Raw genomic sequence first — 115,343 nt, 5'->3', positions numbered from 1 at the left:
ACATGGGACTTTGCGGTATGTATTACGCGAAAAAATTAAACATTCCTCTTGTCGGTTCCTATCACACTGACTTTGACGCCTACTTGCACTATTATAAAATCGAATTTTTCTCCAATATGTTATGGAATTATTTAAAGTGGTTCCATAGCCATATGCAAAAAAACTTTGTCCCTTCTCTTGAAACATTGCAGCAGTTAACAAAAAAAGGATTTCAAAATTTATATATTTGGGGAAGAGGAGTAGATTGTTCACTCTTCCATCCTGCTTACAATAAAGACCTATTCCGAAAAAAATATAATATTACTGCTCCATTCATTCTTTCCTACGTCGGACGCCTTGCTCCTGAAAAAGATATGGAAACACTCCGTACACTGATTCAAACAACACTGAAAGAACGAACAAATGATATTCATTGGCTTATTGCTGGAGACGGTCCTCTTGCTAAGGAATTACGTGAAACCGTACCAGAAAATGTTACGTTTACAGGATATTTACAAGACGAAAACTTAGCGGAAGCTTATGCCTGCTCCGATCTGATGGTCTTTCCATCAGCCACCGAAACATTTGGCAATGTCGTCCTTGAATCGCTTGCATGCGGTACACCCGTAATTGGCGCAAATGCTGGTGGTGTAAAAAACATTATTTCAGATAAAAAAACAGGATTTCTTTGTGAACCGAAAAACACGGACTCATTTTTGTCATCTATTTATGAATTATTAAATAATGAAGAAATGCGAAAACAAATGAGCATAGCTACTAGAACCTATGCTACTACACAAAGCTGGGATGAAATTTTCAGTGATTTACTCATGCATTATGATGATGTGATTCAAAGTCGAAAAGCAGAAATGCTAGCTTAAACTCAGCTTATGTATCATCAATTTACAAGTGAAACTTCTATATATTATACAAAATATAGGAAAAGAGGTCATACGTCGTAGTATGACCTCTCTTTATCTTGCGCTTTTATTTAGTGTTTAAGTTGTTATATAGATAAATTATCTTTCTTTCCCTTTTGTCTGAGCTGCATCAAACGTCCAATTCAATTTCAATGTATCTCCTTGGAATACATTTTGATCTTCTCCATTATCTTCAAATATGAATTTCACATAGAAAGTGTCATCCTTGCCTGGAGCAAGTCCGTTTCCTTCCCAGTTTACGATACCTTTTTGTACAAGATCAGGAAAGCTCCCATCAACAGTCGCTTGTTTCAATTCAGACAAAGTAGTTTCCCATACAGGAACTGTGTTTTTGTCTATGTTCCATAAAAACTCCACTTTAACATGATCACCGAAATCAGCATTTCCATTATCACCTTTTGCATCTGTTACAGTGTAATCTGTAAGAAGATGGACGTCCTTAATTTTTAAAGTACCGTTGTTGATCAAATGGAATTCGCGTTCTATTTGATCGCCTGGTTTGATTTTGTCAACATCGATGATAACTTGTGGATCCATGCTCAAATCTAACGTGCCAGCTGCAAACGTATTTTCTGATACTTCTTTATCACTGAAGTACGCAAACGTTCCGCCTCCAATTAAAGATAAACCAAGAACTGCAGATGCAACACCCATACCAAGTTTTTTCTTAAGACTCATTTTAATAATCCCCCTATTTTTATAATATTTAAAAGCTAATAAGTTTATATGAGATAAAACCAAATCAAATATTGAGATCTGTTAGATTTACCTCTAAGATAGAGTTCTTAATAAAGAACTTTTCGTTTTATTCAAGAGCGACTATCAATATTTGCAGAAGATGAAATTTTCCCCTCTTTTATCAACAGCCACTCCTAGATCACCCTATTTTTATTTCTTCGGTTCTAGACCGATCTGACGTAAGAAATCTGCCAAGCCTTTTTTACCGATTTTTTCCTTCGGCTTAACCGCCTCTGGAACACCAACTTCTTTTTGTAAGAAGTTTTTCTCAACGAACCGGACATCTGTCTCGTCTACGACACCATCTTGATTGATGTCTTGCGGCAAGATAGATGCATCTTTCTTACCGTATACATCGACTACGCTTTGCATATCGCGAATATCAATCAATCTATCACCATTCACGTCCCCTGCAAGACCTTTCAAGGAGGCAAATCTAAAATTTTGTCCACGCTGTTCACCATTCACAGAATATCCAGGAATAAACTTCTTCATTGCTTTTAGATGCCCTGGAACCTCGGCAACAACTGTGAATACTTCATCAGAAACCGGGATACCGTCGATACGGTACTCTCCTCTTTCATTCATGGTTCCCTTATATTTTTTACCGCTTGGAGACAGCGCATATACTTTTGCACCGATTTTTGTATAATCTCCTGGTTTCAAATAACCACCTTCTGTCAAAAAGGCTTCCGGTCCAATATAGCCTGTCACACTCGAATGCTTCGTAATAATGTTTAAATTTTCCGTGTTGTAAAAAGGAATGGCAGTAGCTGCTGTTTGTCCGGCTTTCATATAAGATGCCTTCTTTACATCCATAAAGATATCGCCAAAATACCATTCATCATGTACTGCTTTGAACGTGACATCAAGGAAAGGCAGATCCCCGTCCATACCGCTGAATGCATTCCCTGTCATAGATGCACCAACTTTCACCGTACTAAAGTAATCTCCTTCCGTAACCACAGGCTCTTGCAGCGATATCTCCAAGCCATTTTCCTTCGCGTACTCGTTTGCCGCATTGTTCAGTTTTACATTCTCAAACTTGAACAGCTCTTTCATGAACTCGACCTGGAATTCTCCAGATACAAGCTGCTTTACATTATTCAGGCTTAGTGTCATTGTTACAGTATCACCGACTTTTACGTCTTCCTTATCGTAACTAGAAGTCGTATACTCTGTACCTTCTTTCATGAAGATATAGTTTTGTCTACCAACTGCTGTTGCCATATCAAACGTAGCCAACTTCAAATTTAAAGGTTTTGTTGCAATATCGCTTTCCTCAATACCGAATTTCACATCTCCGTTTGCTTGTATCGGGAAGAATCCAGTTATGAATCCAGAGTTTGCATAGTAAGCCATTTTGTTGGATGATTGATCATAGTTTAAGCCTTTTGATTGCAATACATCTACTGTGGAATCTTTCGCTGTTCCATGCAGCCATACCGCTTTTTGTCCATCCTCTACTGTAAACATGGAGTCATTGACCTCGATTACACCCGGTTTTTTATCGATGCTCACTTCAGGTGCTGTATTATCTACGATCATCGGGTTGCCTACCACATATGATTTTCCTTCCTTATCATGCCCGATCATTTCAATTGTATAGTCTCCTTCTGGAAGTTTCACAGGGACGTCTCCGATTGGCTTGGCAGGATTATTTGTAAATGGATAGACATAGCTATTGAACATTGTGCCAAGATACTCTCTATCTGTTATCAGATTGCTGCCATCTATCGTTCCTGTCAATCCTACGGCTTTCCCCGATTTGCTATCCTTAACAACTATATCGATTGTTTTCATTGGACTGTTCAACTTCAAGAATCCCCAGATGAATGGATCCAAGTACTGCCAGAAAGGTGTATTATTTGTCACTGATGGTCGATGCGTTTTCACATAGGCAAATCCCTTTTCCGTCACCATGACAGCGAACGGAATTTGATACGTTTCGGCCGGATTGTTCGCATTCGTTACATGAATATATCCTTCATATCTGCCTGCCGCTGCGCTAGCAGGAATCGTAATTTTCGGCTGCATCTCCTGTGATTGTCCGCTTGCTACTGTAAGAGATGCAGGTACCTCAACTTGTACACCATTCTTCACTGCATCTTGAATACCTGTACGTTCGCCGTGATACTCTACTTCCACTTTAAAGGATTTTTCTTCCTTACTATGGTTTTGAACACCCACTTTTTTGCTCACTTCAATTGGTTTATCACCTTGCTTATAATGTCTGCCAAATACGATAGAGCCCGTTTGTTCATCAATTTCGACAACATTTCCGTTCTCTACATTTTCTGTTTTGTCTAATACTTTAATAGATGTGTCTGTGTGAACAGCTTGATACGCATCGATGCGCCCTGCACCCGCTTCGTATACGGAATAGTCCCCGTTCAAATCATCCGATGTATTCATAAGAGCTGCTTTTACATCGAAAGGAGTGTATTCTGGATGCTCCTGCAAAATCAATGCTGCTGCTCCTGCCACGTGAGGACTCGCCATCGACGTACCAGACAAACGTACGTAGGCATTGCTGTAATTTACGCCATCCTGCGGATCATTGATGTATTCCGGTGCAGTAGAGAAAACTGACACACCAGGAGCAACTACATCCGGCTTAATATCATAATTTCCGTTTACCGGTCCACGTGAGCTGAAATCAGCTAAGTGATCGCCTTCCGTTTTTGTATTGCTCAGCGTTTCAAATTGGAAAGATGCTTCGCCTAGCGCCTTTAATCGTTCACCATCTGCTTTTGACAGGCGGAAGGATGGAATATATCCCACACCCTCACCTAAGTAGGCAGGTATTTGTCCGTCGACATTGTTATACACGATAACAGCTTTCGCTCCGGCTTTTTTTGCATTTTTGATTTTTTCATCAAACGTAAGTTCCCCGCGCTGAATTAATGCAATTTTTCCGCCCAAATCTTTCCCCGCAAAATCAGCTTCTTTCCCAAGTCCCGCAAATACAATTGGGAAGGATTGTCCTTGTAAACCTTCTAACTTATCAGGAAAATCTTTGCCTAATAGCTGCATATTTTCAAATTTTTCATTGGATGCACTCCCGCTGAATGTAGGGATAGACATGGAAGCATCACTTGCCCCTACTGAAATACCAAGAGCTGCCGTTCCTGGGGAACCGAGAGTTTTTTCGTTTGGTCCAGCGTTACCCGCGGCAACAACTGTCACCACCCCTGAAAGCATAGCGTTATTTGTTGCGACAGAAGTAGCATATAACGGATCATTAGTCTGCGCACCTAGCGACATATTGATGACGTCCATACCATCTTCAATCGCTTTATCGATTCCAGCAAGGATTCCTTCTGTATATCCTCCGCCCCAAGGTCCCAACACTCTGTAAGCATATAAATCTACTTCAGGTGCCACACCTTTCACAGCATAATCCGCATTGTTTTTCTTTTGAGCTGCAATCGTTCCTGCCACATGTGTACCATGATTTGTGTAATACACATAGCCGGGCTCTTCTGGCTTACCAGCTTTTATCCAATCTTCGTACGTTGTTTCCATCGGATCTGCATCGTTATCTACAAAATCATATCCACCTTTATAAGCATCTTTTAAGTCAGGATGGTTATAGTCAACACCTGTATCAAGAACGCCGACTTTAATTCCTTTACCCATAATGTTTTCTGCATGAAGCTTGTCCACACCAATTTGCGGGATGCTGTCCGCCATTTTTGGCTGGATTTCTTTTTGTTTTTCTACCGGAGGTTCCACTTTTACCTCATAATCTTTATAGACACGTTTTACGACTCCAGATTGTAGTAAATCTTGCACTGCCACACCAGGTAAAGTCATGGCTACGCCGTTGATCGCATTTTTATATTCGTGCGTGATTTTTACTTTTTGCGTATCGTACGTGCCGGCATCTTTTTTCGATTTCAAAGATTCGACGTGTTGTTTGAACACTTTATGTTCCTCATCCACTTTTGCGCTGGCAGCAGAAGAAGATATTTTCTTTCCTTTCGCCGCTTGTTTCATCACTTCAATTTTCGCTGGTGCCTGATTGAATTCCACGATAACTTTGACTAATTCAGGACTATTAGAATCAATATCAGGAGAAATTGTAAAGTTAGGATTTATATCTAATTGCTCTAAAGCCTTTCTTTGATCTGCCGACAGGTTCGTCAAGACTTTCTCTACATTATCAACTGGATTCAATTTAACCGGACTTTCTGCCAATACGTTATACGGAATACCCTGTGACAATAGCATGCCTACAGCTAACGTTCCTATAAGAAGCTTCCCTTTTTTTCTTCTCTTCATAGCGCATCCTCTTTTCTTCATATAATTGTTTTACAAACAATCCGTGAAACTAGTAAACTAAGATGCCATTCTGAAAATCAAACAAAAGAAGTAATCTTTAAAGCTATTGATCTTACTTTTTGTAAAAATATAGTAGATAAAATCTATCATTAGATTAAGTGAGCAATCACTAGTGGGGGATGAAGAAAATCCCCCACTAATAGAAGTTTCACTGTATTACTTTGATTTCGGCTCTAAACCGATCTGACGCAGGAAGTCTGCTAATCCTTTTTTACCGATTTTTCCCTTCGGCTTAACCGCTTCTGGGACACCGACTTCTTTTTGCAAGAAGTTTTTCTCAATGAAGCGGACATCTGTCTCGTCCACGACACCGTCTTGATTGATGTCTTGCGGCACAATAGATGCATCCTTCTTACCGTATACATCGACTACACTTTGCATATCGCGAATATCAATTAATCTATCACCATTCACGTCTCCTGCAAGATTTTTAACACCTAATCGAACATATTGCCCGCGCATCTCGCCGTTTACAGAATAACCAGGAATGAATTTCTTCATCGCTTTGAGATGTCCCGGAACCTCAATAACAACTGTGTGTGCTTCAGTAGAAGCTGGGATACCATTAATTTTATAGTAACCTTTACTATCAATTGTTCCCTTATATTTTTTACCTTTTGGGGACATCACATATACTTGGGCACCGATTTTTGAATAATCTACTCCCTTTTTCAAATACTGAGAGTTCTCAGGCCCAGTCAAAAATGCTTGCGGCCCGATAGAACCTTGTACACTCGAATTCGTTAGAATAAGGTTAAAATTTTGCGTGTTGTAAAAGGGAATTGCAGTGGCTGCTGTTTGCCCCGCTTTCATATAAGACCCCTGCTTGACATCAAATCTGATAACATTATCGAAATATGCATCACTTACTACTTTGAATGTGACATCAAGGAAAGGCATATCTCCGTCCAGACCGTTGAATGCATTCCCTTTCATAGATGCACCGACTTTCACTGTATTAGTGTGAGTTCCTTCTATCACGACAGATTCTTCCAGCGATACCTCCAAGCCCTTTTCCTTCGCATACTGATTTACCGCATTGTTCAGTTTCACGTTCTCAAACTTGAACAGATCATTCATAAATTCGACTTGGAATTCTCCGGATACAAGCTGCTTTACATTATTGAGGCTGAGTGTCATCGTAACTGTATCGTTAATTTTCACATCTTTCTTATCGTAACTAGAAGTCGTATATTCCGTACCTTCTTTTACAAAGAAATAGTTTTGTTTTTCCATTGCCGTTGCCTTATCAAACGTAGTCAAAACCAAATTTAAAGGTCCTTTTGCAATATCACTTGCCTCAATTCCGAATTTTACATCTCCATTCGCTTGGATTGGGAAGTATCCATCTATGAATCCAGAGTTTGCAGAGTAACCCATTGTGTTGGAAGATTGATCAATATTCAATCCTTTGGATTTTAATAGATCCACTGTTGCATCCTTAGCTGTTCCATGCAGCCATACTGCTTTTTGTCCATCCTCTTCCGTAAACATGGAGTCATTAATCTCAATCACACCTGGTTTCTTGTCCATGTTCACTTCTGGTGCTGTATTGTCCACAATAAGCGGATTGTCTACAACATATGATCCCCCTTCCTCATCGTGTGCAATCAGTTCCAGTATATAATCGCCTGCCGGAAGCTTTATAGGAAGATCACCAATCGGCTTGGAAGAATCATTTGTAAATGGATAGACAGTACCGCTAAATGCATTCATAAGAAAAGTTTCTCTGTCTATCATTAATCTGCTAGCGTCCGCTGTTCCTACAAAACCTACAGCTTTTCCTGTTTTACTATCCTTAACAACTACATCAATTGTTTTCATCGGGCTATTCAACTTCATGTTGACATGAACAAACGGGTACATATATTGCCAGAAAGGCGTCGTATTCGTCACGGATGGACTGCTCGTTTTCGCATATTCAAATCCTTTTTCCGTCACCATGACAGCGAATGGGATTTGATATGTTTCAGCCGGATTGTTCGCATTCGTTACATGAATATATCCTTCGTATCTGCCTTTCGCTGCGCTAGCAGGAATCGTAATTTTCGGCTGCAGCTCCTGTGATTTTCCGCTGGCTACTGTAAGAGATGCAGGCACCTCAACTTGTATACCGTTCTTTACTGCATCTTGAATGCCTGTACGCTCACCATGATACTCCACTTCTACTTTAAATAATTTTTCTTCCTTGCCGTTGTTTTGGACATTTACTTTTTTGCTTGCTTCAATTGGCTTATCACCTTGTTTAACATGTCTGCCGAACACGATGGAGCCTGTTTGTTCGTCAATTTCGACAACTTTTCCGTTCTCGACATTTTGTGTTTTATCTAATACTTTGATAGATGTATCCGTATGAACAGCTTGATACGCATCGATACGACCTGCGCCCACTTCGTATACAGAATTCTGGCCATTCAAATCATCGGATGTATTCATAAGAGCCGCTTTTACATCGAAAGGAGTATAATTTGGATGCTGTTGCAACATCAATGCCGCTGTACCCGCTACGTGAGGGCTCGCCATAGAAGTACCAGACAAGCGTACATATGCATTGCCGTAATTCGTACCTTCCTGCGGATCGTTAATATATTCCGGTGCAGTAGAGAAAATAGACACACCCGGAGCGACTACATCTGGCTTAATATCATAATTTCCGTTTACCGGCCCACGGGAGCTGAAATCAGCTAAGTGGTCACCTTCCGTTTTTGTATTGCTCAGCGTTTCGAATTTGAAAGATACTTCACCTAGCGCCTTTAACCGTTCGCCATCTGCTTTTGACAGACGGAAAGATGGAATAAGACCTACACCCTCGCCTAAGTAAGCAGATATTTGCCCGTCAGTATTGTTATACACGATAACCGCTTTCGCCCCGGCTTTTTTAGCATTTTTAATTTTTTCATCAAACGTAATTTCCCCGCGCTGAATCAGCGCAATTTTCCCGTTCAAATCTTTTCCTGTAAAATCAGCTTGCTTACCAAGTCCCGCAAATACAATCGGTAACGATTGTCCTTGCAATTCTTCTAACTTATCAGGAAAATCTTTACCTAATAACTGCATATTTTCAAACTTTTCATTCGCTACACTTGCAGTGAATGTAGGAATGGACATAGAAACATCACTCGCCCCAACCGAAATACCTAGAGCTGCCGTTCCCGGGGAACCGAGCGTTTTTTCGTTTGGTCCAGCGTTACCTGCGGCAACAACTGTCACCACCCCTGAAAGCATGGCGTTATTTGTCGCGACAGAAGTAGCATATAACGGATCATTCGTTTGCGCACCAAGCGACATGTTGATGACATCCATACCATCTGCAATCGCTTTATCTATTCCCGCAAGGATTCCCGCTGTATTTCCTCCGCCCCAGGGACCTAATACTCTATAAGAATATAAATCTACTTCAGGTGCTACACCTTTCACCGCATAATCCGCATTGTTTTTCTTTTGGGCTGCAATCGTTCCTGCTACATGTGTACCATGGTTTGTATAGTACACTAAGCCTGGATATTCCGGCTTACCAGCTTTTATCCAATCCTCGTACGTTGTTTCCATCGGATCTGCATCGTTATCTACAAAATCATATCCGCCTTTATAAGCATCTTTTAAATCTGGATGATTATAGTCCACACCTGTATCAAGAACGCCGACTTTAATCCCTTTACCCATAATGTTTTCTGCGTGAAGCTTGTCCACACCAATTTGCGGAATACTGTCCGCCATTTTTGGCTGGATCTCTTTTTGTGTTTCTTTTTGTTTTTCTACTGGAGGTTCCACTTTTACCTCGTAATCTTTAAAGACACGGTTTACTACTCCAGATTGGATCAACTCCTGCACAGCCACACCAGGTAAAGTCATCGCTACACCGTTGATTGCATTCTTATATTCGCGTGTGATTTCCACTTTTTTCGTATCGTAAGTGCCGGCATCTTTCTTCGATTTTAAAGATTCGACATGTTGCTTAAACACTTTATGTTCTTCATCTACTTTTGCTTGCGCAGTAGTAGCAGCTATTTTCTTCCCTTTCGCCGCTTGTTTCATCACTTCAATTTTTGCTGGAGCTTGATTGAATTCCACGATAACGTTAACTAATTTAGGACTATTTGTATCAATATCAGGTGAAATCGTAAAATTAGGACTTACATCTAACTGTTCCAACGCTTTTCTTTGTTCTGCAGACAGATTCGTCAACACCTGTTCCGCATTATCAACTGGCTTCAGTTCAGCCGGACTTTCTGCCAATACGTTATACGGAACACCCTGTGACAATAGCATACCAGCCACTAACGTTCCTGTAAGAACCCTCCCAAATTTCCCTCGCTTCATACAAGTTCCCCCATCTAAATTTATTTGTATCTGTAGCCATTGCATAACATACATTTACGAAACTATTAGACTACGATTCTACTTCCTTATCTTAATAAATTTTTACTTTTCCGAAAATTATCAAAAAGGAATATTTTTTATCGTTATTAGTTCTATACCGTATAGTACAAAAGAACTACCCCGTGCCTTATTATTTTGAGTAAAATAATAAAACATAGAGTAGTTCTTTTAAATCATTTTATTTAAGAAAATGGAACAAGCTGATTTCGAACGGCATATATGACTGCTTGTGAACGGCTTTTCACATTTAGTTTTCTGAAAATCTTATTAATGTGGATTTTAACTGTCTTGTCACTAATATATAGAGCTTCAGCAATTTCCTTATTGCTAAGACCTTTGACCAATTCAAATAGTATTTCTTTTTCACGCTCTGTTAATTCATTTTCATTTGATTCTGATTTCGTTTGCTGATGATATGTAATCAACTTTTTAGTCATACGCGGATGAATCACAGAATCTCCTTGTAATACCATTCTGATTGCCGCCACTACCTGCTCGGATGATGAATCCTTCAGTAAATAACCGTCTGCACCTGCCCGAAGAGCAGCCATCAAGTATTCATCATGTTCATACATAGTTAATACGAGAACACGGCAGTTCGGATACTGACCTTTCACGAGTGATGTAGCCTCAATACCGTTTTTTCCTGGTAAATTAATATCCATTAAGATACAATCAGGCCTACACTCTTCCACTTTCTTTACTACCTCATCCCCGGAAACAGCTTCTCCAACTACTCGCATATCAGATTCGAGTTCCAATATACTTCGAATTCCATCACGCAAAACAGTATGATCATCCACTACTAATATTCGAATCATGATACCCCTCCCCCATCTCTGAATCTGGAATTAACAATGTGATTTCTGTACCTTTTCCCGCTGAACTATCAATCTGAAGGACAGCCCCTAGCTGCTCAGCTTGTTCATTCATATGTAATATACCATAATGCGGCTCATGCTTTGCTTTAATCATAGATTCAAAAAGAGAAAAACCAATTCCATTATCCTTTACCTTCAAAAGTACATGTTCCCGTTGATAGCTTAGTAAGATGTCAACTTCATCTGCCTTTGCATGCTTTATAATGTTCTGCAAGCTCTCCTGCAAAGTATCGAATATCACTCGTTCTTTCGTAAAACTAAGTTTTCGAGAACGACCTCTTTCATGATATGTAATGGCTAGGCCATATTCTTGTTTTAAGGATTTAACTTTATTTGTAATTGCTTGTTTTAGTCCTAATCTTTGTGTTGGATATGGCTTTAAAGCATAAATAGAATAACGAACTTCACTTAAACTCTTCCGTAATTTTTTTATGCTTGTATCTACCACTTGCTGCATGTCCTTTGGTCGATCTGCATACTTTTTCTGAGCTGACTCCATCTGAAATATCACTCCGGCCAATGCTTGTGCGATTCCATCGTGGATTTCACGAGCAATTCGATTTCTTTCTTCTAAAATCGTTCTTTTTTCCTGTTCAGAGACGAGTGTCCGCGTTTTAAGCAAGCTGCCTAATTGATTGGCAAACGTAGCTAAAGTCTGTACATCTTCAGTAATAAAACTCGCACTTCTGCTTTTCCCTGCCACAAACATTCCAACTAATTCATGATTTACCTTAAGAGGTAAATATACGAGAGAGCGCATCGTATTTTCAAACACTTCATCTCCCGGAGCCATACCTGTTTTCCAATCAGTAACAACAACAGTTTCGGATATCGCTTCAAACTCCTTATACAGATCAGAATAATCAGAAACATTATGACGCACTTTTCCATCCTTTAATAGAAGTGTCCAGCTCTCTTCATCTTTTGCCCATAAAACATATGCCTGTATTCCTAAGAATCCTTTCAATGATTGTTTCATCTGCTGTAAGTTTCCGGCAGATAATCCATGACTTAATTCCGTCGTAATGGAAAAAAGCTTATATAGTCGTTCTTTTTCCACACGTATTTGTCTAACGAAAGAGCTAATGATACAGATTGCCACAAGCGGGAAAAAGAAGAACAGAACCATAATTTCATCCATCACTCCGCGATATCGGTAATCTAAAATATGTATAAGTGAAGAATAAAATAAACAAAAACTCAAACTCAAGAGTACTAATATATTCTTTTTGCGCCATTCTTCTAGCGGATATGGCTGAGGAAGAAGTATGATTAAAAGATCGTAAAACAAACTGTTAAAAAGGCAAAGAAACGTGCTGAATAAAAACAAGCTTATGAATTTTTCATATAAAACTGAGAGGTTCATCCCAGAAATAAAAAGGGAGAAACATTCACTGGAAAGCCATTCTGCTAATACGATACTAAGAGCAAGTTGCGCACAATTAAATACTGTCCTTTGCATAGGTAAGCGGCGGAGCAAATGGATACATAACATCGCAAACATACAAGAAACAACAGTTATATGTATTCCAAACTGCCAATTCATTGTATAAATAAGCGTAAGACTGAGTGTGATTCCCCCTCTCCAAATACGGATAGGAAAATACTCAGTAATTCCCATAAACATAATTAACAACAAAAGCAGTATAAGATGAGAAGGCATTTCACTTAAAAATAAGGAAATGATAACAGTAATTAAACCGAGAAAAGAAATAGAATAAATATAAAAACTAGCTACTTGTTCTCTCATAGAAGTAAAATCTATCTTTTTCAAAACGATCCCTCCCTCAAAACATCTATTTTCATCATTATCTAATAAAAAACCGGCACTGGCAAAATGAGAAGGTCCCCATTAGCCAATCACCGGCTGGCGCTGTCCCTTAGAGGGGGTGGCACACTATTAGTATAAAGCAGGTCTCTCTATTCTACCATCCATCAAATGTTATAATTGTAAATATATTCTAACCTAATCATATAGAACTAAAGATGTATATGATTCGATTTCATCATTGTTTTTTTTCCAGTAGAAGATCATACTTTGAATCCAATTTCTTCATATATTTTCAGTCATTCACTTTTTATTCTGTAATTGGCTATATTCTTCTTTTGTATTCACATTAAGAAATAACCCCTTCGGCAGCTCTAATTCTTCTGCCGTCACATACTGAGTATTACACTGAGATAATAGCCCCTGCATACTTCTTTTACCTTCTTTTAATAACTGCTCTATCTTTTCTTTTGCTCGGTAGTGATACAATGCTAAAAGTGGCTGTTTCCGCCCTTCCACCAATGGAACAATCGCTTCATACGCTTCATACGCTTCATCTACTCGTTCGATACATGTCATCGCCCACTCTTTCGAAACATTTGGTGTGTCGCACGGTGCAACGATATACCAATCTGCATCTACAAATTCCATGCCTGTTAACAAACCAGCAAGTGGACCGTTTCCTTTATATAGCGCAATATCTTCTACAACTGGTACATGCAATATATGCGAGAGATCATTCGTAATCGCTGGATGACTGATTACAACAATGTCTGTTACAACTTCTTTCAATGCCTCTATACTATGCTCAATAAATGTTTTCCCGCGCCAAGTTGCCAATGCTTTTGGCTCTCCAAAACGGCTAGACTGTCCGCCGGCTAATACAATTCCTGCAATTTTCATTGGCGGTGCAGCTCAAATGTAATGTGCCCAAGCTCAGGTAAAATCAATTTATTCATCGCAAGGCGAACCGCTCCGCTAGAACCTGGCATTGAAAAGACAACCTTCCTTCCAATAGTACCGCCAATTGCTCGGCTTAACATCGCAGCGCTTCCGATATCCTCTAAATAACTAATCATGCGAAACAGTTCACCAAATCCAATGATTTCCTTATCTAACAATGCCGAAACTGCTTCAATCGTCACATCACGCTTCGTAATACCTGTTCCACCATTTGTTAAGATAACGTCAACATCTTCTTGATGATATCCACTTAATACAGCCTGTCTAATCTCTTCTTTATCATCTTTTATAATTTCATAAGCCGTTACTGTATGTCCTGCTTCTACTAATAATTCTTTTAATAACTTCCCGCTCTTATCTGTCTCTTCTGTACGTGTATCAGAGACCGTAATAATTTTACAGCGCACTTCTTTCGGCGCTTGTTTTTTATGTTCTGTTACGCTCATTTTTATTCTCCCCCTTTTTATAACTACTCATTATTTTATCATATCGGATAGAAGCTCTATCAAATATGAAGTACATCACATTTACGTAATATATGTAGTGAATGACTAAAACATCGTGATACAATATAAGTATATATAACCATAAAAAGGAAGGTGTATTCATGGAACATTATCAAAAACTCACAACTGTATTTATCCTTCTATTCGCCGCTTCTATTAGCGCTGGTATGGCTTTAAAAGATGTTGTCCCATACTCAGCAATCGGTGGTTGGGGATTTGGGACACTCTTCTTACTTTGCAGTGCATTTTATGCTGGAAAAGCGCGTCAGAAGAAAGGAGAATGACGATTGTTCCGTAAAAAACCTACACTTTGTAAGTCATGCGGTAACGAAATAAAAACATATGAAAAAGCATGGGTTCATATGCCGTTCCCTCCAAGCGGGATGACAAATATGAAAAAATATATTGAACTTGAAGCTGAAGTGTATTGTAGTTCCTGTGCTGGAGTGTGTGAGAAACAACATAACGAGGTGAAATAAGGGGGTATACCAAATTGTTCGAATCTAGTCGAGTTCGGTTACGAAAGTTTTCAGAAGACGATATTCCAACTTATTATCACTGGCGTAATGACATGGACGTTATGAATACTACAAGTCTTAACCTTGATACATATTCATTTCAGGAAACTGAACAATTTTGTAGACAAATTATTCACTCTTCAAATTCTAAAAGCTACATCATCGAACAAAAGAATAGCAGTCTCCCTATTGGCCTCACTTCTTTAATTAACATCGATCCACCTAATCGAAACGCAGAATGTATTATTGATATCGGACGGAAAGAGTATTGGGGACAAGGCTATGGAAAAGAGGCACTAACTGTATTGTTAGACTATGCATTTTTAGAATTAAACTTACATCGTGTATCCTTACGTGTATTTTCATTTCATGATAAGGCGATACACCTTTATAAAAAACTTGGATTCCAACACGAAGGTACATGTAAAGAAGCTGTATTTCGAAATGGGAAATGGCATGATATTGAGCTTTTCGCCTTACTACAGCCAAATTACAAATAAAAAAGCTTTGCGCCTTCGCGCAAAGCTTTTTCTTCTTATATTATAGACCAGCTTGCTCTTTTAAAGCTGCTGCTTTGTCTGTACGTTCCCATGTAAGGTCTACATCAGTACGTCCGAAGTGTCCGTAAGCTGCTGTTTGTTTGTAAATTGGGCGACGTAAGTCTAACATTTTGATAATGCCAGCTGGGCGAAGATCGAAGTTGCTACGAACTAGTTCTACTAGTACTTCTTCAGATACTTTACCAGTGCCGAATGTATCAACTGAAATTGATACTGGTTGTGCTACACCGATTGCGTATGCAAGTTGTACTTCTGCTTTGTCAGCAAGGCCAGCTGCTACGATGTTTTTCGCAACATAACGAGCTGCATATGCTGCAGAACGGTCAACTTTTGTTGCATCTTTACCAGAGAATGCACCGCCGCCGTGACGAGCGTATCCGCCGTAAGTATCAACGATGATCTTACGTCCTGTTAAACCAGCATCCCCTTGTGGTCCACCGATTACGAAGCGGCCAGTTGGGTTAATGAAGAATTTTGTTTCCTCGTCCATTAATTCTGCTGGAACTACAGCTTTAATTACATGCTCTTTTAAGTCACGATCGATTTGTTCCCACGTAGCTTCTGGATGATGCTGCGTTGAAATTACAATTGTATCGATGCGTACTGGTTTACCATTTTCATCATACTCAACTGTAACTTGCGTTTTACCGTCTGGACGTAAATATTCTAATGTTTCATCTTTACGAACTTCCGTTAAACGGCGAGCTAATTTGTGAGCAAGTGAGATTGGAAGTGGCATTAATTCTTTTGTTTCATTACATGCAAAACCAAACATTAAACCTTGGTCTCCTGCACCAATTGCCTCAATCTCAGCGTCAGTCATTTGACCTTCACGCGCTTCTAACGCTTGGTCAACACCCATAGCGATGTCAGCAGATTGCTCATCGATAGATGTTAAAACTGCACAAGTTTCTGCATCGAATCCGTATTTTGCACGAGTGTAACCAATGCCTTGGATTGTTTCACGAACGATTTTTGGAATATCTACATAAGTAGAAGTCGTAATTTCCCCCGCTACCAATACTAAACCAGTTGTTACTGTTGTTTCACAAGCTACACGTGCGTTTGCGTCTTTTGCTAAGATCGCATCTAAAATTGAATCAGAAATTTGGTCACAAATTTTATCTGGATGTCCTTCAGTTACAGACTCAGATGTGAACAGATGACGTTGTTTTGTCATGTGGTAAACCTCCCTACAGTAATTGTATATATTGTACGGAACTCATCCTTAATTTGCCACAAACTGCGACATTCATTTATTCTCCCACACAAGCATAAAGAAAAACCTTTCCTATTTATAGAGAAAAGGTTTAATTTGCTACTTGCATACTGCTTTTTGCCCTTCGCTCTTATCGTTCGAGACCTTTCGCCTCGCACAGGTTTTAGCACCTATTCACTTGTTTTTACCAGTACAAGTGAGGTTGCCGGGCTTCATCGGGCCTGTCCCTCCGCCAGCTCGGGATAAGAGAGTATCCGTCCCAACCTATACTAAAGAAATGATATTCATTTGTCAATTAATATTCACATATTCCTACAAGTTTTTCGTATTATTTGTCGAACGAAATATTAATAGGAAAATAATACATTCACACAAACAAAAATAAATAAATAGTATACATTATTTATATGATTGTGTTATACTCTTGATGGGGATTACGAGAAACATTTCATTAAAATGAAAAGGATGGTATATAAATATGAGTACTGTGAATGTCCAAATTGGATTACACGAATTACTGAACGGAAGCAATGCACAGGTTCAACTAAGTGTTCCACAACTAGTGGAAAAAGTACTAATGAGAAATGAAGGGAAATTAACTTCTACTGGTGCCGTCTCTGCTTCTACAGGAAAGTATACAGGACGTTCTCCTAAAGATAAATTCATTGTGAAAGAAGCATCGGTTGCTGATAAGATCGCTTGGGGATCTGTAAACCAACCGATTTCTGAAGAACATTTTAATAAATTATATACAAAAGTATTAGAATACTTAAAGGAAAAAGAAGAATTATTCGTATTTAAAGGATTCGCTGGTGCTGATCACAACTATCGTCTCCCATTACAAGTTATTAACGAATATGCATGGCACAATTTATTTGTACATCAATTATTTATTCGTCCAACTGAAGAAGAATTAGTAAATCATGAATCTGAATTCACAATTGTTTCTGCACCAAGCTTTAAAGCAGATCCAGAGATTGACGGCACAAACTCTGAAGCATTTATCATGGTTTCATTTGAAAAACGCATCGTATTAATCGGTGGTACGGAATACGCTGGAGAAATGAAAAAATCAATCTTCTCTATCATGAACTTCTTACTTCCAGAACAAGATATTTTATCTATGCACTGCTCGGCAAACGTAGGTGAAGAAGGCGATGTTGCTTTATTCTTCGGTTTATCTGGAACAGGTAAAACAACACTATCCGCTGATCCACACCGCAAATTAATCGGTGATGATGAGCATGGCTGGTCTGATAATGGCGTATTCAATATTGAAGGCGGTTGCTATGCAAAATGTATTAACTTGTCTCGTGAAAAAGAACCACAAATCTTTGATGCAATTACATTTGGATCAGTGCTTGAGAACGTTGTAATTGATAATCAAACACGTATTGCAGATTATAATGATACTACATTAACAGAAAATACACGTGCTGCATACCCAATGCATGCAATTGATAATATTGTAGTGCCAAGTGTTGCAGGACATCCAAATACAATTATTTTCTTAACTGCTGATGCATCTGGAGTATTACCTCCAATCAGTAAATTAAATAAAGAGCAAGCTATGTACCATTTCTTAAGCGGTTACACTAGTAAATTAGCTGGAACTGAGCGCGGCGTAACATCTCCGCAAGCAACATTCTCAACTTGCTTCGGTTCTCCATTCTTACCACTTGATGCATCTCGCTATGCTGAAATGCTTGGTGAAAAGATTGAGAAACATGATGCGAAAGTATTCTTAGTAAACACTGGCTGGACTGGCGGCGAATACGGCGTTGGAAAACGTATGAACTTAGGTTACACGCGTGCAATGGTACAATCAGCATTAAATGGCGAGCTTGATAACGCTGAAACAGCGAAACATGACATCTTCGGTCTTGAAGTACCACTTCATGTACCAGGTGTACCTGACGAAGTATTAATGCCTGAACAAACATGGGCTGACAAAGCAGCTTACAAAGCAAAAGCAATCGAACTTGCAAATGAATTCAAAGAAAACTTCAAAAAGTTCGAGAACGTTTCTGAAAGCATTATCAAATTAGGCGGTCCAATCGCTTAATTGAACCTTACTGTTTGAATACCCTTTACTCATATGAATAAGTATGATGTAACCGATAAAAGTCGCGTACTCACCGACAAAACCCATGCGGCTTTATAGGTTACACATACTTACAATAAAAAAGAAGCTTACGTTGATAACGTAAGCTTCTTTCTTTTATTTTTGGGCTACTTCTAATGTGAATTTCACACAACACGAGTTGAACTACAAACCGCCGGGCGCTCTCTTCCACACTAAAAGAAAAAGTTTTATACCAGGAGAATTTTATATATCCACCTTGATTTTCTAACATACAAATTACGGCTTCGAAAATAAAAGTGGATTTCCCTCTCACTTGCTCCTTTTGTTTTCAAACACGGCATGGGGCGAAATAGGGACCTGACCGCGTCTACCCATGGCCAGACGCTCTCTTCCACCCAAAAAGAAAAGGGTTTTCAGCGTTTTCCGTATCTATTTCCTCGCGTCTTTCATGCTATAGTATCCTAAATTAATCACGATCAAGAAATAACCGCCCATAATTCCAACTGCAAACGCCCACATCACCATATGGTGTTCAATTTCATACATAATAATTGCACCTAGTATTGCTGCTGCAAAACGATTAAACATACCAAGTGTTGGTGCTTTACTCTTTTTTACAATACTATCTCCAAGCTTTTCAATACGTCTACCTAAAATCCAAACGCAATACATACTAACAAGTAAACCAATCCCAACACCTAAAAAGTGCGCAGAAAAAGGTGTCATCGCCCACCCTAATAGCATCGCACCTAGCAAATAATACATTTGGATTTTAAATGACCTTAATGACATACTAATCATGCAATTCTCCTTTATCATCTTATTTACATATCATCAGACTTCACCCCGCTATTTGCGGGCAGTAAGTCTCCCACCTCAAAATTCAGCAAAAACAAAGAAGCTAGATAGGGAATCAACTGCCCGTAAAAGCNNCCGATTGGTTCAACTAATAATCAGTGGGGATCAATCCTCCCCACTGATTAAAGTTTCACTTTATCTGTTACATTCAAAAATAAACACTATGCTTATGTTGTTAAAATATTTTTCGGAAATAATATTATACAAGATTTCTAATATGAGAACGGGCGCAATTTATGACTTTTTTTCAAACATTTCTCATAGATTTACAAAAAAGTGATATCAATCTATAAAAATATGGATATGATGTATATATGCTCGCTTTCATTTTTCAACATATAAACCACGGGCTTGGAGACAAAAAGAAACCTCCACTCGTTTTCTCCTTTTGCTTTTTTACTTGGCATGAGGCGAAAAAGAATCTGACCCTCCTATGCATGAGCGGATCCTCTCTTCCACACGAAAAGAAAAAGATTTATACCAAGAGGAAATTTATATATCCACTTTGTTTTTTCAACATACAAATTACGGCTTCGGAAATAAAAGCGGATTCCTCTCTCACTTGCTCCTTTTGTTTTCATATGGCATGAGGCGAAATAGGGACCTGACCGCTTCTATCCATGAGCGGATCCTCTCTTCCACTTAAAAAGAAAGGTTTTCATCAGTTTTTCAATTCACACGCATGTAGTCAGTACACAAGTAAAGGGGGCTTCTAATGATTTATTTTTTACTGGCTCTCATCCACCTCATTATCCCTGCACTTATAGGACTTTCATTATATTGGTATACAACAAAACATAGTATCTTTTATGCTGTCCTTGGTGTCCTTCTCCCTGGCGTTATTCTCATTGCACTGTTTCGCATACCAGTTCTCAATTTAATCCCACTTATTACCGCCATTTTATTCCTAATGTTTCTACCCAAAATAAAAAAATAGGAAAGCAGATCAGCTATGATCTGCTTTCCTATTTTGATATATGTTCTGATGCGATATGATGTGCATCAAGTTTTTCAGACTTTACAAACCATAAACCGAGAAAGATAATACAACCGCCAATCATTTGTTGCAGCGAAATATATTCTTTCGCCCATATCGCGGCAAATACAACCGCAACAAGTGGTGTAATGTACATATATACCATCGTATGTGAAGCACCAATTTTTTGCACTCCAATATACCACATAACTAAACCAAATACCGTTACAAAGAAAATAGAATACAATAACGCAAACCACGTCATTCCTTGTTCAATTGTAAATGGTAACGAAAAAATATGCCAACCACTCAGTATAACAAGTGGAATCGCCCCAACAACTGCCGACCATGCCGTCACACGAAGTGCTGAATACTTCTTAATAAGCGGTCCTGCTAATACAGGATATAGCCCCCAGCATATCGATGTAATAAGTCCAATCCCATTTCCATAAAAAGAACCAGCAAGTGAATGCCCTGCTAATAAAACAAGAGCAGCACCGGTGCAAGCTACGATAGAACCGACTAGCTTTCGCTGAGAAAACCTCTCTTGTTTCAAAAAAACAGCAAACATCGTTGTAAAAATAGGTGAAATAGAAATAAGCAAGGAAGCGTTCGTAGCAGATGTATATTTGATGGTTTCCATAAATAATGTTTGATATAACACGATTCCCACAACACTAACTGCAATGAGCCTCGGTATATCTCTTAATTCCATATGCAATGACTTTTCAATATAAAATGTAAGTAATAATAATAGCGGTGCTGCTGTAATCATACGGAGTGCAGTAAACTCGATTGCTGTAAACTCCTCAAGTCCATATTTTCCAATTGTATAATTAACACCCCAAATTATAACTACACTTAAAAGTAATAATTCAATCCCCCATCTTCTCATATGTATCCCCTCCGCATAACAGATTATACAGAAAATTCAATCATATGTACATTTCATTACATGAAAAATTACATAAGAAAAAGGAGCATCCAATTTGCTCCTTCTTCATAAGTTATACTCGAATATGAAGTTTCATATTTGGGTTATAAAATTGACTTGGACTTTTCAATTGAAAATGTCCTCCTGCTTCATGTAAATCAACTGTCAATTTATCATCCATAAAAACAAGCTTTGTGCGATCCGCAATATACTTCAATCGATTAGATTCAATGTCTACATCACGTTCATCTTTCTCTGATACAGCTACTAAATCAATAATTCCGCTCATCACACAGCCGCATCCTTCATTATCATAAAATAACTTTATAAACTTCGCTTCATTTGGAATCGTATCCATAATCTTTTTATATGCTGCATCTGTTACAGTCACATACATTCAACAGTCCTCCTACCTCTATATAATTCTTATATTGTACCATTCTTTTTATAAATCCCATCCATTTATTGTATACAGAAAATTAAGACTACTATACAATGTATGTGACAAAGTGAAACTTCAATGTGGATATTGTTTTACTTCCGCAGAAGAAATGGTGGTGTTAAATGAGAGGTCGCATACTTTCTTTCATGTTCCTCGTTCTTGTCTGTTTTCTATTAAGCTCATGTAAAAGTACCCCTGAAGATGAATTAAGAAAAACCGTATGGGATCAATTATCTGAACATACGAAAGAAGAACTAAGTGATGGCTGGAAGAATGCTACAATTACAACCGAAACATTGAAAGCTGGAATATCTTCCGTTAAAGATTCCTCTTATATTGGAAAAGAAGTCTATCGTGTTTCATTTCCATCTGATCGTTCTTACGTACTTGGAAATGTAACTGCTTTTGTTGATATGGATACAAAGAAAGTGATTGGATTTGATCTGCGGGATTAATTAAAAAAGAGAGGGCTTCCTTCCCTCTCTTTCCATTCATCAGCGAATCGGCAACATAATTTCGACCGTAGTCCCTACACCAACTTCACTCTCAAATTGTATTTCCCCTTGATGGTCTTCAATAATCTTATATGTAACCATTAGCCCTAAACCAGTTCCATCATCTTTCGTTGTATAAAAAGCCTCGCTCAATTTAGGAATTTTATCTTTCGGTATGCCACATCCCTCATCCTTGATTCGAACTCTCATTGCATCTTTTGATATAACCTCAATCATAACGATTCCACCATCTTGCATAGATTCAATCGCATTTTTTATTACATTTAAAAACACTTGTTTTAAACGTTTTTCATCACAGACTATACTTGGTAGCTCACCTTTATAAACGGTATGTATTTTAATGCCTCGTTCCGAAGCGGGCTGCCCCATAATTCTTACCACGTATGAAAGAATATCTTTTATATTATGACTCCCGCATTCCATTGGTTTAGAATTTCCAAGCTCCACAAGTTCGGTGGAAATGGTGTCAATTCTTTCGATTTCTTGCTCCATAATATCGCAATATATTTTATCCTCGGGATACTTTTTTTGTTGTTCGCTAACAAAACTTTTCAAGAGCGTTAATGGGTTGCGCATTTTAAAGCCAATAACTGTTGCCATCCTTCCAATTACAGCCATCTTCTCTGACTTTTGAAATTCTTTATGCGTCATTTCAATTGTGCGTATATAAGATTGGAATCTCAATAAAACAATCCACATTATAATAGAAAATAAGCTGCACATAACGATTGGAATGAGGACAATAAAAGAATTCGCAACCACTCCCATTAAAGCATACTTTACGATTGTGCCTCCCGTTACTAACCAAAAATAGCGTTTATTCACAAAAAATGGTGCAAAAAGAAAGAAGAATCCCTCTACTATGTTTCCTCCATCAAACTCTAAATCCGTTCCATAATAAATGATAAAATTATGAATGAAATCTAGTATACAGTATCCGATGAAAATAATATATTTCACAGCATACGGATTATGCCTTTTCGCCACATAGATTCCCACAAGGACTAATACAATCATGAGAATATACAACCATATCCCTAAACCTTTTTCTACAATTGAATCCCCATCCAATCCCCCTTGTAGCATAGGTCTAATATAATGAAACGCAATCTCATAAATAAAAAAAGTTGCAAAAAATAAACTTAAAAACAGCTTTAATGTTCGAATCTCTTCCCTAGTTAATCTATACACACCGTTCATTGCATAACTCCTCTATTCACAACAGGCATACTTCACCCGTCTTGCCTTCTATATCAATTCATTTTAATTTTCCGGCATATACCTATGAAAACAAAAGGAAATACCCACTCATTTTCCCCCTTTGTTTTCACTTAGCATGAGGCTGACCGTTTCTATGTATGGTCGGATTCTCTCCCACCTAAAAAAAGGGCTTATGTCGTTTTTTGTTCTTATACAGGTAAAATAATATCTACTTTCGTTCCTATGTTTCTTTTACTTGTAATATGTATTTCCCCATTATGTTCTTCAATAATTTTACAAGCAATAGTAAGACCCAAACCTATACCATTTTTCTTTGTCGTATAAAAAGCCTCTGTTATACGCTTTAAATTCTCTTCCTGTACACCGCATCCATCATCTATAATCCTTATGATTACACCATCTTCGTTTCTTTTCTCTATATGTATCTGAAGTGTTCCGCCATACTCCATCGCTTCAATTGCGTTCTTTATTATGTATAGAAATACTCCTTTTAATTTACGATGATCACAATCTATTTTTATTTGATCAGGTGCAACATCATAAGTGAGATACAGCTGTTTCTTGTTGATTTCTGTACTCATTTCTTTCAGCGCCTTTGATACAATTTCTTCTATTAAATAACTATTATAAGTAGAAGACTTACAAGTTGCGATTACCATCAATTCACTTATCATATTGTTTATATGTTCAATTTCCTCAATCATCTGTTCATACACTTTATCATCTGCATATTTCTCTTTCTGCAATTGTGTAAACCCTTTTAATGATGAAAGTGGATTTTTAATTTCATGTCCAACAGATGCTGCCACTTTCCCAATAACTGCAAGCTTGTCAGACTCTCGCTTTTCTATCATTATCTTGTTTATAGTAGAAAGGTACTGTAAAAATCGATTCAGCAACAGGTAGGTTATAAATAATAACAGACTATACATAACCAACGGCATAAATGCTCCTCTTTCTCCTAAAAGTAAAAATACACTATATTTCCCCATAATAATGAAAAATAAAGATAGTAAATATTGTTTACTCATAAAAATAGGCGCAAATAAAATAAAAACAAATTCAAGTGTATTTCCATCATCAAATGCTACTTGATTATGAATCGCATACCAGTACAAATTAAAACATTCCGCGCACATATAAGCTAGCAAATATACATACTTAATAAGATATAACCGTTCCTTTTTTATCAAATATATACTGCATGCGATTAAACAAACTGCATACAAAAATTTTAGAATTTGAGCATCTAATCTTATTAATGACATAGAATTTCCAAGCATAATAGAATGTACCATTTCATATATAATCCATACAATATTCAATGCCCATAAAAAGAGTACTGCACTTTTCTTTTCTTCTTGAAATGAAATAAAATTCCTATCCACTTTAACACTTCCCCAAAAAACATATACTTTCTCATGCTAATTCCCACCTCTTATTATAATAAATAACAAGAGTGTTCGAACAAAATAATATCGAATTATGTTGAAAAATTTCACAGTTTAACAATTCACATAATTTTCAATAATTCATCATTTAAAGCGCTTTTATGTGTTATATACTTAGCTTGTCAGGTTAAAGTAGAACTCCCCGGTTCTTTATGTTTGAGCTGTTTTGTCTAGTTATACCCCCGTTATTAAATATAAGTAAAAAAGAACTTGTAGTGTATCTACAAGTTCTTTTTTTGTTACAGTTCTGCTACTATCCCAACATGAATGAGAAGTAAGACCTACATCTCTAGATTCCGAAAAAAATGAGAAAGATGGGAGGACTAACTGCCTGCCCCCCTCACTGATTAAAGTTTCACCTTATACTATGAAACAGACCAAATTATTGATTCACGGCCTTTTCTACAAGCGCAGCATATGCTTCAGCACCTGCTTTTGTTAAATGTACGCCATCTGGTTCAAAATATGCTTTATTTCCAGCACTTGCTGAATACCAATCTACTAATGTCACATTTTCGTAAGCATCTGCTACTTCTTTTAATTTCTCATTCACTACTGATTCCCAAGGACGTGGCACCCTCGTATTGACTAATATGATTTTCCGGTCATTTCCAATCAATTGTACTAATGATACTAATTGATCCTTTGTAAATGCTCCATTTGTCCCTAATCCAATAATGACATGGTTTCCTAACTCTCCCTGATTCTTTAACTGTTCCACTGCAGGAATTGCCTTGGACAATTGTCGACCAATCTTTGCATCAATCTTAATATTAGGAAATGCATTTTTTAAATATGGGGTGATATCAATCATAATAGAATCACCTACAGCTGTAACTGTTTGCTCGTTATTCTTATGTACAGCAGCCTCTTGTTCTTTATTTTGAGGTAGTTCCTCAGCAGTTTTTTCCCTAATTGCCACTGGATGTTTCGGCTCTTCTTTCTGTTCCTTTTGCAGAACCTCACCCTTATCTGTTTGTGGATTATCCTTTGCTTGGCTAGCTGTTGTTAACCCAAAAACAGCTATCGTAGAAATGAATAATGCACCTATTATAGCTACCTTGCCACCTAATGCTAAGTTTCTCATTCGCCAGTTCTTCGAGCCAATATTTTTCAATGCTCCTCGCCTAATTGGATCCTCGATAAACTTCCACGAAATTTGTGCAGCAAGTATAATAAGCAGAAATTGACAAAGTGCTCGTATAAGTGAAAACTCTCCAGCATTTATTTTCGGTGTCGTTAATGTAATAATCGGATAATGCCAAAGATAAAGCCCATACGATCGTACCCCCATCCAGCGTAATGGTCTAAATCGTAAAAATTGAGCAATTCGACTAGCTGGATGAGCAAGATTGGCTACTAACAAGGCAGTAGCAATTGATAACAGAACCATTCCCCCTTGATATAAAAATGGTTCATATTGATTCGTCTTCCAAAACATAACGAGAATGATGATAAGAGCAATTCCCCCGACTATGTCAAGAACGAGACGTGCCTTTGGAATAATTTTATTCGCAAGCCTACTACTCGGCCAAATTAAGGCAAGTGCCGCTCCAATTAATAAAGAAAAAGCTCGCGTATCAGTTCCATAATAAATTCTACTTGGATCAGCTCCCGGCTCATACAAGATTGCCATCGCTAATGCAGACATTATTGCTCCTAAAAGGATGAATAAAATAATATGTGATTTCTTTTTTATGAAATAAAATGCGAGACCAATGATAAATGGCCACACTACATAGAACTGTTCTTCCACAGCTAACGACCAAAAATGGGTTAACGGAGAAATTTGATTAAAACTCTCAAAGTATGATAATTTGTGATAAATATACCACCAGTTACTGAAATAGAATAACGCTGCTAATGAATCACCTCGCATCTTTCCTAGCAAAGAACTGTGGAAAATAGTGACCCACGCTATTACAATTACAAGCATAACAAGCATTCCAGGAAGTAATCTCCTTGCCCTACGGATCCAGAAATTCCTCAAGTCAATTCTCTTATTTCTCTTCCATTCTATCGCCAGAATATCCGTGATTAAATAACCTGAAAGCACAAAAAATACAGTAACACCTAGAAATCCTCCAGGCATCCAATTAAAATTGATATGATATAAAATTACACCTAGTATAGCTAGTCCCCTTAGACTGTCCAATCCAACCATATAGCGACCATTTTTCTGTAATGGTTTGGGCATCTAGCAGTCACCCCCATGTTTTTCATCTAACAATTCTGTTAATATTCACAATATACAACTCTATTCATTGTATAGCCCCAAAATATGAGTCCGATCAAAATATTACAAAACCTTTTCGTAAATTCTCTCTTTTTTGATGATTACATACACAATAACTAAGATTTTATCACGTTATCTAATGACATAAAATAGTTTGATGAATAAACTTTCATGTAAAAAAAGAGGTTATCCCAAAAACTACTTTTAGGATAACCTCTTTTTTTATTAACCAACACTCTGAACTCTACCAATTTGTCCATCTTGTAATCTGACCTTAATTCCATATGGATGTGTTTCTGTATTAGTCAAAATATCTTTTACAACACCGCTAACACGCTTATTACGATCCTTATCTAAGACGATCTCTACATGAGAACCAACTGAAATTTGTGATCTTGTTGGTTTGCCACCACTGGTTTGTGCTTGTCTCGATGCCCCTTCTTGTTGCACTGGCTTTTGAGTTTGCTGCCCTGCTTGTTTTTGTTTTTCTTCTTCTGCTCGTTGCTGTTCTTCTTGCTTACGTTTTTCTTCTTCGATTCGTTGCTGTTCTTCTTGCTTACGTTTTTCTTCTTCGATCCGCTGCTGTTCTTCTTGCTTACGTTTTTCTTCTTCGATCCGTTGCTGTTCTTCTTGCTTACGTTTTTCTTCTTCTGCTCGTTGCTGTTCTTCTTGCTTACGTTTTTCTTCCTCGATCCGCTGCTGTTCTTCTTGCTTACGTTTTTCTTCCTCTATTCGTTGTTGCTTTTCCGCCTGTTTATCTTCTTCCATTTTCTTTTCATCTGTTTGTTTTTTCTCTTCTTTTTGTTCTTTCTTTTCTTCCTGTTTTGCTTCATCACTTGCACCTGTGCATGCTGTTAAGGCAATTGCACACAAACTGCTAAGCAAAATTAAAAATAACTTTTTTGACATGTAAAAATCCTCCTATGTATCTGGTAAAAATAACGAACTTATTTAAGATAGCAGATATAAGGAGGAACACTTGTCATAATTTGTCGTATTTGTACTAAAATTTCATCTCTATTTTTTATAGCTTCGTAAATAGTAAACATACTATCTTTCCCCGTGGCTGCTCGTTCTCTTTAACGAAAAAACAGAAAGTTCCGGCTTACTTAAAAAACGTACTGGCATTCTAGTAGTACCAATACCACGATTCACATATAACTGTAATGGTTTACTCTTTCCCTCTAATGAATAAAGCCCTTCTACATATTTATTTGCTAGTGAAGTAGTAATAATAGGACCTATAAATGGAAGCTGTACTTGTCCACCATGACTATGACCAGATATTTGAAGGTCTACTGGATATTCAAGTATTTGATCGACAGCATCAGGTTCATGCACTAATAGCAAGTTAAAATCCTCTACTCTAAGATTCTGCAAGGTTGGCTGAATTTTGGGTTTTCCAAGTAAGAAATCATCAAGACCAGAAATAGTAATATACTCCCCATTCATAGCTTTAATCTTTTTCGTTTCATTATTTAAAACCGTAAAGCCAGCATTCTCCATATACTCTTTATATAAGTAACCACCACCTCCTCCTCGATCATGATTGCCAAACACAGCATATTTTCCAAGAGGAGCATGAATTTGTGCCAAAATAGTTTGTGAGTATTTTCTTTCTGCAGTATATTCTCCAAATTTATCAATCAAATCCCCTGTAAAAACCACAATATCAGGATTTAATTGATTGATTTTATTCACTAATAGTTGTTGCTGTTTGTGAGGAAAATTTGGTCCGAAATGTGTGTCTGAAAACTGTACGATCTTCACACCATGAAAACTTTCTGGAATATTTGGATTTTCAATGTCATTCCATGTAACTGACAATGCTTTTGTTTCAAAATGAAAAGCATATACATAAATTGTTATCGGAAGAACGAATAGTATGAGGGCAATCATACATATTCGTCTCAAGTACAATAAGGAAGTGCCTTCTGTCGCTTTTTCTAAAGAAGGCACTTCCTTGTTCGAATTCATTCTATTTGTTTTGGCCTGTTCTAAGTTCGCTTTCATGTGTTCACCTCTAAATTCATCTTCGTAAAAAGATACGATTTAACTAATGTTGTAGCACTTCCATGTTACAAACGTATGTCTTTTAGAAAATTGAGGTGAACATAAGCGAGCTAATCACATCAAGATTAAGTTTTCATGCATCATATAGCTCTTCTATTAAGGGGGTAAATGATGGGATATTTACTACGATGATTTTATAGGTTTTACTTTAGGAGAGGCAGAAACCAAATTTTCCATATGATGCATACAATCAATATAAATGTATAATCACTACCATCTAATTTCGGTCCTTTTTGTACGTGCATATCCAACCACATATGCATAAGTTTCGTTTCCTTGTACTTATGAAGGTTCCTTTTGGCGAAGCGATAAGACAGCGACTGTAATATCATACATCCTGCTACAAATATAAATAACAAAACGAGAAAATCAATCATCCTATTTCTGCACTGTTTTTTCTAATATCCGATGCTCTAGCAGCCATTCTTCAAATTTAGCGCTCCCAAACTCCCAGCTCAAATCATTGGCATGTACGGAAAAAACGTAATATCCTGACTGTTCATCCATATATGCGTCTTCGCTTACCCCAACTTTCTCAATCCCATAAAAAGAAAAGTTGAAAAAGACATCCCATACATCTTCATGTTTTCTCTTATAAGCAATCGATTCCACATCATATTCTTCTCCAAAATAATCAAGATGCAAATGCATACTATCATCATATTCATACTTCATTTTATCACCCCTTATATTTGTACTTCTTTATCATCCAAAAAATTCCTTCTATGTCCACTCACATCTAGGCACTTACCTACATATTATGGCAGTAGATTCATTTCTAGGAGGTGTCATATTTTGAAAAAATTGATAGCCGTTTTTTGTATACTGATACTTACCGTTTTTACGTTTGTCGCGTGCAATAAAAAAGACGATACGAAGCAACAAGCGCAAAAGATTCACATTGGTGAAGTAACCCATTCCCTCTTCTATGCCCCGCTCTATGTTGGCATTCAAAAAGGTTTCTTTAAGGATGAAGGATTAGATATTGACCTGCAAACGACAGCTGGCGGCGATAAAACGATGACTGCATTGTTATCTGGTGGCATTGACATTGCACTTGTCGGTTCTGAAACATCCATTTATGTTCACCAGCAAGGGGCAAAAGATCCCATTATTAACTTTGCCCAACTTACGCAAACGGATGGTACATTTTTAGTTTCACGTAAAAAGTTAACTTCTTTTAATTGGAACGACGTGAAGGGCACCACTTTCCTTGGTCAACGTAAAGGCGGTATGCCACAAATGGTTGGAGAATATGTTTTAAAGAAAAATGGTATTGATCCACATAAAGATACAAATTTAATTCAAAATGTGGAGTTTGCGAATATCGCTAATGCATTCGCGTCTGGTACAGGTGACTTTGTCCAATTGTTTGAACCAACAGCGAGTATTTTTGAGAAAGAAGGAAAAGGCTATATTGTTGCATCCTTTGGTACTGAATCTGGAACTGTTCCGTACACAACATTTATGGCAAAAGAAAGCTTTTTAAAGAAAGACAAAGTAGCAGCTGAAAAATTCACACGTGCCTTATATAAAGCACAACAATGGGTAGATACACATAGTCCTGAAGAAATTGCCGAAGTTGTTACACCACTCTTTAAAGATACTTCAAAAGATATTATGGTCAAAGTAATTGAGCGGTATAAAAAGCAACATTCGTATGCGACGAACCCATTATTAGATGAAGAGGAATGGAAACAAGTACAGAAGATTATGAAAGAAGCTGGTGAACTACAAAAAGAGGTTCCACACGAAACGCTCGTCAATACAAAAATTGCCGAAAGCGTTATTAAGAAATAGAGGCGAATACAATGAGTTTCTTACAAATATCTCATGTTTCCCAATGTTTTTTTTCAAAGGAAAGCGCTCGGCTCATCCTTGAAGATATTAGCTTACACGTAGAAGAAGGAGAATTTATATCTTTTCTCGGCCCAAGTGGTTGCGGAAAAACAACACTTCTTTCTATTATTGCAGGACTACTGCAACCCATTGAGGGGATCGTTTTTTTAGATGATAAACCAATAATAAAATCAACAGATTCAATGGGATATATGCTGCAGCAAGATTATTTGTTCCCATGGAAGACGATTGAAGAAAATATTATGCTTGGCTTGCATATTACAAAAACATATGGGCAGGAAACGAAAGCACATACATTACAACTTTTAAAGCAAGTTGGCCTACAAGGAGTAGAAAAACAATACCCACCAGAATTATCTGGTGGTATGCGCCAACGGGCAGCGCTCGTTCGTACACTTGCAACCAATCCAAAAATCCTTTTGCTTGATGAACCATTTTCAGCCCTCGATTATCAAACGAAATTAAAATTAGAAGATCTCGTATTTTCTTTATTGCACAAGTATAAAAAAACCTCTCTTCTCGTCACACATGATATCGAAGAGGCTATCGCAATGAGTGATCGTATTTACTTACTTCGATCAAATCCTGGAAAAATCGCTAAAATATTCAATGTGCCAGAAAGCATCCGCTCTCTACCACCATTAGAAGCAAGACAACACGGTGAGTTTCCAGCTCTTTTTCAAGCCATATGGAAGGAGCTGGAGAGCCTTGGATAATATAAAACAACTACACGCACAGTTTCGAAAAAAAGAACGTAAGCGTACTTGGACGGCTGTTGCTTTACAATTATTACTCCTCATTCTTTTCTTTGCCTTATGGGAAATTTCTAGTAAACAAGAGTGGATTGATCCGTTACTCTTCAGCTCTCCTTCAAGCATTTGGGAACTATTTTTAAGTAAATGGGGAGATGGATCACTTTGGATTCACATATGGACGACACTATTAGAAACAAGTATTGGATTTATTCTCGGGACAGTGCTCGGAACAATTATCGCAACCATTCTTTGGTGGGTCCCTCTTATCGCCCGCGTATTAGATCCATACCTTGTTGTATTAAATGCGATGCCAAAAGTAGCACTTGGCCCCATTATTATCGTTATTTTCGGTCCGAACATTTCCTCTTCCATCGCAATGGGAGTCATTATTTCCATCATCATCACCATTCTTGTTATTTACAGTGCATTTCAAGAAGTTGATTCGAATTATATAAAAGTAATGGATACGTTTGGTGCAAATAAATGGCAAACCTATCAACAAGTTATTTTACCGTCTTCCTTTCCAGCCATCATTTCAACTTTAAAAGTAAATGTTGGGTTATCATGGGTTGGTGTTATTTTCGGAGAACTTCTCGTTTCCAAACAAGGGCTCGGTTATTTAATTAGCTACGGATTCCAAGTGTTTAACTTTACACTTGTTCTGCTTAGTGTCTTACTGACATGTATCCTCGCTACCCTTATGTATGTGTTTGTGGAAGGATTAGAGAAAGTAATGATTGGGAAAAGAAAAAGAAGCTGACTCCAAACAATCATGCTGGAGTCAGCTCTTTTTTCTTTTAAATTAAATTGATTATCGCTCACATACTTTTCTATCATTCATTACAGTACTATTTTGAATGGTGACCGTATGAAAACAATCTTTCACACGCACTGTTACAACATTATCTTTTCGATCTATAACACGGTAATCACTAAATTTTTTATCTAATGCTGTACGAATCTGTTCTCCTTCGAAAATCGGAACCCCATGCGACATTACCCAAATAAGACCAGCAATAGCAAGAATGGTTTTCATACGATCTACCCCCTTGAGAATGAATTCATTACATCTCTACTATGTATACTCTAATTGTGGCAATTTTGTGACAATTTTCCTTTTATACTCTATTCTATTTGAAAATGCTAGTTCCTGCTTCTACAAAAAAAGCAACCTAATTATATTTTGGTCGCTTTTACTCATTTTATTCTTTTACTTTTTGTGAAATTTCATATAATCCAACCAACACTTCAGCTCTCATTTTGACAAGCTCCGGATATTGATAGAAGAATGCTATCTTTTTATACTTCAGTTCTTGCCCTTCTTTTACTTTCTTTGAATCTTGTAAAATGAATGCTGTAAATGTATCTGCAATATCTTCCGCTACATTCGTTGTCCCATACTCAGAAACGAATTGATCGTGCTTCTCTTCGAAAAATTGTATTTGTGCTTCCTCACTTGTTTCAACTTGTTTTTCTTTCCACTCCTGTTCAATTGGTTTCCAAAAAGAAAGGTAAAATTGATTCAGGTAGGAATCTGTTTTCGTACACCCTTCTTGCAAAAAAAGATTTTCACACTTATTTTGATAAGAAGAGACATCTTTTTCCGCTTCAAATGCTTTTATATACTTTTCATCTACTGGAATTTGTTTATCACTCAGTGTTAATACATGAGCTGTCTCGTGTATTAGCGTCTTCATTACTTCATCAATATACACACCGGAATCAAGCGTATCTAAACTTAGTACCCAATCTTTCGGATTCTCCATACTAGGAGTCACATGAGCAACAATTCCATCGTATCCATCTGTCACAATATCAAACTCTTTTATGTTCTCTCTATATTTAGATGGAATTAACGTACGATAAATTCCCCATAACGTCTCATGATAATCCTGATCTTTATGCTGCTGTATGATTTCTTCCTTCGCTTCTTGATCATCCTTAAATACTTTATTTAAACGTTTCTTATCTAGCTTTTCAAAATAAGGATCGATAATACCTTCCTCATCAATATAATAAGATGCTAAAAAGAAATAGTTTTCATCATCATCTTCCTTTTTCTCAGCTTCTTTTCTGTTATCATTCTTTCCAGTATCAGTACCCTCGTCTGTACTTTCTTCGACTCCCTCTAGTTCAGACAGGCTCTTCATTTCTTTATATACTTTTTGAACCATATCATCTCCAAGTTTCGTACATTCATCTTCTGTTTTACATATCTCTTTCTTCTCTGAAACTTTTACCTCTTTACTACACCCTGTTATAACAGCAATTGTTAAGGTAAAACATAGTAGTTTCCCATAAATTGTTCTCATATAACCCTCCCATTATTCCATTCTACAAAGATATGATACAGTGAAACTTTACTCAGTGGGGGAATTTTTTCATCCCCACTGAGTATTAGCTCTCACCAGTCAAGATTTTATGAATAATCATTTTCTTACAAATATGCGATAATTATTTTTAGGGAGTTTTTTATTTTTAAAGGGGATGATGTATGATGATACGCGCTGTATTATTTGATTTAGATGGAACATTATTAGATCGACGACTATCTCTAGAGAGTTTTATTCACAATCAATATGATCGTTACGCAGAGCATTTTACTGGGATAGGAAAGAACGAATATTGTACTCGCTTCATTCACCTAGACAATAACGGCTATACTTGGAAAGATAAAGTGTATACTACCTTACTTACCGAATATAACATTACAACTCTAACAACCAATCAGCTCCTGCACGACTACGTAACAGAATTCACAAACCACTGCATTCCTTTTCCAAATATGCATGAATTGCTACAACAATTACAAAATCAAAATATCGCAATTGGAATTATCACAAATGGATTCACCGAATTCCAAATGAACAATCTTCGTGCTTTGCAGCTTCATACGTATACAAATACAATTCTTATTTCGGAAGCAGAAGGAATTAAAAAGCCACATCCAGTTATTTTCGAACGTGCTCTCCGTCAATTAAATGTGAAACCAGAAGAATGTATTTATGTAGGAGATCATCCAGAAAATGATGTAATTGGAGCTGAAAACGCTGGTATAGCTGCTGTTTGGAAGAAAGATTCATTTTGGGAGGGATTTGAACATTCTCGTGTGGCTCACGATTTACTTGAAGTACTTTCATTCATAAAGATTTGCTAAAATTATAATAAAAACGCCATCCTTCCCTAGACCTAGAGAAAAAAATGGCGTTTTTTCATTTTATTTTTCCTAACTTACTAGCGATGCTAGACTATTTCTAATTAGAAAAATATTGCAGCGTTCCTTCAAACACAGATTGTGCTAATACATTTTGATATTTATCAGCAGTCAGTTTTACTCTTTCATTTGAATTTGTTAAAAATCCTGTTTCTACTAATATAGATGGCGCGATATTATCTGCTTTTAACACACGAAGATCTGGTCGATCTTTTACACGTCTATCTTTAGCACCTGTATTTTTAATTAAAGCATTTTGCACAGCAGTTGCTAAATTCAATACTTCTTTACTTTTTGGATGTTGCGAGTTATATAATGTCTCAATTCCTTCTGCTGTAGTCGCATCAGCTGAATTTACATGCACACTAACAAAAATATCTGCTTTGTTTTCATTTGAAATACGAACACGATCTCCTAATGGAATGAAGATATCCGTTGCTCGTGTCATCACAACATTTGCACCACTCTGAGCGTATAGACTCTTTAATTTCAAACCTACTTGCAGAGCAATTGTTTTTTCATATATATTTTCATATAATGTCCCCGAATCATATCCACCATGACCTGGATCAACGATAATTGTTTTACCAAATATAACTGGATTTTCTATCCAAGTACCATTTGTATCAAAATAATATACTTTACCATTCTCTTCTAACCAGCCCGTTTTCATTGCTCCATTACCTTGGAAGTAATACCACGTTGTCCCTACTTGTAACCAGCCTGTTTTCATCTCTCCATTACCTTGGAAGTAGTACCAAGCCGTTCCAACCTGTAGCCAACCTGTTTTCATTGCTCCATTACTTTCCAAGTAATACTTTTTATCTCCAAGCTGCAACCAACCTGTTTTCATTACTCCGTTACTGTCTAAATAGTACCAAGTTGCTCCTTCTTGTAACCAACCCGTTTTCATCTCACCTGTACTTTGGAAGTAATACCACGTTGCTCCTACTTGTAGCCAGCCTACTTTCGCTGCTCCATCACTTTCTAAATAATACTTTTTATCCCCAAGCTGTAACCAACCTGTTTTCATTACTCCATTACTATCGAAGTAATATTTTTTACCTCCAAGCTGCAACCAGCCTGTTTTCATTGCTCCATTACTATCGAAGTAATATTTCTTATCCCCAAGCTGCAGCCAGCCGATTTTTGCTGCTCCGTTACTTTCTAAATAATATTTTTTATCTCCAAGTTGTAACCAGCCTGTTTTCATTGCTCCATTACTATCGAAGTAATATTTCTTATCCCCAAGCTGTAGCCAACCTGTTTTCATTGCTCCATTACTTTCAAGGTAATACTTTTTATCTCCAAGCTGCAGCCAACCTACTTTTGCTGCTCCATTACTTTCTAAGTAATACCAAGTGCTTCCTTCTTGTAACCAGCCCGTTTTCATTGCTCCGCTACTCTCGAAGTAGTATTTTTTACCTTCAAGCTGCAGCCAGCCTGTTTTCATTGCTCCATTACTTTCAAGGTAATACTTTTTATCTCCAAGCTGCAACCAACCTACTTTTGCTGCTCCGTTACTTTCTAAATAATACCAAGTGCTTCCTTCTTGTAACCAGCCCGTTTTCATTGCTCCGCTACTCTCGAAGTAATATTTTTTACCTCCAAGTTGTAGCCAGCCTGTTTTCATCGCTCCATTACTTTCAAGGTAATATTTTTTATCTCCAAGCTGCAACCAGCCTGTTTTCATTGCTCCGCTGCCTTGCAGGTAATACCAAGTTGTTCCTTCTTGTAGCCAACCTGTTTTCATTGCTCCGTTACTTTGCATATAATACCAAGTTGTTCCTTCTTGCAACCAACCTGTTTTCATCGCTCCGTTACTTTGCATATAATACCAAGTTGTTCCTTCTTGCAGCCAACCTGTTTTCATTGCTCCGTTACTTTCTAAATAATACCAAGTTCCATTCTCTTGAAGCCATCCTGTTTTCATCGCTCCATCTTTTTGTAAATAGTACCAAGTTGTTCCTTCTTGCAACCAACCCGTTTTCCGTGTACCATCTGGCTGAATATAATACCACTTATTATCTTTATTCACCCAACCTCCCTGTACTTTCGGCGCTGTTTGTACTGTTGTAACATTAGTTTGATATGTTTTTATTTCACTAGTACCTAGTCGTTCCTCAATTTTCACATCTGTTGTGCCTTCAGGCTGACTTGTTACATCTTTCTGTATTTCCTTTGGATCTTGCTGTTTAGAGCTTTCTTGTTGCCCAGTGCCACTTTCTTGTTCTTTCTTTTCTTGCTCAGGTAGTAACTGATTGCCCTGTTTAGAGCTTTCTTGTTGCTCAGTGCTAGTTTTTTGTTCCAAAGGTAGCTGTTCATTCTCTGTTTCAGCCAAAGCTTGCATTGGGCTAAGCACATAGCCTAACGCTAAAACAGCTACTACAGTTTTCTTCAACATGTGCCGTTCACCTTTCCTTATTTGTTTGATTTAAAAATTCAAAAAAATCCAATTCTAGCAAAATAATGAAAGACTCAACATTTGATTTCTATAAAAATATTAATCAAAAAAAGCAGCCTCCAAACAAAAAGGTCCTATGTAGTGCGATATGACTACATAAGGCCTTTTTGTTTGAAGATTGCCATAAGTCAAGTTCTCAAAATCTACTATAATTAGGTGTTACTATACAACTAATTTCCGTAATTTAATTATAATGTTATAATATCAACTTTCTAAATGCAATTAAAAAGCTAAATTTCGCTTTTAAGTTTTTGGTTACCTAAATAATATTAAGAAAATATATTATTCAGGTAATCCAGTGAATTTTTGATTGCATGTAATAGTCTTAGTTATAACTCTTTGTATTTTTATTGCATATATGTAAGGCATATACTTATACGCACAAACCTTCTTTTTATGTTAAGGTCCCTTAAATCATTTATCTACTATAGAATACGAACGAGTACGCAATTTTAAGGGGGTCCAGGAAAAAAAATAATTTATTTTTGTCTTCATTTTATATAAAGTCACTTTCTGATAAAGTGAAACTTTAATCAGTGGGGATATTACTGCCCGTTAATGCGGGATAAATATCATGAATTTTTTCTATCTTTCTTAACACTCCATATCACTGCTTTCCTTTATTATAATAGGAAACAAGTCTTTCCATGAAAATATATTGGTAGCACAACATTACCATCAAGCTAACAAATAATATAAAAAACAGACTACCTATAAGGCATGTAGTAAACGACGCGGTGCAATTCATTTCTACATTACGAATACTCCGCCGTAATATATACCGAGGGAACAAGTATAATTTTAATAACAAAAAAGAACTCGGCTCCTTTACTTCGTAAAACAGCCGAGTTCTTCTATATGTTTCATTGTACGCGCTAATACATCATCGCGCATAATAAAGCTAAATTTCCTATCAGTTTTAATGTTATGAGGGATTTCTTTTAATAAAACAGACCCTCTTGTTTCTTCAGGGTGCGTATGCTCTTCTACCGCACTAATTGTTGCGAAATAAATGTTTTTAATGATTATTTTGTCTTTTCCAGATACTTTATATTGTCCTAAGTAAGTTAAATCAGAAACAATCCCGCCGGTTTCTTCATGAACTTCTCGAACTGCCGCTTCTTCCGGTGTTTCCCCAATTTCTACTTTACCACCTGGAAATTCAAGACCGCGGCGCAAATGATGCGTTAATAACCATTGATCCCCGTACCGGCATACAACCCAAACATGCTTTGGCTCAGGAGAAAATGGATAACGTTCAAACGATAATTGTACAGTGTTGTGGTAATAATCTTTAAATTTGTACATGCCATTACTCCCCTATAGATGGTTACAAGTTTTTCCTACCACAAATTGTAGCACAATTCCCATTCATATGCATAATGTTATCCAACTATAATCCATTGATTATTCCCATTTGCGCGACTAATTCCTTCGTTTCATGATTTCCTAAATCATAAATCATCTTATACGCTTTCTGTAGCTCAATATCATACCGGTCATTATTCGAATCATGATGATACTCAACATACGGAACGTGCGAACGTACAAACGAGCCAAGATCTTCACGATACGCTTGATCGAAGTATTCCCGAAGCTGGGTAATTTCCTCATCATTCGCCTGGATTTCAAAGCTATATGTATCTGCCGTTTTCACCTGCGAAATCTGACCATTCCCTACTGATATATAGTAAGTTTTCTTATTATCCATATAACGCCCTTCTTTCACCTTTTAATTTCTATTGTTTTCAACAATTACAAAATTATGTAAAACAGAAATTCGTTTAATGATAAAATGGAGAAAAGGAGGGTTCTACTTGATTAAAATATTAATTATTGGGGTCATTATTGTCATTCTCGTATTGGTACTCTCTGTGTTAACGATTAATAAGGGCTATTCATATAAACATTCGGTTGATAAACCAGAGGACAATCCTTATCTGACAAATAAAAAGGAGGGCCGATAAGATGCTTCGTATACTCCGCCTTCTCACTGCTTTCCTTGTTGTTATCGTATCCGTATATAGTCTATTTACACAGAATGATTCACTTCTTACACTCTCACAATTTTTCGTAGGAGCCTTAATGTTCATCATTGCGATTGAACAAATACAAAAGAAAGATCAAAGCACCGGTTTAACCTGTATGGTGGCTGGCATTTTCGTGTGGGCTGTTCTTGCAGTAAAGTATGTGATGTAATGACTATTTTCTTACGGAGGGGTTAATATGTTAAAGTTTGTTCGGATTACCTTTGCACTCATTGCATTAGCTTTATCTATCTATGGTTTTATTACAGATAACAGAGGCATTTTGCTTTATATGTTTATCGTTTTAGGGCTTATGTCTTTCACTATGAGCATTGAGGAACTACGTGAACAAAAGAAAGTAAGTGGAACGCTCTGTTTTCTAGTTGGAGCTGCCGTTTTATTCATCGCCATATCGGAATTTCTCCGCTAATATAAGCTTTTAAAGGAGGGATTACATGCTAACGGGATTACGTATTTTTTTCGGACTGCTTACCCTCGTTCTTTGTATATATTCTCTTTCTACCGATACATTTACACTCCTCCCTTACATGCAGCTTTCACTCGCATGTATGTTCATTATTATGGGTATCTCTGAAATGAAAGCAAATAGAAGAACAATGGGAATCGCTTCCTTTTTCACTTCTGGTTTTATCTTCATTATTGTAATTTCTATACTTTTACGATAAAAGAGATAAAAGCTAGCCTTCCCACTTAATATAGAAAGGATAGCTTTTTTCGTTACCTTTTTGCTTTATTTGATCAAAATAGTCCTATCCCATTTATTGAACAAACTGTTTTGGATATTCTTTTATATGCTTATCATCGTCACGCCAATCATAGGTTTCTTTCTTTGAAATATTTAACGTTTGATCTCCGATTCTAACTTTATCTTTACCTACCCATTCAATGTATGGATCTGTATCTGGATAGTTCCAATATATATTCTTGGTGGAACCGGAACTAAGATTAACCAGTTCTCCTCTAACAGCATCTGCACTTAATGAACCGGCATTATGAAAATAAGTTTTTATAACATGTTTTCCATCTGAGGATTTCACAGTTCGAATCAATTCTCCTTTCGGAACGCCTTGTAAACTAAAAAATTTCCAATATCCGAAGCCAATGATTATTACTAGTGCAGCAAATAATACCAATGCTACTTTTCTCTTTGACTTTTTAATTTGAACTTTTGTATCGCCCACTCAAACACCACCTATAATATTGAATATAATCCTTTTAATCCCATATTACACCACACACTAACCCATTAATATACCCCCATAAAAAGAAACTCCTACTTCAATAAGCAGGAGTTTCTTTTTTCATCTTTTCATTTACTAAAAACTACTTTTCCTAATATTTAATTTCGTTGACAAAATTACCTTTTTCGCTAAATACCGTCCTGAAAATCTCTCCATTAGTAAATCCACTGCTGTTTCTCCCATAAGCCCCGTATATACTTTCACTGTACTGAGCGCAGGAGAAAGATACTGAGAAATACTAATATCATTTACACCGATTATATTTACTCTTTCTGGAACAGCAATTCCATGCTCATTTAGTGCCCTGAGACATCCGATTGCCATCGTATCATTTCCAACAAAAAAAGCTGTTGGTAACTGATCTTGCTGCTCTTCTATTGCCTGTTTCATTAATGAATAGCCATCGTTTACTGAAAATTGACCTATGTATATATTTTTTTCATACAATAACTCTTGTTTCTTCATATATTTTATAAAGGCACGTTCCCTTGGATCTTCAATTTCAGAAGTTTGATCTTTAAACGTTTCCCTTCCGCCTATATATCCAATCTTTTGATGTTCTTTTTCTATTAAATAATCAATTACCTTCCTTGTTACCTTCTCAAAATCTACCACAACCGAATCGAACGTCTCTTCCTTTGGAGAGGAATCTACAAATACAATGTTTTTTGTTATCGCTTCAAATAAACCTATTTCTCGTTCACTAAACTTCCCTATTGCAATCATGCCTTGAATGTTTTCCTTCATCAACTCTTCCATTTGGCTATGAAAAAGTTTTACAATTTTCAAGCCTTGCTGTTCACATCTCTTCTCTATTCCTAAACGAATGGACATATAATATAAATCGTTTAGCTCTTCTTCCTCTGTATACCAATGAACCAAAGCGATTCTCGGTAATTCTTTTTTGCGACTTGTACGCTTCTTATAGGAAAGCTCCTCTGCTGCTTCAAATATCTTTCTCTTCGTTTCATCACCGACAGAAAGCGATGTATCATTATTTAACACCCGCGAAACCGTAGCGATGGATACGCCTGCCTTCTCTGCTATATCTTTAATTGTTGCCATATATGATTCACCTGCTCTTCTCCATTATTCAACTTGAAACGTATATTTCGTTGAGGAGGAGAATAATTGATTTTTATTTAAAATGTAAGAAGGGAAGTTAGGATGATGAATGGCATCAGGCAAGCCTTGCGTTTCTAGACAAAGGCCTACATACTTTCTAGATTGTACGCCACTTATTTTAAAATCATCTGATAACTGGTTACCTGTATACAAAACTACCCCAACTTCATCTGTTTCCACGACTAATTTACGACCACTCTCTTCGTCCCATAGTATAATTTCCTGATCGTAGTTGCTATTCAAAAGAAAAGGATGATCGTATCCTTTTCCTACTAATTCATTTTGATAATAATGAGAATATACACCATCCTTTATTTGCCTTCCTGTTCGAAAATCAAAAGGCGTACCTGTGACATCCAATATTTCACCCGTTGGTAATAATTGCTCGTTTAATTCTAGAAATTGATCACTATTCATTTTCAAAGTGTGTTGTAAGACGTCCCGTTTTACATTGCCACTTAAGTTAAAATACGTATGATTCGTTACGTTTAATATAGTCGTTTTATCTGACTGCGCTTCGTAGCGAATCAAAAATTCATTCTCATTATTTAATGTATACATCACTTTTACATGTACAGTTCCTGGATAGCCTTCTTCTCCGGTCGGGCTAATATACGTAAATTCAATTCCCGTTTCCTTCTCACTTTCTATTATTTTCGCATCCCAAACGATAGAACTAAATCCTCTTAAACCACCATGGAGATGATTATCCTGATCATTTCTTACTAGCGTATATGTGTTGCCATCCAACTCAAATTGAGCACCTTTAATTCTACCAGCCACTCTTCCTACAATCGCTCCAAAGTATGGAGAATGGCTCTCATAGTTTTCAAATTCTTCAAAACCTAAAACGATATTTTCATAATTCCCTTTCCTATCAGGAGCCATGATTTTTGTAATTACACAACCGTAATTTAAACACGTAACTTCTGTGCCCGTGTTATTTTTTAATGTATAAGCGTACACATCTTCTCCATTTACTTTACCGAATACATTTTGAAAGACTTTCATATCCCTATCTTCCGCTCCTCTAAACTTTGTATAAAACGTTTAAATGCAGCTATTCCTTCATCGTCTCGTTTGAAAACCCCAGCATCTTCGAGTGCCCTTAAAAATTTAGCGGCTAACTCTTTTTGAACAATGTCGTGAACATTCCCTTCATTCGCTTCTTTTTCATACCGCTCTCTCAGCTGTTCTGCCCATCGTTTATGATATTCCGCTACACCATTGTCTTTAGACAATATATATTTCTCTACCTCTTGTAGTTCTAACTTCAGCCTTGCTGGAAGTACAGCTAATCCCATCACTTCAATTAAACCGACGTTTTCTTTCTTAATATGTTGTACATCCTGATGCGGATGAAAGATGCCAAAGGGATACTTCTCACTTGTACGATTATTTCGTAATACGAGGTCTAACTCATACTGTTCATTTCGACTGCGTGCAATCGGCGTAATCGTATTATGCGGCACACCATCTGTATGAGCGTAAATATGAACAGATGGATCGCTATATTGCTTCCATTTTCTCAAAATGTAATCTGCCACATTTACTAATACATTACAATCTTTACCTCTTAAACGAATAACAGACATGGGCCATTTCACTACTGAGCATTGAACCTCTGGAAATCTATCCAATGTAAATGCATAATCATCTGCCGCTTTTGCCATTGCAAATTCATATTTACCGCCTTGATAATGATCATGTGATAAAATAGACCCGCCTACAATAGGCAAATCCGCATTAGAGCCAATAAAATAATGAGGGAACTGTTTCACAAAAGAAAGTAATCTTTCAAAAGCTTGACGATTGATTTCCATATTCCGATGCGCTTCTGCTAGCACAATGCAATGTTCGTTATAGTACACATAAGGAGAATATTGTAAATACCATCGCTCTCCTAATAATTCCATTCGAATCATCCTATGATTCGAACGTGCCGGATGGCCAATTCTACCGACATATCCTTCATTTTCAATGCAAAGCAAACATTTCGGATAATCTGTATTTTGTATTACGTTTTCGTTTACAATTTCTTTTGGATCCTTTTCTGGTTTAGATAAATTAATCGTGATATCCAGTTCTCCATACTCTGTATTCGCTTTATAGCGAATATTTTTCTGAATATGCTTCGTTTGAATATAGTTGCTTATTTGACTTAATTCATAAAAATAGTCCGTTGCATGTTCCGGATGACACTCATAATGTTGATAGAAAGATTGATTAATAGTCGATGGTTTTGACATAAAGCAGTTCATAATTTGACTCGCCAATATTTCTCTATTATAAGAATGATCATCGATAATTCCTTGTTCCCTCGCATACTGAACCAAATCTTCTAGTAAATCTGTTATTTCTTTTTCTTCCGCTTTACTTTCTTGTATTTCAAAACCTTCTAAATGAAGAAGGTGCAGAATTTGATTTCTTACATAAATTCCATCTTCTCTTTCGATAAACCGAAGTGAACATGCCCGTTTTATAAGTTGTTCAATGACTTCATAAACATTCATGATACTTCCCCTCCGCTGAATCGTTATATCCATTCAGATTATTTCCATATCCCTCTGTAACTCACTTGCCCCATCTCCAATATTAGCAACATAAAATGTCGCTTCGTAACCGATAATTCCTCTATACTTTTGTCCAACGTTACAAATAAATTGATCCGTACAACCTTTCTCAACGATTGCAATCGCACAACCACCAAATCCAGCACCTGTCATACGTGCCCCTATAATCCCTTCTTGTTTCCAAGCTGATTCAACCAATATATCTAATTCTTGCCCTGTCACTTCATAATCATCACGTAACGAACAATGAGATTCATTCATCAGTCTTCCAAACTCTTTTATATTATTTTCTTTTAACTCTTTTACAGATCGCAAAGTTCGGCAGTTTTCATACACAACATGTTTAGCCCGTTTTCTTAAGTTATCTTCCTTAATTACATGCTTATATTGTTCAAACATTTTTTCATTTAGTTCTCCTAAGGACCTTATATCAATTACCTCTTGTAAACTTGCAAGTGCCTGTTCGCATTCCATTCTTCTCTCATTATATTTAGAAGCAGTAAGCTCTCGACGCTTATTCGTATTCATAATAATAATATTGTAGTTATCGAGTTCGAGTGGCGCATACGTGAAATTCAGTGTTTGACAATTCAATAACACCCCATATCTTGCTTTTCCCATCCCAATAATAAATTGATCCATAATGCCACTATTTACACCGATAAAATGATTCTCTACCCTTTTACCAATTTTCACTAATTCTAGACGATCTAATTCGAATTGAAATAATCCTTCCATCGTTACCCCTGTTACAAGCTCAATAGAGGCAGATGACGACAATCCCGCACCATTTGGAATGTTTCCATAAAACATAATGTTAATTCCTGAATCAACAGTGTACCCCGCTTCTATGAGGTAACGAATCATGCCTTTTGGATAATTCGCCCAATCATGTTCTTGCTTGTAATCTAAATCGTGTAAAGAAAATGAAATCACACCCTTTTCAGGGAAATTCAATGAGTAGACGCATATTAACGCATCCTCCCGTTTGCTCGCTAATGCATAAGTGCCGAAAGTAATCGCACACGGAAACACATTTCCTCCGTTATAATCAGTATGTTCTCCAATCAAATTAATCCGACCAGGTGCAAAGAAAGTACGATACTCCTCTTGGTGAAATATTTCCTTAAAACTCTCCATTAACTGCTTATGCATCCCCTAAAGCCCCCCTCATGTAATACAAACTAAAAAGATTTTCTATCTTAACTCCGAATTCATGCTGCTAAAAATAAAGACCTATTATCTTTTTACTAAAATAATTCAAAAAAGTCAAAATATTTTAGTAAAAAACCGCATATTATCTTTATATATTTTAGTAAAAAATACGACAAAATTTTACTAACATACATAATGATATACATGGAACACGATGAAAGAACCTCTCACAAAAAATACGCTCATTTAACTACTAAGGTTGGAGTGAATGAAGCAGCTTATTTCTATCTAATTTTTTAAGTTGTATCAATTGGATGCACATCTATTTTTGAGATTATGTCCCTCTCTATCATTCACCCCAAAAAAGAGCATATATTTTTTGGAATAGAAAAAGGATATGGAAACCCATATCCTTCTCTCAAACTACTCCAAACTCAACCAAATGCTCTTCACTTCCGTATAATTGTCAAGTGCATACGAACCCATTTCACGGCCAATACCAGATTGTTTATATCCTCCAAATGGTGATGCTGCATTTTCTAAGTTATAACTATTAATCCACACTGTACCTGCTTTTAATTGATTGGCAACTTGATGTGCTGTTTTTACATTTTCCGTCCATACACCAGCTGCTAATCCGTACGGTGTATTGTTTGCCCGTTCGATAACTTCTTCTATCTCATCAAAAGGTAAGATTGAAACAACAGGGCCAAAGATTTCTTCTTGTGCGATTTTCATATTATCCGTTACATCTGCAAATACAGTTGGCGCTACAAAATATCCTTTTTCAAATTCTCTCACGCCGCCCGCTACCAGCTTCGCACCTTCTTCTACTCCGCTCTTAATGTAGGCAAGTACACGTTCTTGTTGCTTCTTCGATACGAGCGGTCCCATTTCTACTTCAGGGTCTAATCCGTGCCCTAACTTCACTTCATTCGCCATTTCTCCTAATTCACGAACAACTTTTTCATAATGCTTACGATGAACAAATACACGTGAACCTGCACTACAGTTTTGTCCATGGTTATACATAATGCCGTTGAATGCTCCTGGAATCGCTTTGGAAAGATCAGCATCTTCTAAAATAATATTTGGTGATTTTCCGCCAAGCTCCAATGTGACGTGCTTTGTTGTTTCTGCTGCTTTACGCATAATCCCTTTTCCTATAACAGTTGATCCTGTGAAAGCAACTTTATCGATATCCGGATGATTTACAATTGCTTCACCAGCGCCTCCGCCAAATCCAGGTACAAAATTAACTACACCATCTGGGAATCCTGCTTCTTTAAATAACTGCGCTGTATATAGAAGAGAGAGCGGCGTTTGCTCTGCTGGTTTCAAAACAATTGTACAACCAGTTGCAAGTGCTGCCCCTAACTTCCAAGCAGCCATTAATAATGGAAAGTTCCACGGAATAATTTGCCCGACAACACCAATCGGTTCATGGCGTGTATAGTTTAAATATTCCGGTGAAATTGGGATTGTTTGCCCAAGAATCTTCGTCGCCCACCCAGCATAATAACGGAAATGATCCACCGTACCTGCAATATCATCTTCGAGCGCTTGCTTATACGGTTTCCCATTATCTAACGCCTCAAGCTGCGCTAGTTCTTCTTTATTCTCATCGATTAAATCAGCAAGTTTGTAAATCAAATGTGCTCGTTCTGCTGCACTTATTTTTGACCAAGCTCCTTCTTCAAACGCCTTGCGGGCAGCTTTCACTGCAAGATTCACATCTTCTTCCCCAGCCTCACTTACAACAGCAAGCACTTCTTCTGTCGCTGGATTCCAAACGTCGAATGTTTTCCCACTCACTGCTGGAACAAATTTTCCATCGATGAATAATTCCTTTTCCCCCTCTAAAAACGCTTGAACTTTCGGCTTTAAGTCTTGTTTCGCTGTTAGCATACTCCTCTCTCCCTTCTTATTTTTGTAATGTTAATAGATTTTCTAAAATCTCTTGTAACTTTTGATCTTCAGCTTCTGTTAAAGGTAAACGTGGTTTACGAGATGGACCACCTGCTTGCCCTTTTAAATCCATCACTCTCTTAATAATTTGAACATATTTCCCTGATTCTTCAATAAAACTACATAATGGTAAAATCTTATCGTACAGCTCCCATGCTTTTTCTAGCTCCTTATTTTGCACAGCATCAAATAATTCCGTTACAAGTTTTGGCACTGCGTTACCTGCAACTGAAATCCAACCTGTTGCCCCAACTAAAAAGGATTCTAATACTAAATCATCCGCACCGCAGAATGTTTCAATATCTCCTTTTCCTTTTCTTGTAATATCACGCACTTTACGAATATCACCGCTCGATTCTTTTACATGCGTAATGTTCTCTACATCACGCCCGACGCGTAGAATTGTTTCCGTACTAATATCAACACCGGATGTAAATGGATTATTATAAATCATAATTGGAAACTGAACCGATTCAGCTACCGCTTTAAAGTGCTCATAAATCTCTTCTTCTTTCGGATGAGCGTAGTATGAATTAATTAATAGTGCACCGCTTGCTCCTGCTCTTTCTGCTTGCTTTGTATATTCAATCGCTTCTTTTGTCGTTTCAGCCGCCGTTCCGACCAGAAGTGGAATACGACCATTAATTTGTTCTACCGCTGTCTCTACAACTTTAAAACGTTCTTCCTTCGTTAAGCTCACAAACTCTCCCGTACTTCCATTCACAACTAAACCTGCTACGCCTTCTTGAATAAAGTGCTCAATATTTTGTTTCAAGCCTTCCCAATTGATCTCTTCGTTCTGATTCATCGGTGTAATAATAACTGGATATGCCCCTTTAAATGTTTGATACATACTTTTCCCCTCCACCATTAAATTTAACTAATAAAGAAATAAATTGAAGTGTCACTTCAATTTATTTCTTAAAAAAAAACGCAATTCATATCATCTATACACTTACGGCCATTATAATGCAGAGAAAATAAATTTACAATATCCATTTCTAATTTTTCTGAATTTTTTAAAGGTAATTTGCAAAACTCAAAACTTTCCTTTACACTTTTCCATAAGAAAATTTCTATCTAATATATTATTCGAGGGATTATCATATGGACGAAAATATCGGAAACAAAATTAAAGCTCTTCGCTTAGAAAAAAGAATGACCTTAAAACAAGTATCTGAAAAAACAAATCTATCTATTAGTTTTATTTCTCAAGTAGAGCGTTCAAAATCTTCTATTACGCTAGAATCATTGAAAAAACTATCAGAAGCACTCCATGTCAGCCCAAGCTATTTTTTTGCAGCTGAACAAAAATCAAATACAAGTATTATACGGCGCGGACAACAACAGGAAGAACATGTAAATCACTCTCATTTTGTTTACACGAATCTTTCTGGTAATGTGTTAAATCCACATTTCGAACCAATTTTAGTGACGCTACATCCTGGTGAAAAAAAGGGCAATCCCTATTCTCACAACGGACAGGAATTCGTGTTTGTATTAGAAGGTATGCTCACTATTCTATTGGACAAAGAAGAATATGATCTACACCCTGGTGACAGCATTCATATGGAATCCGCTACACCACATAATTGGTTTAATCATACGGAAAAGCCCACTAAATTTTTATTTGTGAGCTCACCTCCGACATTCTTTAAGCAATAACTTTCCCTTCTCACATATTAGCGACTTGAAAATATATGAGACACATAAGAACGAAAAAAGCTGCCCTTTCACAGGCAGCTTTCTCATTTTTTAACCAAATACTTTTTCAAGCTCAGCTTTATCTTGGCTTAACCAGAAATTCATTAAGCGTTTTGCTCCTTCTAAATCATGAAGCTTCGCTTGACCGCACTGCGTTTCATTTGCAGCTGGAATTTCTGTAATTTGAACCGCATCTTTTAATGTAAGTTCTAATAAGTCAATGACTTCACGAACAGTTGGTGTTCCACTGACAACAAGGTAATATCCTGTTTGGCAACCCATTGGTGAAATATCGATAATATCAAAATGTGGATAACGATCAATATATTTACGTAAATTAAATGCTAATAAATGTTCTAACGTATGAATAACATCTGGTTTCATCGCTTGTTTATTTGGTTGGCAAAAACGAATATCGAATTTATTCACAATACCGTCACTACCTACTTTATGAACACCACAATGTCTTACATAAGGTGCCTTTACAATCGTATGGTCTAATTCAAAGCTTTCTACTGATGGCATACAACATCTCTCCCGCTTTCAATTTAATTCCGTTATATCCAATATGATATAACGGAAATTCGAATTAGTAAAGTGTTATGTAAATCCAAATAAAAAAAGAGTATCAAACCATTCTTTTCAGATGGGAAAGAGCATCCGGCCATGCATAGAAGCGGTCAGTGCCTTTTTTCACCCCATACCATATGAAAACAAAAAGAGGAAGTAAGTGGATAATTGTTTTTGCTTTCATAGCCGCAGCTCATATGTCTAAAAATCAAAATGGATTTATATATAGAGAGCCCGTGCTATAATACTAGAAGAATATGCTGAAAAGGAGACCGTTATGAAACAGATTTTTATCGGAATCATACGCTTTTATCAAAAATTCATTTCCCCGATGACTCCGCCAACATGCCGCTTTTATCCAACATGTTCTCATTATGGATTAGAGGCGTTTCAAAAACACGGTGCTTTCAAAGGATTCTGGCTCACACTCATACGTATATTAAAATGTCATCCTTTTCATCCAGGAGGATTTGATCCAGTCCCGGATAAAAAGGATGACAAAGTAAAATCTTAAGCTTCGTAGCCATTCACAACAAGATCCAATTTTCCTGTATCAGGATGAATAACAAGACCATGAACAGGTACTTCTGTCGGAAGTAATGGGTGGTTACGAAGAACAGAAACGCTATGCTCTACACTTTCTTCTACACTAGAGAATCCTTGTAAGAATTTATCTAAATCGATTCCAGAATATTGAAGTGTATCTAATTTGTCTGCTGTTACGCCGCGCTCTTTCATTTTTTCAATCGTACTGCTTGCCTGTATCTTTGCCATACCACAGTCATGATGACCAACAACACATATTTCATCTGCACCAAGTTCATATACAGCAACTAATACACTACGCACAATACTTCCAAATGGATGTGAAATAACAGCGCCCGCCACTTTAATAATTTTCACATCACCGTTACGCATATTCATTGCTTTTGGCAATAATTCAACAAGACGTGTATCCATGCAGGAGATAATTACCATTTTTTTATTCGGGAATTTTCCTGCCTCATATTCTTCATATTTCTTTTCTTCAACAAATTTTTCATTATACTGCAAAATCTCTTCTAATGACTTCATAGTGGAAAGACCCTCTTTTCTCTCATTTAAACTACATACTAATTGTACCAAAATCTAAAAAATCCCAAAAGGATATTACTTTATTGCAAATATACAATTTTTCAGACAACCGACATAATTTCTTCATAATATACACACAGGTCTGTAACAACTATCCTATAACTTGTTTACGTTTTCACTATAAACTAAATGTAGATAATGTTAAAAAGGAGTGAATATTTATTATGTCCGACGTTCTGTTACTGAGTCGTTTTCAATTTGCAATTACTATTTTTTATCACTTTTTATTTGTGCCTTTGACAATCGGACTTGTTATTTTAGTAGCGTGTATGGAAACACAATATGCACGTACATTAAACCCTACATATCGAAAAATGGCGAATTTCTGGGGTAAGCTATTTACGATAAATTTCGTCATGGGGATTATAACTGGTATTACGATGGAGTTTCAATTTGGGACAAACTGGTCAGAGTACTCAAAGTATATGGGGGATATCTTCGGATCACCACTCGCAATCGAAGCACTTGTTGCTTTCTTCTTAGAATCTACCTTCATGGGAATTTGGTTATTCGGTAAAGATAAAATCTCACCAAAGTTCCGTGCTTTTTGTATGTGGATGGTTGCACTTGGAACAAATATTTCCGCGCTTTGGATTATTACAGCAAACGGCTTTATGCAAAACCCTGTTGGCTACGTAGTGCGTAACGGCCGCGCTGAATTAAATGATTTCTGGGCACTTGTTACGAACCCATACGCATGGAACATGTTCTTCCATACAGTAATTAGTTGTTATATCGTTGGTGCTTTCTTCGTAATGGCGATTAGCGCGTACCATTTATTACGTAAAAACGAAGTAGAGTTCTTTAGAAAATCATTTAAATTCGGTTTACTCTTAGGTTTATTCGCTGCAACTGTGACACCATTTATGGGACATCAATCTGGCGTTTCAGCTGCTAAATATCAACCAGCAAAAGGTGCTGCAATGGAAGCTGTTTGGGAAACTGGCAAAGGCCAAGGCTTCTCAATCATTCAAATTCCTGATGTGGAAAATGAGAAAAACTTCGAGCTATTCACAATCCCGAAACTTGGAAGTTTCTTCTATACAAACTCATTTGACGGAGAAATTGTCGGTTTGAAAGATATTCCGAAAGAAGATCGTCCAAATGTAAATCTTGTTTATTACAGTTTCCGTTTAATGGTTGCACTTGGTATATTCTTCATGACGCTTACTTGGTACGGTTTCTATTTAAATCGTAAAGGTAAACTAGAAGATTCAAAACGTTATTTAAAAATTACAATGTGGTCTGTCTTACTGCCATATGTGGCGATTAATGCTGGATGGGTTGTTGCTGAAGCAGGTCGTCAGCCGTGGACAGTATACAAATTAATGCGTACAGCTGAAGCTGTTTCACCAATTGCTGTCCCGCAGATTTGGTTCTCATTACTAAGTTTAGTATTATTCTATACACTTCTATTAATTGCTGATGTATATCTAATGTTGAAGTTCGCGAAAAAAGGACCTGCAGCACTAGAAGAACCTGCTAAGGGAGGTGCCGCTCATGTCTCATGATATGCTTGCAATCATTTGGTTTGGTTTATGGGGCGTGATTTGGACAGTTTACTTTATTCTTGATGGCTACGCACTCGGTAACGGAATGATTTTCCCATTCGTTACGAAAGACCGAAAAGAACGGAATCAAATGCAAGAAGCAATTGGGCCGTTCTGGGGCGGTAACGAAGTATGGTTAATTACAGCGGGCGGTGCAACTTTCGCCGCCTTCCCAGTTACTTATGCAAACATGTTTAGCTACTTATATACACCGTTATATTTAGTATTACTTGCTCTTTTTGCTCGTGCAGCAGGGCTTGAATTTATGCATAAAGATGATTCACCAATTTGGCAAAACGTTTGTAAATGGGCATATGCAATCGGTAGTTTCCTAATTGCTTTCTTATTCGGTGTTACATTTGCAAACCTATATTACGGGCTACAAATCGGAAAAGACGGCTATGAAGGAACATTATTTAGCTTATTAAATCATTACGGTATTTTAGGTGGACTCTTCTTCACTGCAATCTTCGTCGTATCCGGTTCACTTTGGGTTATGATTAAAGCATCCGGTGAAGTATCAGATCGTGCTTATAAAATTGCAAAACCATTTTCAGTAGCAGCAGCAAGTATTTTAGCAATCTTCTATGTGGCAACTGCAAACCGTACAAACTTATTCCAAAACTTTACGGAGTATCCTGTACTATTCATTCTGCCAGCACTTGCAATGCTAATGAGTGTCCTTGTAATTATTATGGTCTACAAACATAAAATTGGTCTTGCATTCACGTTTGTTTGTTTAACAATCGCAATGTTTATGACAACTGGATTTGCAGGCATGTTCCCAAGAATGTTACCATCACGTATTAACGATGCTTATAGTACAACACTATACCAAGCAGCAGGCAGTGAATTAAACTTAAAAATTATGTTCTTCGTCGCAATGGTAATGGTACCAATCGTTATTGGATACCAATTATGGAGCTACACAATCTTTAAAGAAAAAATTCATAAAGACTCTGCAAAAGGGTATCACTAGAATGAAAAAGACACTCGGAATGAGTGTCTTTTTATATAGCTTATAACGTAAATTGAATCCCTTGATCATTCACATCTTTATCACACACATTTGCTTCACTAATTCCATTAAAGGCCCTAATAGAAAATCCTGTATTAGACGATCCAGAACCATTATATGCCTTCGTTTGTTCAATAGGATTTACATTGTATTTATCCCCTAAATTAATAATTCCATTGCAATTTTGTATAATTACACCATCAACAACAGCAGGCATCGTATCACTCACTTTCAATATGTTATTTTCAGTTTATGAAGGGAGCCTAGAAAAATAGCATGTTTACAGGAAAAAAGAAAAAGATATTATCTTTCAATTACGTTATTTATGAAATGTAATATATAATAGATAAGGCAATCATTCATATAAAAAATTGAGGTGTATACAGAAGTTATGTTTTTTGAAGTCATCACTCTTATTCTGCTTATTATTTTTCTATTCTTTTATTTAAAAGACCCTAGAAGTTTAATCATCGGATTTTTATTTAACCTATTCTTTTGTTCATTTTTAGTTCTTTGTCTGTATTTAGCGGTTAGCTCGAATAACACGATATTCAAAATCATGGCTATCATACCGTTTATAATCATTTTCTTAATGTTAACCTTCGGTGTATTCGCATTAATGATTGGACTATTTCTTAACGCAAGAATCTTAATGAGAAAAGAAGGACGTCGTTTATCGAACTGCTTAACTTTAATCGCTGGGATGGGTATGTTACTTGCTATGATATCCCTAGTAGTTGATCCAACTCGCTTTTTCTCTCCTCATTTCCAGCCGATTTTTGCCGGAGTATCTTTAATTATGATATATTTCTTTTTCCATATATCAACTTTCTTAACAGCTTATTTTCTGTATCAATTTAATAGACCACGGCGCAATCAAGATTTCATTATCGTTCTTGGCAGTGGATTAATTAACGATAAAGTACCACCACTTTTAGCAAGTCGAATTAATAAGGCAATTGATTTTTACTGGAAACAAGCGGCTGTTACGACTCCGCCAACAATCATTTTCTCTGGTGGACAAGGACCAGATGAAAAGCTTCCTGAAGCGGAAGCGATGCAAAAGTACGCTGTTGAAAAAGGAATTCCTATCGAACATACAGTGCAAGAAAACCGTTCTGTAAATACATATCAGAACATGCTCTTCTCAAAAAAAATTATGGATTCCTTAAAAGACAAATATAGAAGTATCTTTACAACGAATAATTTCCATCTATTCCGTGCTGGATTATATGCAAGACAAGCTGGGCTCAACAGCCAAGGAATCGGTTCCAAAACCGCTTTCTATTACTGGCCAAATGCAATGATTCGGGAATATATCGCAATTGTTGTAATGAGCCGAAAGTTCCATATGAAAATTGTAGGAGTCATTTTAGGTTTCTGTGTCTTCTTATCAGCTATAAGCTTTTTATTTAGTTAATTTAATGCTTGTACAAAAGAAAGAGGCTATCTAAAATAATATTTTTTGGATAGCCTCTTTTATATTTCCTGTGCTCTAATATTCATGATTTCTTCAAACTCCTTAAAACTTATAATTCTTATACCTTTCAATCTCATCTTCTTCAATGTTTAACCAAGCCGTTGTCTCTAATTCCATTCTTCTTTTTCTTGCACTTACAAATGAAACATCTTCTTGCTCTATAAAGTTTTTCACAGACTCTATTAGGACAATAGGCTCTTCTAAAATTGCAGTAGTTCCATTTAACCTTTCTGTAGTTTGGATTTTCCCCTCTTTAATCCATTTAATAATAGGAATGCAAGAATTAACACTTAACAAATCAACCAAATCCTTAACTGAAACAGCATTAGAATTGAGCTGAGTTTCCTGTAATTTTTCAATTGTTGTAGGAGTCATCAGATTTTTCTCCTCTCCATTTAAAAAATCTTTATTACCCTTAGAATTATTATACATGATTTACGCACCACCGTTTAAAGGCTTTTTTAGAATTTTCCCCCAATTCACTCGTGGCTAATCAAATATATTGTGAAATTACTTCTCTTACTATTTCATATTCCCTTTTTTCTTACTTTAGAAATAGAATAATATTGAAACGGCGTATCACTTCCGTAGCACATTGGTAGTTCTTGCTGTAAATGGTCGCATGTGCATTTTTGTTGATCCATTTCTTTTCCATCGTTTCTTCCATATGCTCTTCTGCGCATTCTTGTTCATCTCCTTATGTATTTTTTGTTCCTATACACTTCCTACGAAGAAATCGATAATTGATTACATGCAAGAAAAGCATCAATTATCGGTGATCTTTCTCTAAATGCTAAATGAATATGACGATATTGTTTCTGCTTTAATTTTTTCATTTCAATATTTGTATGTGATTTAAAAAACAGCTCAGGCCCCATTGTAATTCCAATATTCTGCGAGACCATGTTCACAATCGTTTCGCAATTTAGTACTTCTAATATAATATTTGGACGGACTTGATAATCGGCTAGATTTTTTAGCACTAGTGGCTGATACGGACCTTTTGGCATAATAAAATCCATTCCATCAATTTGCTGAACATCCACTACTTTTTGATTCATCAATGAATGATTTTTCGGCAACCCTAATACGATTTCATCTTTGCTAACCGGGATTGATTTTATTTGTTTATTTGCATTTGACTCTAATATAAACCCGATATCAATTGTACCATTATCAACCCATTCCACTACTTCTTCGTATGTCCCTTCGAATAATAAAACTTTCACACCTGAGTAACTCTGTTTAAGATGCAATAACATAGCCGGTAATATTTGAGCTGCTGCACTTGTAAATGCTCCGATTTTCAATGTGCCTTCCAACCGATTATTTTGTATAGATACTTCTTGTTTAATAGCCGCTTCACTCTTCAAGACATTTTGAATATGTGGAAAAAGACGATTTGCAAACTCAGTCATTCTAATCTCAGATTGCTTATTCCGGTGCAACAAAGGATATCCTAATTCTTTTTCTAAACTAGCAATCGCATGACTAACAGCCGATTGCGTCATATTCAATTGTTCTGCCGCTCTAGTAAAATTACCTAACTCTACTACCTTTTGAAAAACTTCATATCTAGCTATCGTCATGAATTTTACTCATACCTTTCATGTAAAATATGAATTTCACTAATTTCATTATACTCGTTACGATGAAATTAGAACAAATCATCAAAAGGAGGACTCACATTGAATAAAATTTTTTTATTAACATTTGGGATGTTCGCACTAGGAGTAGATGCTTATATAATGGCAGGTATTTTGCCTCAAATCGCCAATGATTTTCATGTTTCAATTGGGACTGCAGGACAAACGGTAAGTATCTTCACAATTTGTTATGCGATTGCGGCACCTATATTTGCTACATGTATGAAAAAGACAAACACAAAACATACATTATTAGCAGCATTATTTCTTTTTACATTCTCTAACTTCCTGACCGCTGTAACTCATCATTTTATTATTTTATTAATTTCTAGAGGTCTAGCTGGCATAGGTGCTGGCCTATACTCACCACTAGCGTCGTCAGCTGCTGTTACATTCGTTTCTGAAAAAAGAAGGGGTAGAGCTTTAAGTATTGTTTTACTTGGAATGAGCGCTGGTACCGTAATTGGTGTTCCGTTTGGTATATATATTGCTTCTATTTATGAATGGCGCATAGCGATGTGGTTTATTGTTGCGATCGGGACAATCGGGATATTGGCTCTCTTCACTAAATTTCCTATGATAGAATCTAGACCTTTGCCAACGCTAAAAGAGAGGCTAAGTATGTTCCAAAACAAAAAAATTTCTCTCGTCATGCTTATCACAATGGTATTAAGTTTTTGCAGTTTAGGTTTATACACATACTTAGATACCATCATTACTGCATATGGATTTCAAAAGTCTATCATGTTTATTTGGATGTGGGGTATTGGTGGTATTGCTGGAAGTTTTATAATTGGGTTTATAATGGATTTCTATAAGAAGCCAAAAATCATATTACTGTACTTAATGGGAATCATGTTTTTCTCGTTTATATGCATGGGTGTTTTCCATGAAACTGCATTATTGTTAGCTATATGCTTAATTCTTTGGGGAAGTACGGGATGGGCCGCACTCGCTACTCAGCAAAAAACACTCTTAGAAATTAGCCCAAATCATGCTACCATTTCAATTGCTTTGCTTAGCTCTATTAATTATTTTTCTGGTTCTATCGGGACAATGACAAACGGAATATTTTTAGAAAAAGGAATAGCTCCTATTACTTTACCCTATATAATAGCCGGTATATTACTTTTTGCTATAGGCGGACAAATTCTTTTTATAGGTAAGAAAATTGTAAAAGCACGTGAACTTCACTAAATTATAATTTAAAAATAAAAGTCTCTATCTTCTAAGATAAGGACTTTTTCTTACGCTCTTCCCCATTTTCCACCACGCTTTACCCATTCCACATACTAATGAAACATAGGTACTTGCTCTTGGAATTGAAATGGGATATATAAGAAAAGAAGATAGAGCGGTATATACATAATTACTAACAATAGAAATCCTATTCCAACATTTGAAGCTACCATTGTACTTGTAAACAAGCTCGTGAACAATACGAGGAATAACACGAAACTAAATCTTTTATAAATAGTCATGAATCACCCCTCCTCTATAATTTCATTGTAGCATTCGAAAGAAAAAAAGCCTACTACACAAACAATCCCCCTACAATCTGTAAAATAATATAAAATATAGTATATAAAGGAATATAAAGTTTTAAAGAAAGGATGATTTACTTAATGACAAAGAGAAAATTCTATCAGAAGAAGCGTTGGATACTGCCTTTTGCAATCATTGCCATTCCTACCGTAATTATATCTATCACTAATCAATTTACCCCTGTCCTCAGCGCAGCTATAATGAAACAACTTTTCGAAGCACAAACCTTTGCATCACCTAAAAATATGGAAACAATAAAACAAAACGTTGTTGTAAAAAAAGATATTGTATATAACAAAGAAGGATTTGATAATAGTATTCTAGATATTTACTATCCAAAAAGCACTACTGAAAAACTCCCCGTTATTATGTGGATACACGGGGGCGGATTTTTATCTGGTAGTAAAGAACAAACACAAGAATATGGAATGGCATTAGCTAATGAAGGATATGTAGTTGCAAATATAAATTATGCAATTGCACCGCGGCAAAAATATCCTGCGCCCGTTATTCAAGCAAATCAAGCACTGAAATATCTTCAAAATAATATCGCCACATATGGTGGTGATATTAACAGGCTATTCATAGGTGGCGATTCTGCTGGGGCTCAAATAGCTAGCCAAACTGCCGCGCTTATGTCCAATGAAAAACTAGCAAAAACGATGGATATTCATCCTTCTATTGATAATAAGCAGATAAAAGGTCTTCTTTTGTTTTGCGGACCTTACAGCATGGATAGATTGGACAACCCTGAATCATCTGCAATCGGAAAATGGATGGTCCATACAATGTTTTGGTCATACACTGGTGAGAAAGATTTAGCAACTTTTCCTAGATTAGCTGAATTATCTACAGTCAAACATGTAACACCTAATTACCCACCTGTTTTTTTGACAGTTGGAGACGCCGACCCTCTTGCCCCGCATTCAGCGGATCTTATAGACGCACTCAAACATAACGGAGTAGAAGTAGAAAGTGTTTTATTTGATGGAACAAAATCTGAATTAGGTCACGAATATCAATTTGATTTCACTTCACCACACGCTGAGAAAACATTAGGAAAAACCATCGAATTCCTGAACAAACATAAATAATTATAAAAGCCCAAGAAGCATCTACTCTGCTCCTTGGACTTTCCCCTATCTTCTCTTCGTAATTTTCCCTGATCCGCCAACCCTTGTTTTTGGGGGTGACGTATTCTTCGGCGGGCTTTTAATCGATGATTTCGGTTTAACATCAGAACCGCTAGAACCGCCTGGTGATTTTGTGATTCTCCCTTTTTTCTCTGTAGATGGTGGAACTGTCTTCGTTTCTTTTTCTATAATGCTTCCTTTGTCCCCTACAGATGTTTTCGGTTCAATCTTATCGCTCCGTTTAATAATAGAACCTTTACCTTCTTTTGTAATCGGCGGTGGTGTTTTCTTCTCTTCTTTTGTAGGCGGCCTGTCTGGAGTAACCGGTTTATGATTTTTCCGATCTGTATATCCACGGTAATCACCATGATACGATTTACGGGAATCAAATATATCATCTAATATACTTGCTAAAATATATCCTTGTAAGAAAGATGGTTGATAATTTTGACGAACATATTCGTTATTACTAATTTCAATTAATGTATCAGATGGCTTTTCCTTATCCTTTTGAAGATTATATAATTTATCAGAATAGACAAGGAACATCTGATTTTCATCTTCTTTAGACACTTGCTTCGGTTCTTTTTCATCAATGAGTTCTTTGGCGACCTGCGGAACTGATTTATTTTCCGCCCTATATACATATGACTCTTGCTTACCATCTTTTGCGACAGATTCTAATGGATAGCGATCTTGAATCGACTTATTATTTTGACACCCTGATAAAGCATATCCAGCAATTACAAGTAATGTAACAATAGCAACGACAGGGATTACGAACGATTTAATCATGGTAAACAATCGGTTTGACATGATTACGCCCCCTTACGTTGCCCTTATAATTTGTACATCAGCAGGAAGAATCGATTCTCCCTCATACATCATTGTACGTCCGTCTTGCCACTCAATGCGAAGTAGCTTCCGGTTATCAGATTGAAACTCCCACACGTACTGTTCATCCGATACTGCAAATGGCGTTTTTCCCATTACAACAACACACCCGTTATACCGTTCTTCCATATGGTAATCCATATCATCCATTTCAATCGTTGTTGGAATCTCCTCTATCGAATCTAACCGGCCATCAATTGGTGTATATAGCTTATAATACGTACTTTCACGATTCTCTATTTTTAAATAGCGAATTGTTTTCCCGTCCTGTAGCGTTAAAATAATTTCATTACGAGAATGCATGCTTGTTTTTCCAACCAATTCATACATCACTAATGAAACTTCAACCATATCGCCAGGTGCTAACGTAAGTAACGATTTTTCTGGTTTCACAGGCTCTGGACTTTTCATTATATTTTTAATTCGTTTAAATAAACTCATGATTTATCCCTCCTTTTCTCGTTATAGACAAGCTGCTAAAATGAGTCCTCCAACAATATGTAACGAACCAGCTAATAAAGCATGTGTGACATGCCCTTGCTTCGTTCCCTCTTCTAAATCTAAACCAACTACTTTTTTCAAAATAAATTCAATAAACATTTCTACAACTAATAAAATAACGAATGAAACTGCTGATGCAAGGAGTGCCTGCCATAAATCATTTGATTTCATAATCGATTGTGACAAAATATATCCTTGTGCAAAAAGTTTCATAATAAAGCGAGTCGTAACTGCCATATTTCCTTGTTTAATTTCTGCTAAATCGTTGTATTTCGTAAAAATAGAATCAACCCACATAAGTGCAAATAAAAGAACAGCACTTGCTCCTGTCCAAACAAGCATAGCTAGCACATTCATCCACGTCATACAAAAACCTCCTCTAAGAAAATAATAAGAAAACCGACATGAATGCTTTTCATGACATGTCGGTTCCTTTATCTTATATATCTATTTTGATTTCCCTACGTATAAACCATAACTACGAAAACAAAAACAGACTTCCTCTTTCTATCCTCACACCGCATGGTATCCAAAAGGGCTCTGACCGCTTCTATGCTTGGGCAGACGCTCTCTTCCATCCCCAAAAAAGAAGGTTTTAGGTTTTACCTTTGATTATCCCTCATATCAATCACAGTCTCGAAAACAAAAACAGGCTTCTTCTCTTTTCCTCTTTCTGTCCTCACACGGCATGGTATCCAAAAGGGCTCTGACCGCTTCTACGCTTGAGCGGACGCTCTCTTCCACTCAAAAAAGAAGGTTTTAGGTTTTAAGTTTTAACCTTTATTATTTCTCATACTGCTTCATAATACGTGCCAATTCATCATCCACAGCTGAATTTTTATTTAAAGCCGCAAATTCCTCATCTAACGACTTTTCTTTTTTATAAATTTCACCGCTTGCCTCTGCTTCAGCTTCTAATTGAAGAGCTTTTTCTTCCATACGGCTCAGGCCAGCTTTTGCAGTATTGGCATCGAATCCAGACATCGCTTGATTAATGCTCTTTTGCGCCTTCGCAGCATTTACACGTGCTACAAGTGTTTCACGTTTATTTTTCAGCTCTGTTAATTGTTTACGCATTTCTTCTAATTTTGCACGTAAATTATCAGCAGCTGCTTTATTTTGTTCATAACTTGCTTTATATTCATTCATCTTTTGCTCTGCATTTTTCTTTTCTTCTAAAGCACGGCGCGCAAGATCAATGTTATTTGCTTGAACTGCCATATGTGCTTGTTCTTCACGTTTCTTAACAAGTGCTTCTTGCTCTTCAAACAATAATTTAAACTTTTTCTCAAGCGCAATTTGAGCCGCTACACTCTTCTCAGCTTCTTGTACATCTTGTTGCATGTCACGTAAATATTGATCCGTCATCTTAACTGGATCTTCAGCTTTCTCAATTAATGAATATACATTTGACATCGTTAAATCTCTTAATCGTTTAAAAACAGACATTTAAATTCCTCCTATATATTGCCTCATATTTCAAATTCATGTGCTTCCCGTAAAAATTTTCTTTTACCAGAATAATGTTTATTACCAAATCCTACATATTTATTATATCAAAACGAAGATGTCCTTACCTGTTATTTTCCAAATACGCAAATTATAATATGACATTTCCTTCCCAACATTTCCTCTCCACTACTAAAAGTATGAAAATCCCCTCTACATCATCATTATGTATACGAACGTTTTCTAATTATATTGTCATAAAAAAAGCTTTGCGAAATTCGCAAAGCTTTTTCCTATTTATCCCGCTATTTGCGGGCAGTAATATTCCCACCTCAAAATTTGGCGAAAACAAAGAAGGTAGGTGGGAGANNTTAAAGTTTCACTTTATTAACGGCTTGCTCCATATCCGGGCTACAACTATTCGACTGACATGACTTATTCAGCGAACATGCTGCACACTTCCCTTTCTTACTTCTCTTCACAAAATTGAATAATGTATATCCTGCATAACCAAAAATGACAGCTCCAATAACAATATTGACTATCATTATGATACATCTCCTTCTAGAATCCGAGTAAGGATCCAACTTGATATATAATAAGCGTTAATACATAAGCAATAATAAGTGGATACACCACAGAGAAAATCGTCCATTTTACAGAACCTGTTTCACGGCGAATCACAGCTACTGTTGCTAAACATGGAACGTATAATAAAATGAAGAACATGAACGCATATGCTGATAGTGCAGTATAGTGCGCCCCCATTACATTACCTAATACGTCTTCGTTTACCGCATAAATAATGGCCATTGTCGAAACAACAACTTCTTTTGCTAAAAATCCTGTTAGAAGCGATGCCGCCGCTTGCCATGTTCCAAAACCGAGCGGTGCTAAAATTGGTGCGATAAAGCCACCAATCATCGCTAAGAAACTTTCACCCATATCTACGCCAAATCCAGATGGACCAGCATAGTTAAGTAACCAAATGACAACAGATCCACCAAAAATAAATGTACCAGCTTTACGCACGAAACCTTTTCCTTTTTCCCACGTACTCAGCCACAATGTTTTTGCTTGTGGCATACGATAAGGCGGAAGCTCAATGACAAAAATAGACTTTTCTTCTTTTAAAACCGTCATAGACATTACCTTTGTAACAAGTAAAGCAAGTACAATACCGACAATGTATAAAGAGAATACAACAGTCGCTTGGCTATTCGGGAAAAAGACTCCCGCGAATAATGCATATACAGGCAAGCGTGCTGAACAAGACATAAATGGTGTTACTAAAACGGTAAGTAATCTTTCTTTTTCCTGCTCAATTGTTCTTGCAGCCATAATTCCTGGGACGTTACAACCGAAACCGATAATCATCGGAATAAATGCTTTTCCATTTAATCCAAAGAACTCCATGATCCGGTCCATAACAACTGCAATACGAGCCATATAACCTGAGTCTTCTAATAATGAAATAAAGAAGAAGAGTGCAAAAATTTGCGGAACGAATACTAATACAGCACCAACCCCTGCAATAATCCCCTCTGTAACAAGCGCTTGAATAAACTCAGAGGCACCGATAGTTGTTAAGCCCGTTGTTACCCAATCGGTAAGTTGCCCACTGAAAAATCCATCAAGCATATCCGATAATGGTGTTCCAATCCACGTAAACGTAACCTGAAAAATAAAAAACATAACAGCTAAAAAGATAGGAAGTCCTAAAACTTTATGTGTGATTAACTGATCGATTTTTTCTGAAAAGGGAATCTTTCCTTCCTTTTCATGCTGAATCACATTTGTTTTTAACTTTTCAATATACGCCGCACGTGTCTGGTAAATATGCTGCTCAAGTGTACTTTCAAGTCCTGCTTCTAGATTCGAACGAATGGCTACAAGCTTTTCATAACTAGATAGTTTCTTTACTTCTTGCTCTACTACTTCATTATTGCTTAAAAATTGAAGTGCCAGCCACCTTGGATGCTCATACTTCTCCTTAGTTAAAAGCTCCATGATATTCGCAATTCCTGCATCTATTTGTTCACCATATGAAAGAATGAATGGTCTTTTCTCTTTTTTCTCACTCTCATGCAAAGTAGCAAGTAATTCTTCGCAGCCTTTTCCACTTCTCGCAACAACAGGAACAGCCGTTACTCCTAATATTTCCGACAATCTGTTTACATGAATAACAATCCCGCGCTGCTTCGCCACATCAACCATATTTAAACCAATGGAAACTGGTTTACCAAATTCCAGTAGTTGTAATGTTAAATGCATATTGCGTTCAAATTGAGAAGCATCAACAATATTTAGCATATGCTGAAAATCTTCTGTTAGTAGAAAGTTTGTAACAACGCCCTCATCACGAGAGACCGGATTTAAATCATATACACCTGGTAAATCAATTAATGTTCCTTGTTGCCCCTTTAACTTACCAACCTTCTTTTCGACTGTTACCCCGCTCCAGTTTCCTACATATTCATAAGAACCCGTTAGCGCATTAAATAATGATGTTTTCCCCGTATTTGGATTCCCTAGCAATGCAACCTTATTCACGCTAATTCCACCTTTATCATTTTCGCGTCACAATGACGAATACTAATTAATTGTCCTCGGCACTCTAATGTACATGGCCCTTTAAACATCGCTTTTTGTTTCATACGAAGTTCACTTCCTTCTGAAAGACCAAAAGCTGCTAATCTACGTTTTAATAATTTATCTAACGCCTGTATATTTTTCACTAGAACTTTTTCCCCGATTTTAATATCAACTAAACTCATAATTTCCCTCCTTACAAGAGAATGAGAATTATTTTCATAAAAATTATAGCACCCCTACCAATCAAGTACTATATCTTTCCCTTCCTATTTATTAACATTTTGAGACAATTACATAAAAATAATTGCACCATAAAGTAAGCTTTAATCAGCATAACTCTCACCGCTCGCTAATGGCTGGATCCTCTGTTTCATCAAAAAAGAAAAGGGAGCCTCTTCTGCTATTTCCGTTTCCTTACATATTACGGCTATGAAAATAAAAACAGACTTCCTCTCATTCCCTATTTTTGTCCTCATGCGGTATGGGATCCAAAAAGGCTCTGACTGCTTCTATCCGTGGCTGGACCCTCTCTTCCCTCTAAAAAGAAAGGTCTTTTAATTTAAATCCAAACACCATTTGCCATTCTCATCCATTTCAATTACAATAAATCTATCAATCAAAGAATCTCGTTATCACAGGGGGAGCCTCGTTGCTGAGAGGGAACATAACGTTCCGACCCTTCGAACCTGTTAGTTAATGCTAACGTAGGAATTGTGCAAACGTCGAAATACATATACCTCATTATTTTCTATTTACGTATTTCATATCTCCCTATGATACATTATTCTTTTTTTGTGCAACTTAGATTTAGGGGGAATATCCACATGCGTAACACCAATTTACAAGCGATGATTGAATCTGCAATCCTTGCAGCCTTCGCCTTAATCATCGACATTTTACCATTATCCATTAAACTTCCAACAGGCGGTTCCGTTTCATTTGCTATGATTCCTATTTTTATTATCGCATACCGCTGGGGATTTAAAACGGCATTCTTAGGAGGACTCATCTGGGGGCTACTACAAATTGTAGTCGGAGATACTTATATTTTAACGCCTGTGCAAGCATTCATTGAGTACTTTATTGCCTTTGCTTTTATTGGTTTTGCTGGTTTATTCTATCGTCCAATTCAAAAAGCACTTGCGAACACGCAACATACGTCTGAAGCACAACATGACATTGGTAGCCGTAAAGACAAACCTACAGAAAAAAAGAATCAAGGAAAAAAAGCACTTGCTTATATTATCCTTGCAACATTTGTCGGTAGCTTTGCACGTTATTTCTGTCACTTTATTGCCGGCGTTATCTTTTTTGGAAAATACGCACCGCCGGGACAGTCAGCTGTTCTTTATTCATTAATCGTAAATGGAAGTACAATGCTTGCTTCTTTCGCTTTATGTACAGTATTGTTACTCCTTCTATTTACAACAGCGCCACGCTTATTTAAAAGTATTGGTGCACACCATACAAATTCACAAAATAAGGTTTCCTAAATTGTAGGTTACCGAAAACGTGATGACTTTATATGTATTTCATCACGATACACAAAAAAAAGAAGTTCAACACTTATACTAAAATAGGTGTTGAACTTCTTTTTTTACCTGTAATTATGTTTTCATTTCGAATGAATAGCAATTAATTTCGCTTGAATAATATAGCGATCTGGTGCATCACCTATGTAATCGAACGGATAGCAAGTCGTCATTGTTAACGTCGGTTCTTTTTTCTTTACAATCACTGTACGATCATCAGCATCTGTAATCCATTTTTTTTGAATTTCATATAAATAATTTTTATGATCATATTCCACAATGAGATTATCTTTTTCTTTCAGTTCTCCTAACTCTATAAATACCGTATCACGATGTCCACTTAATACAGTGTGTCCCCCTTCAGATGGGGTTGTTGTCATGTCGCCAACAAACATACCGACACCTTTTTTCAATGTAGCAGCATTCGTTCCCCAATATATAGAAAACTTCTTCTTAATTTTTGGGATATGTAATATAGCTACTCTCTCGCCTTCTTGACGCTTCATTTGAGAGGAGGGTATTTGCGAATTCGCAACTGTTTCAGTAGTATTGTCTTTTGCTGTTATTTTTTCAAGTTGCTTGACCTCTTCTATCGTTAAATCCTGTGCCGAACTTTTTTCTTTATACCATTCAAAAAAGTAATAACCCCCAACAAGAATACCAATGATCATAAAAAAAACGCCAATACGATTTAGAAGTGTCACTATTCCTCCCTCCATTCTTCTTTATTATTCCTATTGATATATATCCTATAAACACTACTTTCGCTTCAGTTGTAGAATATGTATGGAATATAAAAATAACTTGCAACTAAAAAAGCTGCTAAAAGTAGTTAAATCTACTTTTAGCAGCCTATTTCAAAATATTTAAAGCATGACACCGTTATTCTTAAATGAATACCACTTTCCGTCAATGAAGTGTTTACCTATTGCCATTGCACCGTCAGCTTTTAAATAATACCAATTTCCATTCTCTTGTAACCATCCTGTTTTCATCGTACCGTTTTGGTTCATATAATACCAACCAGTATCAGTTGGTACCCAACCTATTCCCATTAATCCACGATGAATATAATACCAATGGTTTCCTTCTTTCACCCAACCAGTTTTCATAGATCCATCTGGATTTGCATATAACCAACGATCTTTTCCATCTTCTATCCAACCAGTCCGCATAACACCATCATTACCTAAATAATAATCTTTTCCATTTACCCTAACGAAATCTGTTTGCATAACACCATCTATGAAGTAATACCATTTTCCTTTATAACTTAACCAGCCTTCATGATTTTTCCCATCTTGATCGTAGTAATACCATGAATCACCGTTTTTTACCCATCCCATTTTTTGTGTCACTTGTTCTCTTTTTGGGACAGCCTGATTCACATTTTTATTTACTTCTGCATAAGACACGACAGGTACAAAAAGCACCACAGACATTAAAACTAGCAAAATAAATTTCTTCATTTTTACAAGTCTCCCAAATAATAATGTATTTTAATTGCTATCTCTATGAGTAAATTATATTACAGATAACAATATTATGCAATGTTTTTGTAACATAATTGTAATATAATTAATCTATTCGTTATTTTAATAGTAATCTATGCTTTTACTTTAGATTCCATAACAGTGCATACTTATGAAATAAAAAGCATTGCAGATTCTCTCTACAATGCTTTTTGTGCCTCAGTATTTACATGTTACTTTCTTGTGATTCCAGAGTAGCAAAGTCTGAAGTAATAACTAATTGTCTTGGCTCAGTTTTCTTTAAGTGATTATTGACGTTACACTTACTACGCTGAAAGACCCATGCTTTAACAGGATTTGTGAAGACGATTCTTTGCTCTTTATTAGGGGCCCCTTCTTCAAATTTACAACTTTCGCTCCATTTACACCATTTCATTGTAAATTGTGAAGAAGAATGATCTTCTTCTTGATCGAATAAATGCGAAAAACTCATCTCTTCATCCAATACTATCGTGTTACTAGTCGATAACAAAGCAAAGGTCGCCCAACGTCTCTCCATTCCCTCCTACTCCTTTTCACATATAGTGCCTAAATCTTATTTTACCTAAAATGTGCTTGCCTTTTACCTTACACTAATAGTTTATCCAAAAGACGACTACGTAACTATCGATTTGTCTTACAAACTACCTTACATTTTTGTAAGAAATGAAAAAACCTCCATCTTTGTAAATGAAGGTTTTCAATCATTTCTTATCTATATATTCTTTCATATCATCTAACCCAGCCTCATACAATTGAAGCATCATTCCATGCGAAATAGCTCCAAGAACTAACGTCATCCCAATCAGTGTCACACGAATAGCAGGAACATCAATTATATAAGATAACATACCGAGAACAATTGTTAGAAATAGTGCTTTTATAAATGTAACACTTGTATATTGTTTCTTTTTCATCATGACCACCCTTTATGGAAGCGTTTTCTCAATAAATTTAGTATATCATATCATCAGACTACTTTGTGGGTATTTTTGTAAAAAGCACGTTCTTCTACTATCTTTTTGACATTTCTTCTACAATCCTTTACAGTCGAAATGTTCACAAGTTTTACAACGTAGGAGGATCTCAATGAATATTGAAATAAAAGATACTTTAATTTCCGAAGAAGCATTACAAACGAAGGTAAAAGAACTCGCACTACAAATTGAGCGTGATTTTGAAGGAGAAGAAATCGTAGTTATCGCTGTACTAAAAGGTTCTTTCGTCTTCGCTGCGGATTTAATTCGTCACATTAAAAATGAAGTAACAATCGACTTTATCTCAGCATCTAGTTACGGTAACCAAACTGAAACAACGGGGAAAGTTAAATTATTAAAAGATATTGATGTCAACATTACAGGTAAAAATATAATTGTCGTAGAAGACATTATTGATTCCGGCTTAACACTTCACTTCTTAAAAGACCACTTCTTCATGCATAAGCCAAAAAACTTGAAATTCTGTACATTACTAGATAAACCAGAGCGCCGTAAAGTTGATTTGAAAGCAGAATATGTAGGCTTCCAAATTCCAGATGAATTTATTGTCGGATACGGTATTGACTGCGCTGAAAAATATCGTAACTTACCATATATCGCATCAGTTGTAACTGAGAAATAAACCCGTATATAACTTCCATCAATTTTTGATGGAAGTTTATTTATATAAACAAACAGACAAAGGGAGAGATTAGAAATGGCAGAAACAAAATTTGAAAAAGTCCTTCTCATCGTAAACCCTAAAGCAGGACAAGGGGATCTACATACAAACTTATCCAAAATCGTCCCACCACTCGCTACTGCTTTCCCAGATTTACGTATTCTTCATACACAAAAACAAGGCGACGCAGCAACATATTGTCAAGATTTTGCAAACGAAGTGGATTTAATTGTTGTCTTTGGTGGTGATGGCACTGTGTTTGAATGTACAAACGGATTAGCTCCGCTTCAAAAAAGACCAGCACTTGCTATTATTCCAGGAGGTACATGTAACGATTTCTCTCGCACACTTGGCGTTCCACAAAACATTGCCGATGCAGCAAAACTCGTCGTACAAGGGCGTACAAAAACAGTTGATGTTGCAAAAGCGAATGAACAATATTTCTTGAACTTTTGGGGGATTGGACTCGTCTCTGAAGTATCTAATAACATTGATTCAGATGAAAAAGCAAGGCTTGGGAAGATTGGTTACTATTTAAGCACCATTCGAACTGTTAAAAACGCCGAAGCTTTCCCAGTAAAAATTACATATGATGGGCAAGTATATGAAGATGAAGCTGTCCTTGTTATGGTCGGAAATGGCGAATACCTTGGTGCCATTCCGTCCTTTATCCCTAATGTAAAATGTGATGATGAGGCACTTGATATCTTTGTTGTAAAATCAACAGGCATTCAAGCATTTAAAGATTACATTGGAAAAAAACTATTTGAAGATACAAATGACAATGATATTTTTCATGTGAAAGCCAAATCTATTCATATAGAAACAGATGGGGAAAAAGAAGTAGATACAGATGGAGAAAGCTCCCTCCATACGCCGTGTCACATCAAATTATTACCAAGCCACTTTACAATGATTTATAACCCGGCTCTGGCATAATTACGTTAGGGAATGAAAAGCTGAACAGAGCGTGAAGAAAAAAATGTTGCATCCTAAAATGGTAAATAAATTTCTATCGTCGACATTTCGGTAAACAGCAAAACAATTTACTAGAAATTGTTTCTAAACAAGTTAAAAAAGGTTGTTAACGTTTGTTGTTAACAACCTTTTTATATCTAAGTTTCTATCTTTCATCTAGCTATTTACTTCTTTCTCAACTAACCACTCTCTCTTTTCTTTGCATATATACATATAAAACACTACATATGACAAGTAGGGCTCCCCCAAAATAGACACCATACTTTGTCGCCAATTCTACAATCCTTTCAATATGTTTCCCAAATAAAGAACCAAGTAAAAAGTAAAGCAACGTCCAAACAAATCCTGTCGTATAGGAATACAAAGCATACGTTTGAAATCGCATGTTATTCATTCCCACTAAATAAGGTACGATATGTCTAACGACAGGTATAAAATAACTTGTTACCAATGCATAGTGCTCATATCTACTAATCATTTCTTTTGATCGCAGCAAATACTTTACCTTTTTCTTTTTCATCAATCTATTAAGTACTTTTGTGCCAAATACCTTTCCAAGTACATACCCTAAAGAGAGACCAGACACTACACCTAAATAGGTTAGAAAAAAGGCTGGAATCGCGCTTAATATACCTAGCGATGATACAAACCCACCACTCATCACAATCATTTCATCTGGGACTGGCATACCTACAATCCCGAGCCATAAACAAAAAAATAATGCCCCGTAACCGTATGTCTCAATATAGGATAACAATTCATGTAATTCCATTACGTACATGCCTTTCTGCAACTAAAGACATGCGCCGGAGGAAGATTCAGCCAAACTTTTTTTAGTGAAACTTCCTGAAAAAAGCTTTGAATAAACGCTTTTTTTGCCAGTGAATATTGAAATGTAATAAATTCCCCATCTTCACTTAATGATTCCATTACACTGGATAAAATCCGTGCTGATATTTCCCTTGGTAAAGACGTAAAGGGTAATCCCGATAATACGTAATCTACTTTCTCTATTTGTAACTCCTCGATATATTTCTTTATGTTTTCAGCTGATCCATGTATGACTAAAATATTAGGATCGTCTTTAAACTGCTTCTGTAACTTTTTGAAAAACACTTCATTAATTTCAATCAGGATAAATATTGTATGCTCTTTTTTCCTCTTTATAATCTCTCTCGTAAATGATCCTGTTCCAGGTCCTAATTCTAAAATATACTTCGCTTCTTCAAAGTTAATCGCGCCTACCATCTTTTTAGCTAATCTATTCGAGCTCGGTGCAATGGCTCCTATATTCTTTGGGTGCTTTACAAATTCGGTTAAGAATGTAATCATTTGCATCTCTAACCTCTCCCATTCGCTATCATCTAATATGGGGTTAAGTATAACTATCATTTTTTAAAAAATAGCATGGATATTTCTTAAGATTTTATGAAGAATTGAAAAAAACAGCTACCGCCTATAGCGATAGCTGATGCCTTCATTACTTCGCGCTCACAATCTTATAATAAGAACGAACTGTTAAGAAGTAATATCCAATATAAATGACACCGTACACTCCTATACTAATTAATAACGGAATCAGTATTTCATATGGTAGTATGTTTGAAAAACCTTTTAATGCAAATAAACTGTGTAAAATTCCCACTACTAATGGAATTGCAAAGATAAAGCTTACTTGTTTTGCAATTGCCTTTTTCATTTCCTGTTTTGTTACACCCACTTTGTGCAAGACAACGTAACGATCGCGGTCTGCACTTGCTTCTGTTAACTGTTTGAAGTAAATGATAGAACCTGTTGCAAGCAAGAACACTAAACCTAGGAATAACCCGATAAACATCATTAACCCCGTCGCTTCAAGACCTGCTTGGAAACCAGTATAGAAGTCTCTAAATGGTGCTTCAATTTCAGATTTTCCTACTGGCATAGCTTTCGCTAATTTTTCTGTTAACACTTTACTATTTTTTTCATCTTTTACATCAATATTTTTTACAACACGTGTTCCAGATATTTTTTTCGCTTGTTCATATACTTGATCTGGAACAATCACAAATAGTTCACTTAAGTTCGTGATATTGCGATTATCTACACCTTTAATTGTAAGCTTTTGTGTTTCGTTTCCGACCGGAAATACAGCTGTATTCCCTTTATATTCAGGGCCAAAGTCAAGCCCTTCAACATATAGACTATCATATACAAATGCTTCATTAGCAGCTAAATCCACCGCATCCGCATCCATTTTTTTCGCAATTCTATTAAATGTCGATTGAGAAATAAGCTGGTATTGCTCTGTAACAAGGTAATGTGTATTCATAACCTGATCCGCTTTTTTACCTTCAAACTTCCCTTTCACAGGAACCATCTCAATTTCAGATTGCTCTGTAACTGGATGACTTTTCTTTTCTGCATCAAGAATTGCATTTACTTTATGATCTAACGCTGCATCTTGTTTCACATATGAATAGCTATATGGTGACATATTCTTCGCTTGCTTAAATGTGTTGTAATACATCGTAACAGACGTACCAACTGCGGTTAATGTTACCGCACTTAATACTGCAATTGTAGCAAGAGATTTTGCATTTCCTTTAATACGATACAGTAACTGTGACGTCGTTACCATGTTCATGCCGTTATAGAAGGATGATTTATTATGTCTTGCTCTTTTTAATACAAATACTGTAAAGAACATAAATAGTAAGTACGTACCAAGTACCGTTGCAAGTAAAATATAAAGTGCAATCACCATAAAGTCAGCATATTTTGCTGCCTTCATAAATATAAGCGATAAGAAATATCCAGAACCGATTAAAAAGACTGACAGTAATGCCATAATTATCGATCCTTTTGGCATTGCCTCTCCTTCACGCTCAGCACGGAACAATTCAATTAACTTAAAACGATAAATTAAACGATATCCTTGCAGTGATGTATAAAGAATAATGACAAAAAAGATAATTGCTGTATCAATAATTGCTGCCATCGGCACTTCAAAATGCACATTTAAGTTTAACCCCATCATACTTACTAACAATTCAAGGAATAACTTTGAAAGTACACTACCAATCGCAATTCCAATTACTAATGACATTAACCCCATTAACATGTTTTCATAAAATAACATTTTACCAATTTGTTTTTTTCGAATTCCTAGCAATGAATATAATCCAACTTCTTTTTTACGTTTTCGTGTAAAGAATCCGTTCGAGTATATAATAAATACTGCTACGAAAATAATGAGCATCACACTGGAAACTTGGAATGCCCCGCTAATTTTTTTAGAGCCTTCCGCTGCTTTTTCCATTTGTGAATTGTACTGAAGTGCCTTAAATGTAAAATAAATGACGATACTAAAGATCATCGATGCAAAATATAAAAAGTAATCTTTAAAGTTCCGCTGTATATTGCGGAGGGCAATACTAGATAACGTCATCCATTGCACCTCCAGAAATTGCGGACATTACGTCTACTACTTGTTGGAAGAATTGTTTACGCGTTAATTCTCCGCGGTGCAACTCTTTATATAGTTCACCATCTTTAATGAAGATCACTCGCTTACAGTAACTTGCCGCAAATGCATCATGCGTTACCATTAAAATAGTTGAGTTATCATATTCATTCAATGACTTCATGCTTTCTAATAAATCTGTTGCCGATTTCGAATCAAGCGCTCCTGTTGGCTCGTCCCCAAAAATCATACTTGGATTTGTAACGATGGCGCGAGATGCTGCACAGCGCTGCTTCTGTCCACCAGATACTTGGTATGGAAATTGACTTAAAATATGATCAATACCAAACTTCTTCGCAATCTCAAGAACGCGGCGATCAATTTCACTCGCTTTTACTTTCGATAACGCAAGTGGCAAAGCGATATTCTCTTTCACCGTTAACGTATCTAATAAGTTATAATCTTGGAAAATGAAACCTAAATGATCACGGCGGAACAATGCCAATTTATCATCATTCATTTTCACAATGTCTTTTCCATCAATTAAAATTTCACCGTTCGTCGCGTTATCAATTGTAGAAAGAACATTTAAAAGAGTCGTTTTACCAGATCCTGAAGGGCCCATAATTCCAACGAATTCGCCTTCTTGTACTTGTAAGTTAATCCCCTTTAACGCTTCAAATGTATTTCCACCTGTATCGTATACTTTTTTTATATTTTTCGCTTCTAATACTGTTTTCATCTCTAATCCCTCACTTCTTCTATTCTCTATTTCCACTATATCTAACTTCTACTCTTGCCACTATCGATGTTTCTTACACAAACATGACAGTTATGTAAGGCTACTTATATAAATACAATTTGAAAAACTGACATACAATCTACTCTTTAGATTGGAGAGAGGATCCGGCCGTGGATAGAAGCGGTCAGTTCCTTTTTTAGCTCCATGCCATGTGAAAACAAAGAGAAAAAATGAGTAAAGATCCGCTTGTGTATGCATAGCCGCAGTTTATATGCTGGTAAATCAAAATAAATATATAGAGTAGAAACAAACAATTTAACTTTGTGAAATAACTACTTTGCTACTATAACATCGGGAAAAATAGCCAGCCATTCATTCTCCTTACAGGAACATTACAATTCTGTAAGGAAAAAGCTACCCTACATAATTGTGCACGGAATGTCGGATGAGATCATTTCATTCCTGCTATTCTATACACATAAGGAGGTCATATCATGGATTCGCTAAAAAACATGAATGCAGCAATACAGTATATTGAAGATAATCTTGCGAATAACATTGACTTTAAAGAAGTGGCAAAGCTAGCTTTCTGCTCTGAATATCATTTTAAAAGGATGTTTTCCTTCCTTGCAGGCATTTCACTTTCAGAATATGTTCGCTGTAGACGTCTTACTCTTGCAGCATTTGAACTAAAAGATAGTAATGTAAAAGTCATTGATATCGCTATGAAATATGGATACAACTCACCAGACTCATTCTCACGAGCATTTCAAAACCTGCACGGTATAACGCCGTCAGAGGCTCGAAATAGTGGCGGTTCTCTTAAAGCCTACTCAAGAATGACCTTCCAGCTATCTATTAAAGGAGGACATGAAATGAACTATCGTATTGAAGAAAAAGAGGCATTTCGCATCGTTGGTATAAAAAAACGAGTACCAATTGTTTTCAGCGGGGTAAACCAAGAAATTGCTTCTATGTGGAAAAGTTTGGACATTCAAGCAATCCACACATTAAAGGCACTTTCGAATGTTGAGCCTACTGGACTCATTAGCGCTTCTACCAATTTTTCTGAAGGAAGAATGGAGGAAAAAGGAGAGCTCGATCACTATATTGGAGTAGCAACAACAAAGGATTGCCCAGACCAGTTCAGGCAACTTGAAGTCCCAGCTTCAACATGGGCTGTATTCGAAGCAGTTGGACCATTTCCTGATACATTGCAAAATGTATGGGGACGTATTTATTCAGAGTGGTTTCCATCTTCGAACTATGAACAACTGGAAGGGCCTGAAATTCTCTGGAATGAAAATAAAGATGTAACTTCGCCAACTTTTAAAAGTGAAATTTGGATACCTGTGTTGAAAAAGTAAATCATGCATAGGATTAATAAAAGAAGCTATCCCAAAAGGTCATTTTGAACTCCCTTTTGGAGATAGCTTTTTAAACTAACATTTACATTATCTTTCTCTTAGACTCATTGTTATACAATACTGCAGTCATAATCGAAATCATTACAACAACTACAAAAGTAAACATGCTATGGTTTGATATCACAGCAGTACCTATTAACAAGGCTGGTATAACCGCCATCACCATGCCTCCAAACATACCAAGAAAAGCTCCCATGCTTTGTTTTATCACTTGCGTTTCTGACACCCAGTCATAATACCCAAATCGATTATTAATAAAAATCCCCCATACAGCTGAAAAGAATGAATAGGCAATTGGCGTAATGATGAGTAAAATAGCAGTCCAAATATCCGGCTTTAAACCGATTATCATAAGAATGGCGCTAATAATGGATGTAGGTATACTCAGTGAAAGGTTCATGAGAATTTTGCTGTCATAAATCATTTTCGGTGTCAGAGGGAGTGACTTCATAATCCATACGTTTTTTCCTTCAAGCGACAATGACACACACGTTGTACATGTCATTGCAATCATTGCCGAAACAACAAATGGGGCAATCTTTTGTAAAAGCATTTCGATTCCAGGGTATCCAATAAATTGACTTGGTCCTACAACAACCACTGCAAGTGAAAATATAACTGCCATAATCACTCCCATGCCAATATTTATTACATATACGGTAGAAGAAAAAAAGCGCTTCTGCTCCTTTTTATATAGTGCAATCAATGCTTTTTCTTTCTTCATCCGATCAATCTTGTAATCTGAGCGCATATAGTGTGTAGAAATTCCTGTATTGATTTGCTTATATTTATAAGAGAGTATTTTGACGAAAAGATAATACCAAATAAATGATATGCTAACAAAAAGAATAAAAGCTATAACATCCGTATCAACAATTGCCTCTTGAAACATATGAGCGAGTGGATACACTTTCAGCAATTGCTCTGAAATGATAACTCCAATCCCTTCAATATCAGTCAAACTATATTTTGCATTTCCCTGCTTGAACATAAAGAAACCAAAGATAATCATCGCTATTAAACTTAAAATAGTAGTGACTTTATTCGCATGTTTAAATTTAGATGCGATTGCGGTAATACCTGCCCCAAAAACTGCTGCAATTGTTGTTGGCACTAATGATACTGTGAACAATGTAATGAACCACATGAAATAGAAAGATATTGGTGGGTTCTCATATATGCAATAAACAGCCCCCATTGGTAGCATAATGATGATTGAAAACAACGTATTTAGCACGTACAAATATAAGAATTTACTAGTAATGACAGTACTTACGCTAATCGGCAACGACATTAAAAAATCATAATCTCTAAAAGCAAAAAGCTCTCCATTCGCCTTAAATATAGTGAAAACCAAAACGAATAAACTGCTAATCACAAATGCATAAACTGGAATAACTTCTCCTATTCCGAGTTGTACGAATCCATATGCTGAAGCTCCGCTATATAGCATCAACATAACAAAAAGGAATACAATCGTTGCTGAAATAAAAATTTTATTCCTCTTCTTTTTCCTATCTTTTTCATATTGAAACGTATTGAGGCCGAGCTGCGTAATGAGACGGATTTTTAAAAGAGCTAGCATATTACTTTTCATTGGCGAGCACCTTCATAAACAGCTCTTCTAATGAATATTCCTTTGTTAGAGACTTTACCTCCCCTGAAATTGCGAGTTTCCCTTTATGAATCATCGCTATCTTACTACATAACTTCTCTGCTACATCTAATACATGAGTTGAGAAAAAAATTGCACTTCCTGATTCACAAAGTTCTTTCATCATCCCTTTCAGTACAAGAGCTGCCTTTGGATCTAGCCCAACAAAAGGCTCATCTAAAACCAACAATTTTGGGCGATGAACAACTGCCGATATAATCGCTACTTTTTGTTTCATACCGTGCGAGTAAGATGAAATTAAATCCCCTAAATATGGTGTAATTTCAAAAGCATCTCCATACTTTGGTATCCGCTCTTCTCTTTCTATTGCAGGCACTCCAAAAATATCGGCAACAAAATTCAAATATTGAATCCCTGTTAATTGTTCATATAAATCCGGATTATCAGGAATATATGCCATGATTTTCTTACATGCAATCGGGTCCTTCTTTACTGAACGTCCATCAACAAAAATTCCCCCCTCCTCGAAATCTATTACGCCTACTAGTGACTTAATGGTCGTACTTTTTCCGGCACCGTTATGTCCGATAAACCCGAATATATCACCTGCTTGAACAGTTAAACTCAAATCATCTACCGCCTTTTTTCCACCTTTGTAGGTTTTACTAAAGTTGATGATTTCTAACATGTCCTCTCCTCCAAACACTATAAATTTTATCCCGCATGAACGAGCTGTAATACTCCCACTAATTGAAGTTTTACTTTGTCGAAAAATTCAGATATAAAACCTTGAAATAATATGGAGTAAGACTTCATTCCTACTACATATTATGCATACTAACTTTTCTACAAACGTTAGCTAATCTATACGTGCATTTCCTTTTTATATAGAAGATAAGAATATAAATTCGTCACCACTACAGCAACTAATATGATTGCAAGCATCATATAAGATCTCCATTCAGCTGGCAGGGCAATACTGACAATCATCACAAGTCCTAAAACTACAAATACTTTTCCGCTAAAGCGGTGTGTCTTGCGCCATACTTCTTCATTACTCAGTGTCCACGGATTACGCATACCAACGAAAAAGTTTGGCTTACATTGCGGTAAATAGTTACCGATAATTAAAAATAAAATACCGACAAGTAACTCTGGAACTCTATTAATAAATACGTTATAACCTAATCCACTTGCGATAATATCTATGTTTCCGATAAATAAAACAACTAGCAAGCCATTATTTATAATCAACAAAGCTTTCGAGAACTTTTCATAGTTTTCTTTCTTAGGATCAATCTTTTGTATAACATTTAAAAGAATATAACACCCTACCATGACTCCCACCATAGACATCATTCCAGTTAATTTTGATGAAAATCCATCAGCAGTGCCCCCGTTCCAGTGCGTTGCAATTGTATCTGGCAAATGTGTCCATGCAAATGCCCATGCTAGGCATGTTGTCAAAATTAATATAATTGCAAAAAGGTGTTTTTTCATCATCTTCCCTCCTATAAATCTTGCACTTCTATCAAGCTCCCATTTCCTTCTTATAAGCAACATACGAATATATCATTGTACTAACAACAATGAATGTCGTAACACCTAGCACACTAATCATCTTCCATGTTCCTGGAAGAAATGCAGCAAGTATAATTATAATGCCGCCAACCATCATAATTTTTGATCCTAACCGATGTGTTTTTCTCCATACTTCCTCGCTACTTAATGTCCATGGCGTTTTAATCCCCATGAAAAAATTCGGCTTACATTGCTGCATATAATTGCCGAGTACAATAAACAAAATTCCCAGCATTACGTTCATAACTATCCCAATTGGAACGTTATAACCTAAAGCATTTACAAGTGTCATCATGTTATTGGCAAATAAGAAAAATATAATAGCCCCATTCATGATCACAAGTGCTTTCGGAAACTTTTTGTAGTTCGCGTACTTCGGGTCTATTTTTGGTAATAACGTAAATAGAGCGTATATGAATCCCATAATCGCTACGTCAAAAATCATCATTCCCATTTTCGACATATGGCCATCTACTTCACCAGAGACATTCATATGACTCGGAATCTCCTCTGGTAAATAAGGCCACGCTACACACCATGCGATAAGCGTTAGCGCAATTAATCCAATCGGAAACACATGCTTCTTCATTGCCCCTCTCCCCCTTTATTCGTAAACGTAAACACCCATGTTAATAAATCTTGAAAAACAGTTGTGTTTAAAGAGTACACAACAAATTGCCCTCTTTTTTCATCTTGAATGAGTTCAGCGTTTTTGAGCGCACTTAAATGATGTGAAATACTTGGCTTTGTCATATTGAAATGTTCAGCGATTTCTCCAGCTGTTAAATCGCCTTCTTTTAATAAGTCCAAAATTTTCCGCCTTGTTGGGTCTGCTAATGCTTTAAATGCTTGATTCAATGTCTTTCTTCCTTTCGATAATTAGACATTTAGATATTTATCTAAATGTTAAAATAAAAAACAGTAATTGTCAATTATATCCATGACCCTTTTTACTTTTTCCACTTTTGCCTATACTGTTTACTAGCTCTCTTTTCAAGGTAAAGTGAAACTTTAATCAGTGGGATTTTCTGCCTCCACTAATTATTAGCCCTCACCAATCGGACTTTTACGGACAATTTATCTCCTACCTAACTTCTTTGCGTTCGCGGAACTTTGATGTGAGAATACTACTTCCCGTTAAAGCGGGATAATGAAAAGACAAGAAACACATGGTACACTATAGCTACAATTGTTTTTTAGGAGGAATATATTCATGTATAAAATTTTAATCGTTGAAGACGATCCAAATATCTCGTCTTTACTACAATCTCATATTCAAAAATACGGTTATGAAGCAATTGTTGCAGATAACTTTGATGATATTATGGACTCTTTTAATCGAGTGAAACCACATCTAGTATTACTTGATGTAAACTTACCAAAGTTCGATGGCTTCTACTGGTGTCGTCAAATCCGTCATGAATCTACTTGCCCGATTATTTTCATTTCTGCTCGTGCCGGTGAGATGGAACAAATTATGGCAATTGAGAGCGGTGCGGATGATTATATTACAAAACCATTCCACTACGATGTTGTGATGGCGAAAATTAAAGGACAATTACGCCGTATTTACGGTGACTATGCACCAAATATTTCAGAACGTATCGTTGAAGTAGAAGGTTTAAAATTATTCCCTGAACGACCAGAAATTCATTTCGGAGCGGAGCAAGTTCTTCTTACAAAGAAAGAAGCAATCTTAGCTGAAATGCTTTTGTCTAAATTCCCTCGTACAGCAAGTCGTGAAGATTTATTAGCTGCTCTTTGGGATGATGAAAGCTTCGTTGAAGAAAATACATTAAACGTAAACATTACACGTCTTCGTAAGAAATTTAATGAACTTGGAATTGAAAATGCCATTGAAACAGTACGTGGATTAGGGTATCGTTTTAACACAACTTGGAGTGAATAAGCATGAAGTTATTTTTGCGTGATCATTTTGCATTTTTTCTATTATATGCATTAAACTTCGGTATCATTTTTATTCTCTATGATGCAGTAGACGGATTCCAAAACAACAAGTTCTACTTTATTGTATTAAGTTTATATTTATTTATTTGCTTCCTTGCTTATCGTTATGTTCGTAATCGTAGAATGTATCACAGGTTAAGTGAACCACCGGAAAAAATGGAAGATGCTTTTATTGAAAGAGCAACCGCTCCTATGCCGCACGGCGTAAACGAGCTTGTTCGTACACAATATCGCCTATTCCAAAAAGAGCTGCAAACATATGAAGTAAAACAACAAGAACATCAACTGTTTATTAACCACTGGGTGCATCAAATGAAAACACCCGTTTCTGTTATGCAGCTTATGGTACTTGAAATGGAAGATGAGCACCTCATTCCTAAGTTTAAGAAAGAACTAGAAAGATTAAACCAAGGACTTGATATGGCATTATATATGGCAAGGCTCAATAACTTCCATAAAGATTTCCACGTTGAAACCATTTCATTGAAAGATGTCGTAACTAAAAATATTAATGGCTTAAAAGAACTCTTTATTCGGAACGGAGTCTTCCCTGTTCTAGAAGTTCATTCTGATCTTATGGTTGCCTCTGATGCCAAGTGGCTTAAATTCATTATTTATCAGTTAATGACGAATGCGGTTCGTTATTCTGGTGAGCGTGGAAAAAAGGTCTTCTTATCTGCTTACCGAAACGGAAAAGACATTATTTTAGAAGTTCGTGATGAAGGTGTTGGTATCCCTCAGGAAGACATTCGAAGAGTATTTGAGCCATTTTACACAGGGAAAAATGGACGTACTTTCGGAGAATCGACTGGTATGGGGCTTTATATTGTAAGCAAGATTTGCTCTTATTTAGGTCATTCTGTGAAATTAGACTCTGAAGTTGGAAACGGAACGAGTATTAAAATCATCTTCCATAACACTGCGAATAATCAAACGGACGATGACGCAGGGAAGGTGACAGAAGAATGAACATAATACATTTCGGAAAAATGTATGAGAACTTACTCTCATACATTTTTTGCAACATGACTCAAACGTTATCTTCAATTTGGAGGTATACAGCATGACTTTTTGGCAATTTGCATTTAAAAACGTAACACGAAATTCTAGAGCTTATTTCGCTTACTTTGTAAGCAGTGCTTTTTCCATTGCTGTGTTCTTTTCATTTGCAGTGTATTTATTTCATCCTCGGTTACAGAATTCTAGCGTAGTTAATGGAATTTCAGGATTAATGATATTTTCAGAAGTAGTCATTGTGTTCTTCTCATTTTTCTTCTTACTTTATTCCATCGGTACGTTTTTAAAAGTTCGAAAAAAACAATTTGGCGTGTTAACCGTTTTAGGAATATCAAGAAAACAATTGAAACGGCTTGTTTTCCTGGAAAATATGTTAATTGGATTATTATCCATCTTCTTCGGGATTCAATTTGGACTTGTATTTTCACAATTTTTCTTATTGGTAACAGCAAAGATTACATATGCTCCTGGGCTCTATTTATATTGGCCAACAAAAGCAATTATTTTAACAGCTGTCATCTTTCTAGGACTCTTTATCGTTGTATCGGCTTTCACTCCTACGCTTATTCGCACAAGAAAAACAGTGCGCCTTCTAAAAGAAGGAAACTTGAAACAAAAAGAACGAAAGCCATCCATCCTAATTTCTTTGTTTGGAGCTATCTGTTTAATATCAGGTTATGTACTAGCCGGAAATCCTAAATACTTTGTATCACTCGGTTCAGACATAGGAGGTCTATACATAGTTTCTAGTGTTTTCGTTATTCCATCACTCGTTGCGATGGGAACTTACCTTTTCTTTTCACAAATTAGTTTCCTGCTCATTCGCATATTAAAAAAGCGAAGAAAATTTTATATGAAGCGAATCAATATGCTTTGGATTTCTGATTTAGCAAGCCGCATTCGTACAAATATTAATATGCTATTTATTGTAGCAATGCTATCTACCCTTGCGTTTACAATGATTACATTCATATATGGGTTTGGGAAGTTTATGAAATTCGATGTTACGAACAATAGTCCATTTCCATTCTCCTACCTTTCATACGACGCTAATCCACTTGCCACGCAGCATATGGACTGGTTAGAAAAACGGCTTAGTGAGGAACAATTTTCATATAAAAAATTCAAAACAGATTTATATGCAGTTTCATTGCAAAAGAATGAAATAAATCCTTATGAACAGGAAGCCTATGTACTAAAAGAAAGTGACTATAACAAATTGGCTACTGCTTTACATCGTAAGAAACTTTTTGTAAAACAGAATGAAACATATATATTACCTGGATATGGATATCAAAACATATTAAGTCCAATGCAAGAAGAGTTTAAACAAAAGAGCATCACACTTTCTCAAAATGCACTTACATTACATGTAAAAGGTTACGAAATGATTAATGTGATACCGACTGGCTGGACATCACAAATACTGATTCTATCTGATGATACAGTGCAGGCTTTATCAAATCATATGAAGCATATGACACTTTATAGTTTTCAAGTAAAAGACTGGGAAAAGACAAATGAAATCGCTGCGGAGTATCTTGATAAATTTGCGAAAGATCGAAGAACCATTCCATCTGAAGAACCTTTATTTCTTATGAACGAAGCGAGTAGCACGCTATACGAGATTAAATTAGGGGCCGCTTCATTCTTCTTAATTGGTACGTTCCTTGGCGTTATTTTCTTCATTGGAGCTGGAAGTGTACTTTATTTCCGTATGTATACAGATTTAACAAATGAACAAGAAAAATATATTACCGTTACAAAAATCGGATTAACAGAATCTGAAATGAAACACTCTGCTACGATTCAACTGGCAATTTTATTCTTTGTTCCATATATTATGGCATCTATTCATACAATGTTTGCCGCAAGAATGTTACAAGAAATCATGAATCTATCTTTATTTGCTGAAGTTACGGTTGTCCTTATGATTTTTGGAACCGTTGAGATCATCTTTTTCTTGTTAATTCGTTCTCTATATATGCAAAAATTATCGCAACATATTAAGCTTTGAGGGCTAGAAAGGTGAGTTTTATGGAAGAAGTATTACACATAAAAAATGTATCAAAAGTGTATGAGGGAAAAGTCCCTCATACCGCTTTAAAAAACATCAATTTACATGTAGATAAAGGTGAGTTTGTCGCAATTATGGGGCCTTCTGGGAGCGGTAAATCCACTTTCTTAAATGTAATTTCAACGATTGATTCCCCTACTGCTGGCGAGGTGTTTATTAACGGAAAAGAGCCTCACACGTTCCGCCATGAAAAATTAGCTGTTTTTCGTCGCCAAGAATTAGGGTTTGTCTTTCAAAATTTTAACTTATTAGATACGTTAACAATCGGTGAAAATATCGTATTACCATTAACATTAGATAATATTCCGCTAAAAGAAATGGATGAAAAACTTGATCACATTTCCAAAAAACTTGGAATTGATCATATTTTAAATAAACGAATTTTTGAAGTTTCTGGTGGACAAGCGCAACGTACCGCCGTAGCTCGTGCTGTCATTCATCATCCATCACTCTTACTTGCTGATGAGCCAACAGGAAATTTAGATTCAAAAGCGGCGATTGATGTAATGGAGTTATTTACAAAATTAAATAAAGAAGAACAAGCAACCATCTTAATGGTTACTCATGATCCTTTTGCTGCTAGCTATTGCAATCGCGTTATTTTTATTAAAGATGGTGAACTTTACAATGAATTGCACCGCGGATTATATCGCGAAAAGTTCTATCAAGAAATATTAGATGTATTGGCATTATTAGGAGGAAGACGTGGATGACATTTTGGCAATTTGCATTTAAAAATGTCATGCGCAATTCGAAAGCATATTTTGCTTATTTTGTAAGCAGTGCTTTTTCGATCATGGTTTTCTTTTCACTGACTGTATACTCGTACCATCCGCTTTTACAGAACTTACATGAACAAGGACCTTTAATGAATCTAATCGGAATGGCACAATTTGTTATCGTCATGTTCTCGTTCTTTTTCTTACTATATTCGCTTGGAACATTTTTGAATGTACGTAAAAAACAATTTGGGATTTTAACCGTTCTTGGTATTTCTAAGAAACAATTAAAACGACTTGTTTTTATGGAAAATATGCTCATTGGATTATTAGCCATTTTCGTTGGTATTCAAGGTGGGCTTGTTTTTTCTAACTTTTTTCTACTTGTTACATCAAAAATAACAGGTACAACAGGCCTCTATTTATATTGGCCAACAAAGGCAATTACTGCAACGACCGTAACTTTCATTGTTCTATTTTTTATCGTGTCTACGTTTACGCCTACATTTATTCGTACGCGTAAAACAATGCATATTATAAAAGGGGATCAAAAGCAAAAAAAAGAAAACCGCCCTTCTATTGCTATTTCTTTATTTGCTTTAGCTTGTTTAGGATTATGCTATTATATCGCTGGATATCCACAAGGGTATATCACGCAAGAAAATGTAGCAGATGGTTCCGTGTTCCTAATCATGTTATCCATTTTGCCGCTTGTAGTAATCGGAACCTATCTATTCTTTTCTCAAACCTTCCTTCTCTTCATATTTGTTTTAAAAAAGAGAAGAAAGTTTTATATGAAACAAATAAATATGTTATGGATTTCAGATTTAACTGCGCGTACGCGTGGCAATATTAATATGCTCTTTATTGTGACTATGCTATCTGCGCTTGCTTTTACAATTATTACACCGCTCTTTGCTACGAATAATTACACGAAAGCAGCAATTTTAGAACAATACCCTGTTCCGTTCACATATACATCTACAGTAGGAAATATATTTGAACAAAAACATATTGCTACAATTGAACGAGAGCTTACAAATCATGGATTTCAATATCAAAAATATAAATTTACAGTTCTAAAAGATAACGCACAAGAAGAACCTATTATGCTTATGAAAATAAGTGATTATAATACACTAGCAAAATTATTGAACAAGCCAGAAATCCAGTTACATGAGAACGAAGTGTTTAGCATCTCTAGATATTCACCAGCGTTATTAAATTTAATAACCAATCCATTTGCAAAGAAAGAAACATTAACCTTAGAATCAAACAAAAAAGAATTTCACATTAAGGGATTTTTAAAGAGCGGTGTCGAGCCGCAATATACCCTTCCACATACAATTGTGATGGCAGATGCTGCATTTGATAACGAGGTTCCACATATCGAAACGATGACCATTTATAACTATCTTGTTGAAAACTGGGAAGATACTCTTATTCCTACAAAAAATATAAATGATCAGATCGCTAAAGATCGAGACAATCTTATTAAAAGCAACGATACAGAAGAACATGTTGCGCTCTCCTTTGGGCTTACTACAGCTAGTGATGCGCTTGCAAACAGTAAACAAAGTAATGTTTCTAGTTTCTTTATTGGAACGTTTCTCGGTGTTATCTTCTTTATTGGAGCAGCAAGTGTCTTGTATTTCCGTATGTATAACGATTTAACAAGGGAAGAACAAAAGTATATTGCCATTACAAAAATTGGATTAACAGAATCTGAAATGTTTCGCTCTGTAACAATCCAATTGGCTATTTTATTCTTTGTACCTTATATAGTTGCTACTATCCATGCAATATTTGCAATTCAGTTTTTACAAAACATGCTCACAATTTCTTTATTCAAAGAATTTTTATTTGTACTTACCCTATTTGGGATTATTGAGATTATTTTCTTTTTCCTCATCCGTTCCCTGTATATAACAAAATTATCACAACACATCAAACTATGAATAAAATAGCCTTGTGCATCATGCACAAGGCTATTTTCAATAGTTTTTCAAGTTAACAGCAGTATCCACCATAGCCGCCACCGAAACCGCCGCCATAGCCATAACCACAACCGCCGCCGCCACCGCCAAAGCAGCTAGCACCGATGATGATTAATAGAATAAACAATACAATTAGAAGCGCAAAACCGCCGCCGCAGCCGTGTCTATGGTGATGGTCATGTCTGTCATCGCACTTATCACTCATTACTCTATTCCTCCTTTAGTATCATTAGGAACAAGATCATATTGTTCTTAATGAGTGGATTCCATTTATATTATGTTTATATGGGAGATCGGGAGCTTGGTTTTAAAAAAACAGGCTTGTTTCGCGACGAGATACCGTTAGATCCACTTTACCTTTCCTTTTAGGTGGGAGAGCATCCAGCCATGCATAGAAGCGATCAGTTCCTTTTTTAGCCCCATGCCATGTGAAAACAAAAACATAAAAAGTACAGGTCACCTTTTATTTTCATATCCTTTGCTTATATGTCGGAAATTCAAAATAAAGTGAAACTTNNAGAGGCGCTTTTTGCCTCGTCCGAGGGAGCGAAACGGCTGGAGATTTTAGCCGCTAGAGCTGGACATTGCTATCGCCGAATTTTGAGGTGGGAGTATTACTGCCCGTTAATGCGGGATAAATATATCAATACAAAAAAGCCTCCGATAATTCAATTATCGGAGGCTTTCTATATACGCTGTACAAACAGCTTTCCTTCTCGCAGAATACGTTTTTTTAATTGTTGATTGGAGATCGCATTTAAATGTACTACATCAAATTTCTCTCTTCCCTCTAGCTCTTCTGTCAACTCAAAACATAGCCACTGAAATTGTCTGTACGAAACATTCTTCGTTTCAATTGCGATATGATAATTATAATGCTCTATTCCTTCTTTTCTTACTTGAGGCCCAAAAATATATGCAACTTTTACAAATGACACCTGTAACAAATATGCCTGTATAACTTGCAACATATCTTCTTGCCGCCTCATCTGTTCACCTCTCACATACAATCCGCTTTTTTGTTATCTCTTCTAGTCTTTCCCGATTTACGTCATATCCAAACCCAGTCCCATTTGGAACAAGCACTTTTCCTTCTTGCAATGTTACTTCTGGTGAAATAATATCTCGTTCCCAGTGCCTGCTCGAAGCTGAAATATCCCCAGGAATCGTAAAGTTTGGAAGAGATGCTAGCGCAATATTTTGTGCACGTGAAATTCCCATTTCAACCATACCACCGCACCAAACAGGAATGCCGTGATCCCGACAATAATCATGGATTTGAATCGACTCAGTTAATCCACCAACTCGCCCTGGTTTAATATTTATGATGCGGCAACTGCCTAGTGTAATTGCGACCCTTGCGTCTTCTAGACTATGAATACTTTCATCCAAACAAATAGGTGTTTCTATTTGTTTTTGAAGCTTAGCGTGATCAAGAAAATCGTTATCAGCTAAAGGCTGCTCAATCATCATTAACTGAAATTCATCTAATCTTTTTAAGCGCTCCGTGTCCGCTAATGTATACGCTGAATTGGCATCTGCCATTAATGGAATCTTAGGAAATGCTTTTCGTATTTCCTTCAATAGCTCATAATCAAGTTCCGGCTTGATTTTCACTTTAAATCGCTTGTATCCTTCTGCTGCATACATTTCAATTCGCTTTAACATATTCGGAATTGTATCTAAACCAATCACAACGCCAACTTCAATTTCTCGCTGCGTTCCTCCAAGTAAAGTCGCTAACGATTTGTTTTGACGTTTCGCATACAAATCCCACACAGCACCTTCTATTCCCGCTTTCGCCATCCGGTTCCGCTTTATATGCTGAAAGAGATCAGGAATTTCATTTGGATGCGTAACTTCTGCTTTCAGTAAATCTGGCAATAAAAAATCTTGAAGCATATGAAGTGCCGTTGTTACTGTTTCTTCTGTGTACCATGGCTCGCTAAAAGCAACAACTTCCCCAAAACCAATATATCCATCCGTATCCTCTAGCTCAATCACAATACTTTCCCGTTTTTCATACGTACCATAACTTGCGGCAAAAGGAATGACAAGAGGCATTTCTGTTACATAAAGTGTCGCCTTTTTTATTTCCATTTACATCTCCTCCAAAAGCTTCCTTAATTCCCGTCTTAGTAGTTTTTTCGAAGCATTACGTGGTAACTCATGTAAGAAATGTACTTCTTTTGGTACTTTATACTTTGCTAGTTTTTCTTTGCAAAAATGGATAATCTCTTCTTCTGTTACATCGCCTGCTTTGACAATAAAGGCAGCTGGCACTTGCCCCCACTGTTCATCCACTTTTCCAACAATGCCCGCTTCTGCGACCATAGGGTGTGCAAGCAACACTTCCTCAATTTGCGCAGGATAAATATTTTCTCCACCTGAAATAATTAAATCACTGCGGCGGTCTAATACATATAAGAATCCTTCTTCATCTAAATAACCAAGGTCACCAGTATGAAGCCAGCCGCCCTGTATCGTTTCACGCGTCGCGTCTTCTCGTTTAAAATAGCCATGTGTTACATTAGGCCCTTTTACAACAATTTCTCCTTCTACATTCGGCGGTACAACCTTACCATCATTTTCAATGCGAAGCTGACATTGGAAAAGAGGCTTTCCTGCTGAACCGACTTTCGTTAACATGTAATCAGCTGATAACGTACAAATTTGCGAAGATGTCTCTGTCATTCCATACGTTTGATATACAGGAATTCCTTTCGCTACACATATTTCTAATAATGGCCTTGGTGCTGGTCCCCCGCCTAACAACATGCAGCGTAAAGAACTCGGATATGTTTCTTCCCCAAGTCTTTCTAATAAGTCCGTCAGCATTTTAGAGACGACCGATATGATTGTTACTCCTCTTGTTTTGATTGCTTCATGAATAAAATCAGGTTCATATTTCGGAACAAGCAAAACTCTCATACCGTACATTACATTTTTCATTAAAAGAGATAATCCGCCTACATGAAACATCGGCATACACGCTAACCAACAATCATCATCACGAAGCCCTAAATTAAGTGACGATCCAACGGCACTCGCCCAGTGATTACCGTATGTTAAGATAACCCCCTTTGGCTTCCCAGTTGTTCCTGACGTATAAATAATTGTCATCGGTTCTTCTAAAGAAAACTCCTCTTGAATCACTGCCATTCGCTTCGGTCCATCCATTACTTTTTCAAATGCATATACTGATACCTGGTCTGATTCAAATTTTTGGTCCGTTACTAAGCAAACAACTTCAGCATCGTCCATTTGCCAAAGTAGCTCTTCTCTTGAAAGACGCGTATTCAAAAGTACAGCAACTGCCCCTATATAAGACAAGGCATGGATTACCGTAATCATCTGGATACTATTTTTCATCAGAACAGCCACTTTTTGACCTTTTTCTATTTGTAAGTGTGAAAAGTGTTCACAAACAGATACTACTTTCTCATGCAGTTCTAAAAATGCAATCGTCTCCTCTTTTGTTTCAATTGCAGTACGCTCCGGCGTTAAAAATGCACGTTGCTTTAACCAATTCGGCATCGTATCCATTACCCATTCTCCTTTCATGAAAGAAAGAGACTTGATATAATCAAGTCTCTTTTTTGTTTCCGCTTTGGATTTCATCTAGCTGCAGCGGCTAGAACAGTCGGTCGTTTCACGCCTGCGAGGCAAACGACGCCTCTTCGTCAGGAGTTCCAACGTCCTCTTGTTCTCAACGAGCCGCTTCCGCTTTTGATCTTATCCAGCTACAGCGGCTAGAATGTTCGGTGGCTTCGCTTCTTCCTGCGAGGCAAACTGCGCCTCTTCGTCAGAAGCTCCATCCCCCTCACATTCTGAACGAGCCGCTTCCGCTTTTAATCCTATCCAGCTACGCCTCCTAGACCCTTGCGTCTAAGAACCTTCCGCACGAGAAAGTAAAAATCACTTTCTGTGCGAAAGAACCTTAGCCGACGGGTCTAAACAGTCGGCTTCGCTTTAATCACGGGAAACGAGGGAATTGTCCGAAGTCTGGACGGCGTTTTTCTTTGAACGCGTCGCGGCCTTCTTTTGCTTCGTCAGTTGTGTAGTACAATAACGTTGCATCTCCCGCTAGTTGCTGGATACCAGCTAAACCGTCTGTATCTGCATTGAATGCAGCTTTTAAGAAACGAAGTGCCATTGGGCTGTTCGCTAAGATTTCTTCTGCCCATTGTACTGTTTCTGCTTCTAATTGATCTAATGGTACAACTGTGTTTACTAAGCCCATATCAAGTGCCTCTTGCGCACTGTATTGGCGGCATAAGTACCAAATTTCACGAGCTTTCTTATGACCTACCATACGAGCTAAATAACCAGCACCGTATCCGCCATCAAAGCTTCCTACTTTAGGACCAGTTTGTCCAAATACTGCGTTGTCTGCTGCGATTGTTAAGTCACATACGATATGAAGTACGTGTCCACCACCAATTGCATAACCTGCTACCATTGCGATAACTGGTTTAGGGATTGCGCGGATTAAACGTTGTAAGTCTAATACGTTTAATCGTGGGATTTGGTCTTCACCTACATATCCGCCATGACCGCGAACTTTTTGGTCGCCGCCTGAACAGAATGCACGTCCACCTTCCCCAGTTAAAATGATAACGCCAACATTTGCATCATCACGAGCGTGTGCAAAAGCATTGATTAACTCCATTACCGTTTTCGGACGGAATGCGTTATGTACTTCAGGACGGTTAATCGAAATCTTTGCGATACCATTGTATGTTGAATAAATAATATCTTCGTAATTGCCTTCTTTTACCCATTCAATAGCCATTACTTTACCTCCTTTTTATTGTGCCAATGGTTACCCATTAACCACTCTATAAGTGCTACTTTCCTCAAAAGAATAAAGTGTCACTGCATAGTTTTTAGAAATCCCTCTACTATTGTACCAAACTTTTGCGGTTGTTCCACATGAATTGCATGGCCAGCCCCATCAATTTTGACAAATTTCGCGTGCGGGATGCGTTTTTGTATGTTTTTTAAGATGTGAAAAAACTTTTGATCGTGCTCTCCATTCATTAACAACACAGGCATTTTGAGCTTTTCAAGCTGATTCCACCATGAAGGCTGTGCTCCTGTTCCCATACCTCTAAGACTATTTGCAAGTCCTCTTGGATCATTAGCGAGTCTCTCTTTTCGAACCGCTTCTTTCACATCTTCTCGTAAGTTTTTTTGCGTTGTAAATAACGGAATATGTTCCCACATATTTACGAAAGCTTCTATTCCTTCTAATTCAATCCGCTCTGCCAGCTGCCCATCTTTCATGCAGCGTTCTTGACGGTCCGACTCCATCTCAAGTCCAGCTGTGCAATTTTCTAATAAAAGAGATTGCACACGACCTGGATATAAGCATGCCATCGTAATCGCAAGCCTTCCGCCCATCGAATAGCCTAGGATATGCGCTTTTTCAATATGCAAAAGATCGAGTAGCGCCGTCATTTGCAATGCTACGTTTTGAATATCATAATGCGTAAGTTCCTCAGGGCTTTCCGTTTTTCCATGTCCAACAAGGTCAACTATGATGACTTGGAACTGCTTACTCCATGAAGGAATAAATGGACGCCACGTTTCCATGCTTCCTGTAAAACCATGAAGAAGTAGAAGGGGTTCTCCGCTTCCTACCACTTCATACTCATACTTTACACCTTCTAGCGTTACTTTCATTCCTCTTCACCTTGCAAAATTCCCGTAACAACTTTCGATGTACGCGTCCATAAATCACGATGAAACTTTAAGTTTTCGTCACGATTCGTACAAATTTCTACAACGTGTAGTCCTTTTTCAGTTGTTCCCTTTTGCACTTCGTTACGAAATGCGTCCCAACCATTTACACGTGCAAATGAACCACCGTACATGTTTACAACATGTTCATAATCAAGTCCAAGCGGCGTTCCGAATAATGATTCAAAATGCTCTTTTGACTCATATTGTGGTAAGAATGAGAAAATGCCACCACCATCATTATTGACAACAACAATTGTTATGTTTAAATGATGTAATTTTGCTGCTAGTAGTCCATTTAAATCATGATAAAATGATAAATCACCGATTACTAACACAAGTGGTTCATAAACCGTACTTGCTCCTAGAGCTGTTGAAATAATTCCATCAATTCCATTCACACCACGGTTGGCCATGACATTCACTTTTTTATCTGTTGCAAAGAAGAACGTATCTGTATCGCGAATTGGCATACTGTTACTAACAAATAAAGTCGCTTCCTCTGGCAATACATGTGCGATATCTGTAATGACTTTTCCTTCAAATGCAGTTTCATATATTTCGACTTCACGAAGCTGTTCCTTCGTTGCATCGTTTATATGTTTCCACATCCCGTACCAATCATTCTTTTCTCGCTTTTGCATATGATCTATCATTGCTTTACAAAAAGAAACATCACTTGCACATACAACTTCTGTCGCCACAAGAGCTGGATCTCTCCATTCCCCTGACTCATCTACAACAATATGAACAGCAGTCTTTTGTTTCTTTATATATTGTGTTAATGCTTTTGATACAGGCATTCCACCGAAACGAATAATTACTTCTGGCTTCCATGTATCCTTTAACAACTCATTTCGTAAAAATGTATCGTAGCAATCCATTACCATTGATTTATCATGCTCGCCGCTTCTAAGACCTGAAAGCGGATCTGCTAAAATCGGATATCCCGTTTTCTCAGCAAACTGCGTAATTGCTTCCGCAATCTCTGGATGGCTATCGTCTCCACACACAATAAGCCCCTTTTCCATACTCAAAAGGTGCTCTGTAAGAGAACTTACATATTCACTCGTCATCGTCATGTTTCCTTGATGAACTGCCCCTGTATATTCACCTCGACCTTTTTCCCATAGATTCTCTAAAGAAAAGTCAGGAATGAGTGGTTCCCGAAGCGGGAAGTTAATATGGACAGGTCCCTTAGGCGCCAGCAATGCACTTGCAACTGCACGCCCAGCTGTCATACGGGCATAATGATACATAGGCTCTCTAGCTTCTGGCAGTGCCATCTCCATAAACTGTTTTACAAAAGAACCATATAAATGCAATTGATTCATTGCTTGCGGTGCACCAACATCTCTTAGTTCATGTGGTCTATCCGCTGTTAAAACAAGCAGTGGTACACGTGAATGAAAAGCTTCACAAACTGCTGGATAATAATTTGCTGCCGCCGTTCCTGATGTGCATAAAATCGCTACTGGACGCTTCTTCGCTTTCGCAATGCCGAGCGCAAAGAATGCAGCGGATCGTTCATCTACATGCAAATACGTTTTGATTTGTTCATGTTGCTCCATTAGTAAGGCAAGTGGCGTTGACCGTGAACCTGGACTAATGACAACATCATATACATTTAGACGCGCCAGTTCGTCCACAAACGCGCCCAAATAATATGATAATGCTTCTATATGATTATTCATTTCATCAATTCCTCCAAAGCACCAAGCATCGGTCTAAACTTCAAACTTGTTTCTTCATATTCAAGCTGCGGGACAGAATCAATCACAATACCGCAACCGGCAAATAAGGAAGCCTTATCACCATTTAATAATCCGCAGCGCAGTGCTACTGCAAATTCACCATTCCCTTTTTCGTCTATCCAACCGATTGGTGCTCCGTACAATCCTCTATCTAATAACTCTACATCCCGAATGAGTCTCATCGCTTCGTGGCGAGGTGTGCCACCAAGAGCGGGCGTTGGGTGTAGTTCTTCTACCATTTTCAAAAGGGATGCATCACCTTTCGCTTCAACTGGTGTATACAAATGTAGTAAATTTTTTGTTGTTAATAATCCTGGGCGTTGCGGAATATTAACGGATTCGCAATGTTCATCTAATACGCCGCGAATCATATTCACTACGTAACCATGCTCCTCTAAATTCTTTTCATCATGAAGAAGCATCTTTCCATTTCGTTTACTTTCTTCTATAGAATTACCATGACCAATGGAACCAGCAAGGCACATCGATGTAAATCGCTCGTCTTCTTTTCGGATTAATCTTTCAGGCGTTGCGCCTAAGAAGCACGTTCCTTTATAATCGAAGGAAAATACGTAACAATCTGGTTGACCGATGCGAAGCGCTTCTAAAACACGAGCAGAATCAATCTTTTGATCCATCACTAGTTTTAGTTCTCTTGCTAACACAACCTTCTGTACGCTTCCTTTTCTCATTTCATCCTGCACTTTTACAATCGCATTCATCCAGCCCTTTGGATCCACTTCTACTTTAGAAGTTACTGTTAATTTCTCTTCTGTAAGCGGTTCTTTACACTCTTGTAAAATTCTTTCTTCTACAGAAACAATTTCCTCATAAACCTTCTGTGCAGAGTCCTCAGCTGAAATAAATGTATTGATTGTTAACCATGCTTTCTCATGTTTCACGGTTAAAAGAAAAGCGGGTAACGATAATGTTGTATCTTTAAATTCTTTCCAAAGGTCCGTTTGCTCTTTTTCTGGATCAAATGAAAAGCCACCAAATAAGAGTGGGCCCGTTCCAAATTCATACTCTTCCCTGTGTACAATCGCTTTTCCCTGCACTTTATTCCACTCTTCATAAGCATTTTGAAAGCGTTTGTCAGCAGAGTTTGCTATAGTGAAAACAGAGCCAATGCCCGCAAATATAACATGCTGAGCTGGGTCTGCAAAATAACATCTATTTTCGGATGCAATCCTATTTCCTGCTGCATAAAAAAGAAGCGGATCTATCCAATCTATTTGTTTTACAACACTGACTAATGTTTTTTCATTCGTCGCACGTGTAATTGTTGTAGTAATTATTTCTTGTAAATCTTTTTGTTTCGTCTGAATCACAGAATCTCCCCCCTATGGGCGAAAAATAGTCATAAATACGCTTGATTTTAAGATACACCTCAAACGAAAGCCCTGTCAACGTTTAGCATTTCTGAGAAATTCCCCTTCTCTTCCTAGAAAATAAACGTTGACACTAAATGATGCTTTTCCTACACTTAATTGTGTACTTTATGTGACAAAGGAGGATTCAACATGGAAATAAAAATGGAAACAAACTCCTCTCCTATGCCGCCAAAACCAAGTAAACAAACCGGTTGGCGCATTTGGTGGAGTTTACTACGTCCTCATACATTAACAGCTGCTTTCGTTCCTGTTTTTATCGGAACAGCATATGCCATGCAAGTAGGGGGTATTAACCAAATACATCTCCCTCTTTTCTTTATCATGCTTCTCGCTTGTCTTCTCATTCAAGCAGCAACAAACATGTTTAACGAATACTTTGATTATAAAAGAGGATTAGATCATGAAGGTTCAGTTGGTATTGGTGGTGCAATTGTCCGCGACGGGATTCCGCCAAAAACCGTACTGAACTTAGCATTTGGATTTTTCGGTATCGCGATGCTATTAGGCGTTTATATTTGTATGAACTCTAGCTGGTGGCTCGCTGCAATTGGTCTTGTTTGTATGGCCGTTGCCTACCTTTATACGGGTGGTCCAATTCCAATTGCTTATACACCTTTTGGTGAATTAACAGCTGGATTATTTATGGGTGTTATTATTATTGGAATTTCATTTTTCATCCAAACAGGAACTGTAACATCAGAAATTATTTTAGTATCTATTCCAAATTCGATTTTAATCGGAGCAATTTTACTTTCCAACAACATTCGTGATTTAGATGGAGATAAAGAAAATGGTCGTAACACATTAGCTATTATCGTTGGACGTGAAAATGCAATTGGTGTCCTTGCATCTATGTTTATCGTGTCCTACATTTGGACGATTGCTCTAATCATTGTTGGAATCGTATCTCCATGGATGCTGATCGTTTTCCTCAGTGCGCCGAAAGCATTTAAAGCGACAAAAGGATTTATCGGCAAAAGCATTCCAATGGAAATGGCGCCTGCAATGGTCGCAACTGCAAAAACAAATACAATCTTTGGATTTTTAATGGGAATCGGCCTACTACTTGGGTATTTCCTATAAGGAAGGGAGCTGCTAGGCAGCCCCCCTTTTTCATTTTCAAAATATATCGGCGATTCGACACCACTACCTCCCTAAATTCCTCCTCATATTTCCCGCAATCCGGCTCATACTACATAAAGAAACCGAAATGTAGGAAGGTGGATACTATGTTAACTCCACAACAAATTAATCATTTTAAATCCATGTTAGAGCAGCAGCAACAAGAACTAGAACAAACACTTCACAATCATGAAAATGAAGATCGTGCCTCTGAACGGGAATCTGTTGGAGAATTATCAGCTTATGATAACCACCCTGGCGACATGGCTACAGAATTATATGAACGAGAAAAAGATTTCGGACTAATTGAATTATGGAATAAGCAGTTGCAAGATACAAAGCATGCCCTGCAAAAAATTGAAGCCGGCACATACGGAGTTTGTGAAGTGTCTGGGGAAGAAATTCCGCTAGAACGATTAGAAGCAATGCCCACTGCTACAACTTGTATTGAACATACAACGAATAAATTAAACATGAATGCGCGCCCTATTGAAGAAGAAGTAATAGAGCCACCATTTGGCAAATATGATATGGACAGCGCTGTTGGATACGATGCTGAAGATGCTTGGCAAGACGTCGCTTCATACGGAACATCCGAAACACCGTCCGACCTAGAACGTCGCGACTCAAAAAATTATAACGAAATGTATGTAGAGGGAGAAGAACCAATTGGATATGTAGAGGACTTTGAAAACTTCATCGGGACAGATATGTATGGCAAGAACCCGCAAGTTTATGCGACAGAAGAGCATGAGGAATATGAGCAAATGCTAGATGATTTTGAAGAACGTACTTATAAGGGAGAATTATCTTCAGATGAGTCTAGTTCGAAGGCATAAAAAAAGCATTCCGAATTTCGGAATGCTTTTTTCTCGCTAGCTAATTAGTTTTTTGTAACGTTAGCAGCTTGTGGTCCACGGTTACCTTCAACGATTTCGAAAGAAACTTCTTGACCTTCTTCTAAAGTTTTGAAGCCGTCGCCTTGGATAGCTGAGAAATGTACGAATACATCGTCTCCACCTTCAACTTCGATGAAACCGAAACCTTTTTCGCTGTTAAACCATTTAACTTTACCTGTTTGCATGTCATGTACCTCCTAAATAAAAATGAAACTATGAATCCACATGAAAAGGTGGATATAAAGGACATGAATGTATCTCAGACCTAATGCCTTGAATTAAACACGCTTTATTTCCGTACCACATTATGTAGCTCAATAGTGATTTCACTATATCACGCTCTATCAAAAACGTCAAATGAGAACACTTTCATTTTAGCATTTTCCTCATATTTTTTAAAATCCTCACAAAATATGTAAACTATACACATACAAAATTGAAAAACTCATAGAAGCTCTTTCTTGCTAAGAAGCGAAGATCATCCAGCCTTTCATAAAAGCGGGCAAATTCTTTTTTCTTTTCATGAACAGCAACTTGTATGCTAAAGCAGCAAAAATAATTTTGTTTGAAAATTAACAAAACGATAGTTTTCTAATCTCTTGAATTTCTGTACAATATTAGTATCCACTATATACGAGGTGAAGATAATGAAAGCACATGAAATTGAGTATAAATTATACGGCGATGATATGCAGTTTGTTGAAATTGAATTAGATCCAGAGGAAAGCGTTATCGCAGAAGCTGGCGCAATGATGATGATGGAAGACCACATTGACATGGAAACAATCTTCGGCGACGGTGCAGGAAAATCAGGCGGCCTATTTGGAAAACTAATGGGAGCTGGAAAGCGTCTTGTTACAGGTGAAAGTATGTTTATGACTGTATTTACCAATACAGGTCATGGCAAACGTCACGTCTCATTTGCAGCACCTTATCCTGGAAAAATCGTTCCAGTTGATTTAAGAGAATATCAAGGAAAAGTAGTTTGTCAGAAGGATGCATTCCTTTGCGCTGCAAAAGGTGTTTCTATCGGAATTGAATTCACGAAAAAAATCGGCAGTGGTTTCTTCGGTGGAGAAGGATTTATTATGCAAAAGCTTGAAGGCGATGGCCTTGCTTTCATGCATGCAGGTGGAACAGTTTATAAACGCGAACTAAAGCCTGGCGAAAGATTACGTATCGATACAGGTTGTCTCGTTGCCATGACAAGAGATGTTGACTACGATATTCAATTTGTAGGAAACGTAAAAACTGCTCTATTCGGCGGAGAAGGTTTATTCTTCGCAACATTAGAAGGACCTGGAACAGTTTGGCTTCAATCCTTAACATTAAGCCGTTTAGCAGCACGTCTTACAAACCCTGCAGCTCAAAGTAGCGGGGAAGGTAGCGTTTTAGGAGGACTTGGTCGCCTATTAGATGGTAAAGAATAAAGTTCAAATCGCTACGTCATAAGACGTAGCGATTGTTTTTTCACCTATCTTTTTCCCTTGTAGGACTGTACATACCGTTTTGAATCATATAATACTCCATTACACTTTCGCCTCTCAAAGAATGATTCCTCATCCCTACTCATATATTGAACTATTACTTCTTCTTGAGGAGGGCTTCCTTCATGCGTGCTCCTTTATCCTTTGATAAAGATACTGCCATATTGTTAGCTTCTTGCTGCGAGTTAACATATGATCAATATAAACAAAATGGTGTTTTTCAAATACCTGATAATTTTCAATATGTACAAGGGTTTCAAGCAAAGGTCATTCAAACAACCGAATGGTTTGGCTTCATATTAGAATCTGAAGATACCATCATTGTTGCCTTTCGAGGAACACAAACAGATCCTGAGTGGCTGATTGATTCACTTGTGAACCAAAAACCTTATCCATACGCATTAAACAGTGGGAACGTCCATAATGGCTTTCTCTCTATTTATGAATCGTGCCGTGACACGATTATGGATATGCTCGTCTCTTTGCCGTCACATAAAAAACTGCTCGCCACAGGACATAGCTTAGGCGGAGCACTTGCCACACTACATATATTAGACGCACGAGTAAACACTGCGTTTGCACAATATGGACTCTATAACTTTGCTTCTCCCAAAGTTGGCGATATTACTTTTCGAAACTACTATAAAATGCAAGTAGCAAGCAGCTTTCGCTTTGTTAATTTATTTGATGTCGTCCCGCTTCTCCCCCCGCATAAAGTGAACTTTAATGACCAAGAATGGGAGTACGCACATGTTCATCACAATTTAACATTTACGAAAAATACAAAATCTATCACCAACAATCACGCTATGACAACATACAAAACATGTCTGACTTCTCATTTTTAAAAAGGAAACATTTGGAAATATAATGATGGTATATTATAATAATATATGTAACTAATTTCGGATGAGGGGACCATACATGCTAAAATATTTCTTTGCACTTTTTCTTGTTCTATTATTTGCAGCTACGGGTTTCTTTACATTTTCATACTTTGCTACGGAGGAATATGGCGGGACTGGTATGCTGTATTCGGTGACGCCCTATATCTCTATAGTGAAATAATCAAAAAGCTTGGAAACTTCCAAGCTTTTTGATTTTACCGGGAGCTATCATATTCTTGTTTCAAAAGAGAATACACCTTAGAATCACAATATCTCTCATTAATTTGCACACTTTGTCTCAATGTTCCTTCATAGGTCATCTTTAACTTTTGCATCACTCGTTCAGACGCTATATTTTTCACATCACATCTTCCTTCAATACGATTCAAACTTAACTCCTGAAAACCAAACTTTATGAGCTTTTCTAAAGCTTCAACAATGAAGCCCTTTCCCCAATATAACGGACTGATAACCGCTCCTAAAGAAGCACTATTGTTCGGTAATACCCATATACCACAGGTTCCAATCACTTTTTGATTCCCCTTATAAATAACGGACCATATAAAAGATTTACTTTCGTCTGTCGTTTCCATCATCTTTTCTAATAAACTACGAGTCTCTTCTTTATTTTTGTGTACATTTCGAGGTACATATGTAGTCGTTTGAGGATTTGAATAAACTTCAAATAAATCGTCTAAATGAGACATATCTAATTTTGTTAGTAGCAGACGCTTTGCTTCTAATTTCGGACGTTCATAGCTATTTTGCATACTTCCACCTCGATTCATAATTACTTTATCCACTTTTTTCATAATAAAGTGAAACTTTAATCAGTGGGGGATTTTTCTCACCCCTCACTGATTATTAGTTGAACCAATCGGGCCTTTACGGGCAGTTTATCTCCCACCTAACTTCTTTGCTCCCACCGGATTTTGAGGTAGGAGTATTACTGCCCGTTAGTGCTGGATAAAAAGAATCCAATACTAAAATACCGTACTTATTTTTATATTCTCCAATTCACAAATAAAAGCCCCTCCAAATCTTCACAAGGGACTCTATATTATTTCTATACATTCATTTTGATTTTTAGGCATATAAGTCGCTGCTATGGAGGAAAAAAGTGACCTTCACTCGTTTTCTCCTTCTGTCTTCACTTGGCATGGACTAAAAAAGGATCTGACCGCTTCTACGCAAGGCCGGATCCTCTCTCTCACCTAAAAAGAAAAGTTTTTAAGTTTATACCTTCAACTCACGAAAGCTTAACTCTATCACCAATACCCCAAATTTCATTACTATACTGCATGATCGTCCGGTCACTCGCAAAATGCCCAGATTGCGCAATGTTAATGATCGACATCTCTAGCCACTTTCTTCTGTTTTCGTATGCTCTTCCCACATCTTCTTGACGCTCTGCATACGGACTAAAATCACGAAGAACAAAGTACTCATCATTTTGAATGACAAGAGAATCATAGATTGCTTCAAATTCAGCTCCAGCATTCTCGAAAAAGCCGTTTACGAGTTGATCCACTACTTTTTTTATGTGCATATTATGGTGGTAATAATCATTTGCACGATAGCCACCATTTTGGTAGTAATGAAGCACTTCTTCCGCTGTTAAGCCAAAGATAAAACAGGCTTCATCCCCTACTTTTTCCCTAATTTCAATATTAGCTCCATCCAACGTTCCGAGCGTAATTGCACCATTCATCATAAATTTCATATTTCCTGTTCCTGATGCTTCTTTACTCGCTGTTGAAATTTGCTCACTCACATCTGCTGCTGGGAATATATCTTCCGCTAAGGAAACGCGATAGTTTTCTAGAAAGATAATTTTCATATATTGACTCACATATGGATCGCTATTTACTTTTCTAGCAAGTTCATTTATTAATTTAATAATCTTTTTCGCATAATAATAGCCTGGTGATGCTTTCGCACCAAAAATAAATGTACGCGGATAAAATGAAAAGCTAGAATCTTCTTTCAAACGATTGTACAAATATAAAATATGTAACACATTTAATAATTGCCTTTTATAAGCGTGCAATCGTTTCACTTGTACATCAAAAATAGAACTTGGATCAACAAGAATCCCCATTGTGTTGCGGATACGCTCTGCTAAAATATGTTTACGCTCTTGTTTTACACCTTGCAATTGATCTTGAAAAGCAGTGTCATATCGGTAATCTTGCAGCAACTGTAATCCTTCAGGACGCTTCTTCCATTCTTCTCCAATTGCTTCTGAAATAAGATTCGTAAGTTGTGGGTTTGCTTTTAGAAGCCAGCGCCTATGGGCGATTCCATTTGTTTTATTATTAAACTTCTCTGGGTAAAATTCATAAAACAATCTCATTTCACGTTGTTTTAAAATTTCCGTATGAATTTTTGCAACGCCATTTACACTGTGACTTCCGACAATTGCTAAATGCGCCATTTTAACAAGGTTATGCGCAATAATCGCCATATCTTCAATTCGCTTCCAGTCATATGGATAGCGCCCCCATAGTTCGTGACAAAACCTTTCATTAATCTCGTCAATAATCATATAAATCCGTGGTAATAGTGGTTTAAAGATACGAATTGGCCATTTCTCAAGCGCTTCTGACAATGTCGTATGGTTCGTATACGAAATCGTCTGAGTCGTAATATCCCACGCTTCTTCCCAAGAGAGCTTTTCTTCATCTAGTAAAATACGCATGAGTTCTGGAATCGCAAGGACTGGGTGTGTATCATTGATGTGAATTGCAATTTTCTCATGTAAATTGCGAAGCGTTCCATTTCTCTCTCTATGCATACGAATAATGTTTTGTAAGCTTGCAGATACAAGAAAATACTGTTGTTTTAACCGTAATATTTTCCCTTCATCATGTGTATCATCTGGATATAAAAATTCCGATACCGCTTCTGTTTCACGTTTATATTTCAATATATCTTTACAGTTTTGCGGGAAAGGAACTGGTTCTGCATTCCAGAGCCGGAGTGTATTCACAGTATCTGTCTCATATCCAACAACCGGAAGATCATAAGGAACCGCCATAATAACTTCTGCATTCGTATGACGAAATTCTAGACGGTCATTGATTTTCACAGCCTCCACTTGTCCGAAATAGCTCACTTCCACCGCTTGATCATGTCTTCTAACTTCCCATACATTTTCATGACGAAGCCACTGTTCAGGCAACTCAACTTGATATCCATCGACAATTTTCTGATCAAATAATCCATGCTTGTAACGAATACCACATCCATGGCCAGGAAGATTTAAAGATGCCAATGAATCAAGGAAACAGGCTGCAAGGCGACCAAGCCCGCCATTACCAAGCCCTGCATCCGCTTCACTTTCTTCTAATTCTTTCAATGAAATTCCAAGTTCTGAAAGACCTTGTTCGCATACATCACGTATACCTAAATTTAGTAAGTTACTACCAAGCAAACGGCCAAGTAAAAACTCAATAGATAAGTAATACACCTGCTTTTGATTCCCTGCACGATACTTTTCATTCGTTGCAATCCAGTGCTGATTCATATACTCACGTACCATATGACCAAGTGTATTATATTGGTCACGACTCGTAGAATCTTTGAAACTTTTCCCATACATCGTTTCTAATTTTTCTAAAAAAGCTACTTTAAAGCTTTCAACATGAGTAAACATCTTCTCACCACCTAAGAGTGTTTCAGCAAACTTTTATATAATTCTTTGTATGCAAGAGCCGACTTTTTCCAGCTATAATCTTCTGTCATCGCCTGTTTTACAAGCTGATCCCATACCGGTTTATCATGATAGTACTTCAGCGCACGACGAACTGTATGTAACATGTCATGAGCATTAAAATTTCTAAAACTGAAGCCATTTCCAGTCTCCAGCTTCTCGTTATAAGACTGAACTGTATCATTCAAGCCACCGGTTTCTCTTACAATTGGAATGACACCATACGCCAGTGCAATGAGCTGTCCAAGTCCACACGGTTCAAATAATGATGGCATTAAAAACAAATCACTACCTGCATATACTTGATGTGCTAACTCTTCATTAAAACCAATATACACTTTTACTTTTTCAGGATATTCATATGCCATCCACTCGAAAAACTGCTCATACTCAGAATCTCCTGATCCTAAAATGATGCATTGTACATCCTCTTCCATCATTTCATGAAAAACCGTGCGTACTAAGTCGAGACCTTTTTGCTTTGTTAATCTTGTTACCATTGAAATAATTGGTGTATCTTCTTTTTCTGGCAAACCAAAATAGCGTTGCAATGCACGTTTATTATCTTGTTTATCACAGAGTGACTCGGCATCATACTGCGCAGTAATAAATGAGTCCGTTTTCGGATTATATACAGTCGCATCAATACCATTTACAATTCCGTAGAGCTTATCATTATATTTACGTAACAAACCATCTAGTTTTTCACCAAAAAATTCGTATTGTATCTCTTCCTTATATGTCGGACTAACAGCTGTAATACGATCTGAAGCGATAATGCCGCCTTTCATAAAGTTAACGTTCCCATAAAACTCGAGCTGTTCACTATGAAAATATTCATCACCAAGTTCCAGTAAATCGTGCATAACTTCACGAGGAAAGACGCCTTGGAACTGCAAATTATGGATCGTATACACCGTTTTAATATGTTGATATAACGGGTTGTCCTTATACTTTTCACGTAGTAAAAAATTCGCCATCGCCGTATGCCAATCGTGACTATGAAGAATATCCACTTCAAAATCTAAGTGCGGCATACATTCTAAAACCGCTTTAGAGAAGAAAGAAAAACGTTCTCCATCATCATAATGCCCATATAAAGAATCCCTCTTAAAATAATATTCATTATCGATTAAATAATACGTAATCCCATCTTGCTCGCCTTTTAAAATCCCGCAATACTGGTTTCGCCAACCAAGCTGAACATTGATTACCTTATGAAGCGTACATGCTTCTCGTAAATGCTTAGGGATAAGACTGTAATTTGGAAGTATAATGCGGACGTTGACCCCTAATTTTTTCAATTCTTTTGGAAGTGCCCCCGCCACATCTGCTAAGCCTCCTGATTTAATAAACGGTACGCATTCTGATACTGCAAATAAAATATTCACGTGTCGTTCCACTGTCTGAAAAGCGTGTACATCTTGGGCCGCCCTTCTTACAGCTTCCTCCCTTCAAATTTTAAATTCATATCATGATGAGCCAGTGAATCCAATTTCACTGGCTATATAAGCTCTATTTCGATTTTCCTACATAGAAATTCCGGCTATAAAACCAAAAGAAGTTCCCCACTCGTTTCCTCCCTTTGGTTTTAACTCGGCATGAGGCCAAAATAGGCACTGACCGCTTCTATCCATCGCCGGATTCTCTCTTCCACCTAAAAAGAAGGTTTTTTCAGTTTTTAATTCTCAAGAATAACTAGTAACATTTTGACTTTGGGTACTCCCCTTTTCCACAACATGTGGATTATCAGGTGTTCCTGTTAAAACCACGCCATCCTCAATCTTAACATCTTTATCAATAATAACACCGTCTAATATACAGTTATCTCCAATTTGGCTCTTTTGCATAATAATACTATTTCGAATTACTGAACCTTTTCCAACCTTAACCGAACGAAATACAACACTGTTTTCAACTTTCCCTGCAATAATACTTCCATTTGCAATCATTGTATTTTTCACCTTAGCGTCTTTCAAATATCGCGTTGGCGGCTCATCTTTTACTTTTGTAAAAATCGGTGCTTCTTTCGTAAATAACTGCTTCCAAATCGATGGCTGCAAAATTTCTAAACTATGCTTATAATAACTTTCAATCGAATCAACCACTGCTACATATCCCGTATGTTCATATGTTCCAATGTACAATGATTCTCCCTGTTTTTCTCTAACAACATCAAATAAACTGTAGTGTTCCATATCTTTATACGTTTCAAATAAGTCTAATAACAGCTGTTTCTTAAGTACATAAGTTTGCAAGGATCTTCCTTTATGGCACACTTCGGTAATATCTGCCTCTGTATGTATATGTCTTTCTAATACTGCTTGAAAGTTTATTGCTGTAACAAGGTGACTGTTGGTAATGACAACATACTCTTGTCTGCTACGCGTAAAGTAGTCGATATGTCGTCTAAAATGAGCGAAGGAACCAAACTCATCTTGATCACATTGGCAATTAGGAGGAAATAAAAATAAGCCGTCACGTTTTCTATCTAAATCCCATTGTTTTCCTGATCCGAGATGATCCATTAAGGAACGATTTTTATGACTCGTAAAAATCGCTACACTATGAATATGAGAATTAACCATATTCGAAAGCATGAAATCAATGAGACGATAACGTCCTCCAAATGGTAGTACAGCTAGTGAACGATGTCCTGTTACTTTCTTTAAAGAAGGAAAGCTTCCTGTTGCATTAATAATTCCTAACATTGATTCTCCCATTCATTTCATCCCCTTTGTCTATTTTCCTTCTGCAATTAATACGATATCGTCTACATTTTTTTCTGATCGAATAATCGTGTTATCCTCAATCACCATGCCTGATCCAACAATCGCTTTTTCAATCACAACATTTTTCCCAATTCGGGCCCCTGGCATAACAACTGAATCAATTACCTGACTTCCTTCTCCTACTATTACACCTTGGAATAAAACGGAATGCTTAACCTCTCCCTCAATAACGCATCCTTCATTTATTAGTGATTCTTCTACCTTAGCATCCTCAGCTATAAATTGTGGTGGCTCATTCGGGTTAACTGAGTATACGCGCCAATCACGATCATTTAAGTGCAATAAAGACTCATCACGAAGCAAGTCCATATTGGCTTCCCATAAACTTTTGACCGTTCCAACATCTTTCCAATATCCTTGGAATGGATAAGCAATTAATTTCTTTCCTTCGTCCAATAAAAGTGGCAGTACATCTTTCCCAAAATCATTACTAGAGTCTGGATTTCGTGCATCCATCTCTAAATATTCCTTTAAAATAGCCCAATTAAAAATATAAATTCCCATTGAAGCTAAATTACTTTTCGGAAACTGCGGTTTTTCCTCAAACTCTACAATTTCCATTTCCTCATTCGTATTCATAATGCCAAAACGGTTCGCTTCATCCCATGGTACTTCAATAACAGAAATCGAAACATCTGCTTCTTTTTCAATATGGTAGTCTAGCATTTTACTATAATCCATTTTGTAAATATGATCTCCTGATAAAATCAGAACGTATTCTGGATCATACTGATGCAAGAAGTTTAAATTTTGATAAATAGCACTCGCTGTCCCCGTATACCATTTCACTCCAGAAGACTCTGCATAAGGAGGTAATACTGTCACCCCTCCATTGACACGGTCTAAATCCCACGCATTGCCGATACCGATGTAATTATGAAGTTCTAACGGTTGATACTGCGTTAAAATCCCAACCGTTTCAATACCAGAATTTGCACAATTACTTAACGTGAAATCAATAATTCGATACTTGCCGCCAAATGGAACAGCTGGTTTTGCTAAGTTTTTTGTTAAAGCACTTAAACGACTACCCTTTCCTCCTGCTAGTAACATTGCTACGCACGTCTGCTTTTGAACCATCTTGTTTTTTACTCCCCTTTCTCGTTTTCACTGGTCGTAAAATGGATACGCCAAATGGTGGAATTGTTATTTCTACATGAGCTGCCTGATTATGATACGGCTCCTTTATTGTCTTCAGCCGTTTTTTATTCACCTGTCCTGAGCCACCGTATATCGCATCATCGCTATTTAAAATTTCGTTATAATATTGGTATTCTGGTACACCCACTTTATAATTCTCGTACACACTGTTCGTAAAATTACATACAACGACCAGTATCTCTTCGTCCTTATCCCCTTTACGAATAAACGAGAAAATACTTTGTTCGTTATTATTAGCATCAATCCACTGAAATCCTTCCTGCGAATGATCCAACTGCCAAAGTGGCTTAGAGCGCTTATACAATGCTATGAGTTCTTTAAAGTAATCATGCATAGAACGATGCATTTCAAAATCATGCAGATTCCAATCTAGATCCTCAAGATCTTTCCATTCATCAAACTGGCCAAATTCCCCGCCCATAAAGAGCAATTTCTTCCCTGGATGCGTAAAGAAATATCCGTATAATAAACGAAGCTGCGCAAACTTTTCCCAATAATCTCCTGGCATTTTATTTAACAATGATTTTTTCCCGTGAACGACCTCATCGTGAGAAAGCGGTAATATAAAGTTTTCAGAGTAAGCATATAACAAAGAAAACGTCATTTTCTCATGAATATATTTCCGGTACTCCGGTGCACACTCCATATATTTCAGCACATCATTCATCCAGCCCATGTTCCACTTATAATTAAAACCAAGTCCGCCTTCATACGTCGGCGCGGTCACAAGTGGCCAAGCTGTCGAATCCTCCGCAGTCATCAGAAAGTCTTCATCCTCTGCAAATACTGCCTCATTTAACTCTCGTAAAAAGGAAACCGCATATTCATTACTTTGCTGTTTGCCTTCTTTTTCCCAATACAACATGTTTGCAACCGCATCAACACGAAAACCATCGATGTGGTAATACTTCATCCAAAACAATGCATTTGAAATTAAAAAATTTCGCACTTCCTGTTTTCCTAAATCAAAATTTACTGTTCCCCAAACCTGATTTTCCTGCACATCTAAATCTTTATATTCATAGGTCGGTGTCCCATCAAATAAATACAAACCATGAGCATCCTTACAAAAATGCCCTGGCACCCAATCTAAAATGACACCGATTCCATATTTATGACATTCATCGACAAAATACATGAAATCATGCGGTGTACCAAACCGACTTGTCACTGCATAATACCCTGTTCCCTGATATCCCCAAGATCGATCATACGGATGTTCAACGAGCGGCATAATTTCAATGTGAGTAAATTGATTTTCTACCACATAAGGAATGAGTTCCTCTGCCATTTCTCGATACGAGTACAGAGAACCATCTTCTTTCTTTTTCCATGAGCCAAAATGCAACTCATAAACCGCCATAGCTTCCTTATAAATTGATTTTCGCTTTTTCTTACGGAACCAATTTTTATCGTTCCATTCATATCCCTTTATATCCGAAATAACAGATGCCGTATTTGGTCTTACTTCTGCATAGGTTGCATAGGGATCTGCTTTTAAAATTGTTTCTCCACCTTTGGTTTCAATCGCATACTTATATATTTCATTCTCCTCCAAATGTGGTATAAACAATGACCAAATACCCTTCTCTGTCATTTGTATCATCCGATGTTTTGCAACATCCCAATCATTAAAATCTCCAACTACACTCAGCGCTTTCGCATGAGGAGCCCATACTGTAAATCGTACGCCTTGTATTTCCCCATCTACTGTAAGATGCGCGCCAAATATGTTATAACTCCCATAACATTTCTTCGTATGAAACTCATACAAACTCTCTTCTATACAATTTGTTACACTCAATATGTTCACCTCACTAAGATGACAGAATTTTTAACACTTTGTAAACATTCGCTAGAAAACTGAAATATCCTTGTGTATTTTTAAATAAATATACGTTTTTTCGTGGAAATTACAGGTAATATTTTAATTTATAGTAAAATATATCGAATTTTGACGAATATTCATTGAAAGCGCTTTATTAAAATTCCACTCGCAGAATCTGTAAAAAAACACAAAAAATATTCACATCTCCCATTGGTAAACACTCTATTTCAATATCTAAAATAGAGATTTCCCTAACCGTTATTCATCTCCCACCTACCCATGGGGTCATGTCCTATCCATTCTTTGAGTTGGGAGTTTTCTGTCGAGAAGAATTTCCTGAAAAAAGGACCAAATGCTTCCAAGAACCAAAAGCCACTTGAAAAATCTAGCGGCAGTACTTTAGCAGATATTTTAAAGAAATTGGGGCTAACACCTAAAAATAAAGTATATAAAAAGCACTCTATGGGAAATAGAGTGCTTTTTTCTATAAACGACCCTTTTCCAGCAAAAGGGGTATATTTAGGGGATATACAAGGGAACTGAAAAAGGAATTTATATTATTTTATATAAAAATTCAGAAGCCGGAAGCAGTTTCCCGCTTCTGAATCATTTATCAATTCTATTACAGTACTGGTGCCATTGTTTCTTTTAATACTTTTACAGAGTGAGCGAATTTCGCTTTTTCTTCTTCGTTTAATTCAAGCTCAACAATTTCACGTACACCTTCGCGGTTAATAACAGCTGGAACACCTACATAAGCGTCTTTCTCACCGTATTGACCTTCTAGATATGCAGATACAGTTAGCACACTGTTTTCGTTGTTTAAGATTGCTTTTGTTACACGAAGTAGTGACATACCGATTCCGTAGTAAGTTGCACCTTTACGCTCGATAATGTGGTAAGCTGCGTCACGTACATTTACAAAGATTTTATCTAAATCATCTTGGTTGTATTGTTCGTTGTTCGCTAAAATTGTTTCTAGTTTTTGGACACCTACAGTCGCATGGCTCCATACTGGAAGCTCAGTATCACCGTGCTCACCAATGATGTATGCATGAACGTTACGTGGATCTACATCTAAGTAGTCACCTAGCATATAGCGGAAACGAGCAGAGTCAAGAGTTGTACCAGAACCAATTACGCGTTCTTTTGGTAATCCAGATTCTTTCCAAGTTACGTAAGTTAAGATGTCAACTGGGTTAGTTGCGATTAAGAAAATGCCATCAAATCCACTATCCATAATGCTACGAACAATTTGTTTAAAGATTTTTGCATTTTTTTCAACTAAGTCTAAGCGAGTTTCGCCTGGCTTTTGTGGTAAACCAGCAGTGATACAAACAATATCTGCATCTTTACAATCTGCATAACTACCGCTCCATACTTTTGTTGGTGCTGGAGAGAATGGTACCGCATGGCTTAAATCCATTGCTTCTCCTTCTGCTTTTGCTTCATTTACGTCAACAAGTACAAATTCTTCAGCTACACCTTGGTTGATCATTGAGTAAGCGTAACTACAACCTACAGCTCCTGTTCCTACTAATACTACACGATTGATACCTTTTTTCATGGTAATTTCCCCTCTCTATTGTTCACATTTATTATTATCATTTTTTAAGTAATTAATTAAAGTACTAATTTAATGTTGTTTAACTTCCTTACATTCATATTGTAGCACGAATCATTGTGAATTCATTCACAAATTATGACCTATTTGTGAACTTTTTCACAGATAGGAGAAAGTTATTATAGCAAGTATGAAATCAATCACAATGAAAGCCTTTTCTTTAGATTGTGAAATCCTTTTTATCATAATTTGTTTGTTATTCTCTTACATCCATTCAGGTAAAATTTCTTTATAACTAAAAGAAAAAAGCTATCCTTTCGGCAATATCGCTAGAAAGAATAGCTTTTGAATTATTTTTTATCCCGCAGTAACGGGCAGTAATACTCCCACCTCAAAATTCAGCGGGAGCACTGTCCAGCTCTAGCGGCTAGNNATCAGTGGGGGATGAAGACCCCCCACTGATTAAAGTTTCACTTTATAATCTCATTAATGATAGAACAACATCTCTACCGCCTATATTACCTCTCAATATCTTATCTGCTTTCCGGTATTAAACGAGTAGCAACTCCAATCCGATTCCATGCGTTAATAGCAACAATCTGCATTATAATTTCAGCAACTTGCTTTTCTTCAAAGTATTTTCTTACTTCCTCATATACTTCATCAGGAACATGGGTTTCCGCTACTAGTGTAATTGCTTCCGTTAAAGCAAGCACAGCACGCTCTGCCTCTGTAAAGAACGGTGTCTCACGCCAAGCATTAAGCGCATAAATACGCTGCTCTGTTTCCCCTAATTTGCGTGCATCCTTCGTATGGAGATCAATGCAATACGCACATCCGTTGATTTGAGAAGCCCGGATTTTAATTAGCTCTTTCAATGTCTCATCAATACTTGTAGTCATCAAATATTTTTCTAATCCCGCCATTGCCTTATAACCCTCTGGATTTACCTTTCCCATTATAAACCTTGTTTCCATTGTATAGTTCCCTCCATAAAATAAAATTAGTTTATACTTTGACATCAGAATATTTAATACGATCTTTTATAGACCCTTTCATATCACGGATCTATCATGAAATATTTTAGTTCATGACAGCAGTTCTAATAAAAAAGTATACATAACACCCCTTTTATATCCCGTCACTTATAAGACAAATTAGCTTTTGGTTTTGTGACAAAATAAAAAAGAGATTTAAAAAATCTCTTTTTTACTAAATACTATAAAACTGCAATATGCTTCAATTTATCAGGATTGACTACAATGTAGATTCTTCTAATTGATTCTCCACTTTCATCCCATTCAAAACATATGACTTTCTCTACACGGCCTTTATTCCTTGCTAAAATACCAAATTGACCATTTATTATAGTTGGGAGAATCTCCAATTGGAAGAATCCTCTTGAAACAATAGCCTCCAGGAATATCTGAATACGCTGTTTGCCCAAAATCGGAAATATAGCTGCACGCACTTTACCACCTCCATCGGTGATCAGGGTTGCATCTACTGTCAGCAAATGAATGAATTCCTCAAAATCCCCTGTTTCAGAGCCTTTGAGAAAAGTATGTATCATCTTTTCTGTATGATCCGATTGCTGCGGGTGTACCGGTACTTCATGCCTTATTTTCTCTTTGCAACGACTGTAAATCTTTCGGCAATTTGCCTCTGATTTATTTAGAATCTCAGCGATCTCCCGGTAATCGTACCTAAAAGCCTCTCTTAAAACAAATACAGCTCTTTCAACAGGTGTTAAATTCTCTAACAGTACTAGGAACGCGTAGGATATACTTTCGGTTTGAAGTAATACCTCCATGGGTGTTAATTTCTCCGTACCTACCTCCGGCTCAGGAAGCCATTCCCCTGTATATATTTCTCTTTTTTTTCGAGCAGATTGTAGTATATTCAAACAATGGTTTGTTGTCATTTTAATTAAGTAGGATTTCATATTTCTAATTTGCTCTTGTTCTATATGGTGACTTTTCATGAGTATATCCTGCGCCACATCCTCCGCATCACTAACAGAGCCAAGTAGGCGATATGCAACAGAGTAAACCAAGGGCTGAAACGTTCGATACAAGGTTTCAAAATCCATATTATCACTCCTATAGCGTGCTTCCATATTAAAATATATGATTTGTTATAATTAAAAGATTATCTTTCTGTTACGCAAGGCCTGTATAATTATCTCTTCAATTTTTTCATATTCCGTTGCTCTCTCTTTTTCATCTGTCATTTCTTTTACTGTAATTTTATCATTTTAGTACCTTTCACTGCCAATGGCCACCTATTTCTAGAAGGATCGAACCTTTTCTATTTTAAACTGTATGCTCTGTTCTGTTCACATTTGGCTTATTCATTATATCCAAACAAATTCACTAGCTTTGTCCTTCTTAATTCAGCATGTAATTAAACGGAAATATTATGTATAATTTAGGAAAGTGGAAAGAGGTGATAGTATGGAGAATAACATTCAAGAAAGTAAAAAAGTAGCTAAGCCTATTATTTGGACTATTTCTTTACTTATCGCTACACTACTAGTTTTTGTAACCACAAAATTATATCCAAATACCGATTTACGGATTAGCATCATTCTATTAACGATAATAGATATTGGCTTTATAGTTGCTTTCGTTTTAGGAATCAAGACAAAAAATGCTAGTATAATGATTTTCAGTATTATATCTAATGGCATATTTTTTATACTGCTATCCATTATTATTTTTTTACTATTACTTGCTAATGGGATTTCAGAGCCTTGAAAATAAAAAAAGAGATAGCAGATTATGCTATCTCTTTGAGTATGACCCGTACGGGATTCGAACCCGTGTTACCGCCGTGAAAGGGCGGTGTCTTAACCACTTGACCAACGGGCCAATTTCTGGCAGAGAAGAAGGGATTCGAACCCTCGCACCGCGTTAGCGATCTACTCCCTTAGCAGGGGAGCCCCTTGAGCCACTTGGGTACTTCTCTATATAATATGGCTCCGCAGGTAGGACTCGAACCTACGACCGATCGGTTAACAGCCGATAGCTCTACCACTGAGCTACTGCGGAATAATGGTGGGCCTAAATGGACTCGAACCATCGACCTCACGCTTATCAGGCGTGCGCTCTAACCAGCTGAGCTATAGGCCCCCAATGGAAAAGCGGGTGAAGAGAATCGAACTCTCGACCAGAGCTTGGAAGGCTCTTGTTTTACCACTAAACTACACCCGCATAAAACTATAAAATAAATGGTGAGCCATGAAGGACTCGAACCTTCGACCCTCTGATTAAAAGTCAGATGCTCTACCAACTGAGCTAATGGCTCATTTTGAAAGTGGTGCCGGCTAGAGGACTTGAACCCCCAACCTACTGATTACAAGTCAGTTGCTCTACCAATTGAGCTAAGCCGGCTTGCTATTTCAAAATGGTGGCTCGGGACGGAATCGAACCGCCGACACGAGGATTTTCAGTCCTCTGCTCTACCGACTGAGCTACCGAGCCTTTATGTAAAAATGGCGGTCCCGACCGG

Annotated in this window: 112 protein-coding genes, 8 tRNA genes, 1 pseudogene and 2 riboswitches (1 of these 123 running past the window's edge); of the genes and pseudogenes, 38 read left to right on the top strand and 83 right to left on the bottom strand. The window is 36.9% G+C overall.

Annotation, left to right across the window (positions count from 1 at the left end):
- Positions 1 to 860 carry the 3' portion of a glycosyltransferase family 4 protein gene (locus CN373_RS13625; protein ID WP_098359525.1) on the top strand. It extends 283 nt beyond the left edge of the window, so only the last 860 of its 1,143 coding nucleotides appear in the window; its start codon lies beyond the left edge, outside the window; its stop codon occupies positions 858 to 860.
- 138 nt (positions 861 to 998) lie between these two features.
- Here the strand turns inward: CN373_RS13625 and CN373_RS13620 are convergent, their stop codons facing one another.
- The 7 genes from CN373_RS13620 to CN373_RS13590 all read right to left on the bottom strand — a co-directional run bounded on the left by CN373_RS13620 (position 999) and on the right by CN373_RS13590 (position 14,443).
- Positions 999 to 1,598 (bottom strand): TasA family protein, encoded by a 600-nt coding sequence (locus CN373_RS13620; protein WP_098359524.1) that lies wholly within the window; start codon positions 1,596 to 1,598, stop codon positions 999 to 1,001.
- Positions 1,599 to 1,808: 210 nt separating this feature from the next.
- Positions 1,809 to 5,945 carry a S8 family serine peptidase gene (locus CN373_RS13615; protein ID WP_098359523.1) on the bottom strand — a complete coding sequence of 1,379 codons (4,137 nt, stop codon included), beginning with the start codon at positions 5,943 to 5,945 and terminating at the stop codon, positions 1,809 to 1,811.
- 216 nt (positions 5,946 to 6,161) lie between these two features.
- Entirely contained in the window at positions 6,162 to 10,325 is a 4,164-nt protein-coding gene (locus CN373_RS13610; RefSeq protein ID WP_098359522.1) for a S8 family serine peptidase, read from the bottom strand.
- Positions 10,326 to 10,567: 242 nt separating this feature from the next.
- Positions 10,568 to 11,206, bottom strand: a complete 639-nt coding sequence (locus CN373_RS13605) for a response regulator (RefSeq protein ID WP_000619336.1) — start codon at positions 11,204 to 11,206, stop codon at positions 10,568 to 10,570.
- On the bottom strand, positions 11,181 to 13,040 hold the full coding sequence (locus tag CN373_RS13600) for a GAF domain-containing sensor histidine kinase (protein WP_000717717.1): 1,860 nt from the start codon (positions 13,038 to 13,040) through the stop codon (positions 11,181 to 11,183). Before CN373_RS13600 ends, CN373_RS13605 begins: the two co-directional genes overlap by 26 nt.
- Before the next feature lie 297 nt (positions 13,041 to 13,337).
- Positions 13,338 to 13,937 (bottom strand): molybdenum cofactor guanylyltransferase, encoded by a 600-nt coding sequence (mobA, locus tag CN373_RS13595; protein ID WP_098359521.1) that lies wholly within the window; start codon positions 13,935 to 13,937, stop codon positions 13,338 to 13,340.
- Positions 13,934 to 14,443, bottom strand: coding sequence for a MogA/MoaB family molybdenum cofactor biosynthesis protein (locus CN373_RS13590; RefSeq protein ID WP_098359520.1), 510 nt, complete (start codon positions 14,441 to 14,443; stop codon positions 13,934 to 13,936). The genes mobA and CN373_RS13590 overlap by 4 nt, the downstream gene beginning before the upstream one ends.
- Before the next feature lie 161 nt (positions 14,444 to 14,604).
- Here CN373_RS13590 and CN373_RS13585 point away from each other — a divergent pair, with 161 nt between their 5' ends.
- The 3 genes from CN373_RS13585 to CN373_RS13575 are packed head-to-tail and all read left to right on the top strand — an operon-like array spanning position 14,605 to position 15,521.
- Positions 14,605 to 14,787, top strand: coding sequence for a hypothetical protein (locus tag CN373_RS13585; protein WP_000401441.1), 183 nt, complete (start codon positions 14,605 to 14,607; stop codon positions 14,785 to 14,787).
- A gap of 3 nt (positions 14,788 to 14,790) precedes the next feature.
- The gene (locus CN373_RS13580) at positions 14,791 to 14,982 is read left to right on the top strand and encodes a hypothetical protein (RefSeq protein WP_098359519.1); all 192 of its coding nucleotides are present in this window, start codon (positions 14,791 to 14,793) and stop codon (positions 14,980 to 14,982) included.
- A gap of 14 nt (positions 14,983 to 14,996) precedes the next feature.
- Positions 14,997 to 15,521 carry a GNAT family N-acetyltransferase gene (locus CN373_RS13575; RefSeq protein WP_098359518.1) on the top strand — a complete coding sequence of 175 codons (525 nt, stop codon included), beginning with the start codon at positions 14,997 to 14,999 and terminating at the stop codon, positions 15,519 to 15,521.
- Between the two features lie 40 nt (positions 15,522 to 15,561).
- Here the strand turns inward: CN373_RS13575 and metK are convergent, their stop codons facing one another.
- Entirely contained in the window at positions 15,562 to 16,761 is a 1,200-nt protein-coding gene (gene metK / locus CN373_RS13570; protein WP_000166357.1) for a methionine adenosyltransferase, read from the bottom strand.
- A gap of 166 nt (positions 16,762 to 16,927) precedes the next feature.
- A riboswitch (SAM riboswitch) is annotated at positions 16,928 to 17,049 on the bottom strand.
- 229 nt (positions 17,050 to 17,278) lie between these two features.
- Here metK and pckA point away from each other — a divergent pair.
- On the top strand, positions 17,279 to 18,865 hold the full coding sequence (gene pckA / locus CN373_RS13560; RefSeq protein WP_033664893.1) for a phosphoenolpyruvate carboxykinase (ATP): 1,587 nt from the start codon (positions 17,279 to 17,281) through the stop codon (positions 18,863 to 18,865).
- Between the two features lie 450 nt (positions 18,866 to 19,315).
- On the opposite strand, the gene CN373_RS13555 is transcribed toward pckA, so the two are convergent.
- Positions 19,316 to 19,687: an ATP synthase subunit I gene (locus tag CN373_RS13555; protein ID WP_000624919.1), complete on the bottom strand. Its 372-nt coding sequence runs from the start codon at positions 19,685 to 19,687 to the stop codon at positions 19,316 to 19,318.
- Positions 19,688 to 20,459: 772 nt separating this feature from the next.
- Between CN373_RS13555 and CN373_RS13550 the strand changes: the two genes are divergently transcribed.
- The gene (locus tag CN373_RS13550) at positions 20,460 to 20,681 is read left to right on the top strand and encodes a hypothetical protein (protein WP_000639040.1); all 222 of its coding nucleotides are present in this window, start codon (positions 20,460 to 20,462) and stop codon (positions 20,679 to 20,681) included.
- A gap of 28 nt (positions 20,682 to 20,709) precedes the next feature.
- Here the strand turns inward: CN373_RS13550 and CN373_RS13545 are convergent, their stop codons facing one another.
- The gene (locus tag CN373_RS13545) at positions 20,710 to 21,615 is read right to left on the bottom strand and encodes a DMT family transporter (RefSeq protein ID WP_001255436.1); all 906 of its coding nucleotides are present in this window, start codon (positions 21,613 to 21,615) and stop codon (positions 20,710 to 20,712) included.
- A 112-nt stretch (positions 21,616 to 21,727) separates the two neighbouring features.
- The gene (locus CN373_RS13540) at positions 21,728 to 22,051 is read right to left on the bottom strand and encodes an iron-sulfur cluster biosynthesis family protein (protein WP_098359517.1); all 324 of its coding nucleotides are present in this window, start codon (positions 22,049 to 22,051) and stop codon (positions 21,728 to 21,730) included.
- A gap of 167 nt (positions 22,052 to 22,218) precedes the next feature.
- Between CN373_RS13540 and CN373_RS13535 the strand changes: the two genes are divergently transcribed.
- A complete protein-coding gene (locus tag CN373_RS13535) occupies positions 22,219 to 22,551 on the top strand; it encodes a hypothetical protein (protein WP_001214902.1) in 333 nt (110 codons plus the stop codon).
- Between the two features lie 39 nt (positions 22,552 to 22,590).
- Here the strand turns inward: CN373_RS13535 and CN373_RS13530 are convergent, their stop codons facing one another.
- The 7 genes from CN373_RS13530 to CN373_RS13500 form a co-directional block, all read right to left on the bottom strand.
- Positions 22,591 to 23,811, bottom strand: coding sequence for an ATP-binding protein (locus CN373_RS13530; RefSeq protein WP_098359516.1), 1,221 nt, complete (start codon positions 23,809 to 23,811; stop codon positions 22,591 to 22,593).
- Between the two features lie 209 nt (positions 23,812 to 24,020).
- Entirely contained in the window at positions 24,021 to 25,220 is a 1,200-nt protein-coding gene (locus tag CN373_RS13525) for an ATP-binding protein (RefSeq protein ID WP_000375693.1), read from the bottom strand.
- A gap of 445 nt (positions 25,221 to 25,665) precedes the next feature.
- Positions 25,666 to 27,480: an acyltransferase family protein gene (locus CN373_RS13520; protein ID WP_001125853.1), complete on the bottom strand. Its 1,815-nt coding sequence runs from the start codon at positions 27,478 to 27,480 to the stop codon at positions 25,666 to 25,668.
- A gap of 264 nt (positions 27,481 to 27,744) precedes the next feature.
- Entirely contained in the window at positions 27,745 to 28,428 is a 684-nt protein-coding gene (locus CN373_RS13515; RefSeq protein WP_098359515.1) for a YwbE family protein, read from the bottom strand.
- 141 nt (positions 28,429 to 28,569) lie between these two features.
- Entirely contained in the window at positions 28,570 to 29,418 is an 849-nt protein-coding gene (locus tag CN373_RS13510) for a metallophosphoesterase (RefSeq protein ID WP_240519112.1), read from the bottom strand.
- 317 nt (positions 29,419 to 29,735) lie between these two features.
- Positions 29,736 to 29,969, bottom strand: coding sequence for a hypothetical protein (locus CN373_RS25855; RefSeq protein ID WP_033664509.1), 234 nt, complete (start codon positions 29,967 to 29,969; stop codon positions 29,736 to 29,738).
- 1 nt (position 29,970) lies between these two features.
- Entirely contained in the window at positions 29,971 to 30,267 is a 297-nt protein-coding gene (locus CN373_RS13500; protein WP_000873105.1) for a DUF3986 family protein, read from the bottom strand.
- Between the two features lie 120 nt (positions 30,268 to 30,387).
- Here CN373_RS13500 and CN373_RS13495 point away from each other — a divergent pair, with 120 nt between their 5' ends.
- Genes CN373_RS13495 through CN373_RS13485 form a run of 3 tightly spaced genes read left to right on the top strand, consistent with a single transcriptional unit; the run spans position 30,388 to position 32,967 of the window.
- A complete protein-coding gene (locus tag CN373_RS13495; RefSeq protein WP_098359513.1) occupies positions 30,388 to 31,392 on the top strand; it encodes an ABC transporter substrate-binding protein in 1,005 nt (334 codons plus the stop codon).
- 11 nt (positions 31,393 to 31,403) lie between these two features.
- On the top strand, positions 31,404 to 32,168 hold the full coding sequence (locus tag CN373_RS13490; protein ID WP_000009061.1) for an ABC transporter ATP-binding protein: 765 nt from the start codon (positions 31,404 to 31,406) through the stop codon (positions 32,166 to 32,168).
- Positions 32,161 to 32,967: an ABC transporter permease gene (locus CN373_RS13485; RefSeq protein ID WP_000368761.1), complete on the top strand. Its 807-nt coding sequence runs from the start codon at positions 32,161 to 32,163 to the stop codon at positions 32,965 to 32,967. Before CN373_RS13490 ends, CN373_RS13485 begins: the two co-directional genes overlap by 8 nt.
- A 51-nt stretch (positions 32,968 to 33,018) precedes the next feature.
- On the opposite strand, the gene CN373_RS13480 is transcribed toward CN373_RS13485, so the two are convergent.
- Positions 33,019 to 33,243 carry a hypothetical protein gene (locus CN373_RS13480; protein ID WP_000849108.1) on the bottom strand — a complete coding sequence of 75 codons (225 nt, stop codon included), beginning with the start codon at positions 33,241 to 33,243 and terminating at the stop codon, positions 33,019 to 33,021.
- A 166-nt stretch (positions 33,244 to 33,409) separates the two neighbouring features.
- Positions 33,410 to 34,519 carry a hypothetical protein gene (locus CN373_RS13475; RefSeq protein ID WP_001259275.1) on the bottom strand — a complete coding sequence of 370 codons (1,110 nt, stop codon included), beginning with the start codon at positions 34,517 to 34,519 and terminating at the stop codon, positions 33,410 to 33,412.
- Between the two features lie 185 nt (positions 34,520 to 34,704).
- Between CN373_RS13475 and CN373_RS13470 the strand changes: the two genes are divergently transcribed.
- Positions 34,705 to 35,364, top strand: a complete 660-nt coding sequence (locus tag CN373_RS13470; protein ID WP_098359556.1) for an HAD family hydrolase — start codon at positions 34,705 to 34,707, stop codon at positions 35,362 to 35,364.
- A gap of 97 nt (positions 35,365 to 35,461) precedes the next feature.
- Here CN373_RS13470 and CN373_RS13465 read toward each other — a convergent pair whose 3' ends face one another.
- The 3 genes from CN373_RS13465 to CN373_RS13455 form a co-directional block, all read right to left on the bottom strand.
- The gene (locus CN373_RS13465; protein ID WP_098359512.1) at positions 35,462 to 37,825 is read right to left on the bottom strand and encodes an N-acetylmuramoyl-L-alanine amidase; all 2,364 of its coding nucleotides are present in this window, start codon (positions 37,823 to 37,825) and stop codon (positions 35,462 to 35,464) included.
- A gap of 888 nt (positions 37,826 to 38,713) precedes the next feature.
- Positions 38,714 to 39,193 (bottom strand): antimutator 8-oxo-(dGTP/GTP)ase, encoded by a 480-nt coding sequence (mutTA, locus tag CN373_RS13460; protein ID WP_000276381.1) that lies wholly within the window; start codon positions 39,191 to 39,193, stop codon positions 38,714 to 38,716.
- Between the two features lie 85 nt (positions 39,194 to 39,278).
- Positions 39,279 to 39,596: a hypothetical protein gene (locus CN373_RS13455; RefSeq protein ID WP_000368999.1), complete on the bottom strand. Its 318-nt coding sequence runs from the start codon at positions 39,594 to 39,596 to the stop codon at positions 39,279 to 39,281.
- Between the two features lie 106 nt (positions 39,597 to 39,702).
- Between CN373_RS13455 and ytzI the strand changes: the two genes are divergently transcribed.
- Genes ytzI through CN373_RS13435 form a run of 4 tightly spaced genes read left to right on the top strand, consistent with a single transcriptional unit; the run spans position 39,703 to position 40,598 of the window.
- On the top strand, positions 39,703 to 39,852 hold the full coding sequence (gene ytzI / locus CN373_RS13450) for a YtzI protein (protein WP_000590604.1): 150 nt from the start codon (positions 39,703 to 39,705) through the stop codon (positions 39,850 to 39,852).
- A gap of 1 nt (position 39,853) precedes the next feature.
- Positions 39,854 to 40,084, top strand: coding sequence for a DUF3953 domain-containing protein (locus CN373_RS13445; RefSeq protein WP_098359511.1), 231 nt, complete (start codon positions 39,854 to 39,856; stop codon positions 40,082 to 40,084).
- Between the two features lie 27 nt (positions 40,085 to 40,111).
- A complete protein-coding gene (locus tag CN373_RS13440; protein ID WP_000911595.1) occupies positions 40,112 to 40,342 on the top strand; it encodes a DUF3953 domain-containing protein in 231 nt (76 codons plus the stop codon).
- 25 nt (positions 40,343 to 40,367) lie between these two features.
- A complete protein-coding gene (locus CN373_RS13435; RefSeq protein WP_098359510.1) occupies positions 40,368 to 40,598 on the top strand; it encodes a DUF3953 domain-containing protein in 231 nt (76 codons plus the stop codon).
- 93 nt (positions 40,599 to 40,691) lie between these two features.
- Here CN373_RS13435 and CN373_RS13430 read toward each other — a convergent pair whose 3' ends face one another.
- From CN373_RS13430 to dapA, 7 genes are all read right to left on the bottom strand, one after another.
- A complete protein-coding gene (locus tag CN373_RS13430) occupies positions 40,692 to 41,114 on the bottom strand; it encodes a DUF5412 domain-containing protein (RefSeq protein WP_098359509.1) in 423 nt (140 codons plus the stop codon).
- A 135-nt stretch (positions 41,115 to 41,249) separates the two neighbouring features.
- Positions 41,250 to 42,239 carry a LacI family DNA-binding transcriptional regulator gene (locus CN373_RS13425; protein ID WP_000190973.1) on the bottom strand — a complete coding sequence of 330 codons (990 nt, stop codon included), beginning with the start codon at positions 42,237 to 42,239 and terminating at the stop codon, positions 41,250 to 41,252.
- Between the two features lie 24 nt (positions 42,240 to 42,263).
- On the bottom strand, positions 42,264 to 43,310 hold the full coding sequence (locus tag CN373_RS13420; RefSeq protein ID WP_098359508.1) for an aldose epimerase family protein: 1,047 nt from the start codon (positions 43,308 to 43,310) through the stop codon (positions 42,264 to 42,266).
- Positions 43,307 to 44,812: a UDP-glucose--hexose-1-phosphate uridylyltransferase gene (galT, locus tag CN373_RS13415; protein WP_205647114.1), complete on the bottom strand. Its 1,506-nt coding sequence runs from the start codon at positions 44,810 to 44,812 to the stop codon at positions 43,307 to 43,309. Before galT ends, CN373_RS13420 begins: the two co-directional genes overlap by 4 nt.
- Before the next feature lie 33 nt (positions 44,813 to 44,845).
- Positions 44,846 to 46,027, bottom strand: coding sequence for a galactokinase (locus CN373_RS13410; RefSeq protein ID WP_165770979.1), 1,182 nt, complete (start codon positions 46,025 to 46,027; stop codon positions 44,846 to 44,848).
- Between the two features lie 423 nt (positions 46,028 to 46,450).
- Positions 46,451 to 47,935: an aldehyde dehydrogenase family protein gene (locus CN373_RS13405; protein WP_098359506.1), complete on the bottom strand. Its 1,485-nt coding sequence runs from the start codon at positions 47,933 to 47,935 to the stop codon at positions 46,451 to 46,453.
- Positions 47,936 to 47,951: 16 nt separating this feature from the next.
- Complete coding sequence (dapA, locus tag CN373_RS13400; protein ID WP_002058195.1) at positions 47,952 to 48,866, bottom strand: 4-hydroxy-tetrahydrodipicolinate synthase; 915 nt, start codon at positions 48,864 to 48,866, stop codon at positions 47,952 to 47,954.
- 236 nt (positions 48,867 to 49,102) lie between these two features.
- Here dapA and CN373_RS13395 point away from each other — a divergent pair, with 236 nt between their 5' ends.
- On the top strand, positions 49,103 to 49,660 hold the full coding sequence (locus CN373_RS13395) for a helix-turn-helix domain-containing protein (RefSeq protein ID WP_098359505.1): 558 nt from the start codon (positions 49,103 to 49,105) through the stop codon (positions 49,658 to 49,660).
- A 90-nt stretch (positions 49,661 to 49,750) separates the two neighbouring features.
- Here CN373_RS13395 and luxS read toward each other — a convergent pair whose 3' ends face one another.
- A complete protein-coding gene (luxS, locus tag CN373_RS13390; RefSeq protein WP_001141367.1) occupies positions 49,751 to 50,224 on the bottom strand; it encodes an S-ribosylhomocysteine lyase LuxS in 474 nt (157 codons plus the stop codon).
- 322 nt (positions 50,225 to 50,546) lie between these two features.
- On the opposite strand from luxS, the gene yidD reads away from it, so the two are divergent.
- Positions 50,547 to 50,783, top strand: coding sequence for a membrane protein insertion efficiency factor YidD (yidD, locus tag CN373_RS13385; protein ID WP_000809331.1), 237 nt, complete (start codon positions 50,547 to 50,549; stop codon positions 50,781 to 50,783).
- Here the strand turns inward: yidD and CN373_RS13380 are convergent.
- Positions 50,780 to 51,343, bottom strand: a complete 564-nt coding sequence (locus CN373_RS13380) for a beta-class carbonic anhydrase (RefSeq protein ID WP_000838166.1) — start codon at positions 51,341 to 51,343, stop codon at positions 50,780 to 50,782. The genes yidD and CN373_RS13380 overlap by 4 nt on opposite strands.
- A gap of 224 nt (positions 51,344 to 51,567) precedes the next feature.
- Between CN373_RS13380 and cydA the strand changes: the two genes are divergently transcribed.
- Positions 51,568 to 52,914 carry a cytochrome ubiquinol oxidase subunit I gene (gene cydA / locus CN373_RS13375; RefSeq protein ID WP_098359504.1) on the top strand — a complete coding sequence of 449 codons (1,347 nt, stop codon included), beginning with the start codon at positions 51,568 to 51,570 and terminating at the stop codon, positions 52,912 to 52,914.
- Positions 52,904 to 53,932, top strand: a complete 1,029-nt coding sequence (gene cydB, locus CN373_RS13370) for a cytochrome d ubiquinol oxidase subunit II (RefSeq protein ID WP_098359503.1) — start codon at positions 52,904 to 52,906, stop codon at positions 53,930 to 53,932. Before cydA ends, cydB begins: the two co-directional genes overlap by 11 nt.
- 40 nt (positions 53,933 to 53,972) lie before the next feature.
- Here cydB and CN373_RS13365 read toward each other — a convergent pair whose 3' ends face one another.
- Positions 53,973 to 54,188, bottom strand: a complete 216-nt coding sequence (locus CN373_RS13365) for a spore germination protein (RefSeq protein WP_001112051.1) — start codon at positions 54,186 to 54,188, stop codon at positions 53,973 to 53,975.
- A gap of 174 nt (positions 54,189 to 54,362) precedes the next feature.
- Between CN373_RS13365 and CN373_RS13360 the strand changes: the two genes are divergently transcribed.
- Positions 54,363 to 55,391, top strand: a complete 1,029-nt coding sequence (locus CN373_RS13360; protein WP_033664321.1) for a YdcF family protein — start codon at positions 54,363 to 54,365, stop codon at positions 55,389 to 55,391.
- Between the two features lie 102 nt (positions 55,392 to 55,493).
- On the opposite strand, the gene CN373_RS13355 is transcribed toward CN373_RS13360, so the two are convergent.
- The 3 genes from CN373_RS13355 to CN373_RS13350 form a co-directional block, all read right to left on the bottom strand.
- Positions 55,494 to 55,826, bottom strand: coding sequence for a hypothetical protein (locus CN373_RS13355; RefSeq protein ID WP_098523423.1), 333 nt, complete (start codon positions 55,824 to 55,826; stop codon positions 55,494 to 55,496).
- A gap of 152 nt (positions 55,827 to 55,978) precedes the next feature.
- Positions 55,979 to 56,134, bottom strand: coding sequence for a hypothetical protein (locus tag CN373_RS25575; protein ID WP_002058183.1), 156 nt, complete (start codon positions 56,132 to 56,134; stop codon positions 55,979 to 55,981).
- Positions 56,135 to 56,176: 42 nt separating this feature from the next.
- Positions 56,177 to 57,040, bottom strand: coding sequence for a LysR family transcriptional regulator (locus CN373_RS13350; RefSeq protein WP_000150693.1), 864 nt, complete (start codon positions 57,038 to 57,040; stop codon positions 56,177 to 56,179).
- Between the two features lie 99 nt (positions 57,041 to 57,139).
- Between CN373_RS13350 and CN373_RS13345 the strand changes: the two genes are divergently transcribed.
- Positions 57,140 to 58,294: an MFS transporter gene (locus CN373_RS13345; RefSeq protein WP_098359501.1), complete on the top strand. Its 1,155-nt coding sequence runs from the start codon at positions 57,140 to 57,142 to the stop codon at positions 58,292 to 58,294.
- Between the two features lie 95 nt (positions 58,295 to 58,389).
- Here CN373_RS13345 and CN373_RS13340 read toward each other — a convergent pair whose 3' ends face one another.
- Positions 58,390 to 58,578 (bottom strand): hypothetical protein, encoded by a 189-nt coding sequence (locus CN373_RS13340; protein ID WP_000158331.1) that lies wholly within the window; start codon positions 58,576 to 58,578, stop codon positions 58,390 to 58,392.
- 144 nt (positions 58,579 to 58,722) lie between these two features.
- On the opposite strand from CN373_RS13340, the gene CN373_RS13335 reads away from it, so the two are divergent.
- Entirely contained in the window at positions 58,723 to 59,736 is a 1,014-nt protein-coding gene (locus CN373_RS13335; protein ID WP_000166784.1) for an alpha/beta hydrolase, read from the top strand.
- Between the two features lie 45 nt (positions 59,737 to 59,781).
- On the opposite strand, the gene CN373_RS13330 is transcribed toward CN373_RS13335, so the two are convergent.
- The 7 genes from CN373_RS13330 to CN373_RS13300 all read right to left on the bottom strand — a co-directional run bounded on the left by CN373_RS13330 (position 59,782) and on the right by CN373_RS13300 (position 65,396).
- Complete coding sequence (locus CN373_RS13330) at positions 59,782 to 60,591, bottom strand: DUF4247 domain-containing protein (RefSeq protein WP_098359500.1); 810 nt, start codon at positions 60,589 to 60,591, stop codon at positions 59,782 to 59,784.
- A 12-nt stretch (positions 60,592 to 60,603) separates the two neighbouring features.
- Positions 60,604 to 61,110: a DUF4178 domain-containing protein gene (locus CN373_RS13325; protein WP_000051762.1), complete on the bottom strand. Its 507-nt coding sequence runs from the start codon at positions 61,108 to 61,110 to the stop codon at positions 60,604 to 60,606.
- Between the two features lie 21 nt (positions 61,111 to 61,131).
- Positions 61,132 to 61,536 (bottom strand): DUF350 domain-containing protein, encoded by a 405-nt coding sequence (locus CN373_RS13320; protein WP_000220085.1) that lies wholly within the window; start codon positions 61,534 to 61,536, stop codon positions 61,132 to 61,134.
- A 417-nt stretch (positions 61,537 to 61,953) separates the two neighbouring features.
- Positions 61,954 to 62,619 carry a PspA/IM30 family protein gene (locus CN373_RS13315; RefSeq protein ID WP_000110296.1) on the bottom strand — a complete coding sequence of 222 codons (666 nt, stop codon included), beginning with the start codon at positions 62,617 to 62,619 and terminating at the stop codon, positions 61,954 to 61,956.
- Positions 62,620 to 62,990: 371 nt separating this feature from the next.
- Positions 62,991 to 63,167, bottom strand: a complete 177-nt coding sequence (locus tag CN373_RS13310) for a FeoB-associated Cys-rich membrane protein (protein WP_098359499.1) — start codon at positions 63,165 to 63,167, stop codon at positions 62,991 to 62,993.
- A 16-nt stretch (positions 63,168 to 63,183) separates the two neighbouring features.
- A complete protein-coding gene (gene feoB, locus CN373_RS13305) occupies positions 63,184 to 65,172 on the bottom strand; it encodes a ferrous iron transport protein B (protein ID WP_001044865.1) in 1,989 nt (662 codons plus the stop codon).
- Positions 65,169 to 65,396 (bottom strand): FeoA family protein, encoded by a 228-nt coding sequence (locus CN373_RS13300; RefSeq protein ID WP_000060509.1) that lies wholly within the window; start codon positions 65,394 to 65,396, stop codon positions 65,169 to 65,171. Before CN373_RS13300 ends, feoB begins: the two co-directional genes overlap by 4 nt.
- A gap of 445 nt (positions 65,397 to 65,841) precedes the next feature.
- A riboswitch (TPP riboswitch) is annotated at positions 65,842 to 65,943 on the top strand.
- 95 nt (positions 65,944 to 66,038) lie between these two features.
- Between CN373_RS13300 and thiT the strand changes: the two genes are divergently transcribed.
- Positions 66,039 to 66,707, top strand: a complete 669-nt coding sequence (gene thiT, locus CN373_RS13295) for an energy-coupled thiamine transporter ThiT (RefSeq protein WP_098359498.1) — start codon at positions 66,039 to 66,041, stop codon at positions 66,705 to 66,707.
- Between the two features lie 122 nt (positions 66,708 to 66,829).
- Here the strand turns inward: thiT and CN373_RS13290 are convergent, their stop codons facing one another.
- From CN373_RS13290 to CN373_RS13275, 4 genes are all read right to left on the bottom strand, one after another.
- The gene (locus tag CN373_RS13290) at positions 66,830 to 67,450 is read right to left on the bottom strand and encodes a class D sortase (protein ID WP_000173648.1); all 621 of its coding nucleotides are present in this window, start codon (positions 67,448 to 67,450) and stop codon (positions 66,830 to 66,832) included.
- 162 nt (positions 67,451 to 67,612) lie between these two features.
- Entirely contained in the window at positions 67,613 to 68,215 is a 603-nt protein-coding gene (locus tag CN373_RS13285) for an N-acetylmuramoyl-L-alanine amidase family protein (protein WP_000713529.1), read from the bottom strand.
- A 229-nt stretch (positions 68,216 to 68,444) separates the two neighbouring features.
- Positions 68,445 to 68,777 (bottom strand): hypothetical protein, encoded by a 333-nt coding sequence (locus tag CN373_RS13280; protein WP_000442223.1) that lies wholly within the window; start codon positions 68,775 to 68,777, stop codon positions 68,445 to 68,447.
- Positions 68,778 to 68,961: 184 nt separating this feature from the next.
- The gene (locus CN373_RS13275; RefSeq protein ID WP_000730175.1) at positions 68,962 to 69,174 is read right to left on the bottom strand and encodes a hypothetical protein; all 213 of its coding nucleotides are present in this window, start codon (positions 69,172 to 69,174) and stop codon (positions 68,962 to 68,964) included.
- 172 nt (positions 69,175 to 69,346) lie between these two features.
- Here CN373_RS13275 and hpt point away from each other — a divergent pair, with 172 nt between their 5' ends.
- A complete protein-coding gene (gene hpt, locus CN373_RS13270) occupies positions 69,347 to 69,877 on the top strand; it encodes a hypoxanthine phosphoribosyltransferase (RefSeq protein ID WP_098359497.1) in 531 nt (176 codons plus the stop codon).
- 75 nt (positions 69,878 to 69,952) lie between these two features.
- Positions 69,953 to 70,855 carry a diacylglycerol/lipid kinase family protein gene (locus CN373_RS13265; RefSeq protein ID WP_000852258.1) on the top strand — a complete coding sequence of 301 codons (903 nt, stop codon included), beginning with the start codon at positions 69,953 to 69,955 and terminating at the stop codon, positions 70,853 to 70,855.
- A 214-nt stretch (positions 70,856 to 71,069) separates the two neighbouring features.
- Here CN373_RS13265 and CN373_RS13260 read toward each other — a convergent pair whose 3' ends face one another.
- From CN373_RS13260 to CN373_RS13245, 4 genes are all read right to left on the bottom strand, one after another.
- Entirely contained in the window at positions 71,070 to 71,666 is a 597-nt protein-coding gene (locus CN373_RS13260) for a DedA family protein (RefSeq protein WP_000418949.1), read from the bottom strand.
- The gene (locus tag CN373_RS13255; protein WP_001177974.1) at positions 71,666 to 72,232 is read right to left on the bottom strand and encodes a class I SAM-dependent methyltransferase; all 567 of its coding nucleotides are present in this window, start codon (positions 72,230 to 72,232) and stop codon (positions 71,666 to 71,668) included. The genes CN373_RS13260 and CN373_RS13255 overlap by 1 nt, the downstream gene beginning before the upstream one ends.
- 142 nt (positions 72,233 to 72,374) lie before the next feature.
- Positions 72,375 to 74,324: an ABC transporter permease gene (locus tag CN373_RS13250; protein WP_000176113.1), complete on the bottom strand. Its 1,950-nt coding sequence runs from the start codon at positions 74,322 to 74,324 to the stop codon at positions 72,375 to 72,377.
- Positions 74,311 to 75,081, bottom strand: a complete 771-nt coding sequence (locus tag CN373_RS13245) for an ABC transporter ATP-binding protein (protein WP_098359554.1) — start codon at positions 75,079 to 75,081, stop codon at positions 74,311 to 74,313. The genes CN373_RS13250 and CN373_RS13245 overlap by 14 nt, the downstream gene beginning before the upstream one ends.
- A 494-nt stretch (positions 75,082 to 75,575) precedes the next feature.
- Here CN373_RS13245 and CN373_RS13240 point away from each other — a divergent pair, with 494 nt between their 5' ends.
- Positions 75,576 to 76,448 carry an AraC family transcriptional regulator gene (locus CN373_RS13240; protein WP_000377672.1) on the top strand — a complete coding sequence of 291 codons (873 nt, stop codon included), beginning with the start codon at positions 75,576 to 75,578 and terminating at the stop codon, positions 76,446 to 76,448.
- Positions 76,449 to 76,530: 82 nt separating this feature from the next.
- Here CN373_RS13240 and CN373_RS13235 read toward each other — a convergent pair whose 3' ends face one another.
- From CN373_RS13235 to CN373_RS13215, 5 genes are all read right to left on the bottom strand, one after another.
- Complete coding sequence (locus CN373_RS13235; RefSeq protein ID WP_098359496.1) at positions 76,531 to 78,105, bottom strand: putative ABC transporter permease subunit; 1,575 nt, start codon at positions 78,103 to 78,105, stop codon at positions 76,531 to 76,533.
- Positions 78,095 to 78,811, bottom strand: coding sequence for an ABC transporter ATP-binding protein (locus tag CN373_RS13230; protein ID WP_098359495.1), 717 nt, complete (start codon positions 78,809 to 78,811; stop codon positions 78,095 to 78,097). The genes CN373_RS13235 and CN373_RS13230 overlap by 11 nt, the downstream gene beginning before the upstream one ends.
- A 176-nt stretch (positions 78,812 to 78,987) precedes the next feature.
- Positions 78,988 to 79,623: an SdpI family protein gene (locus tag CN373_RS13225; RefSeq protein ID WP_000716340.1), complete on the bottom strand. Its 636-nt coding sequence runs from the start codon at positions 79,621 to 79,623 to the stop codon at positions 78,988 to 78,990.
- A 31-nt stretch (positions 79,624 to 79,654) separates the two neighbouring features.
- Positions 79,655 to 80,293, bottom strand: a complete 639-nt coding sequence (locus CN373_RS13220) for an SdpI family protein (RefSeq protein ID WP_000716701.1) — start codon at positions 80,291 to 80,293, stop codon at positions 79,655 to 79,657.
- On the bottom strand, positions 80,290 to 80,562 hold the full coding sequence (locus tag CN373_RS13215; protein WP_001070533.1) for an autorepressor SdpR family transcription factor: 273 nt from the start codon (positions 80,560 to 80,562) through the stop codon (positions 80,290 to 80,292). The genes CN373_RS13220 and CN373_RS13215 overlap by 4 nt, the downstream gene beginning before the upstream one ends.
- A 355-nt stretch (positions 80,563 to 80,917) precedes the next feature.
- Between CN373_RS13215 and CN373_RS13210 the strand changes: the two genes are divergently transcribed.
- From CN373_RS13210 to CN373_RS13190, 5 genes are all read left to right on the top strand, one after another.
- Positions 80,918 to 81,613 (top strand): response regulator transcription factor, encoded by a 696-nt coding sequence (locus CN373_RS13210; protein WP_000276734.1) that lies wholly within the window; start codon positions 80,918 to 80,920, stop codon positions 81,611 to 81,613.
- A 2-nt stretch (positions 81,614 to 81,615) separates the two neighbouring features.
- Positions 81,616 to 82,641 (top strand): sensor histidine kinase, encoded by a 1,026-nt coding sequence (locus tag CN373_RS13205; protein ID WP_098359494.1) that lies wholly within the window; start codon positions 81,616 to 81,618, stop codon positions 82,639 to 82,641.
- A 94-nt stretch (positions 82,642 to 82,735) separates the two neighbouring features.
- Positions 82,736 to 84,706: an ABC transporter permease gene (locus tag CN373_RS13200; RefSeq protein WP_098359493.1), complete on the top strand. Its 1,971-nt coding sequence runs from the start codon at positions 82,736 to 82,738 to the stop codon at positions 84,704 to 84,706.
- 20 nt (positions 84,707 to 84,726) lie between these two features.
- Complete coding sequence (locus tag CN373_RS13195) at positions 84,727 to 85,479, top strand: ABC transporter ATP-binding protein (protein ID WP_000393246.1); 753 nt, start codon at positions 84,727 to 84,729, stop codon at positions 85,477 to 85,479.
- A complete protein-coding gene (locus tag CN373_RS13190) occupies positions 85,476 to 87,443 on the top strand; it encodes an FtsX-like permease family protein (RefSeq protein ID WP_098359492.1) in 1,968 nt (655 codons plus the stop codon). The genes CN373_RS13195 and CN373_RS13190 overlap by 4 nt, the downstream gene beginning before the upstream one ends.
- A gap of 52 nt (positions 87,444 to 87,495) precedes the next feature.
- Here the strand turns inward: CN373_RS13190 and CN373_RS13185 are convergent, their stop codons facing one another.
- The 8 genes from CN373_RS13185 to CN373_RS13145 all read right to left on the bottom strand — a co-directional run bounded on the left by CN373_RS13185 (position 87,496) and on the right by CN373_RS13145 (position 96,312).
- Complete coding sequence (locus CN373_RS13185) at positions 87,496 to 87,687, bottom strand: YjcZ family sporulation protein (RefSeq protein WP_001280568.1); 192 nt, start codon at positions 87,685 to 87,687, stop codon at positions 87,496 to 87,498.
- 481 nt (positions 87,688 to 88,168) lie between these two features.
- A complete protein-coding gene (locus tag CN373_RS13180; RefSeq protein WP_001254178.1) occupies positions 88,169 to 88,471 on the bottom strand; it encodes a nucleotidyltransferase domain-containing protein in 303 nt (100 codons plus the stop codon).
- 4 nt (positions 88,472 to 88,475) lie between these two features.
- Complete coding sequence (gene menC, locus CN373_RS13175) at positions 88,476 to 89,582, bottom strand: o-succinylbenzoate synthase (RefSeq protein ID WP_000403322.1); 1,107 nt, start codon at positions 89,580 to 89,582, stop codon at positions 88,476 to 88,478.
- The gene (locus tag CN373_RS13170; protein WP_430794185.1) at positions 89,583 to 91,019 is read right to left on the bottom strand and encodes an o-succinylbenzoate--CoA ligase; all 1,437 of its coding nucleotides are present in this window, start codon (positions 91,017 to 91,019) and stop codon (positions 89,583 to 89,585) included. It lies immediately after the preceding gene.
- A gap of 439 nt (positions 91,020 to 91,458) precedes the next feature.
- A complete protein-coding gene (gene menB, locus CN373_RS13160) occupies positions 91,459 to 92,277 on the bottom strand; it encodes a 1,4-dihydroxy-2-naphthoyl-CoA synthase (RefSeq protein ID WP_000963889.1) in 819 nt (272 codons plus the stop codon).
- Positions 92,278 to 92,357: 80 nt separating this feature from the next.
- A complete protein-coding gene (gene menH / locus CN373_RS13155) occupies positions 92,358 to 93,170 on the bottom strand; it encodes a 2-succinyl-6-hydroxy-2,4-cyclohexadiene-1-carboxylate synthase (RefSeq protein WP_000869136.1) in 813 nt (270 codons plus the stop codon).
- A complete protein-coding gene (gene menD / locus CN373_RS13150) occupies positions 93,167 to 94,921 on the bottom strand; it encodes a 2-succinyl-5-enolpyruvyl-6-hydroxy-3-cyclohexene-1-carboxylic-acid synthase (RefSeq protein WP_098359490.1) in 1,755 nt (584 codons plus the stop codon). Before menD ends, menH begins: the two co-directional genes overlap by 4 nt.
- Complete coding sequence (locus CN373_RS13145) at positions 94,918 to 96,312, bottom strand: isochorismate synthase (protein ID WP_098359489.1); 1,395 nt, start codon at positions 96,310 to 96,312, stop codon at positions 94,918 to 94,920. The genes menD and CN373_RS13145 overlap by 4 nt, the downstream gene beginning before the upstream one ends.
- 192 nt (positions 96,313 to 96,504) lie before the next feature.
- Here CN373_RS13145 and CN373_RS13140 point away from each other — a divergent pair, with 192 nt between their 5' ends.
- Positions 96,505 to 97,458, top strand: coding sequence for a 1,4-dihydroxy-2-naphthoate polyprenyltransferase (locus CN373_RS13140; protein ID WP_000403591.1), 954 nt, complete (start codon positions 96,505 to 96,507; stop codon positions 97,456 to 97,458).
- A 146-nt stretch (positions 97,459 to 97,604) separates the two neighbouring features.
- A complete protein-coding gene (locus tag CN373_RS13135; protein WP_000957357.1) occupies positions 97,605 to 98,336 on the top strand; it encodes a yteA family sporulation protein in 732 nt (243 codons plus the stop codon).
- A gap of 44 nt (positions 98,337 to 98,380) precedes the next feature.
- On the opposite strand, the gene cspD is transcribed toward CN373_RS13135, so the two are convergent.
- Positions 98,381 to 98,581 carry a cold-shock protein CspD gene (cspD, locus tag CN373_RS13130; protein ID WP_001193054.1) on the bottom strand — a complete coding sequence of 67 codons (201 nt, stop codon included), beginning with the start codon at positions 98,579 to 98,581 and terminating at the stop codon, positions 98,381 to 98,383.
- 462 nt (positions 98,582 to 99,043) lie between these two features.
- Here cspD and CN373_RS13125 point away from each other — a divergent pair, with 462 nt between their 5' ends.
- From CN373_RS13125 to CN373_RS25570, 3 genes are all read left to right on the top strand, one after another.
- Positions 99,044 to 99,826 (top strand): TIGR00266 family protein, encoded by a 783-nt coding sequence (locus tag CN373_RS13125; protein ID WP_000643601.1) that lies wholly within the window; start codon positions 99,044 to 99,046, stop codon positions 99,824 to 99,826.
- A 182-nt stretch (positions 99,827 to 100,008) separates the two neighbouring features.
- Positions 100,009 to 100,731, top strand: coding sequence for a lipase family protein (locus tag CN373_RS13120; protein WP_098359488.1), 723 nt, complete (start codon positions 100,009 to 100,011; stop codon positions 100,729 to 100,731).
- Positions 100,732 to 100,807: 76 nt separating this feature from the next.
- Entirely contained in the window at positions 100,808 to 100,951 is a 144-nt protein-coding gene (locus CN373_RS25570) for a hypothetical protein (protein ID WP_000922350.1), read from the top strand.
- A gap of 34 nt (positions 100,952 to 100,985) precedes the next feature.
- On the opposite strand, the gene CN373_RS13110 is transcribed toward CN373_RS25570, so the two are convergent.
- From CN373_RS13110 to glgB, 6 genes are all read right to left on the bottom strand, one after another.
- Positions 100,986 to 101,540 carry a GNAT family N-acetyltransferase gene (locus CN373_RS13110; RefSeq protein WP_001181657.1) on the bottom strand — a complete coding sequence of 185 codons (555 nt, stop codon included), beginning with the start codon at positions 101,538 to 101,540 and terminating at the stop codon, positions 100,986 to 100,988.
- Positions 101,541 to 102,019: 479 nt separating this feature from the next.
- Positions 102,020 to 104,428 (bottom strand): glycogen/starch/alpha-glucan phosphorylase, encoded by a 2,409-nt coding sequence (locus tag CN373_RS13100; RefSeq protein ID WP_000494114.1) that lies wholly within the window; start codon positions 104,426 to 104,428, stop codon positions 102,020 to 102,022.
- Positions 104,429 to 104,439: 11 nt separating this feature from the next.
- Positions 104,440 to 105,876 carry a glycogen synthase GlgA gene (glgA, locus tag CN373_RS13095; protein ID WP_002058249.1) on the bottom strand — a complete coding sequence of 479 codons (1,437 nt, stop codon included), beginning with the start codon at positions 105,874 to 105,876 and terminating at the stop codon, positions 104,440 to 104,442.
- Positions 105,877 to 106,173: 297 nt separating this feature from the next.
- Complete coding sequence (locus CN373_RS13090) at positions 106,174 to 107,208, bottom strand: sugar phosphate nucleotidyltransferase (RefSeq protein ID WP_098359487.1); 1,035 nt, start codon at positions 107,206 to 107,208, stop codon at positions 106,174 to 106,176.
- An 18-nt stretch (positions 107,209 to 107,226) separates the two neighbouring features.
- Positions 107,227 to 108,357, bottom strand: coding sequence for a glucose-1-phosphate adenylyltransferase (locus tag CN373_RS13085; RefSeq protein ID WP_000250295.1), 1,131 nt, complete (start codon positions 108,355 to 108,357; stop codon positions 107,227 to 107,229).
- Positions 108,305 to 110,242 carry a 1,4-alpha-glucan branching protein GlgB gene (glgB, locus tag CN373_RS13080; RefSeq protein ID WP_000117509.1) on the bottom strand — a complete coding sequence of 646 codons (1,938 nt, stop codon included), beginning with the start codon at positions 110,240 to 110,242 and terminating at the stop codon, positions 108,305 to 108,307. The genes CN373_RS13085 and glgB overlap by 53 nt, the downstream gene beginning before the upstream one ends.
- Before the next feature lie 345 nt (positions 110,243 to 110,587).
- Here glgB and CN373_RS26180 point away from each other — a divergent pair.
- Positions 110,588 to 110,704: pseudogene (locus CN373_RS26180) on the top strand (serine peptidase); the annotation flags it as partial.
- Positions 110,705 to 110,888: 184 nt separating this feature from the next.
- On the opposite strand, the gene CN373_RS13070 reads toward CN373_RS26180, so the two are convergent.
- From CN373_RS13070 to CN373_RS13060, 3 genes are all read right to left on the bottom strand, one after another.
- Entirely contained in the window at positions 110,889 to 111,833 is a 945-nt protein-coding gene (locus CN373_RS13070; protein ID WP_000715334.1) for an L-lactate dehydrogenase, read from the bottom strand.
- 530 nt (positions 111,834 to 112,363) lie between these two features.
- On the bottom strand, positions 112,364 to 112,807 hold the full coding sequence (locus tag CN373_RS13065; RefSeq protein WP_000449991.1) for a carboxymuconolactone decarboxylase family protein: 444 nt from the start codon (positions 112,805 to 112,807) through the stop codon (positions 112,364 to 112,366).
- A gap of 242 nt (positions 112,808 to 113,049) precedes the next feature.
- Positions 113,050 to 113,922 carry an RNA polymerase sigma-70 factor gene (locus tag CN373_RS13060; protein ID WP_098359486.1) on the bottom strand — a complete coding sequence of 291 codons (873 nt, stop codon included), beginning with the start codon at positions 113,920 to 113,922 and terminating at the stop codon, positions 113,050 to 113,052.
- A gap of 364 nt (positions 113,923 to 114,286) precedes the next feature.
- Between CN373_RS13060 and CN373_RS13055 the strand changes: the two genes are divergently transcribed.
- Positions 114,287 to 114,589, top strand: coding sequence for a hypothetical protein (locus CN373_RS13055; protein ID WP_000429751.1), 303 nt, complete (start codon positions 114,287 to 114,289; stop codon positions 114,587 to 114,589).
- Between the two features lie 42 nt (positions 114,590 to 114,631).
- Here the strand turns inward: CN373_RS13055 and CN373_RS13050 are convergent.
- The 8 genes from CN373_RS13050 to CN373_RS13015 form a co-directional block, all read right to left on the bottom strand.
- A tRNA-Glu gene (locus tag CN373_RS13050) sits at positions 114,632 to 114,703 on the bottom strand.
- Positions 114,704 to 114,709: 6 nt separating this feature from the next.
- Positions 114,710 to 114,800, bottom strand: a tRNA-Ser gene (locus tag CN373_RS13045).
- Positions 114,801 to 114,808: 8 nt separating this feature from the next.
- Positions 114,809 to 114,883 (bottom strand) — tRNA-Asn (locus CN373_RS13040).
- A gap of 4 nt (positions 114,884 to 114,887) precedes the next feature.
- Positions 114,888 to 114,964, bottom strand: a tRNA-Ile gene (locus tag CN373_RS13035).
- A gap of 10 nt (positions 114,965 to 114,974) precedes the next feature.
- Positions 114,975 to 115,045, bottom strand: a tRNA-Gly gene (locus tag CN373_RS13030).
- A gap of 18 nt (positions 115,046 to 115,063) precedes the next feature.
- Positions 115,064 to 115,139, bottom strand: a tRNA-Lys gene (locus CN373_RS13025).
- A 10-nt stretch (positions 115,140 to 115,149) separates the two neighbouring features.
- Positions 115,150 to 115,225: transfer RNA gene (locus CN373_RS13020), tRNA-Thr, on the bottom strand.
- 14 nt (positions 115,226 to 115,239) lie between these two features.
- Positions 115,240 to 115,315: transfer RNA gene (locus tag CN373_RS13015), tRNA-Phe, on the bottom strand.
- Positions 115,316 to 115,343 lie beyond the last annotated feature (28 nt).

The sequence above is a fragment of the Bacillus cereus genome (assembly GCF_002561295.1).
Classification (GTDB): Bacteria; Bacillota; Bacilli; order Bacillales; family Bacillaceae_G; genus Bacillus_A; species Bacillus_A cereus_S.
The sequence above is the reverse complement of the archived record's forward strand: the minus strand, read 5'-3'. Positions and strand labels throughout refer to the sequence as shown.

Coding starts and splice junctions, on each gene's coding strand:
- CN373_RS13535 (WP_001214902.1), top strand. CDS start 22,219: ATGAGAGGTCGCATACTTTCTTTCATGTTCCTCGTTCTTGTCTGTTTT.
- CN373_RS13070 (WP_000715334.1), bottom strand. CDS start 111,833: ATGAAAAAAGGTATCAATCGTGTAGTATTAGTAGGAACAGGAGCTGTA.
- CN373_RS13315 (WP_000110296.1), bottom strand. CDS start 62,619: ATGTCTGTTTTTAAACGATTAAGAGATTTAACGATGTCAAATGTATAT.
- CN373_RS13135 (WP_000957357.1), top strand. CDS start 97,605: ATGTTAACTCCACAACAAATTAATCATTTTAAATCCATGTTAGAGCAG.
- CN373_RS13100 (WP_000494114.1), bottom strand. CDS start 104,428: ATGTTTACTCATGTTGAAAGCTTTAAAGTAGCTTTTTTAGAAAAATTA.
- CN373_RS13170 (WP_430794185.1), bottom strand. CDS start 91,019: ATGCCGAATTGGTTAAAGCAACGTGCATTTTTAACGCCGGAGCGTACT.
- CN373_RS13490 (WP_000009061.1), top strand. CDS start 31,404: ATGAGTTTCTTACAAATATCTCATGTTTCCCAATGTTTTTTTTCAAAG.
- menC (WP_000403322.1), bottom strand. CDS start 89,582: ATGGAAATAAAAAAGGCGACACTTTATGTAACAGAAATGCCTCTTGTC.
- CN373_RS13365 (WP_001112051.1), bottom strand. CDS start 54,188: ATGCCTGCTGTTGTTGATGGTGTAATTATACAAAATTGCAATGGAATT.
- CN373_RS13545 (WP_001255436.1), bottom strand. CDS start 21,615: ATGAGAAGATGGGGGATTGAATTATTACTTTTAAGTGTAGTTATAATT.
- CN373_RS13445 (WP_098359511.1), top strand. CDS start 39,854: ATGCTTCGTATACTCCGCCTTCTCACTGCTTTCCTTGTTGTTATCGTA.
- CN373_RS13500 (WP_000873105.1), bottom strand. CDS start 30,267: ATGAAGTATGAATATGATGATAGTATGCATTTGCATCTTGATTATTTT.
- CN373_RS13205 (WP_098359494.1), top strand. CDS start 81,616: ATGAAGTTATTTTTGCGTGATCATTTTGCATTTTTTCTATTATATGCA.
- pckA (WP_033664893.1), top strand. CDS start 17,279: ATGAGTACTGTGAATGTCCAAATTGGATTACACGAATTACTGAACGGA.
- CN373_RS13480 (WP_000849108.1), bottom strand. CDS start 33,243: ATGAAAACCATTCTTGCTATTGCTGGTCTTATTTGGGTAATGTCGCAT.
- CN373_RS13210 (WP_000276734.1), top strand. CDS start 80,918: ATGTATAAAATTTTAATCGTTGAAGACGATCCAAATATCTCGTCTTTA.
- CN373_RS13195 (WP_000393246.1), top strand. CDS start 84,727: ATGGAAGAAGTATTACACATAAAAAATGTATCAAAAGTGTATGAGGGA.
- CN373_RS13550 (WP_000639040.1), top strand. CDS start 20,460: ATGATTTATTTTTTACTGGCTCTCATCCACCTCATTATCCCTGCACTT.
- CN373_RS13230 (WP_098359495.1), bottom strand. CDS start 78,811: ATGTTAGAAATCATCAACTTTAGTAAAACCTACAAAGGTGGAAAAAAG.
- CN373_RS13530 (WP_098359516.1), bottom strand. CDS start 23,811: ATGAACGGTGTGTATAGATTAACTAGGGAAGAGATTCGAACATTAAAG.
- CN373_RS13585 (WP_000401441.1), top strand. CDS start 14,605: ATGGAACATTATCAAAAACTCACAACTGTATTTATCCTTCTATTCGCC.
- menH (WP_000869136.1), bottom strand. CDS start 93,170: ATGAAAGTAACGCTAGAAGGTGTAAAGTATGAGTATGAAGTGGTAGGA.
- CN373_RS13435 (WP_098359510.1), top strand. CDS start 40,368: ATGCTAACGGGATTACGTATTTTTTTCGGACTGCTTACCCTCGTTCTT.
- mobA (WP_098359521.1), bottom strand. CDS start 13,937: ATGAAAATTGCAGGAATTGTATTAGCCGGCGGACAGTCTAGCCGTTTT.
- CN373_RS13610 (WP_098359522.1), bottom strand. CDS start 10,325: ATGAAGCGAGGGAAATTTGGGAGGGTTCTTACAGGAACGTTAGTGGCT.
- CN373_RS13475 (WP_001259275.1), bottom strand. CDS start 34,519: ATGAGAACAATTTATGGGAAACTACTATGTTTTACCTTAACAATTGCT.
- cspD (WP_001193054.1), bottom strand. CDS start 98,581: ATGCAAACAGGTAAAGTTAAATGGTTTAACAGCGAAAAAGGTTTCGGT.
- CN373_RS13240 (WP_000377672.1), top strand. CDS start 75,576: ATGGATTCGCTAAAAAACATGAATGCAGCAATACAGTATATTGAAGAT.
- CN373_RS13140 (WP_000403591.1), top strand. CDS start 96,505: ATGGAAATAAAAATGGAAACAAACTCCTCTCCTATGCCGCCAAAACCA.
- metK (WP_000166357.1), bottom strand. CDS start 16,761: ATGACAAAACAACGTCATCTGTTCACATCTGAGTCTGTAACTGAAGGA.
- cydB (WP_098359503.1), top strand. CDS start 52,904: ATGTCTCATGATATGCTTGCAATCATTTGGTTTGGTTTATGGGGCGTG.
- CN373_RS13410 (WP_165770979.1), bottom strand. CDS start 46,027: ATGCATAAGCAGTTAATGGAGAGTTTTAAGGAAATATTTCACCAAGAG.
- CN373_RS13615 (WP_098359523.1), bottom strand. CDS start 5,945: ATGAAGAGAAGAAAAAAAGGGAAGCTTCTTATAGGAACGTTAGCTGTA.
- CN373_RS13380 (WP_000838166.1), bottom strand. CDS start 51,343: ATGAAGTCATTAGAAGAGATTTTGCAGTATAATGAAAAATTTGTTGAA.
- galT (WP_205647114.1), bottom strand. CDS start 44,812: ATGAATGTTTATGAAGTCATTGAACAACTTATAAAACGGGCATGTTCA.
- CN373_RS13510 (WP_240519112.1), bottom strand. CDS start 29,418: ATGATTGCCCTCATACTATTCGTTCTTCCGATAACAATTTATGTATAT.
- CN373_RS13225 (WP_000716340.1), bottom strand. CDS start 79,623: ATGAAAAAACACCTTTTTGCAATTATATTAATTTTGACAACATGCCTA.
- CN373_RS25575 (WP_002058183.1), bottom strand. CDS start 56,134: ATGCGCAGAAGAGCATATGGAAGAAACGATGGAAAAGAAATGGATCAA.
- CN373_RS13275 (WP_000730175.1), bottom strand. CDS start 69,174: ATGAAAAAGAAACAATATACAAGTGTTACATTTATAAAAGCACTATTT.
- CN373_RS13065 (WP_000449991.1), bottom strand. CDS start 112,807: ATGGAAACAAGGTTTATAATGGGAAAGGTAAATCCAGAGGGTTATAAG.
- CN373_RS13605 (WP_000619336.1), bottom strand. CDS start 11,206: ATGATTCGAATATTAGTAGTGGATGATCATACTGTTTTGCGTGATGGA.
- CN373_RS13465 (WP_098359512.1), bottom strand. CDS start 37,825: ATGTTGAAGAAAACTGTAGTAGCTGTTTTAGCGTTAGGCTATGTGCTT.
- CN373_RS13090 (WP_098359487.1), bottom strand. CDS start 107,208: ATGGGAGAATCAATGTTAGGAATTATTAATGCAACAGGAAGCTTTCCT.
- yidD (WP_000809331.1), top strand. CDS start 50,547: ATGAAACAGATTTTTATCGGAATCATACGCTTTTATCAAAAATTCATT.
- CN373_RS13395 (WP_098359505.1), top strand. CDS start 49,103: ATGGACGAAAATATCGGAAACAAAATTAAAGCTCTTCGCTTAGAAAAA.
- CN373_RS13470 (WP_098359556.1), top strand. CDS start 34,705: ATGATACGCGCTGTATTATTTGATTTAGATGGAACATTATTAGATCGA.
- luxS (WP_001141367.1), bottom strand. CDS start 50,224: ATGCCATCAGTAGAAAGCTTTGAATTAGACCATACGATTGTAAAGGCA.
- CN373_RS13340 (WP_000158331.1), bottom strand. CDS start 58,578: ATGACTATTTATAAAAGATTTAGTTTCGTGTTATTCCTCGTATTGTTC.
- menD (WP_098359490.1), bottom strand. CDS start 94,921: ATGAATAATCATATAGAAGCATTATCATATTATTTGGGCGCGTTTGTG.
- CN373_RS25855 (WP_033664509.1), bottom strand. CDS start 29,969: ATGATTGATTTTCTCGTTTTGTTATTTATATTTGTAGCAGGATGTATG.
- CN373_RS13515 (WP_098359515.1), bottom strand. CDS start 28,428: ATGTCAAAAAAGTTATTTTTAATTTTGCTTAGCAGTTTGTGTGCAATT.
- CN373_RS13200 (WP_098359493.1), top strand. CDS start 82,736: ATGACTTTTTGGCAATTTGCATTTAAAAACGTAACACGAAATTCTAGA.
- CN373_RS13245 (WP_098359554.1), bottom strand. CDS start 75,081: ATGAAAACAGTATTAGAAGCGAAAAATATAAAAAAAGTATACGATACA.
- CN373_RS13110 (WP_001181657.1), bottom strand. CDS start 101,540: ATGCAAAATAGCTATGAACGTCCGAAATTAGAAGCAAAGCGTCTGCTA.
- CN373_RS13250 (WP_000176113.1), bottom strand. CDS start 74,324: ATGACGTTATCTAGTATTGCCCTCCGCAATATACAGCGGAACTTTAAA.
- CN373_RS13325 (WP_000051762.1), bottom strand. CDS start 61,110: ATGAGTTTATTTAAACGAATTAAAAATATAATGAAAAGTCCAGAGCCT.
- CN373_RS13265 (WP_000852258.1), top strand. CDS start 69,953: ATGGCAGAAACAAAATTTGAAAAAGTCCTTCTCATCGTAAACCCTAAA.
- CN373_RS25570 (WP_000922350.1), top strand. CDS start 100,808: ATGCTAAAATATTTCTTTGCACTTTTTCTTGTTCTATTATTTGCAGCT.
- CN373_RS13190 (WP_098359492.1), top strand. CDS start 85,476: ATGACATTTTGGCAATTTGCATTTAAAAATGTCATGCGCAATTCGAAA.
- cydA (WP_098359504.1), top strand. CDS start 51,568: ATGTCCGACGTTCTGTTACTGAGTCGTTTTCAATTTGCAATTACTATT.
- CN373_RS13360 (WP_033664321.1), top strand. CDS start 54,363: ATGTTTTTTGAAGTCATCACTCTTATTCTGCTTATTATTTTTCTATTC.
- CN373_RS13280 (WP_000442223.1), bottom strand. CDS start 68,777: ATGGAGAGACGTTGGGCGACCTTTGCTTTGTTATCGACTAGTAACACG.
- menB (WP_000963889.1), bottom strand. CDS start 92,277: ATGGCTATTGAATGGGTAAAAGAAGGCAATTACGAAGATATTATTTAT.
- CN373_RS13405 (WP_098359506.1), bottom strand. CDS start 47,935: ATGCTAACAGCGAAACAAGACTTAAAGCCGAAAGTTCAAGCGTTTTTA.
- CN373_RS13060 (WP_098359486.1), bottom strand. CDS start 113,922: ATGGATTTTGAAACCTTGTATCGAACGTTTCAGCCCTTGGTTTACTCT.
- hpt (WP_098359497.1), top strand. CDS start 69,347: ATGAATATTGAAATAAAAGATACTTTAATTTCCGAAGAAGCATTACAA.
- CN373_RS13055 (WP_000429751.1), top strand. CDS start 114,287: ATGGAGAATAACATTCAAGAAAGTAAAAAAGTAGCTAAGCCTATTATT.
- CN373_RS13235 (WP_098359496.1), bottom strand. CDS start 78,105: ATGAAAAGTAATATGCTAGCTCTTTTAAAAATCCGTCTCATTACGCAG.
- CN373_RS13350 (WP_000150693.1), bottom strand. CDS start 57,040: ATGACGATAGCTAGATATGAAGTTTTTCAAAAGGTAGTAGAGTTAGGT.
- CN373_RS13620 (WP_098359524.1), bottom strand. CDS start 1,598: ATGAGTCTTAAGAAAAAACTTGGTATGGGTGTTGCATCTGCAGTTCTT.
- CN373_RS13555 (WP_000624919.1), bottom strand. CDS start 19,687: ATGATTAGTATGTCATTAAGGTCATTTAAAATCCAAATGTATTATTTG.
- CN373_RS13590 (WP_098359520.1), bottom strand. CDS start 14,443: ATGAGCGTAACAGAACATAAAAAACAAGCGCCGAAAGAAGTGCGCTGT.
- CN373_RS13335 (WP_000166784.1), top strand. CDS start 58,723: ATGACAAAGAGAAAATTCTATCAGAAGAAGCGTTGGATACTGCCTTTT.
- CN373_RS13300 (WP_000060509.1), bottom strand. CDS start 65,396: ATGAGTTTAGTTGATATTAAAATCGGGGAAAAAGTTCTAGTGAAAAAT.
- CN373_RS13185 (WP_001280568.1), bottom strand. CDS start 87,687: ATGAGTGATAAGTGCGATGACAGACATGACCATCACCATAGACACGGC.
- CN373_RS13440 (WP_000911595.1), top strand. CDS start 40,112: ATGTTAAAGTTTGTTCGGATTACCTTTGCACTCATTGCATTAGCTTTA.
- CN373_RS13285 (WP_000713529.1), bottom strand. CDS start 68,215: ATGAAGAAATTTATTTTGCTAGTTTTAATGTCTGTGGTGCTTTTTGTA.
- CN373_RS13520 (WP_001125853.1), bottom strand. CDS start 27,480: ATGCCCAAACCATTACAGAAAAATGGTCGCTATATGGTTGGATTGGAC.
- CN373_RS13085 (WP_000250295.1), bottom strand. CDS start 108,357: ATGGTTCAAAAGCAGACGTGCGTAGCAATGTTACTAGCAGGAGGAAAG.
- CN373_RS13255 (WP_001177974.1), bottom strand. CDS start 72,232: ATGCAAATGATTACATTCTTAACCGAATTTGTAAAGCACCCAAAGAAT.
- CN373_RS13320 (WP_000220085.1), bottom strand. CDS start 61,536: ATGACGTGGATGAATGTGCTAGCTATGCTTGTTTGGACAGGAGCAAGT.
- CN373_RS13125 (WP_000643601.1), top strand. CDS start 99,044: ATGAAAGCACATGAAATTGAGTATAAATTATACGGCGATGATATGCAG.
- CN373_RS13330 (WP_098359500.1), bottom strand. CDS start 60,591: ATGTCAAACCGATTGTTTACCATGATTAAATCGTTCGTAATCCCTGTC.
- CN373_RS13420 (WP_098359508.1), bottom strand. CDS start 43,310: ATGAAAGTCTTTCAAAATGTATTCGGTAAAGTAAATGGAGAAGATGTG.
- CN373_RS13310 (WP_098359499.1), bottom strand. CDS start 63,167: ATGATAGTCAATATTGTTATTGGAGCTGTCATTTTTGGTTATGCAGGA.
- CN373_RS13425 (WP_000190973.1), bottom strand. CDS start 42,239: ATGGCAACAATTAAAGATATAGCAGAGAAGGCAGGCGTATCCATCGCT.
- thiT (WP_098359498.1), top strand. CDS start 66,039: ATGCGTAACACCAATTTACAAGCGATGATTGAATCTGCAATCCTTGCA.
- CN373_RS13220 (WP_000716701.1), bottom strand. CDS start 80,293: ATGAAGAAGCATGTGTTTCCGATTGGATTAATTGCGCTAACGCTTATC.
- mutTA (WP_000276381.1), bottom strand. CDS start 39,193: ATGTACAAATTTAAAGATTATTACCACAACACTGTACAATTATCGTTT.
- CN373_RS13180 (WP_001254178.1), bottom strand. CDS start 88,471: ATGAGGCGGCAAGAAGATATGTTGCAAGTTATACAGGCATATTTGTTA.
- CN373_RS13120 (WP_098359488.1), top strand. CDS start 100,009: ATGCGTGCTCCTTTATCCTTTGATAAAGATACTGCCATATTGTTAGCT.
- CN373_RS13540 (WP_098359517.1), bottom strand. CDS start 22,051: ATGTATGTGACTGTAACAGATGCAGCATATAAAAAGATTATGGATACG.
- CN373_RS13260 (WP_000418949.1), bottom strand. CDS start 71,666: ATGGAATTACATGAATTGTTATCCTATATTGAGACATACGGTTACGGG.
- CN373_RS13355 (WP_098523423.1), bottom strand. CDS start 55,826: ATGACTCCTACAACAATTGAAAAATTACAGGAAACTCAGCTCAATTCT.
- CN373_RS13455 (WP_000368999.1), bottom strand. CDS start 39,596: ATGGATAATAAGAAAACTTACTATATATCAGTAGGGAATGGTCAGATT.
- dapA (WP_002058195.1), bottom strand. CDS start 48,866: ATGGTGGAGGGGAAAAGTATGTATCAAACATTTAAAGGGGCATATCCA.